The sequence below is a fragment of the Geothrix sp. SG200 genome, assembly GCF_022808935.1.
GTDB lineage: Bacteria > Acidobacteriota > Holophagae > Holophagales > Holophagaceae > Geothrix > Geothrix alkalitolerans.
In genome coordinates, this window is record NZ_JAKZFR010000007.1 from 167152 (window position 1) to 249682 (window position 82531).

The 82531-nt window shown below is 70.0% G+C and carries 68 protein-coding genes (1 of these 68 cut by a window edge); 32 read left to right on the top strand and 36 right to left on the bottom strand.

Annotated features, from left to right (window positions below):
• On the top strand, positions 1–1880 hold the 3' portion of the coding sequence (locus tag ML539_RS14055; protein WP_243324883.1) for a prolyl oligopeptidase family serine peptidase. Its footprint begins 484 nt before the window's first position; the window shows 1880 of its 2364 coding nt (coding positions 485–2364); its start codon lies off the left edge, out of view; its stop codon occupies positions 1878–1880.
• 126 nt (positions 1881–2006) lie between these two features.
• Here the strand turns inward: ML539_RS14055 and ML539_RS14060 are convergent, their stop codons facing one another.
• The gene (locus ML539_RS14060; RefSeq protein ID WP_243324884.1) at positions 2007–2651 is read right to left on the bottom strand and encodes a hypothetical protein; all 645 of its coding nucleotides are present in this window, start codon (positions 2649–2651) and stop codon (positions 2007–2009) included.
• A gap of 480 nt (positions 2652–3131) precedes the next feature.
• Here ML539_RS14060 and ML539_RS14065 point away from each other — a divergent pair, with 480 nt between their 5' ends.
• A complete protein-coding gene (locus ML539_RS14065; RefSeq protein ID WP_243324885.1) occupies positions 3132–4136 on the top strand; it encodes a LuxR C-terminal-related transcriptional regulator in 1005 nt (334 codons plus the stop codon).
• Positions 4137–4160: 24 nt separating this feature from the next.
• On the opposite strand, the gene ggt is transcribed toward ML539_RS14065, so the two are convergent.
• Entirely contained in the window at positions 4161–5837 is a 1677-nt protein-coding gene (gene ggt / locus ML539_RS14070) for a gamma-glutamyltransferase (RefSeq protein WP_243324886.1), read from the bottom strand.
• Between the two features lie 45 nt (positions 5838–5882).
• Here ggt and ML539_RS14075 point away from each other — a divergent pair, with 45 nt between their 5' ends.
• Complete coding sequence (locus tag ML539_RS14075; RefSeq protein ID WP_243324887.1) at positions 5883–6647, top strand: hemolysin III family protein; 765 nt, start codon at positions 5883–5885, stop codon at positions 6645–6647.
• A gap of 340 nt (positions 6648–6987) precedes the next feature.
• On the opposite strand, the gene ML539_RS14080 is transcribed toward ML539_RS14075, so the two are convergent.
• Genes ML539_RS14080 through tsaA form a run of 3 tightly spaced genes read right to left on the bottom strand, consistent with a single transcriptional unit; the run spans position 6988 to position 8901 of the window.
• On the bottom strand, positions 6988–7752 hold the full coding sequence (locus tag ML539_RS14080; RefSeq protein WP_243324888.1) for a class I SAM-dependent methyltransferase: 765 nt from the start codon (positions 7750–7752) through the stop codon (positions 6988–6990).
• 4 nt (positions 7753–7756) lie between these two features.
• A complete protein-coding gene (locus ML539_RS14085; protein WP_243324889.1) occupies positions 7757–8320 on the bottom strand; it encodes a hypothetical protein in 564 nt (187 codons plus the stop codon).
• A gap of 56 nt (positions 8321–8376) precedes the next feature.
• Entirely contained in the window at positions 8377–8901 is a 525-nt protein-coding gene (gene tsaA, locus ML539_RS14090; RefSeq protein WP_243324890.1) for a tRNA (N6-threonylcarbamoyladenosine(37)-N6)-methyltransferase TrmO, read from the bottom strand.
• A 39-nt stretch (positions 8902–8940) separates the two neighbouring features.
• Between tsaA and ML539_RS14095 the strand changes: the two genes are divergently transcribed.
• Entirely contained in the window at positions 8941–9708 is a 768-nt protein-coding gene (locus ML539_RS14095) for an alpha/beta hydrolase (protein ID WP_243324893.1), read from the top strand.
• A gap of 7 nt (positions 9709–9715) precedes the next feature.
• On the opposite strand, the gene ML539_RS14100 is transcribed toward ML539_RS14095, so the two are convergent.
• Entirely contained in the window at positions 9716–11851 is a 2136-nt protein-coding gene (locus ML539_RS14100) for a serine/threonine-protein kinase (RefSeq protein ID WP_243324895.1), read from the bottom strand.
• Positions 11852–11905: 54 nt separating this feature from the next.
• Here ML539_RS14100 and ML539_RS14105 point away from each other — a divergent pair, with 54 nt between their 5' ends.
• Positions 11906–12628, top strand: coding sequence for a hypothetical protein (locus ML539_RS14105; protein WP_243324897.1), 723 nt, complete (start codon positions 11906–11908; stop codon positions 12626–12628).
• Between the two features lie 340 nt (positions 12629–12968).
• On the opposite strand, the gene ML539_RS14110 is transcribed toward ML539_RS14105, so the two are convergent.
• The gene (locus ML539_RS14110; protein WP_243324900.1) at positions 12969–14027 is read right to left on the bottom strand and encodes a hypothetical protein; all 1059 of its coding nucleotides are present in this window, start codon (positions 14025–14027) and stop codon (positions 12969–12971) included.
• Positions 14028–14415: 388 nt separating this feature from the next.
• Here ML539_RS14110 and ML539_RS14115 point away from each other — a divergent pair, with 388 nt between their 5' ends.
• Both ML539_RS14115 and rsmH read left to right on the top strand, forming a co-directional pair.
• Positions 14416–15912, top strand: a complete 1497-nt coding sequence (locus ML539_RS14115) for a PLP-dependent aminotransferase family protein (RefSeq protein ID WP_243324902.1) — start codon at positions 14416–14418, stop codon at positions 15910–15912.
• Positions 15913–15928: 16 nt separating this feature from the next.
• Positions 15929–16954 carry a 16S rRNA (cytosine(1402)-N(4))-methyltransferase RsmH gene (gene rsmH, locus ML539_RS14120; RefSeq protein WP_243324904.1) on the top strand — a complete coding sequence of 342 codons (1026 nt, stop codon included), beginning with the start codon at positions 15929–15931 and terminating at the stop codon, positions 16952–16954.
• Positions 16955–17267: 313 nt separating this feature from the next.
• Here the strand turns inward: rsmH and ML539_RS14125 are convergent, their stop codons facing one another.
• The gene (locus ML539_RS14125) at positions 17268–18794 is read right to left on the bottom strand and encodes a M28 family peptidase (RefSeq protein ID WP_243324907.1); all 1527 of its coding nucleotides are present in this window, start codon (positions 18792–18794) and stop codon (positions 17268–17270) included.
• A gap of 141 nt (positions 18795–18935) precedes the next feature.
• Between ML539_RS14125 and ML539_RS14130 the strand changes: the two genes are divergently transcribed.
• The gene (locus tag ML539_RS14130; protein WP_243324909.1) at positions 18936–22208 is read left to right on the top strand and encodes a S41 family peptidase; all 3273 of its coding nucleotides are present in this window, start codon (positions 18936–18938) and stop codon (positions 22206–22208) included.
• Between the two features lie 44 nt (positions 22209–22252).
• Here ML539_RS14130 and ML539_RS14135 read toward each other — a convergent pair whose 3' ends face one another.
• Positions 22253–23020, bottom strand: coding sequence for a dienelactone hydrolase family protein (locus ML539_RS14135; RefSeq protein WP_243324911.1), 768 nt, complete (start codon positions 23018–23020; stop codon positions 22253–22255).
• Between the two features lie 130 nt (positions 23021–23150).
• Here ML539_RS14135 and ML539_RS14140 point away from each other — a divergent pair, with 130 nt between their 5' ends.
• Positions 23151–25091, top strand: coding sequence for a diguanylate cyclase (locus ML539_RS14140; RefSeq protein WP_243324913.1), 1941 nt, complete (start codon positions 23151–23153; stop codon positions 25089–25091).
• Here ML539_RS14140 and dut read toward each other — a convergent pair.
• Entirely contained in the window at positions 25070–25525 is a 456-nt protein-coding gene (gene dut, locus ML539_RS14145) for a dUTP diphosphatase (RefSeq protein ID WP_243324915.1), read from the bottom strand. The genes ML539_RS14140 and dut overlap by 22 nt on opposite strands.
• Before the next feature lie 143 nt (positions 25526–25668).
• Here dut and ML539_RS14150 point away from each other — a divergent pair, with 143 nt between their 5' ends.
• Both ML539_RS14150 and ML539_RS14155 read left to right on the top strand, forming a co-directional pair.
• Complete coding sequence (locus ML539_RS14150; protein ID WP_243324917.1) at positions 25669–26799, top strand: hypothetical protein; 1131 nt, start codon at positions 25669–25671, stop codon at positions 26797–26799.
• A gap of 148 nt (positions 26800–26947) precedes the next feature.
• Entirely contained in the window at positions 26948–27496 is a 549-nt protein-coding gene (locus ML539_RS14155; RefSeq protein ID WP_243324919.1) for a metal-dependent hydrolase, read from the top strand.
• Positions 27497–27505: 9 nt separating this feature from the next.
• On the opposite strand, the gene rlmN is transcribed toward ML539_RS14155, so the two are convergent.
• The 5 genes from rlmN to ML539_RS14180 are packed head-to-tail and all read right to left on the bottom strand — an operon-like array spanning position 27506 to position 30841.
• Positions 27506–28594 carry a 23S rRNA (adenine(2503)-C(2))-methyltransferase RlmN gene (gene rlmN / locus ML539_RS14160; protein ID WP_243324921.1) on the bottom strand — a complete coding sequence of 363 codons (1089 nt, stop codon included), beginning with the start codon at positions 28592–28594 and terminating at the stop codon, positions 27506–27508.
• On the bottom strand, positions 28591–29493 hold the full coding sequence (locus ML539_RS14165; RefSeq protein ID WP_243324923.1) for a DMT family transporter: 903 nt from the start codon (positions 29491–29493) through the stop codon (positions 28591–28593). The genes rlmN and ML539_RS14165 overlap by 4 nt, the downstream gene beginning before the upstream one ends.
• Before the next feature lie 6 nt (positions 29494–29499).
• Positions 29500–29937 carry a hypothetical protein gene (locus ML539_RS14170; protein ID WP_243324925.1) on the bottom strand — a complete coding sequence of 146 codons (438 nt, stop codon included), beginning with the start codon at positions 29935–29937 and terminating at the stop codon, positions 29500–29502.
• The gene (locus tag ML539_RS14175; RefSeq protein ID WP_243324927.1) at positions 29937–30395 is read right to left on the bottom strand and encodes a GNAT family N-acetyltransferase; all 459 of its coding nucleotides are present in this window, start codon (positions 30393–30395) and stop codon (positions 29937–29939) included. Before ML539_RS14175 ends, ML539_RS14170 begins: the two co-directional genes overlap by 1 nt.
• The gene (locus ML539_RS14180) at positions 30392–30841 is read right to left on the bottom strand and encodes a carboxymuconolactone decarboxylase family protein (protein WP_243324929.1); all 450 of its coding nucleotides are present in this window, start codon (positions 30839–30841) and stop codon (positions 30392–30394) included. The genes ML539_RS14175 and ML539_RS14180 overlap by 4 nt, the downstream gene beginning before the upstream one ends.
• 84 nt (positions 30842–30925) lie before the next feature.
• Between ML539_RS14180 and ML539_RS14185 the strand changes: the two genes are divergently transcribed.
• A complete protein-coding gene (locus ML539_RS14185; RefSeq protein WP_243324931.1) occupies positions 30926–32365 on the top strand; it encodes a PLP-dependent aminotransferase family protein in 1440 nt (479 codons plus the stop codon).
• Here the strand turns inward: ML539_RS14185 and ML539_RS14190 are convergent.
• Both ML539_RS14190 and ML539_RS14195 read right to left on the bottom strand, forming a co-directional pair.
• A complete protein-coding gene (locus ML539_RS14190) occupies positions 32362–33630 on the bottom strand; it encodes a pitrilysin family protein (RefSeq protein ID WP_243324932.1) in 1269 nt (422 codons plus the stop codon). The two genes, ML539_RS14185 and ML539_RS14190, sit on opposite strands and share 4 nt — an antisense overlap.
• A 38-nt stretch (positions 33631–33668) precedes the next feature.
• Complete coding sequence (locus ML539_RS14195) at positions 33669–33977, bottom strand: helix-turn-helix transcriptional regulator (protein WP_243324934.1); 309 nt, start codon at positions 33975–33977, stop codon at positions 33669–33671.
• A 133-nt stretch (positions 33978–34110) separates the two neighbouring features.
• Here ML539_RS14195 and ML539_RS14200 point away from each other — a divergent pair, with 133 nt between their 5' ends.
• Positions 34111–35097, top strand: a complete 987-nt coding sequence (locus ML539_RS14200; protein WP_243324936.1) for a quinone oxidoreductase — start codon at positions 34111–34113, stop codon at positions 35095–35097.
• A gap of 33 nt (positions 35098–35130) precedes the next feature.
• Here the strand turns inward: ML539_RS14200 and ML539_RS14205 are convergent, their stop codons facing one another.
• The 4 genes from ML539_RS14205 to ML539_RS14220 all read right to left on the bottom strand — a co-directional run bounded on the left by ML539_RS14205 (position 35131) and on the right by ML539_RS14220 (position 38740).
• Positions 35131–35919, bottom strand: coding sequence for a hypothetical protein (locus ML539_RS14205; protein ID WP_243324938.1), 789 nt, complete (start codon positions 35917–35919; stop codon positions 35131–35133).
• Positions 35920–36022: 103 nt separating this feature from the next.
• Positions 36023–36943, bottom strand: coding sequence for an ABC transporter ATP-binding protein (locus ML539_RS14210; RefSeq protein ID WP_243324939.1), 921 nt, complete (start codon positions 36941–36943; stop codon positions 36023–36025).
• Complete coding sequence (locus tag ML539_RS14215) at positions 36943–37803, bottom strand: hypothetical protein (protein WP_243324941.1); 861 nt, start codon at positions 37801–37803, stop codon at positions 36943–36945. Before ML539_RS14215 ends, ML539_RS14210 begins: the two co-directional genes overlap by 1 nt.
• Before the next feature lies 1 nt (position 37804).
• On the bottom strand, positions 37805–38740 hold the full coding sequence (locus tag ML539_RS14220) for an ABC transporter ATP-binding protein (RefSeq protein ID WP_243324942.1): 936 nt from the start codon (positions 38738–38740) through the stop codon (positions 37805–37807).
• Positions 38741–38908: 168 nt separating this feature from the next.
• On the opposite strand from ML539_RS14220, the gene ML539_RS14225 reads away from it, so the two are divergent.
• From ML539_RS14225 to ML539_RS14245, 5 genes are all read left to right on the top strand, one after another.
• On the top strand, positions 38909–40123 hold the full coding sequence (locus ML539_RS14225; RefSeq protein ID WP_243324945.1) for a hypothetical protein: 1215 nt from the start codon (positions 38909–38911) through the stop codon (positions 40121–40123).
• Between the two features lie 70 nt (positions 40124–40193).
• Positions 40194–43823: a DNA polymerase III subunit alpha gene (gene dnaE / locus ML539_RS14230; RefSeq protein WP_243324947.1), complete on the top strand. Its 3630-nt coding sequence runs from the start codon at positions 40194–40196 to the stop codon at positions 43821–43823.
• Positions 43824–43851: 28 nt separating this feature from the next.
• On the top strand, positions 43852–44571 hold the full coding sequence (locus ML539_RS15730; RefSeq protein ID WP_243324949.1) for a helix-turn-helix domain-containing protein: 720 nt from the start codon (positions 43852–43854) through the stop codon (positions 44569–44571).
• Positions 44572–44610: 39 nt separating this feature from the next.
• Entirely contained in the window at positions 44611–46110 is a 1500-nt protein-coding gene (locus ML539_RS14240; protein WP_243324951.1) for a sigma-54 dependent transcriptional regulator, read from the top strand.
• Between the two features lie 22 nt (positions 46111–46132).
• On the top strand, positions 46133–46654 hold the full coding sequence (locus tag ML539_RS14245; RefSeq protein ID WP_243324953.1) for a hypothetical protein: 522 nt from the start codon (positions 46133–46135) through the stop codon (positions 46652–46654).
• A gap of 7 nt (positions 46655–46661) precedes the next feature.
• Here the strand turns inward: ML539_RS14245 and ML539_RS14250 are convergent, their stop codons facing one another.
• From ML539_RS14250 to ML539_RS14295, 10 genes are all read right to left on the bottom strand, one after another.
• Positions 46662–48683 carry a transglutaminase domain-containing protein gene (locus ML539_RS14250; RefSeq protein WP_243324954.1) on the bottom strand — a complete coding sequence of 674 codons (2022 nt, stop codon included), beginning with the start codon at positions 48681–48683 and terminating at the stop codon, positions 46662–46664.
• Positions 48680–49852: a transglutaminase-like domain-containing protein gene (locus ML539_RS14255; protein WP_243324956.1), complete on the bottom strand. Its 1173-nt coding sequence runs from the start codon at positions 49850–49852 to the stop codon at positions 48680–48682. The genes ML539_RS14250 and ML539_RS14255 overlap by 4 nt, the downstream gene beginning before the upstream one ends.
• Before the next feature lie 57 nt (positions 49853–49909).
• On the bottom strand, positions 49910–50857 hold the full coding sequence (locus ML539_RS14260) for a YihY/virulence factor BrkB family protein (protein ID WP_243324957.1): 948 nt from the start codon (positions 50855–50857) through the stop codon (positions 49910–49912).
• 8 nt (positions 50858–50865) lie between these two features.
• Positions 50866–51066: a hypothetical protein gene (locus ML539_RS14265; protein WP_243287799.1), complete on the bottom strand. Its 201-nt coding sequence runs from the start codon at positions 51064–51066 to the stop codon at positions 50866–50868.
• A gap of 877 nt (positions 51067–51943) precedes the next feature.
• Entirely contained in the window at positions 51944–54457 is a 2514-nt protein-coding gene (gene lon / locus ML539_RS14270; RefSeq protein ID WP_243324958.1) for an endopeptidase La, read from the bottom strand.
• 14 nt (positions 54458–54471) lie between these two features.
• The gene (clpX, locus tag ML539_RS14275; RefSeq protein WP_026852223.1) at positions 54472–55716 is read right to left on the bottom strand and encodes an ATP-dependent Clp protease ATP-binding subunit ClpX; all 1245 of its coding nucleotides are present in this window, start codon (positions 55714–55716) and stop codon (positions 54472–54474) included.
• 18 nt (positions 55717–55734) lie between these two features.
• On the bottom strand, positions 55735–56205 hold the full coding sequence (locus ML539_RS14280; RefSeq protein WP_243294830.1) for a GreA/GreB family elongation factor: 471 nt from the start codon (positions 56203–56205) through the stop codon (positions 55735–55737).
• Between the two features lie 53 nt (positions 56206–56258).
• Positions 56259–57239, bottom strand: coding sequence for a lysophospholipid acyltransferase family protein (locus tag ML539_RS14285; protein WP_243324959.1), 981 nt, complete (start codon positions 57237–57239; stop codon positions 56259–56261).
• A 67-nt stretch (positions 57240–57306) separates the two neighbouring features.
• Entirely contained in the window at positions 57307–58425 is a 1119-nt protein-coding gene (locus ML539_RS14290; protein ID WP_243324960.1) for a glycosyltransferase family 9 protein, read from the bottom strand.
• Positions 58426–58445: 20 nt separating this feature from the next.
• Positions 58446–59756 carry an arginine deiminase family protein gene (locus tag ML539_RS14295; protein ID WP_243324961.1) on the bottom strand — a complete coding sequence of 437 codons (1311 nt, stop codon included), beginning with the start codon at positions 59754–59756 and terminating at the stop codon, positions 58446–58448.
• Positions 59757–59952: 196 nt separating this feature from the next.
• On the opposite strand from ML539_RS14295, the gene ML539_RS14300 reads away from it, so the two are divergent.
• From ML539_RS14300 to ML539_RS14310, 3 genes are all read left to right on the top strand, one after another.
• Positions 59953–60534, top strand: a complete 582-nt coding sequence (locus ML539_RS14300; RefSeq protein WP_026852219.1) for a peroxiredoxin — start codon at positions 59953–59955, stop codon at positions 60532–60534.
• Between the two features lie 435 nt (positions 60535–60969).
• Positions 60970–61578: a 1-acyl-sn-glycerol-3-phosphate acyltransferase gene (locus ML539_RS14305; protein WP_243324962.1), complete on the top strand. Its 609-nt coding sequence runs from the start codon at positions 60970–60972 to the stop codon at positions 61576–61578.
• A gap of 77 nt (positions 61579–61655) precedes the next feature.
• Positions 61656–62537 (top strand): DMT family transporter, encoded by an 882-nt coding sequence (locus ML539_RS14310; RefSeq protein WP_243324963.1) that lies wholly within the window; start codon positions 61656–61658, stop codon positions 62535–62537.
• A 5-nt stretch (positions 62538–62542) separates the two neighbouring features.
• Here the strand turns inward: ML539_RS14310 and ML539_RS14315 are convergent, their stop codons facing one another.
• Positions 62543–65413, bottom strand: a complete 2871-nt coding sequence (locus tag ML539_RS14315) for a DUF748 domain-containing protein (protein WP_243324964.1) — start codon at positions 65411–65413, stop codon at positions 62543–62545.
• 154 nt (positions 65414–65567) lie between these two features.
• Between ML539_RS14315 and ML539_RS14320 the strand changes: the two genes are divergently transcribed.
• Together ML539_RS14320 and ML539_RS14325 are read left to right on the top strand one after the other, a co-directional pair.
• The gene (locus tag ML539_RS14320; protein ID WP_243324965.1) at positions 65568–66887 is read left to right on the top strand and encodes a cyclic 2,3-diphosphoglycerate synthase; all 1320 of its coding nucleotides are present in this window, start codon (positions 65568–65570) and stop codon (positions 66885–66887) included.
• Between the two features lie 69 nt (positions 66888–66956).
• Complete coding sequence (locus tag ML539_RS14325) at positions 66957–68057, top strand: NADH:flavin oxidoreductase/NADH oxidase (RefSeq protein WP_243324966.1); 1101 nt, start codon at positions 66957–66959, stop codon at positions 68055–68057.
• A gap of 24 nt (positions 68058–68081) precedes the next feature.
• Here ML539_RS14325 and ML539_RS14330 read toward each other — a convergent pair whose 3' ends face one another.
• Positions 68082–68786, bottom strand: a complete 705-nt coding sequence (locus ML539_RS14330; protein WP_243324969.1) for a phosphoribosyltransferase family protein — start codon at positions 68784–68786, stop codon at positions 68082–68084.
• Positions 68787–68898: 112 nt separating this feature from the next.
• On the opposite strand from ML539_RS14330, the gene ML539_RS14335 reads away from it, so the two are divergent.
• From ML539_RS14335 to serC, 9 genes are all read left to right on the top strand, one after another.
• Complete coding sequence (locus ML539_RS14335) at positions 68899–70407, top strand: amino acid permease (RefSeq protein ID WP_243324971.1); 1509 nt, start codon at positions 68899–68901, stop codon at positions 70405–70407.
• A 9-nt stretch (positions 70408–70416) separates the two neighbouring features.
• A complete protein-coding gene (locus ML539_RS14340) occupies positions 70417–71880 on the top strand; it encodes a heparan-alpha-glucosaminide N-acetyltransferase domain-containing protein (protein WP_243324973.1) in 1464 nt (487 codons plus the stop codon).
• 79 nt (positions 71881–71959) lie between these two features.
• On the top strand, positions 71960–73204 hold the full coding sequence (locus ML539_RS14345) for a hemolysin family protein (protein WP_243324975.1): 1245 nt from the start codon (positions 71960–71962) through the stop codon (positions 73202–73204).
• A gap of 180 nt (positions 73205–73384) precedes the next feature.
• Positions 73385–74659 (top strand): hypothetical protein, encoded by a 1275-nt coding sequence (locus ML539_RS14350; RefSeq protein ID WP_243324977.1) that lies wholly within the window; start codon positions 73385–73387, stop codon positions 74657–74659.
• Positions 74660–74681: 22 nt separating this feature from the next.
• Positions 74682–75437: a response regulator gene (locus tag ML539_RS14355; protein WP_243324979.1), complete on the top strand. Its 756-nt coding sequence runs from the start codon at positions 74682–74684 to the stop codon at positions 75435–75437.
• A 132-nt stretch (positions 75438–75569) separates the two neighbouring features.
• The gene (locus ML539_RS14360) at positions 75570–76811 is read left to right on the top strand and encodes a DUF1015 family protein (protein WP_243317286.1); all 1242 of its coding nucleotides are present in this window, start codon (positions 75570–75572) and stop codon (positions 76809–76811) included.
• 12 nt (positions 76812–76823) lie between these two features.
• Positions 76824–77696 (top strand): NAD(P)-dependent oxidoreductase, encoded by an 873-nt coding sequence (locus tag ML539_RS14365; protein WP_243324981.1) that lies wholly within the window; start codon positions 76824–76826, stop codon positions 77694–77696.
• Positions 77697–77718: 22 nt separating this feature from the next.
• Positions 77719–78108 carry a GxxExxY protein gene (locus ML539_RS14370; RefSeq protein WP_243324983.1) on the top strand — a complete coding sequence of 130 codons (390 nt, stop codon included), beginning with the start codon at positions 77719–77721 and terminating at the stop codon, positions 78106–78108.
• 56 nt (positions 78109–78164) lie between these two features.
• Entirely contained in the window at positions 78165–79265 is a 1101-nt protein-coding gene (gene serC / locus ML539_RS14375; protein ID WP_243324986.1) for a 3-phosphoserine/phosphohydroxythreonine transaminase, read from the top strand.
• 56 nt (positions 79266–79321) lie between these two features.
• Here serC and ML539_RS14380 read toward each other — a convergent pair whose 3' ends face one another.
• The 3 genes from ML539_RS14380 to ML539_RS14390 form a co-directional block, all read right to left on the bottom strand.
• On the bottom strand, positions 79322–80218 hold the full coding sequence (locus ML539_RS14380) for an acyltransferase (protein ID WP_243324988.1): 897 nt from the start codon (positions 80216–80218) through the stop codon (positions 79322–79324).
• Positions 80219–80467: 249 nt separating this feature from the next.
• Complete coding sequence (locus ML539_RS14385; RefSeq protein ID WP_347710770.1) at positions 80468–80833, bottom strand: metallopeptidase family protein; 366 nt, start codon at positions 80831–80833, stop codon at positions 80468–80470.
• Between the two features lie 125 nt (positions 80834–80958).
• Positions 80959–81972 carry an integron integrase gene (locus ML539_RS14390; protein WP_243324993.1) on the bottom strand — a complete coding sequence of 338 codons (1014 nt, stop codon included), beginning with the start codon at positions 81970–81972 and terminating at the stop codon, positions 80959–80961.
• Positions 81973–82531: the final 559 nt, after the last annotated feature.

Consider the following 82531-nt stretch of genomic DNA (forward strand, 5'->3'; position numbering starts at 1 on the left):
ACTGGCTGCCGGACGGCAGCCTGATCGCCAAGGCCGTGCCCCCGGGTCAGGGAGCGGCCCCCAAAGCGCCCGAGGTGCCCATCGGCCCCCGCATCCAGGAGACCGAAGGCAAGGCCGCCCCCGCGCCCACCTACCAGGACCTGCTCAAGGACGCCTTCGACGAACGCCTGTTCGAGTTCCTGGGCCAGGCCCAGGTGGTGCGCGTGGAGCCCGCCACCGGGGCGCTGAAGCCCCTCGGCCGGCCGGGGCTCTACGCCGACCTCCAGCCCTCCCCCGACGGGAAGCTGCTCTTGGTGGCGCGCCTCCAGCGCCCCTTCTCCTTCCTGGTGCCGGCCTTCCAGTTCCCCGTCCGCCAGGAGGTCTGGGATCGCGCCGGCAAGCTCATCCACACGGCCGCGGACCTGCCCCTGGCCGAAGGCATCCCCATCGAGGGCGTACGCACGGGCCCGCGGCGACTGCACTGGCGGCCCACGGAGCCGGCGACCCTGGCCTGGGTGGAGGCCCTGGACGGCGGCGACCCCCGGCAGAAGGCCGAGTTCCGCGACCGCGTGCTGACCCAGGTCGCGCCCTTCAGGGACGCGCCAACGGAGCTGATCCGCCTCAGGGCCCGCATGGCGGGCCTCGACTGGAGCGAAGGCGGCAGCCTGGCCGTGGTGCGCGAGTACGAGCGCGACCGCCGCTGGATCCGCACTTGGCTGGTGGATCCCGCGAAGCCCGCGGAGGCCCGCCTGGCCTTCGACCTCAGCGCCAACGACCGCTACAAGGCCCCGGGCACCTTCCTGACCCGCCTGCTGCCCAACGGCCACATGGCCCTGCGCGAGGAGGCCGGAAAGCTCTTCCTCACGGGATCCGGCGCCACGCCCTCCGGCGACCGCCCCTTCCTGGCCCGCTTCGATCCCGCCACCCTCCAAACCGAGCGCCTCTTCCGCTGCGGCGACGGCGTCTACGAAGCCCCTGTGGCGCTGCTGCGGGACGGCGCCTTCATCACGCGGCGCGAAAGTCCCACCGAGGCGCCGAACTACATCCTGCACGCCTCGGCGCCGGACACCCGCAAGACGGCCCTCACCACCTTCACCGACCCCCTGCCCGAGCTGCGGAAGATCCAGAAGAAGCTCGTGACGTACACCCGGCCCGACGGCGTGGCCCTTAGCTTCACGCTGTACCTGCCGCCGGACTACCAGGAAGGTGAGCGGCGGCCCGCCGTGGTCTGGGCCTACCCGCTGGAGTTCACGGACGCCGGCACCGCCGGCCAGGTGAGCGGCTCCACGAACCGGTTCACCACCCTCGGCGGCATCTCCCACCTCTTCTTCCTGCTGTCGGGCTACGTGGTGCTCGACAACGCCACCATGCCGGTCGTGGGCGATCCCAAGACCGTGAACGACACCTACCTCGAGCAGGTCGTGGCCAGCGCCAAGGCGGCCATCGACAAGGCCGACGAGCTGGGCGTCATCGACCGGAAGCGCGTGGGCGTGGGCGGCCACAGCTACGGCGCCTTCATGACCGCCAACCTGCTGGCGCACTCGGATCTGTTCAAGGCCGGCATCGCCCGCAGCGGCGCCTACAACCGCACGCTGACGCCCTTCGGCTTCCAGAGCGAGCGGCGCACGCTGTGGGAGGCGCCGGAGATGTACCTGAAGGTGTCGCCCTTCATGTCCGCCAGCCACTTCAATGCGCCGATCCTGCTCATCCACGGCGAGGCCGACAACAACCAGGGCACCTTCCCCATCCAGAGCGAGCGCCTCTACGCCGCCCTCAAGGGCAACGGCCAGACCGCCCGCTACGTCACCCTGCCCCTGGAGAGCCACGGCTACATCGCCCGCGAGTCCGTCGAGCACACCCTCTGGGAGATGCTCCACTGGTTCGACCAGCACCTGAAGTAGGACCCATCCCGGAGCAGCATCCAGCCCAGAACCCCGGCCCTCAGCCAGGGTTCTGGGCTTTCCGGCTTTCTGGCTTTCCGGTAGAGGCCGGACGGTGGGTGCGTCCTTCTCCACCTATCCCGGGGTTCACCCCTTGGATGGTTCTGCGTTTTCCGCGGAGGCAGGGCTGCCCTTGGGTGCCTTAGACTTCTCAGCCCAGATCCCCGTGACGATGGGCATACCGTCCATCGGATGCTTGCCCGGATCCCAGCTGCGGGTGATCTTCAGCGTGAACGGATTCGCCTTGCTGGACATCCAGCCCGGGTCGTCGACGATGACGTGTACGTTCTGGGTCTCCCGGGTGGGATTGGTGAAGGTCACTTCCGGATTGCCGGTTGGAATGAGGTTCTGGAGCATCCCCTGGTCCAGACCACCCCACTTGTTGACCATGATCAGGCGGAACCACCCTTCATTGGGATGGCGAAGCCTGATGTGGATCTTTTCACCGGCTGGCACCCGGAACCCGTACGCGGTCCACCCGGCCGGAAATTTGCAGAGGCCGCTGAGCTCGTTGATGGCTCCTTCCACCGGGTGAATCGCAATGAATCCGCGCCGGGCCATGGCCTGGATTTCCGCCATGAGATCCCGTTTCCGCCACAATTCCTGCGTGGGTTGGACTTGGCAGCGCGGAAGGGCCCTCGGCTCGACGATGATTTTCGCGGCCGGATCCAGCTCCCCTTTCCCGGGCGCAACCTGGGATTGGGGTTTGACTGGATCATCCTGCTGCTTCACAAGCCTCCGCCCTTCTCCTGGAGCGGGTCGCTCGGAAGGCGACGGTGCCATTGCCCGCTCCATGGAACGTGCTGGAGTGGGATGCGGTCGATCCACGTGAGGCTGCCTCGCCGGAGCTGCTGGCTGGACCCGTGACGGGATTTGCTCCCTGAGAGCAGGAGGCACCGGCCGCTCTGGGCGGCTCAGGTCTTGGGCCGAGACCCACCCCAAGCCAAGGGCAGGGCCAAGGGCCGAAAGCCCCAATGCAAGGCCCCCCACCCGCGACAGGAGGAATGAAGGTAGGAGTTTTTGGGCCGTCACGGAGAGCCTCCACTGGGATGGGAAGGAAGGTGGTGCCCCCGAAAGGTGGAGCTGTTCGCACCCGATTCCATCCACCGAAAGTCCTGATTCCGGAAATCCGGACTTAAGTCGGTCCGTGGGCCATCACGCCCAAGCGGAAGCCACGCCCAGGTGAGCTATCCTGACCTTATGTTTCCGAGCATGATCTTGACCTTCTTGCTGGCCCTGGCCACCGGGTTCACCTCCATGGCCTTCCTGTCCCAGCGGTCCCACCGTCACTACTCCCCCGTGACGGAGGAACTCATCCCGTCCCTGCTGTTCTACAACCTGTGGATTCTCCTGCGGATGTTCTACCGGTTCATGGAGGCGAGCGTGCTCGGGGGGCTTACACCCGCCGCCGGCCGGCTGGCCATCCTCGGACTCAGCAGCCTCTCCATGATCCTGGCCATCCACCTGGGTTTGTCCTACCTGGCCTTCACGCTCGGCGTCACCCGGCCTAACCAGCCCCAGACCGCCCGGCGCCGGCCCTGGAAGGCCGCCGCGTGGCTGTCGGCGGGCATGGTCGCGCTCAATCTGATCCTGTATGCCCTGCACCAGGAGGCCCTGATCGGGCTGCTCATCCGCACGCTCGTTTCGCTGACCTTTCTGGGCATGGCGCTAGTCAGCCTGTGGTTTTTCTTCGGCACCCATCCGATCCAGCCGGGGACTTCCTGGCGGCACCTCCGCTTTCTCGGAGCGGCCTACTCCCTGGTCTTCGTGACGCTGACCCTGTTCATCGGATGGTACCGTTTCTCCGCCACGATCCATCCGCACCTCTACGTCACCATCACCGTCAGCCTCGGGATGATGTACAACCTGGTGACCGTGCTCTGGATCCACCTCTTCGACAGGACCCTCCAAGCCCAGGCACCGCCCGGTGCCCCCCTCCTGCCGGCCAGGTTCACGGGAGTTCCCCTCGTCGAGGCCTACGGGATCTCCAAGCGAGAGGAAGAGGTCATCCAGCTGGTGTGTCAGGGCCTCACCAACCAGGAGATCGCAGATGCGCTCTTCATTTCCCTGAAAACAGTGAAAGACCACAACTACCGGATCTTCCAGAAGACGGGAGTCCGTAATCGGGTGGAACTCGTTCAGCTGGTTCAGAAACTGACACTGGAAGAAGAACGGGGCGTAGCCTCCAGAACCCCTTCCCCGGCACCAGCCCTGTGACCGGAGAAGTGCGGCGCTTGGCTCCTATTCGGATGCCACGCCGCTGTCGGGCCAGCGCTTGGTGTCGGCGGCGCCTTCGGGCTGGCCATGCCGCACGAGGATCACCTGGGCGCAGCCCTGCTTCGGCACCTCCTTGAGCGTGTGGCCCATGGCCTTCAGTGCCTCGCGGGTGGCGGCGGGGAGGTCGGCCTCCACCTGGATGCGGTCCGGCAGCCACTGGTGGTGGAAGCGCGGGGCGTCCACGGCGGCGCGGGCGCCCATGCCGAAGTCCACCACGTTGAGCACGGTGTTCAGCACCGTGGCGGGGATGGTGCGGCCGCCGGGGCTGCCGCTCACCATGACCACGGAACCGTCCTTCACCAGGATCACGGGACACATGCTGGAGAGCGGTCGCCGGCCGGGCCGGGCCAGGTTCGGTGCGGTGCCGATGCGGCCCGTGGCGTCCGTCAGGCCGGGCACGGCGTTGAAGTCGCCCAGCTCGTTGTTCAGCAGGAAGCCCGCGCCGGGCACGATGCGCTTCAGGCCGTAGCTCTCCTCCAGGGTGTAGGTGAGGCTCACGGCGTTGCCCGCGCGGTCGAGGACGGACAGGTGGGTGGTGTGCGGGCGGTCCGGCTCCCAGGAGAACCGCGCCGGATCCGAGACCGACGCGCGATCTGGCCGGATGGTGGCCCGCAGCTCGGCGGCGTAGGCCTTCGAGAGCAGGCGCGCCATCGGGATGTCCCCAGCGGAGGCCGGATCGCCCAGGAACTGCGCCCGGTCGGCGAAGGCCCGCCGCAGGGCTTCCGCCCCCAGGTGGACTGCCGCGGGGGATCCGGAACCGGCGGCCTTCAAATCGAAGCCCTCAAGGATGTTCAAGGACTCGATCAGCACCTGGCCGCCGGAGCTGGGGGGCGGCGCGGCCAGCAGCTCGACGCCCCGGTAGGTGCCGCGCAGCGGCTCTCGCAGGATGGGCCGGTAGGCGCGCAGGTCCGCGGCCGTGATCGGGCCTCCGTTCGCCCTCATGTCGCGGACGATCAGGGCCGCGGTCCGGCCGCGGTAGAAGTCGGTCCAGTCCTTGGCCAGCCTTTGCAGGGTGCGGGCCAGGTCCCGCTGCACCAGGCGGTCACCCGCGCGAAGCGGCTTCCCCTCGCGGCTGAACTGGGCCAGGGTCGGCGCATGGCGGGCGAAGGCGGGCAGCTGCTCTGCGAGACTGGCGGCCTGGTTCTCCGACAGCGCGAAGCCCTCGCGGGCGAGCCGGACGGCGGGCGCCACCAGGCGGGCCCAGGGCAGCCGCCCTTCCCGCCTCCAGGCCTCGCGCAGTCCCGCCACCGTGCCCGGCACGCCGACGCTGGCCAGGCTGCCGTGATGCTTCGCCTCGTCGTAGGCGCCGTCCGCCTTGAGCCACATGCGGGGGTGGGCGGAGGCCGGCGCCGACTCGCGGAAATCGATGAACGAGGCCTGACCCCGGGTAGGCCTCGACAGCAGGAAGCCGCCCCCGCCCAGGTTGCCGGCGGCGGGATGGACGACGGCCAGGGCGAAGGCCGTGGCCACGGCCGCATCCACGGCGCTGCCCCCCTCGCGCAGCACCTGGGCGCCGGCCTCGGAGGCCAGGCGCTCCTGACTCACCACCACGCCGCCGGGGGGCTGGGCCCCCAATGGCAGGGCGAGGGACGGCCCGAGGGTCAGGGCGAGGACGAGGGCCAGAAACGGGCGAAAGGGCACGGGTGCTCCGAGCGGGGAATGCCTCGAGTCTGTCATCCTTGAGGCATGTCCCGAAGCGCCGTCATTCCCGGCTCGACGCCGCAGACCTCCAGCGAGGAGCTGGCCAACAGCCTCACCCACGGGCTGGGCGCGGCCCTGGCCATCGCGGGCCTCGTGCTCATGGTGGTGGAGGCGGCCCTCCACGGCACGGCGCGGGACGTGGTGGGCGCGGCCATCTTCGGCTCGACCCTCATCCTGCTCTACCTCATGAGCACCCTCTACCACGCCTTCCGCGGCCCCCGCGTGAAGCTGGTGTTCAAGGTCTTCGACCACTCGGCCATCTTCCTGCTCATCGCCGGCACCTACACGCCCTTCTGCCTCTCGGCCCTGGGCCGCGTCAGCCCGGGCTGGGGTTGGACCGTCTTCGGTCTGGTGTGGGCCCTCGCCGTGGCGGGCATCACCTTCAAGGGCGTCTTCTACGGCCGCATCGCCAAGGTGGCCCTGCGCCCCGCCCCCGTGGACCACCTGCACGCGCTGCCGGACACCTCCGTGGATCCTGCCTTCGTCAGGCGCATGGGCTGGATCTCCACGGGCATCTACCTGCTCATGGGCTGGATCATCGTCATCGCCGCGGCGCCCCTGGGCCGCTCGCTGTCCTCCCACGGCCTCTACTGGCTCTTCGGCGGCGGGGTCTTCTACAGCGTGGGCGCCGTCATCTACAGCCTGAAGAAGCTGCCCTTCCACCACGCGCTCTGGCACCTATTCGTGGTGGCGGGAAGCGCCTGCCACGTGTTCGCGGTGCTCTTCCACGTCATCCCCGCAGCGGGCTGATCCATGCCACGAGGCCAGCAGTAAGGCCATAAAAACTTCCTGATGACCAGGAAGAGTAGGCCTGAAAGATCGAACCGCGAATGACGCGAATCGCCCTGCGGGCGCGCGAATGGCGAATGACCATGCCCCCGCCTCCACGCGCGGGGCGGGCCTGACAGCCTTCAAGAGCTGGCAAGCCCGCCCCGCGTGTGGCCAGCCGCGCCTTGCGCGACTGGGGGCCGGAGGCCCAGGCGGTCGATCCTAAACGCGTTTCGCGCTAATTCGCGTCATTCGCGGTTGCATGTTTTTCTGGTTGAGCCAGGCCGATCACCAGGAAGGCTTTAACTTGATGTCGCCTTGATCAGCGCCGCTCCGCCACCAGCACCAGATCCGATGAGGCCGGGCTCCACGGTTCGCCGGTCATGGTGCCGAGGGCCTCGCGCACCTCGAAGCCCGCGCCGGCGAGCAGGGCCTCCACCTCCGCCCGGCGCCAGGCGCGCAGCTGGACTTCCTCGGCGGACACCACCTCCACGGGCGGCTGGGCGCCGGGGCGCCAGCGCAGGCGCACGGGCGTGAAGGTCAGGCGGCCGCCGGGCCGGGCGGTCATCAGGCGCAGGAAGACCGTCTCCGCCCCGTCCTCTCCGGGCAGGACCACTGCGGGCAGGGCGCGCTCGCCGCGATCCAGGATGCGGTCGTAGTTCAGGGTCTGGAGCAGGAAGCGCCCGCCCGGCAGCAGCCGCGACGCCAGTCCCTCGAAGCAGCGGCGCAGGTCCGCCTCCTCCGTGAGGTGGGGCAGGGTGTTGCCCACGCAGAGGGCCCCGCCCTGCCCCGCTTCCACCAGACCCGCCAGATCCGTGAGGCTGCCCTGGACGTAGCGGCCCTGCGGATCGGCCTCGCGGGCCGCCGCGAGCTGGGCGGGCGAAGCGTCCACGCCGGTGGGCTCGAAGCCCAGCGAGGCCAGCAGGCGGGCATGCTCGCCCGTGCCGCAGCCCAGGTCCAGCACCCGCGGCGAAGGCGCCCCAGCCAGCACGCGCTGGAGGAGGGGCGCCTCGCGCTTCAGGCGCTGGGGCCAATCGATGAGGCTCCGGTAGGCGATGCGACCGTAGCGGTCGGGCTTGGGCTCCACGGCGTCAGATCTTCGGCCAGAGCCAGCCGAAGACCCCGGCGCTCAGCAGGCCGTAGATGAGGCCGTCCAGGACGTCCTTGAGCACGCTGCCCCAGGGCTTGCCCATCCAGATGCCCATCTGCACGCTGCCGCCCACGTAGGTCAAGAAGGACACGGTGCCCACGATGCGGAACACCTTGAGGTAGTGGGCACCGGCGCCCAGCGTGTGGCCGGCCACGTAAGCCGCCATGAAGGCCACGGCCGCGGCGTAGAGGAACCACAGGGCCAGGCCCTTGCCCATGTTGGGCTCGCCATTGGGGCTCACCACCAGGAAGGCCACGGGCCCCTCCTCGTACTTCTTGCGCACCTCGGGCGTGTTCCGCTCCTTCATGTCGACGCAGTGGGGGAGGACATACTGGCCGGGGGTCGGGGAGCCCTTGCGGATGGCGGCACGGATCTCCTCCTCGTTGGAGAGGGCGCGGTAGTCCGAGTTGTGCCACTTCAGGACCATGTGGATGAGGCTGCTGGCCACGAAGACGATCACGGCCGACAGGATGATGGGCAGCCAGAGCTGGGTGAGCGGGACCATGGAGTGGCTCCTTGAGGGTTGGGTGCCAGTAGGGTGGAATGTGTGGCCCCGGCCCGTCAAGCGCGGCGCGGTTTCCTCGGCCCGGGCGCGGAGTGGCGGCCCGTGGCGGCGTCCACCGCGTCGATCCAGCCGGCGCGGGCCCCGGGGAAGGCGTCGGCGTAGGGCACGTAGGGCTTCAGATCCAGCACCGGCGTGCCGTCCAGCAGGTCCACGCCCCGCAGGCGCAGGGTGCGGCCCTCCACGGCCACCAGCTCCACGCAGGAGAGGCCGATGGGGTTGGGCCGGTGGGGCGAGCGGGTGGCCAGCACGCCGCGCTTGGCCCGGGGGCCCCGGGGCGGCTGCACCAGCGGCGCCCAGCCCTCGCTGAGGTGGAACGCGAAGATCAGCCACACGCGCTCGAAGCCCTCCAGGTCCCGCAGCACCGTCTCCGGCAGCGAGGGGTCCAGCTCCAGCGTGGCCTCGGCGGGCGCGCCCGTCGCCGTGCCCTCGACCACCGTGGGCTGGTGGGGCGCGTCGATGCGCGTGGCGTAGGGTGAGCGCAGGATTCCGATGGGGCGGAAGGTGAAGGCGGGGGCGTCCATGCTGGAAGGGTAGCGCCGCCGGCCGCTACCCTGGAGCCGATGCGACACCTCACCCTCGACGGTCGGCGGATCGAGTACCGCGACATCCCCGCCGCCCGGCCGGGCCGGCCGGACCTGGTGCTGCTGCACGAAGGCCTCGGCTGCGCGGCCCTGTGGCGGGACTTCCCCGGGAAGCTGGCCGAGGCCACGGGATGCCGGGTGGTGGCGGGCTCCCGGGCGGGCTACGGCAGCTCCGACCCCTACCTGGAGCCGCGCACGCCCCGCTACCTGCATCGCGAGGCGGAGGAGGCCCTGCCCGCCTTCCTCGCGGCCCTGGGCATCGAACGCCCGGTGCTCGTCGGCCACAGCGACGGCGGCAGCATCGCGCTGCTCTTCGCCAGCGCCTTCCCTGAGGCGCCTCTGGGCGTGGCCGTCCTGGCCCCCCACGAATTCGTCGAGGAGGAGACCCTGGCGGGCCTGCGGAGAGCCCGAAAGGCCTGGACCGCCACGCACTGGCCCCGGAAGCTGTCCCGCCACCACGCGGACGCGGCCCGGGTGTTCCACGAGTGGAACGACACCTGGCTGTCGGCGGCCTTCCGCGACTGGAACATCGAGGCCTGCCTGCGCGACATCCGCTGTCCAGTCCTGGCCATCCAGGGCGAGGACGACGCCTACGCCACCCTGCGGCAGATCGACGTCATCGCCGAGCAGGTGCCGGGGACGCGGCTGCTCAAGCTGCCCCGGTGCGGGCATGCCCCCCACCAGGATCAGGAGGCGCAGGTGCTCGCGGCGCTGGCGGACTTTGTCGGCGGGCTGCCCCGGCGCTGAGCGCGGGTCACAGCCGGGACGTGGCGCCCCCGTGGGCGGCCAGCGCCTTCAGGATCTCCACCACCTCGGCGGCGGACTGGGGCCGGTCCTCCGGGCGCTTCGCCATGAGCCGGGCCACCAGGAGACCCAGGTCGGGGGGGAGGTCCGGGACGGCCTCGCCCAGGGAGGGTGGCGGCGCGTCCAGGTGCAGGGCCAGCAGGTCCTCGATGCGGGGGGAGTCGAAGGGCGCGCTGCCGGCGCACAGTTCGAAGAGCATGACCCCCAGCGCGTACAGGTCGGTCCGGGCGTCCACGACCCCGCCGCGGATCTGCTCGGGGGACATGTACCGCGGCGATCCGATGAGATTCCCCGAATCCCCGGGGGCCTGGGTGGTGGCCGGCGCGGCGAGGCCGAAGTCCATGATCTTGGCGTCGCCCCGGGTGTCGAACAGCACGTTCGCCGGCTTGATGTCCCGGTGGACCACGCCCACGAGGTGGGCCGCCTCCAGCCCCTCGGCGACCTGGCGGGTGATCCGCAGGGCCAGCGGCAGGGGGAGCCGCCCCCGTCCTTCCAGCAGTTCCCGGAGGGTGGTGCCCCGCAGGTATTCCATCGTCACGAAGGGGATGCCCTCGCTCTCGCCGAAGTCGTGGATGCGGAGCACGTAGCGGTGGGTGATCCGCCGGGCCAGGCGGATCTCCTGCTTGAGCCGGTCGAGGAAGGCCGGGATCGAGGCCAGGGCCGGCCGGACCACCTTCAGGGCCACCTCCTCGTCGAGCTGCAGGTCGCGCACCTGGAGGACCACGCCCATCCCGCCCCGGCCCAGCAGCCGTTCCACCCGGTAGCGGCCGGCGAAGGTCTCCCCGATCCGGAGGGGGCCGGGCAGCGGCTCATCCGCCGGCATGGTCGCGGGCGGCGCCAGGCGCAGGGTCGCCTCGTCATCGCGGACCGGCGGGGAAGACGCGGACGGCCGCCGGGCCGCGGCCAGCAGGGCCAGGAGCTCATCCTTGGCCTTCAGCTCCGCCACCATCGACTTGAAGGTCCGGGTCAGCACGCCCACCTCGTCGGGGCTGGGCATCAGGGCCAGGGGGCCGGGATGCTCCCCGGCCGCCAGGGCCTCCGTGGCCGTGGCGAGCTCCTTCAGCGGGGCCGTCACCTTCCGGGCCGAGCGCAGGCTGAGGCCCAGGGTCACGAGGAGCCCCACGGCCCCGGCGGCGAGGATGGCCCGCTGGAGGTTGCGGAACGGCGCCAGGAGGGGATCCACGGGCATCAGCAGGACATCTGCCATCTCCAGGTTGAGCGCGTTCACGCCCCGGATGGGGGAGACCAGCCCCAGGTAGTTCAGCCCGCCCACGCGGAAGGGCAGCACGCCGGAGCCCTGGCCATCCAGGACCCGGGCCCGCACCGCCAGGAGGGACGGCTCCCGCGCCAGGAGGCGGTCGAGCTCGCCGGAGCCCGGGAGGGTGGCGCCCAGGGTCTGGAAGCGGCTGAGCAGGGCCAGGTGGGGCGCGGGATCGCCCCGCTGGGGTCCGGCCACGGCCATGCGACGCAGGTCCAGGGCGATCCGGTCGTCCACCCGCACGCCCACGAGCATGGCCCCGAGCGCGCGGCCCCCGGGGGATCGCAGCGATCGGGCCACCGCGTGGTAGACCCCGGGACGGTTCCCCCAGTCCACGCGCAGGAAGCCCCGGTAGGAGGGGCCGGGATGGCCGGCCGTTTCGGCCTCCTCGGGGGCCAGGGCCATCTGCAGGATCCCCGCCTCGGGGAAATCCGTGCGCCCCCCGGGGCCGGTGGTGGACAGCAGGGTGCCGTCCGGCTTCACCACCAGGGCGAGGTCGGCCCCGAGCCGCGGGAGGTTGTCCGCCAGGGTGTCCGCCAGGCTCGCGGAGGCGCCCGATTCCAGCGCCTGCTCCACGAGGGCGAGGTTGCCCGAATATTCGGTGAAGACCTCCAGGCCCGCGTCCAGAGAGCGTCCCTGCTGCTCGAAGGCACGCTCCACGACGTACCGCCCGGCGGAGAGGCTCGCGGCCGCCGTGGCCCGGGCGCCGCGCTCCGCCTCGCTGTAGGCCACCCAGAGGATGAGCGCGATGAGGGCGGCGATGGCCGCCGCCTGCCGGAGGAAGAAGGTCCACGCCAGCGTTCGGTACCAGCTCATGGGCTGCGGCATCGGCCTTCCTTGGTCGGTGGCTATACTGGCTCGAATCTACCCCGGATGCCCAGCATGATTCGAGTCCCCGTGAACGGCCAGCCGACCCTGGCCCTGGCTCCGGCCCTGGCCCTGGCTCCGGCCCTGGCGCTGGCCCTGGCGCTGGCCGTTCCCCTGCAGGCGGGCGGACTGGAGGGCCCCGTGCGGCTGCACGAGAAGGGCGGCCGCATCCGCGCCTCCCTGAAGGACTGCGTGGCCATCCTGGAGCCCGTCGAAGCGCCGGTGCCGCCGCCCGGGCCCTCGAGGCCCGTGGCCATCCGCACCCTGGGCAAGCAGTTCCAGCCGCGGGTCTCCCTGGCCACGCCCGGCACCGAGGTGACCTTCCCCAACCTCGACCACATCCTCCACAACGTGTTCAGCGTCACCCAGGGCAACCGCTTCGACACGGGCCAGTACCGGCCCGGGGACGCGCCGAAGGTGACAGTGGCCCGGCCAGGCCTCGTGAAGCTCTACTGCAACGTCCACCACCAGATGAACGCCTTCCTCTGGGTGGTGACGACGCCCTTCGCCCAGGTGCTGGACGGCCGCGCCGGGGTGGCCTTCGACCGGGTTCCCCCGGGCACCTACCGGCTGCGCCTCTGGCATCCGGAATCCGGCGAGAAGGCCTGGACCGTGCGGATCGGCGCCGAGGTCACCCATGGCAGCTGGGACCTGGACCTGTCCCTGCCCGCCCTGGAGCCCCACAAGAACAAGTTCGGGCAGGATTATCCGCCGCTGGCGGACGACCGGGCCTACTGATCATGCGGTTTTGCGTTCGAAGGAAAAGATCACCTGATGAACGGCGGACTTCAGCCGCAAAAGAAGAACGCGAATGGCGCGAAAACGCCCTCCGGGCGTGCGAAGGGCGCAAAGGGGCCCCGACCCATCCCGGACATCCTTTTGCAGGCGGCGGCCCTGACGGCCCTGGAAACCGCCCGGGCCGCCGCCTGCAAAACAGGTCGCGCTTGCGCGACCGGGGGCCGGAGGCCCGGATGTCCTGAGCTGAAGCGCTGGGAGCTGCCTTCGCGTCCTTGAGTTTTTGCTTCGCGGCCTTCGCGTCGGCTTTTAAGCTTCCTGTCGAACTGAACGCACCTTGGCATCAGAACCGCTTCTGCACCACCAGCATCGTCCGGGTGACGGACTCATCCGCACCGTCCGTCCGCTGCCGGAGCACCACCAGCGAGGCGATCCAGCGGCGGGGCAGCGGCAGGGACAGGTCGGCGCGGGGTCCCCGCACCCGCCGGTAGTACCACCACTCGTCGCCGTTCACGGGATAGAGGGTGCCCGTGGAGGACAGCCGCTGCCAGGTGAGGGTGAGCTGGGGCCAGTAGGCCCGCTCGCGGCTGCCCAGGGCGACCTGGGCCTCCTCCGACGTCTCGCCGGTCTCGCGGTTCCGGATGCCGGACCATCCGGCTTCCACGGGCAGGATCGCGTGCCAGGTGCCCGAGGCCCCGGCCGCCTCCACCACCAGCCGCTGGCGGGCCGCGGGATCATGGCCCGGCAGCCGGCGGAGCCGCTCGTCGCCGGGATCCCAGGCCAGGTCCCAGCGCCCGGCGTGGGCCGTCCAGGACCAGGGCCCGGTGTCGATCCGGAGGACCAGCTGTCCGGCGGCGAGGTCCACGCGTCCGCCCAGGACGTCCCGGACCCGACCTGCCGCCACGCGGAGACCCGCCTCCTCGAGCATGCCCCCGGCGCCGCGCAGCCCGACCCGTCCGCCGACGCCCAGGAAGCGGAGGTCCGGATCCCACAGCGCCTGCGGGGCCAGGAGGCCGCTGCCCTGGAGCCCCAGGCTCAGGGAGCCGAAGGCCCGCTCGGAGACCCACGACGCGATCCCCCGCGCCACGTCCGCCTGGGTTCCGTTAGAAGGCTGCTGATCCCAGCGGGCCGCGTTCAAGCGGTTGCCATCAGATCCCACGGCGGATCGCGTGCCGGCCTCGAGGCGCAGCGGGCCGGACTCCCAGGCCCAGCGGAGGCGTAGCTGCCCGTCCAGACGGCGGAAGGCCTCCCCCGGAGCCCCCGGGGCCGAGAGCCGGTCCCCCCGGAGCGTCAGTTCCCAGGCGGGCGCCCAGGGGTTGGCAGCCTCCGGGGCGAAGGGCGCGGCCTCCTGGCCGGCCAGGGCCACGGCCACCAGGGGGAGGGTCCAGCGGAGAAGCGTCATCGGCCTCCAGGGGGAGTTCCCGGCGATGGTAGCCCACCACCGTCACCTCAGGCATCTCTTCCCTGATGTCTTCACCTGTTGTCCTCCCTGTTGTCTGCCCCGCGGAACCGGAGGGTCTCTCATCTCCGGACCGGATCTGGAGGGAATCTCCCCACATCCCACGCTGGACCCATTCCACCCTGGGCCCCGGCTCAGGGACCCGCCCGCCAACGGAGGCACCCATGCTCATGCACCCGGCGCACAGGCAGCCGGCCGACCCCACGCGGCGTCCCCTCTCGACCGGCCTCCTCGGCGCGGTCCTGCTTGGCATGGCGCCCTGCGTCGGGTGCGGCAGCGCGGGCGGCGGCCCATGCGGCTACCGACCTTGACGGGGGTACCTCCGAACCGGATGCTGGTCGTGACAGGGAGCCGGATGGGCAGCTGGGACCTCGCCATCGCGCTGGACCGATCCAATGCCGAGCCTCTGTACCTCCAGCTGGTGAAGGCCATTGAGGAGGGCATCCGCCACGGGCGCTTCAAGCCCGGGGATGCCCTCCCGGGAACCCGGGCCATGGCCGATCTCCTCGGCGTGAACCGGAACACCACGCTGGCCGCCTACCGCGAGCTCGAGGCCGAGGGCTGGATCGAGGCCTCCCCCGATCGCGGCACCTTCATCGCCCGGAACCAGCCTGTGGTCCTCGACGCCCCCGCGGGCATCGCCGCCCAGGACTCGGCCTCCTGGAAGCGGACCACGCCCCGGGAGGGCCCCTTCTTCCAGCCCGGCATGCCCGCGCCCGAGTCCTTCCAGCTCCTGCCGGACACCACGGACCTGCGGCTCACGCCCACGGAGGCCATCCACCGGGCCTACGGCCGCGTGCTGCGGCTGCATCCGGAGCGCCTGCTCCAGCCGGGCTGGGATCCGCGCGGCCTGCTGGACCTGCGGAACTCGCTCTGCAAGATGCTGCGCGACCTGCGCGGCCTCTCGGTGGAGGCGGGGAACCTCCTGCTCACCCGCGGCCTGATGAGCACCCTCAACCTGGTGTCGCGGGTGCTCTTCGGGCCCGGGGACGCGGTGGCCGTGGAGAACCCCGGGCAGTTCCGCGTGGCCGAGGCCTTCCGGGCCGCCGGCGCCCGGCTCTTCGCCGTCCCCGTGGACGCCCACGGCCTGGACGTGGAGGCCCTCGAGCACCTCCTGCGCCGGGAGCCCATCCGCCTCCTCTACCTCACCACGGCGCCCCAGCAGCCCACCCAGGTGAGCCTGGATCCGGCCCGGCGCCAGCGGCTGCTCCAGCTCTCGGAGGCCCACGGCTTCCGCATCCTGGAAGGCGACCCGGCCCTGGGCTTCCACCGGGAGCGCAATCCGCGCCTGCCCCTGGCCAGCGAGGATCCCAAGGGCCGCGTGCTCTACTTCAGCAGCTTCGAGCAGATCCTCGCGCCGGGCATGCAGGTGGGCTTCCTGGCGGGCGAGGCCGGCCTCATCAAGACGCTGGCCCAGCAGCGCCAGCTGGTGGACTGGCCCGGCAATCTCGTGCAGGAGGCCACCATCGAGGAGACCCTGCGGGACGGCGAGATCGTGCGGCACCTGCGGCGCGTGCGGAAGCTCACGGACGAGCGGCGGGAGACCATGGTGGACCGCCTGCTGCTCCACCTCCACCCCGCCATCTCCGTGAAGAACCCGCGGGAGGGCCTCTCGCTGTGGGTCCGCGTGGCCGAGGGCGTGCCCCTCGAGGCCTGGACCGAGCGCTGCCTCGCCCACGGCGTGGTGGTCTACCCGGGGAGCCTGTACGACCTCCACCACCAGCCCGTGCCCTACCTGAGCCTGGGCTTCGCCGCCCACGACCTGGACGAGCAGAACGAGGCCTGCCGCCGCATGGCCCTGGCCCTGGCCGAGGTCAGAGGCAGCTGACGGCTACCATGGCTGCATGAACGACCAGGATCAGCGACCCCCGCGCCGCCCCCGCTACAAGGGCACCCACCCCCGGCGCTTCGAGGAGAAGTACAAGGAGCTGGCCCCGGAGCGCTATGCCGAGGAGCAGGCCAAGGTAGCGGCCCGGGGGCACACGCCCGCCGGCACCCACCGGTCGATCATGGTGGACGAGATTCTCGAGGCGCTGGCGCCCAAGCCGGGTGAGGTCGCCCTGGACGCCACCCTGGGCTACGGCGGCCATGCTCGGGAGCTCCTGACGCGGCTCCAGCCCGGCGGGCGCCTCGTGGGACTGGACGTGGATCCCCTCGAGCTGCCCCGCACCGAGGCGCGGCTGCGGGCCCTGGGCTTCGACGATACCGCGCTGATCGTGCGCCGCACCAACTTCGCCAGCCTCGCCAAGGTGGCGGCGGAGCTCGGTCCCTTCGACCTGGCGCTGGCGGACCTGGGCGTGTCCTCCATGCAGATCGACAACCCGGCCCGCGGGTTCACCTGGAAGGCGGAGGGGCCCCTGGACCTGCGCCTCAACCCCCAGAAGGGCCGTCCCGCCTCGGACCTGCTGTCCGCGCTCGATGCGGCCGCCCTGGCGGAGCTGCTGGCGGAGAACGCCGACGAGCCCCATGCAGACGCCCTCGCGCAGGCCATCGCAGGCCTCCGGATCGGCACCACGCGGGAGCTGGCGGGCCACGTGCGCGCCGCCCTGCCCGCGCTGGACGACGACGAGCTCAAGAAGGTCCTCCAGCGCACCTTCCAGGCCCTGCGCATCGCCGTGAACGACGAGTTCGGCGTCCTGGACCGCTTCCTGGCCCAGCTGCCCGGCGCCTTGAAACCCGGCGGCCGCGTGGCCATCCTCACCTTCCACTCCGGCGAGGACCGCCGCGTGAAGAAGGCCTTTCAGCAGGGCCTGCGGGAGGGCCTCTACGCGGAAGTCGCGCCCGAGCCCCGCCGCGCGTCACCGGAGGAGCGCCGTGCCAATCCGCGTTCCACCAGCGCCAAGCTCCGCTGGGCCGTGCGGGCGTCCTGAGGGCCCACACCCAGCCAATCCGGAAAAGAAGAACGCGAATGACGCGAAAATGCCCTGCGGGCGCGCGAATGGCGCGAATGGGACTCGTCCCGCCCCGGACATCCCTTCACGGGCGGCGGCCATGGCGGCCCATGGAAGCCGCCCGGAGCCGCCGCCCGTGAAGCAGGCCGCGCTTTGCGCGCCCTGGGGCCGCAGGCCCGGATGTCCTGCAACCGACACGCATGTGTTCGCCTTCGCATCCTTCAGCGCTTTTCTTCGCGCCCTTCGCGTTCGTCTTTTCGATCTGGGGAGTCACCGATCGCGAGGCGAGTGCTCACTCCGAGCCCGCCAGGCGGCCCAGCTCCAGCGCGAAGCGCACCTGCTGCATCAGGCCCGCCAGGTTCCAGGCGGGGTCGTAGCGGTCCGAGGGGCGGTGGTAGTGGTTCAGGAAATCCGAGGCCTTCGCCTGGGCCGCGGCCTTGTCGCCCAGGTAGTCCCAGCCGCCGTCCAGCGAGAAGCCCGGCGACAGGGCGGGCACGCCGGCCTTCATGAAGGGGTAGTGGTCGGAGCGGAAGCAGAGCCCCGCCGGATCGGCCTTCGGCGGGGTGATCACGAGGCCCGTGGCGGCGGCCGCCCGGGCGCAGAGGGCGCGGGTGGCCGGGTCGTCCGACCCCAGCAGGCCGATGTCGCGGGTGGGCCCCACCACGTTCAGGCTCTCGAGGTTGATGACGAGCCGGGTCTTCGCCAGGGGCCGCAGGGGCGAGGCCACGTAGGCGGAGGAACCCAGCAGGCCCTGCTCCTCCGCGCAGGGGAAGAGGAACAGCACGCTGCGCGCGAGCGGCCGGGCCGCCAGCGCCTGGGCCAGGGCCAGGACCGCCGCGCAGCCCGTGGCGTTGTCCACGGCCCCGGGGTAGATGGCCCCATCCGGCCGCTTGCCGAAGTGGTCCCAGTGGGCCGCGTAGATCACGCACTCGTCGCGGAGGGCAGGGTCCGTGCCCGGAAGGATCCCCGCCACGTTCCACTGCTCCAGGGTGCGCACGGCGGAGTGCAGCGCTCCCCTGGCGCGGAGGGGCAGCGGGACGGGGCGGAAGCCAGGCGCGTCGGCGCCCGCGGCCAGGGCAAGGAAATCCTGGCCCGCCGCCGCGAAGAGGCGGACCGCGAAGGCCTCGGTGATCCAGCCCTGCATCGCGCCGGCCTGCCCGGAGCACTCCCGCTGGAACCGCTCGCCGCCCCAGCTGTTCCGGACCACGGTCCAGCCGTAGCCGGCGGAGGTGTCCGTGTGCACCAGCAGCGCGCCCGCGGCGCCGCGGCGGCGGGCCTCCTCGAACTTGTAGGTCCAGCGCCCCTGCTCGTTCTCCGGCTGGCAGCAGAGGGGCATCGGCACGCCTCCCCGGCGGTCGCCAACGAGCATGACCAGGACCTTGCCGCGCACATCCAGCCCCTTGTAGTCGTCCCGGCCGGAGGCGCCGATGCCATGCCCCACGAAGACCAGGGGCGCGTCCACGGACAGGGTGGCCTCGGCGCCGGCGGCGCCCATCACCAGGTCCGTCCCGAGCAGGGGCGTCGTCACCCCTTTCGGCCCCTCGAAGGCGAGGCCGCTGGCGGCCTCCTCCAGTCGCACCCCCGAAAGGCGCACGCTCTGGCGGAAGCTGGACCCGTTCGCGGGCTGGAGGCCCATCGCCTGGAGCTGGGTCTCCAGGTAGCGCACGGCCAGCTCCCCGCCGCGCTGGCCGGTGCCCCGGCCCTCCAGCACGTCGTCCGCCAGGAAGGACAGGTGGGCGCGCAGGGCGCCCTCGTCCACCGGAGGTCGCTGGGCCAGCAGGCCCGAGCAGGCGAGGGCGAGGCAGAGGACGGTTCGCATGGTGGGCTCCGGGACCACCTTAGAGTGTCTAACGGATCCCCAACAGGTCGGTGTTGTCCAAGGCAACTGTCCATCCGCCCTCAACCTTCCGGCCCCCTCCTGCGTAAGCTGCCTGGACCCCTCAGGAACCCGGAGAGACGTATGCGCCTGTTGCCCCTCCTCGCCACCGCCCTCGTCGCGGCAGCTTCCGTCAGCGCCTCGGCGCAGATCGACGCCCGCCTGATGCGCTACCCCGACGTGTCGGCGACGCAGATCGTCTTCACCTACGCCAACGACCTGTGGATCGTCCCCAAGGCCGGCGGCACGGCCCAGCGGCTGTCCACCCCCAAGGGCGAGGAGTCCTTCGCCCGCTTCTCGCCGGACGGCCGGGAGGTGGCCTTCAGCGGCAACTACGACGGGAACCTGGATGTCTACACCCTGCCCGTCACCGGCGGCGTGCCCACCCGGATCACCCACCACCCCATGCCCGACCGCATGGTGGACTGGACGCCGGACGGGAAGTCCATCCTCTTCGCCTCGGGCATGGAATCGGGCAAGGATCGCTTCAACAAGCTCTTCACGGTGGCCAAGGGGGGCGGCCTGCCGAAGGCCCTGCCCCTGCCCTACGCCGAGTTCGGCGCCCTGTCCCCCGACGGCAAGGTGCTGGCCTACCAGCCCATCAGCACCGACTTCCGCACCTGGAAGCGCTACCGCGGCGGCATGGCCTCGGAGATCTGGTTCTACGACCTGGAGAAGAAGACCGCCAGCCGCCTGCCCAGCGAGGGGGGCTCCAACGACTCCCAGCCCATGTGGCACGGCGGGAAGCTCTACTTCCTCTCCGATCGCGATAGCGCGAAGCGCGCGAACGTCTGGTCCTATGACCTCGCCACGAAGGCCTTCAAGCAGATCACCTTCTTCAAGGATTACGACGCCCACTTCCCGGCCATCGGCCCCTCGGACATCGTGCTCGAGGCCGGCGGCCGGCTCCACCGCATCGAGCTGCCCTCCGAGAAGGTGGTCGAGGTGAAAGTGGACGTGGTGACGGACCAGGCCACCTTGAGGCCGCGGGAGGAGAACGCCAGCCGCCTCCTGAAGAACCCCACCCTCTCGCCCCAGGGCAAGCGCGTGCTCTTCGAGGCCCGGGGCGAGGTCTTCTCCGTGCCCGCCGAGAAGGGCTACGTGATGGACCTCACCCGCACGCCCGGCGCGGCGGAGCGCTACCCCGCCCTGTCCCCGGACGGCAAGCAGGTGGCCTATTTCAGCGACCGGTCGGGGGAGTACGAGCTGTACCTGCGGCCCTCGGACGGCTCCGGCCAGGAGCGCCAGGTCACGCACCTGGGCCCCGGTTTCCGCTACCGCATCTCCTGGTCGCCGGATGGGAAGCAGGTGGTCTTCGCCGACCAGGCCATGCGCATCAACCTCTGCGACCTGGGCACCGGCAAGGTCCAGGCGGTGGACAAGGGCCTCTTCCTGTTTGATGGCCCCCTGGAGGCCTTCCGCGCCAGCTGGTCCCCGGACAGTCGCTGGGTCGCCTTCCCCCTCGACGCCCCCAACCGCAACAGCGTGATCGCGATCTACGACACGAAGACCGGGCAGCGGCACCAGGTGACGGCGCCCTTCTACAACGCCGGCGACCCCGCCTTCGACCCCGAGGGCAAGTATCTCTTCCTCAGCACCGGCCAGCAGTTCGCGCCCACCTACAGCGACCTGGATGGCACCTGGGTCTATGCCGCCACCACCCGCCTGGCGGCCCTGCCCCTGCGCAAGGACGTGCCCTCGCCCCTGGCCCCCCGCAACGACGCGGACGCGACCAAGGATGAGAAGGCGAAAGACGAGAAGAAGGAAGCCGGCAACGGGGGCGCCAAGAAGGACGCCGACAAGCCCGAGGCCCCCAAGGCCGTTGAGATCGACTTCGACGGCCTGGAGTCCCGCATGGTGCTGCTGCCCCCCGTGGCCGGCTACTACACGGACCTGGCCGCCACCAAGGGCAAGCTGGTCTACCGCCGCGCAGCCCAGCTCAACCCCATGGCCGAGACCTTCACGGGCACGCTCTACACCTACGACCTGGAGGAGCGCGAGGAGAAGGCCGTGCTGGCGGACGTGGACGGCGCCCTCCTCAGCGAAGACGGCAAGAAGGTGCTGGTGAACCGGAAGCAGGAGTACGCCCTCCTGGACCTGAAGCCCGACCAGAAGTTCGAGAAGAAGCTGCCCACGGGCGAGCTGATGATGACCGTGGAGCCCCGGGCCGAGTGGCAGCAGATCTTCAACGACGCCTGGCGCCTCGAGCGCGACATGTTCTACGACCCCGGCATGCACGGCGTGGACTGGAAGGCCCAGAAGGCCCGCTACGGCAAGCTGCTGCAGGGCTGCGTCACCCGCGAGGACGTGAACTTCGTCATCGGCGAGCTCATCTCCGAGCTGAACGCCTCCCACGCCTACCGGGGCGGCGGTGATCAGGAGATGCCGGCCCGGCTCGGCGTCGGCCTCCTGGGCGCGGACTTCGCTCTGGAGCACGGCGCCTACCGCATCAAGACCATCCTGCGGGGCGCGGCCTGGGATGCCAGCGTCCGCGGCCCCCTGGCCCAGCCCGGCCTCCAGGTGAAGGAGGGCGACTACCTCCTGGCCGTGAACCGAATTCCCCTCGATCCCCGCGTGGACCCCTGGGCGGCCTTCCAGGGCCTGGCCGGCAAGACCGTGCTTCTCACCGTCAATGACAAGCCCACCCTGGAGGGCGCCCGCGACGTGGCGGTGGCGACCGTGGCCAACGACTACCCCCAGCGCTACTGGGCCTGGATCGAGGCCAACCGGAAATACGTGGAGAAGGCCTCCGGCGGACGCATCGGCTATGTCTACGTGCCCGACACGGGCATCGGCGGACAGACGGACCTGGTGCGCCAGTTCCGCGGCCAGTGGGACAAGGCGGGCCTGATCATCGACGAGCGCTTCAACAGCGGCGGCCAGATCCCCGACCGCTTCATCGAGATGCTGGGCCGCAAGACCCTGAACTACTGGGGCGTGCGCGACGGCAAGGACTGGCAGTGGCCCCAGATCGCCCACGACGGTCCCATGGCCATGCTCATCAACGGCTGGAGCGGCTCCGGCGGCGACCTCTTCCCCCACTACTTCCGCCAGGCCGGCCTCGGCCCCCTCATTGGCCGGCGCACCTGGGGCGGGCTCATCGGCATCAGCGGAGCCCCGGCCCTCATCGACGGCGGCACGGTGACCGTGCCCACCTTCGGCATCTACTCGAAGGACGGGAAGTGGATCGTCGAAGGCCACGGTGTGGACCCCGACATCGAGGTGCTGGACGATCCCGCCCTGCTGGCCCAGGGCAAGGATCCCCAGCTCGACCGGGCCATCCAGGAGGTGGAAGCGGCGATCAGGAGGCAGCCTGCTCCCGCCCCCAAGCCCGCGTATCCCAACCGCGCCAACTGATCTTTTCTAGTGCGCCCCGCATCGCGGGGCGCAACTCTGTACCGCTAGAAGATCTCCTTGAAGAAGTCCTTCATGTGCTGCCAGCTCCGGCGATGGGCGGCCTCGTTGTAGGCCGCGCCCTTGCTGTTGTCTCTGCCGGCCTCCTTCTGCGTGAAGGCGTGCACGGCGCCGGCATAGGCCACGAACACGTAGTCCGCCTTCGAGGCCCGCATCTCGTCCTGGAAGGCGGCCACGTCCTTGGCGGGCACGAAGGGATCGTCGGCGCCGTGGCACACCAGCACCTTGGCGGAGATGGGGCCGGGCTTGAAGTCTGCGGGCACGTCCAGGCCGCCGTGGAAGGAGACCACGCCCCTCACGGGCAGGCCTGCGCGAGCCGCCTCCAGGGCCCCCGTTCCGCCGAAGCAGAAGCCGATGACGGCCAGGCGCGAGGCATCCACGCCCTTCTGGGCCTTGAGCGCGTCGAGGGCCGCGGCGATGCGCCGGCGGTAGAGGGCCCGGTCGCCCTTGTACTGGCCCGCCAGCTTGCCGGCCTCGGCGGTGTTCGCGGGCCGCACGCCCTCGCCGTAGATGTCGGCGGCCAGGGCCACATAGCCCAGCTTGGCCAGGTCGTCCGAGACTCTGCGCTCATGGTCCGTGAGGCCCATCCACTGGTGGATGACCACCACACCAGGCATGTTCCCCTTCAGGGCGCCCTTGGCCACGGGTTTCGCCAGGTAGCCCGAAAGCTTGGTGGCGCCGTCGGCGTAGGTCAGCGGCTGGCCGGCCAGCAGCGGGAGGGTGGCGAGGGAGAGGGCGAGGGCGGCACGTCGCATGGAGCCTCCGGGGTGGAGGGTGATCCTATAGCTGTTCAAACTAGAATTCCAGGGCGGGGGACCCGGAACCGATAAGGGGAATGAGCCGCTGTGGTCCCGATTCCCGAGCCGGCTCGTCAGGAACCCGGTCATGTCCATCCACCTCCACCCGGATGTCGAAGCGGAAGCCCAGCGGCGGATGACCGCCCAGATGTTCAAGAACGCACCCTTCACCTGGGGCGTGCACCTGGCCAACGCCGCCCTGCTGGCCTGGGCGAACGTATCCCAGGCCGTTCCGCAGAGGCTGGCCCTGGCCTGGTGGGGGCTCGTCGCGGTGTTGGCCACGGGCCGCTACGCCCTGGCCCGTCGCTTCGCGGCCGCGAATCCGGATGCCGGGGCTGCCATGGTCTGGCGCCGGAGGTACGTGGTGGCCACCGCCTTCGTCTCCGCGGCCTGGGGCGCGGGCGCCGTCCTCTTCGTGTGGAACGGCACCGGGGAGGCGCGGATGTTCACGGGCCTGGTGCTGGCGGGCATGATCGCAGGCGCGGTTCCCATCCTGGCCGCCGTCCCGGCCGCCCTATGGGTCTTCGTGACACTGGCGGGCCTGCCCATGGCGGCCGCGATCCTGCTCAGGGCCCAGTCCCACCTCCCGTGGGCCTACGGGCTCATGTGCCTCATCTTCATGGGCTACCTCCTCGCGGGCGCGAAGTACCTGCACGGGATGCTCGGCATCGCGACCCGGCTGGGCCTGCGGCAGGCGCGCCTGGCCCAGAACCTCGAGCAGGCCCTCGCCCAGCGGAAGGAGCTGGAGGAGGCGATGCGCCGGGAGCGCGACTTCGCGGAAGGGCTGATCGACACGGCCCAGGCCATCGTCATCGTCCTCGACGCAGAGGGGCGGATCCTCCGCTTCAACCGATTCGCGGAGGAGCTCTCGGGCTACGCCCAGGCGGAGGTCCAGAATGCGGACTGGTTCGCCGTCTTCCCCGTGGAGGCGGAGCGGAGCGAGGCGCGGGCGCGCTTCCAGGAGGTGGTGGCCGGAGGGAGGAGCACCGCGAACACCAGCGAGATCCTGGCCCGGGACGGGCGGACGATCCTGGTGGAGTGGCACGACAAGCCGCTGAGGGACGCCGGCGGAGCCGTCATTGGCCTGCTGGCCCTCGGCCAGGATGTCACTGAACGCGAGAAGCTGGCGGAGTCCCAGCGGCTCCTGTCCGCAGCGGTGGAGCAGAGCGTCGCCTCCATCGTCATCACCGACACGCGCGCGGACATCCAGTTCGTCAATGCCGGCTTCACCCGGTCCACGGGCTACACGCCAGCGGAAGCGATCGGCCAGAACCCCCGCATCCTCAAGTCCGGCCACACGCCACAGAAGACCTTCGAGGACATGTGGGCCGCCCTCAACCAGGGCCTCCCGTGGGAAGGGGAGCTGGTCAACCGGAAGAAGAACGGCGAGGAGTACTGGGAGCTGGCCCGCATCTCCCCCATCGTGGATACCAGTGGGCGGACGACGCACTACCTCGCCGTCAAGGAGGACATCACCCAGCGCAAGGCCATGGAGGCGGAGCTGCAGCGTCTGGCCACCACGGATCCCCTCACGGGCGTGGCCAACCGCCGCCGCTTCCTCCAGGAGATGGACCTGGAGCTGGCCCGCCACAAGCGCTTCCACAAGCCCGTGGCCTTCCTCCTGCTGGACCTCGACCACTTCAAGCAGGTGAACGACACCCACGGCCACGCCGTCGGGGACCTCGCGCTCAAGCACCTCGCGGAGCTGGCCCGGGTGCGGCTGCGGCGGCTGGACCTCTTCGGCCGCCTGGGTGGGGAGGAGTTCGGCGTCCTGCTTCCGGGCACCGACCAGGCGGGCGCCATGGCCTTGGCCGAGTACTTCCGGAGCCAAGTGGCGCATACGCCGGTGCAGTCCGGCACGGGTCCCATCATCCTGACCGTGAGCATCGGCCTGACCGCCTTCGATCCAGGCGATGCCGCCCCGGACGCCATCCTGGCCAGGGCCGACGCCGCCCTCTACCGCGCCAAGGAGGGCGGACGGAACCGGGTGGTGTCGAATCCGGCGGCCTATCGCCCCGTGCTGCCGTAGCCCCCATCGCCGCGCCCGGTGTCGCCCAGGGCCTCGACGCTGGGCTCGGGGAGCCAGGTCCAGCTCTCCACCGGGGCCACCAGCAGCTGGGCGATGCGCTCGCCGCGGCGCAGCACAAAGGCGGCTTCTCCATGGTTGATGAGCAGCACCTGCACCTCGCCGCGGTAGTCGGCGTCGATGGTGCCGGGCGCGTTCAGCACCGTGAGGCCGTGGCGCAGGGCCAGCCCCGAGCGGGGCCGCACCTGGCCCTCGAAGCCCTGGGGGATGGCCAGCACCAGGCCCGTGGGCACCAGCCGCCGCTGGCCCGGCGCGATCGTCCAGGCCTCACCCTCGGGGATCGCCGCCCGCAGGTCCATGCCTGCGGCGTGCGCCGTGGCGGCGGCGGGCAGGTCGAGGCCGTGGCCATGGGGGAGCTGGTGGACCGGGATGCGCATGGAACCAGGGTCCCAGGGGGAAAGGCCGGGACGCAATCCCGGGTTCCGCCCCAGGTCGCGATCCCCTTCCTTGGTCCGGGCCCGCGGCTTGATAAACTTGATCTTTGGCCCGGATGTCCCGCGCCGTTCTTTTCGGGAGGGTCATGGCCCACGGTGGCCGCCGATGGATCGCGCCGACCCTCGCGGGGCTCGCGCTGGCCGCCTTCGTGGCCTGCCAGCGCGAGGACCCGCAGATCCGCGCCCTGACCGAGCAGGCGGCCCAGGCGGACGAGGCCTCCCAGCAGCTCCGGCAGGCCTGGAGCGCGCAATTCAAGAGGCTGGCCTTGGTCGGGGTCCGGGATCTCCGCCTGGACGCCAGCCCCATGCTGCTGACACCGGCGCAGAAGCGGGCCCTGGAGGCGCGGATCCGGATCGAGCAGGACAGCTCCCGGCGGGGCCTCCTCCTGGAGATTCTGGACAAGGAGGCTGAGCTCCGGACGCTGAGCGATCGGGTCATGGACTTGAAAGCGGCGCTGCCCCCGCCGGAGATCGCGCAGGCGAACGACAGCCACTACGGCCTGGCCATGCGCTTCCTCAGAGGCCGCGGTCTCTCGGAGGAGGCGGCCCGGAAGACGCTCAGCCACGTGCCCCTGTCGGCACGCATGGCCCCTGGCTTCGAGGTCTACCACTTCTACGTCCACGACAAGTACGGCACCTGGGTGTCCCAGGGCGGGGCCGCGCTCTCGCCCCGGGAGCTGGACCGCCGGGAGCCCGACCCCTTGCCCGGCCAGCGCGACGCGGCCGTGGCCGCCAGCCGGCGGCTCCAGAAGCAGCTCGGCGTCCTGGAGCACCAGAAGCGCGACATCGAGCGCGAGATCTCCGGCCTCCAGGCGGAGCAGCTCAGCATCCTTGAGGGCCAGGCCCGGCTCCAGTGGGAGAACGCCGATCAGCTGGCCCGGCTGAACTCGCTGCACTACCTGGTCGGCGTCCGGGCCGCGCTGGAGAAGGAGGGGATCATCAAGGTCCCCCTGTTTGGCCTGGACCACTCAGGGCCGAGCTGGCGGGACGCGGCCTTCACCCGCCACCTGGACCTCCGCACCGGCACCACCCTCGTCATCCGGGCCCGGGAGGTGGGCCTGTCGCGCATCGCCAAGGTGATCGTCGTTCCTGGCTCCTACACCGCGGGCGAGCACTACCGCCTGACCCTCAGCGCCGACGGGCAGGCGGCCACCGTGGAACTCCTCGCCCTGCCCCGCTTCAAGAACGACAAGGTGGTGTTCGCCGTCGAGGACTGACCGACCCACGGATGGGGCCGTGGATGAGCCGGCCCGGGACGGCTATGCTGGAGGTTCGCGCTTCCTGCCGCGGACAGGCACCCGATGCGGGTCCGGCCAGGCGCCTCCGAACGGGCCCCAGCCCGCTCCCCACCCCCCGGATCCATCCATGTCCTCCGTCTTCGGCCACGCCTTGGCTGGCCTCACCATCAGCGCGACCTTCCACCAGGGACGCCCCCCCCGGCGGGTCCTGGCCTTCGCGACGGCCTGCGCCCTGGCCCCGGACCTGGACTGGTTCACCGCCTTCATTGGCCTCGACGGGACCAGCCTGGCCCATCGCGGCATGAGCCACTCCCTCCTCGCCCTGCTGCTCCTGGCCGCCACCGCCATGCTCCTCGGATTCCGGCGCCACCTCCGGAGCCCCCGGCTCTGGGCCTGCATGCTATCGGCCGCCCTCTCCCACAGCCTGCTGGACGCCTGCACCTTCGGGGGGACCGGCGTGGCCTTCCTGCTGCCCTTCTCCGAGGCCCGGTTCGTCAGCGTCTGGCAGCCCATCTTCGTGTCGCCGATCCCCCTCTCCGGCAAGCTGCTCGACTGGCTGCTGTTCTCCCTGGGCACCGAAGTGGTGTGGATCGGGATCCCCGCCCTGCTGGTGCTCAGCGTGCCCCGGGCCCTCCAGTGGCTCCGGCTTCGCGGGCGGTCCGAGGAGACGCTCTGACCCGCCCGATCAGCGCCCCTTGACCAGCTGCCCGCAGGCGCCCTGCACGTCCCGGCCCCGGCTGCGGCGGACGGTGACAAAGCAGCCCCGCGCCTTGAGCCACTCGGCGAACTGCTGGACGCGGTCCTCGCCGGGCTCGCGGAAGGCACTGGCCGCATGCTCGTTCATGGGGATGAGGTTCAGGTTGTGGCCGCTCCGCAGGTCACCCAGCCAGTCCGCCAGGCGCTGCGCATCGGCCTCGGTGTCGTTCTCGCCGGCGATGAGCACGTACTCGAAACAGAACTTCTCGCCGCGCTTGGGGTTCCAGTCGTCCAGGGCCTGCCGCAGCCGCGCCAGGTTCCACACGCGGTTCACGGGCATGGTGCGGCTCCGCGCCTCGTCCGTGGTGGCGTTGAGGCTGAGGGCCAGCAGGGGGCGGGGCTCGAGCTTCGCCAGCTTCTCGATGCCGCTCACCAGGCCCGAGGTGCTCACGGTGATGCGGTTCTTACCCAGGCCCAGGCCCGCCGGGTGGCACATGAGGCGGATGGCCCGGTGCAGGTGGCCGAGGTTGTGCAGGGGTTCGCCCATGCCCATGAACACCAGCGTCAGCTCGTGGCCGCGATCCGGCCCGAGCTCCGCCATGAGCGTCAGCACCTGGCCCAGGATCTCGCCGGGCTGGAGGTTGCGCAGGATGCCCATGCTGCCCGTGGCGCAGAAGGTGCAGCCCATGGCGCAGCCCACCTGGCTGGAGATGCAGTAGGTCACGCGGGGGTTCCGCACCTTGCGCGGCATGTGGACCGACTCGATGCGCTTGCCGTCTGCCAGTTCCAGGGCCAGCTTGGTGGAGCCGTCGCCGGAGGCCTGGCGTTCCACGATCGAAGGCAGGCGCAGGTCCGCCACGCCCTCCAGCCAGCGGCGGATGGTCGAGCCCAGGTCCGGTGCGCCGTCCTTCCAGGTCCAGGGCCGGTGCAGCCGCTTGAACGTCTCCAGGGCGCTGCCCGGGCAGCCCAGGGCCGCCAGGTCCTCCGGGAACAGCGACCAAGCCGAAGGCAGCCCCTCCCGCTCGGGGGCGGGGCGGTCCCAGGGCTGGTCCCAGGGCATGGGGGCAAAACTTGTCATGCCTCCAGTCTATCGGCCACCCGGCGGGATCCGGCCCCTGGCAGCACCAGGGCGTTGCCCGCCAGGCAGAGGGCCGCGCCCAGGGCCATCCCCCAGCGCCACTGGAGCCCTTCGAAGGCCGTGGAGAGGGCCAGGGCCACCACGGGGATGACGATCATGGCATAGCCCGCCCGGCCGGCCCCGATGCGGCCCACCAGGGTGAGGTAGGCGCCGAAGGCGAGGACGGATCCGAACAAGGAGAGGAAGGCCAGCGAGCCCAGGTAGCGCGGCGAGAGATCGAAGGCGAAGGGCCGGCCCGCGGCCCAGCAGAAGAGGGCCACGAAGGTCGCGCCGTAGGCCATGCCCACCGCGTTGCCCTGCACGACCGGGATGCCGTGGCGCTGGTTGCGCTGGGACACCAGGTTGCTGAGGCTGGCGGCCACGGTGCCGGCCAGGGCGAACAGCAGCCCGGCGCGGTCCAGGCCGACCTGAAGCGGCCCCGCGGCGCCGGGCAGGCACACGATCCCCACGCCCGCCACGCCGAGGGCCATGCCCGCCAGGGCCCGGCGGGTCAGCGGGGTGCCGAAGAAGAGCCGCGCGCCGACCAGGTTGAGGACCGCCATCAGGGAGAAGATCACGGCCATGAGGCCCGAAGGGATCCGCTGCTCCGCCAGGTACACGCAGACGTAGTTGATCCCGAACATCAGGGCGCCCTGGAGGGCCAGCCAGCCGTGCTCCCGCCGCGTGAAGCGGAGCTTCAGCCTCCGCAGGAGGCACCAGGCGGCAAGCAGGACCGCCGCCAGCGCGAAGCGGTAGGCCACCGAGACTTCGGGCGCCACGCGGCCGTACTGATAGGTGATGGCGATCCAGGTGGAGCCCCAGATCAGGATGGACGCGAGGTAGAGGGACAGGTTGCTCACGGAACCTCAGGTGTCGGAGGCGGGGTGCAGCGCCACCAGCAGCGCGGCCGCCGAGGCGGAGAAGACAGAGTAGTCGAGGGGTTCCTTTGGGCCGAAGGAGATCGCCATGGCGAGGCCGAAGACGGCCAGGAGGGCGGCGCTGCCCAGTGCGACGATCCGCGCCGCCCGCCCCCGCAGCGGCAGGAGCAGCGCCAGGCCCAGGGTGAATTCCGCCGCCGTGGCGGCCCAGGCCAGGAAGGGGATGCTGCGGGCGGGCATGAAGCTGTTCACCTGCGCCGTGTACTTCATGAAGTTGGCGAAGGTGCCGTAGCCCCGGCCCGGGCCCCACCACCCGAACCGGGAGGCGATGCCCGAGAGGAAGGCCGCGCCCAGGGTCCACCGTGCGTAGTGGCGCGCGTAGCGGAGGGCCCAGCGGTCGAAGGCGCGGGAGGCGGAGTCGCTCATCAGGCCCTCGCCGCCAGGTCCTCGTGCTCGGCCTGGTAGGCCTCGTACGAGCCGGGCGCCCAGCCCGTGCGGCTCGTCTTCCAGCCGTTCTCGATCTTCTCCCAGCCCACGTGGGCGTAGTAGTCCCGGGCCAGGGGCGCGGCCTGGAGCACCCACTGGATGCCCTCGCCCAGGCCCACGGCCAGATCCAGCAGCTGGCGCCCCACGCCCGCCTTCTGGAAAGCCGGATGCACCGCCAGGTCGCAGACGTAGCCATCCCAGACGAAGTCCGTCCAGCCTCGCAGCAGGCCGACCAGGCGGTCCCCGTCGTAGGCGGAGATCACCACGTTGGCATCCTGGAACATGCGCCGGATGCGCTCGGGATCGTGGATGGGGCGACGCAGGGGCGCGGCGGCGTAGAGGGCGCGGATGGCGTCCACCGGCGGGCGGCGGTCCCGGTGGTAGGTGAGGGCGTTCACTTCGCCTCCGCGGGGACATCGGGCTGGAAGGCCACGCCCAGGCGGTTCCAGGCGTTGATGAGGGTGATCGCGTAGGTGAGGTCCGCTAGTTCCTGCTCCGTAAACTGCTCCAGGGTCGCGGCGTAGAGGGCGCCGCTCGCCTGGTGGCGATGGAGCTCCGTGAGGGCCTCGGTCCAGGCCAGGGCCGCCCGTTCCCGGGGGGTGAAGACGGCGGCCTCCCGCCAGCCGGCCAGCATGTGCAGGCGGCGCGGCGATTCGCCAGCCTGAAGGGCCTCCGTGGCGTGCATGTCCATGCAGAAGACGCAGCCGTTCAGCTGGGAGGCGCGGAGCTCCACCAGGTGGAGGAGGCCGTGCTCGAGTCCGCAGGAGCGGGTGTGGCGGTAGATCTGCAGGAGCCCCTGGTAGGCGGCGGGGGCGAATTCGGCGTGGGGTTTGGATGTGCGCATGGAGCCTCCTGGGCATCGGATCCACTCCAGGATCGGACTATGTGGCCCATTGAAAAGATCCATTTCTGTCATTACAACTAGACCATGCGCCCCTGGACCTTCCCCATCGCCCTGCAGCCCGGAACCTCCCGCGAGCCGGTCTTCCAGCAGATTGCCCAGGCCATCCGGGGCGACATCCGGCGCGGCCGCCTGCGGCCCGGGGACGCCCTGCCCGGCTCCCGGACCCTGGCCCGGACCCTGGCCGTCCACCGGAACACGGTGCTGGCCGCCTACCGGGAGCTGGAGGCCGAGGGCTGGACGGAGGCGGAGGCGCGCACGACCCGCGTGGCCCGGGACCTGCCCCAGGCACCCGCCGCCAGGCATCCCGGCGGAGGCGGGGCCGAAGGCCGCCCGGGCTACGACCTGGCGGCCCCTGCACCCAGGCGGAGCCTCCGGGAGCCAGGTCTGCTGAGCTTCGGAGGCGGTCTCCCGGACCTGCGGCTCGTGCCGACGGACCTCCTGGCCCGCGCCTACCGGCGGGCCCTGGCCAGCCGGGAGCTCCTGGGCTACGGCGACGCCAGGGGGGAGGCGCGGCTCCGCACGGCCCTGGCGCGGCTCCTCTCAGAGACGCGCGGGCTGGCCGTCTCCAAAGACCGCCTGATGGTCGCCGGCGGAAGCCAGGGCGCCCTGGACCTGGTGGCCCGCACCCTCATCCGGCCCGGCGACCGCGTGGCCGTGGAGGATCCCGGCTATCCCGCCGCCTGGGCCACCCTCCGCGGCTCGGGCGCCGAACTGGTGCCGGTCCCCGTGGACGAGGCGGGCCTGCAGGTCGACGCCCTGGCCGCACGGCTGGAAGAGGGCCCCCTCCGGGCGGTCTACCTGACGCCCCACCACCAGTTCCCGACCACGGTCACCATGGGCGCCTCGCGGCGCCTGAGGCTGCTCGACCTGGCCCGACGACACCGCCTCGCCATCCTGGAGGATGACTACGACGCCGAGTTCCACTTCGAGGGCCGCCCTGTGCTGCCCCTGGCTGGTGACGACCCTGGCGGTGTGGTGGTCTACCTGGGGACCCTCTCCAAGATTCTCGCCCCCGGCCTCCGCCTGGGCTTCGTGGCCGGCCCCCGGGCCCTGGTGGAGGCCCTGGCTGCCCGCCGGGAGACCGCGGACTGCCAGGGGGACCAGGTGGTGCAGCGGGCTGCGGCGGACCTGCTGGAGGACGGCCTGCTCCAGCGCCACGCACGAAAAATGCGGCGGATCTACGAGGGCCGCCGGACCGCCCTGGCCGGGGCCCTGCGCCGGCATCTGGACGGGACCGTGGCCTTCGACCTGCCGCCCGGCGGCATGAGCCTCTGGCTCCGTGTGGATCCCGCCGTTGACCTGGAGGCCTGGATCGACCGCGCCCGAAAGCTGGGGGTGGGCCTCACCCCTGGCCGGGCTTTCGACTTCCGGGGCCGCCCGACTGCCCACCTGCGCCTGGGCTTCTCCGCCATGGACGAGCGGGAGCTGGAGGAGGCCGTGAGACGGCTGGCGAAAGCGCTTTAGGCCACCAGGTCCTGGGGTCGGATGTCGCAGCCGCGCCGCGTGCCGAGGGTGCTGACGCCGACCCGGGCGGGGTCGAGCAAGGTCTGCGCCATGCGCTGCAGATCCTCCCGCGTGACGGCGTCGATCTCCGTGATCTGCTGGTCGAGGCTGCGCAGCTCGCCCTGGTGGATGGCCTGGTGGGCCAGGCTGAACATGCGGCTGCTGCTGCTCTCCTGGCTGAACACGAGGCTGGTGCGGGCCTGGAGCTTGGCGCGCTCCAGCTCGTCGGCCTCCACGCCGGTTTCGCGGATGCGCGCGCACTCGGCCATGGTGCGCTTCACCAGTTCGCGCAACTGGGCAGGGGCGCAGCTGGCGCTGATCTGCAGGGCGCCCGTGTCGGCATAGGGGCTGAGGTAGCTGCCCACCTGGTAGCAGAGGCCCCGGCGCTCGCGCAGCTCCAGGAACAGGCGTGAGGCCATGCCGCCGCCGAGCACCTGGCTCAGGAGGTTGGCGGCGGAGCGGTCCGGCGAGCGGTGGTCCGGCGCGGGAAAGCCCATCACCAGGTTGGCCTGCTGGAGGTCCTTCCGGGGCACGTTCAGCAGGAAGGGCCGCGTGCGGGCCGGCAGGTTCGGAGCATGGTCCGTGCCCTTCGGCAGGCGGTCCAGGATGGGCGCCAGCAGCGCCTGGAAGGCGCCGGGCTCGAGGGCCCCGGCCGCGGCCACCACGAGGTTGGGCGCCCGGTAGGTGTGGTCGAAGAAGGCCCGGGCTTCCCGGGGACCATAGCCCGACACCTGGTCGCGCGTGCCGAGGATCGGATGCGCCAGCGGCGTCCCCTCCCAGAACCCGCCGTAGAACAGCTCGCTCACCCAGTCGTCCGGCTGGTCCTCGCTCTGGGCGATCTCCTCGAGGATGACGCTGCGCTCGCGCGCCAGCTCCTCCGGGTCGAAGCGGGGCGACGTCACCAGCTCGCCCAGCAGGCCCACCAGGTCCGGCAGCTGCTCGGAGAGCACCTTCCCGTAGAAGCAGGCCACCTCCTTGCCCGTGAAGGCGTCCACGTGCCCGCCCAGGCGGTCCGTGGCCGCCGCCATCTCATCGGGCGTGGCGTAGGAGGCCGTGCCCTTGAACACCGTGTGCTCCAGGAAGTGGGCCAGGCCCTCCTCCGCGGGTCCCTCGTGCCGGGAGCCGCGCCGCACCCAGAACCCCACCGAGCAGCTCCGCACGTGCGGGATGGACTCCACGAGAATCTCGGTGCCCGCGGGCGTGACGGTGCGGAAGGGTTCGGCCATCCCTCCAGTCTATCGTCCCGGTGATCCGGAGCCTCGTCTCAACAGGGGCCGGAGGCCTTGAGGACCGCCTTCAGCAGGCCCGGGAAGCGGGCGTCCAGATCCTGCTTCCGCAGGCTGTTGTACCGATGGACACCCTCCACCCGCGTCTGGATGAGCCCAGCCTCCCGCAGGACCTTGAAGTGGTGGCTCAGCGTGGCCTTGGTGGCAGGCAGGCCGAAGGTCCCGCAGGCCCGCTCCCCGTCTGCGGCCAGCCTGCGCACGATCTCCAGGCGCGTGGGATCGCTCAGCGCGTAGAGCACCGCGGGGAGGTCGAGCTGGTCGCGCCCGGGGTGAGAAAGGCTCCGCATGGCTCCAGGATGCCCGGCTTCAGGCTCCAGCCGTCAAATATTTTGATAGTTTTCAAACTATTTTGATTGACCTCAGCCACCCGGTGGATATACCTATCTATTGTTTGACAACAATCGAACGATAGGAGGCCCCATGACCCATCGGATCCAGTTCTCCGCGCCCGGCAGCCCCGAGGTCCTCCAGTGGGTGGAGGCGGACCTCCCCGATCCGGGGCCTGGCGAGGTGCGCCTGCGCCACACGGCCATCGGCGTGAACTACATCGACGTCTACCACCGCAGCGGCGCCTACCCCGTGCCCCTGCCCGCGGTGCCGGGCTTCGAGGCCGCCGGGATCGTGGAGGCCCTGGGGCCCGGCGTGGTGGACCTGGCGGTGGGCCAGCGGGTCGCCTACGTGGACGGGCCCACGGGCGCCTACTCGGAGGCGAGGAACCATCCTGCCGACCGGCTGGTGCCGCTGCCCGCGCACCTGTCCGACGAGGAGGCGGCGGCCCTCCTCTTCAAGGGCCTGACGGCGCACATGCTGGTCCGGCGAGTGTGGCGCGTGGGGACGGAACCCTGGGTCCTGGTCCACGCCGCGGCGGGTGGCGTGGGGCTCATCCTCACCCGGTGGCTGGCCCGCGAAGGCGGCAGGGTCATCGGCGTGGTGGGCAGCGAGGAGAAGGCCGCGGCGGTCCGGGCCGAAGGCGCCGAGGCGGTCCTCGTGGTGCCCCGGGGCACCGCCTACGACCAGGTGCCTGCCGAGGTCCGCCGGATCACGGGCGGTCGCGGCGTGGGTACCGTGTTCGATTCGGTCGGACGCGACACCTTCGAGGCTTCCCTGGGGAGCCTGGCCCCCTTCGGGCTCCTGGCCTCCTTTGGTCGGAGCAGTGGTCCCCTGCCCTCGCTGGACCCCGCCGACCTGGCGAAGCGCGGCTCCCTCGCCCTCCAGCGGCCCAGCATCTTCCATCACATCGCCGATCCCGCGGCCCTCCGCACCGCCGCAGCCGAGGTGTTCGCCGCGCAGGCGCAGGGGATCATCCAGGCCCACATCCACGGCACGCTTCCCCTGCGCGAGGCCGCCCGAGCCCATGCCCTGCTCGAGTCCCGGGCGACCCGGGGGGCCCTGGTGCTCCTCCCATGAGCGTGGGTGCCGGATGGCGGAAAGCGGAGTGAGTCAGCCTTCCGCCTCGCTGCCCGCCAGCCCGATGGGCGTGCGGTGGAGCTTCCAGCCGGCGAGGGCCCAGCAGAGGGCGCCGAAGGCGAGGAGGGCCAAGATGGCCAGGGCGGGATGGGTCGTCACCTGTTCCTGGGCCAGCAGCTGCGGCGCCCCCACCTGGGCGGCGCGGCTGCCCGCCAGGCTCTCGATGTGGTGGGTGAAGGTCAGGCGCTGGAGGAAGGGCGGGAAGATCCGCACCAGCGGCTCCCAGAGGAAGAAATAGAGGGCGCCCCAGAGGGTGCCGCGCCTGAAGAGCAGGCCCACCAGGGTCATGAGGGCCAGCTCGCCCCACCAGGCGCCCACCAGGGCCAGGATGCGGCCCGGCAGCAGGGTGGGGTCGCCCCCGACCAGCTGGAGGCCGAGGACCCCAAGGACGAGCCAGGCGGCGCCCCAGGCGAACCAGGGCAGGCCCTTGCCCAGGGGCAGGGCCCAGGCGGGCGCGGGGCGGACCAGCAGCAGGGGCAGGGTGCGCTGCTCCAGGTCCTCGCGAATGCCCGCCGGGGCCGCCACCAGGGCCATGATGGGCAGCATCATCTTCACCAGCCCCTCGTGAAAGATGCGGAGGGCCTCGCTGGGATCGGCGTCCAGGCCTCGGAGCCGGCTGATGGTGAAGATGAGGAGGCTGAGGCCCACCGGCGCCATGACCAGGGCCACCAGCACCCAGCCCCGGCCCTGGAGGACGCGCGGCGCGTAGCCGCGGGCCGTGGCGCGGATCGTTGTCAGGGGAGAGGGCGCAGTCGTGGTCATGGATTCCCCCTGAGCGTCGGTGGGGCAAGTCCGGCGCGGGCTCCGCCCGCTCCGGACGCAGGGGCCCGGGGATGTTCGCGCAGCGAGGAATCTCCGGACAGCATTAGGCGTGATCCTTGGTGAGGTACTGGAAGACCGCATCCAGGTTGAGATCCAGCGGATCCAGCGCCCGCAGCGGGATGCCGCCCTCCGCGGCGGCCTTCTGGAGGCGGGGCAGGATGTCGCGGGGCGATCGCACCGAGATCACCACGGCGTCCTCCTCCATGCGCAGGGCCGCCAGCTCCGGCTGCTCCACGGCCCACCGGGCCAGCACCTGGGCCTCGCCCGTGAGGCGCAACTCCACGGGATGACGGTCCAGGAGCTGACGGATCTCCGTGACCGTGCCCTCCGCCAGCAGGCGGCCCCGGAACAGCAGCAGGATGCGGTCCGTGAGCTGGGCGATCTCGCCCAGGATGTGGCTCGACACCAGGATGCGCGTACCCGTCGCAGCGAGATCCCGCAACAGGGCCATGAGCGTGAGGCGGGCCTCGGGATCCAGGCCGTTGAACGGCTCGTCGAGGATGAGCAGCTCCGGCTCGTGCAGCAGCGCCTGGGCCAGGCGGATGCGCTGCCGCATGCCCTTGGACATGCGGGCGAAGGTGAGATGGGCGCGGTCGGCCATGCCCACCGTGGCGAGCGCGCGGGCCACGGCCGTCTTCAGGGATTCGCCGGACAGACCCGAGAGCTCGCCCATCATGCGCAGCCAGCGGTCCGCGCGGAGGCCCGTCGGCAGACGGTCGCCCTCGGGCACCAGGCCCAGGCGGGCGAGCACGGCGGGGTTGCGGAAGGGCGCCTCCCCGAAGACCTTCACCTCACCGCCGGAGGGCGGCAGCAGGCCCGAGAGCAGCTGCAGCAGGGAGGACTTACCGGCGCCGTTGGGGCCCAGCAGGCCCGTGATGCCGCCGCCGTCCGGCAGCTCGAAGGTGGTGGGGCTGAGGCCCAGGATGGGGCCGTAGCGGAGGGAGGCGCGGTCGAGCGTCATCATCAGATCACCGCCTCGGAGGGCATGGTCCGCTTCGCGGCCACGAAGGTCCACAGACCCAGGTGGAGGGCCGTGCCGAGCAGCGCGGGACCCCAGCCCATCAGGGGGTGGGCCACGCCCACGAAGAGTTGGGGCCAGGTCTCCGCCAGCAGGATCGGGTTGAGGGCCTGCACGGCCGAGAAGCCTGTCAGTCCCTGGATCATGGAGGCCAGGGTGGCCGAGCCCAGCACCAGGCCCAGCACCCAGCCGATGCCCGCCCGTGGCGTGGCGGCCATGCTGGAGGCGCCCGCGGCCAGGGTGCCCATGAGGACCGAGCTGATGGCCATGGCCGGCAGCAGCCGCAGGGGCGCCGTCACCCACACGGGGCCGCTGGCGCCGGCGAGGATCAGGGACATGAGCCAGGGCAGCAGGGCGAAGGGCAGGAGGATGGCGAAGGGCAGCGCCGAGGCGAAGCCCAGCTTGGCGATCAGGTAGTCCCGGGGCGCGACGGGATGGGCATACATCAGGGGCCGCACGCGGTAGAGCGTGTCGCGGGCCACCAGGCCGCCGCCCACCAGGGCCACCAGGAACCAGAGCAGGTAGCTGGCGGGGTTCAGAAGGTCCGCCTGGAAATCCGCTCCCTGGGTGAGGATGGTCCTGGCGAAGTCCTGCATGGGTCGGAAGGTCTGGTTGGTCTGGAGCAGATGATCCACGTAGATCCGGGCCACCTTCCACAGCAGCAGGAAGAGGAAGGTGAAGCCGAAGAAGCGGCCGATCTTCTGGCGCCAGAGCCGCGTCAGGTCGAAGCGCGCGAGCACCAGGGCCGGCGGCTGACCGTGGCTGAGATCCGGCGCGGGCGGCAACGTGGGGGCATAGATGGGCATGTCAGGCTCCCCCTCCGGCGGCCGGGGCCCCATGGAGGGCCCTCAGCAGCACTTCGTCCAGTCGGTCGTGGCGCGGTGTGAGCTGGATGAGCGTGGCGCCCTTCGCCTCGGCCCAGCGGAAGGCGGCCGTAGAATCGGCCTCCGCCAGCTCCAGGTCGTAGAGGCCGTTGCGGGCCTCCAGCACCGCGCCAAGATCCGCCAGAGCAGCCTCTTGGCCGCTGTCGAGCGGGTCGAGGAAGCGCAGCTCCACGCGCCGGGCCAGGGCTCTGCGCAGTCCAGCCATGGAGCCTGCGGCCTTGATCTGGCCCTGGTCGAGGATCACCAGCTGGTCCGCCACGCGCTCCACGTCGCCCAGCAGGTGGGAAGCCAGGATGACGCCCGTGCCCAGCTCCGCGTGGACGCGCAGCACCAGGTCCAGCATGCGGCGGCGGCCGTCGGGATCCAGGCCGTTGGTGGGCTCGTCCAGAAACACCAGCTCCGGGCTGTGCACCAGGGCCTGGGCCAGCTTCACCCGCTGGCGCATGCCTGTGGAATAGCCGCTGACGGGCCGGTAGCGGGCCTCATCCAGACCCACGAAGTAGAGCACCTCGTGGGCGCGGTCCCGGGCCGACTCCGGCGCAAGGCCGCTCAGCTCGCCCCAGAAGGCGACCTGTTCATAGGCCGAGGCGTCCTCGATGAGGGCGTCGTACTCGGGCATGTAGCCGATGCGCGCCCGGAGCTTGGCGGCTTCGGGAGCCCCGAGGGCCACGCCCAGCACCGTCCCGCCGCCAGCGGAGGGGCGCAGGAGGCCGAGAAGGGCCTTCAGCAGGGTGGACTTGCCGGCGCCATTGGGGCCCAGCAGGCCCACGATGCCCTGGTCCAGGGTGAGGGTCAGACCCTTCAGGGCGGGCGCCGCCGCGGCGGCGTAGCGCACTTCCAGGTTCTCGAAGGCGATCAACGGGGCCTCCAGGGGATGGTCACGGCTGCTCCAGGATGTGGCGGCTACGAGAGGCGGAGGGGAATGGATTAGGCCGGGGCGGATGTGGAAGGGGGGGCGGAATGGATTGTTCAATGAAAGCGACTTAGGCTGGACGGGATCATCCTCCCACCGCCCGAGGGCTTTCGCATGCAACTCCTGGACTGGCCATTCCTCGACGCCCTGCAGGCGGGAGCGCTGGCGACCCTCTTCGTGGGCTTCGGCCTGGATGCCCTGGCCCGGCGGGATCGGATGATGGGCTGGATGGCCCTCACCTGCCTGCTCGTGGGCGTCCGGCACGGGGTGCTGGCCCTCGGCTCCATGCCGGCCTGGAATCCGGACCTGGTGGACCGCATCCAGAGCCTGCTGGTGTCCGTCGGATTCATCACCCTCTGCGCGGCGCTGGTGAACCTGTTCCCGCGATACTTCCCGCGGCGATTCCCCGAATGGATCGCCCTGGGCATGATCCCCAACTACATCCGCAACCTCCTCCTGACCCACCCGAGCCAGGCGGAGGTGTGGGCCCACGGCCTCTACGACCTCACCTACCTCCTGGGCTGCGGGTTCATCGTCTACTGGTCCCTGCGGGCCCGGCAAGGCGGCGATCCCATGGGGCGGAGGCTGTTCTTCGCGTTCTTCGCCCTCACCGTCCCGGTGGTGGTGGAGATCACCGCCCAGAGCCTCTTCGGGATCAAGATCCGGCTGTCCGGCTTCAGCCTCGTGATCCTGGCCATGGCCATCGGCACCTCCTGGCAGTGGCTCGTGGTGCGGGACATGGAATCCCGCGTCCAGCGGGCCGAGACCGAGGTCGAGATCTGGCGGAGCCTCGTGCCGGGCAATGCCTTCCGGACCGACCGGCCCTCCCCGCTGATGGAAGGACTCTTCGGAAGCGGGTGGGCGGACCGTGTGCGCGAGAACCCCGAGGCGCCCCTGGTGGCCCTGGACGGTGCTTCCTACCACCTGCGGACCCGCCTCCTCCACCACCCCGAGCGGCTGGGCTGGTACGAGCGGGAGGGCGACGCCCAGCCGGGCACCCGGGGCTTCCTGGCCGGCTGGACGGTGGCCCTGGGCATGGACGATCCCGAAGCCAGCGCCCGGATCCAGGAGTGGCTTCACAGCTGGGGCGCCGATGTGCACCTGTGGGGTACCGTGCCCCCCCGGGAGGGTCCCTACCCCAGCGTCCTCATCTGGGCCCGTGAACCCAGCATCCTGGCGGTCTGGCGGGAGGACGACCTGCTGCGCCGGCGCCCCCGGTGGATCCAGCTGGGCGGCCCCATCACCGCGGGCCCCCATGTCCGGCTGGACCTGGGCCTGGATGCCGCCAGCCTGCGCGAGACCCTCCGCGAGCTGCTCTCCCGGCACTGATCCCGCGGGGATCGGGTGTTGACCTCCGGGCACTTGCCCGGTCGCGGCCGATCCGGCGGAGAATGGGGGCATGAGCTTCGCCCATCTCCACCTGCATACCGAGCACTCGCTTCTCGACGGCCTGACCCGCATCCCCGACCTCATCAAGAAGTGCCGGGCCAGCGGCATGCCCGCCGTGGCCGTCACCGACCACGGGAACATGTTCGGGATGATGAAGCTCTACGACGCCTGCGAGAAGACGAAGGATGCCGAGGGCACCTGGGCCGTGAAGCCCATCCTGGGCTGCGAAGTCTACGTGGCTCCCAAGACCCGCTTCGACCGGAAGCTCGAGGCCAAGAACCTCACGGGCGAGGAGGGCCTGGAGGACTGCGTGGACCCCAGCGGCAGCCGCGACGCGGGCTACCACCTGGTGCTGCTGGCCAAGAATCCGAAGGGGTTCGCCAACCTCTCGAAGCTGGTGTCGGCAGGCTTCACCGAGGGTTTCTACTACAAGCCGCGGATCGACAAGGACATCCTCCGCGAGCACAGCGAGGGCCTCATCGCGCTCTCCGCGTGCCTTGGCGGCGAGGTGCAGGCGCGCATTCTCCAGAATCGCCTGGACCAGGCCGAGCGCGTGGCCCGCGACTTCCGCGACCTCTTCGGCGAGGACTTCTACCTGGAGATCCAGGACCAGGGTTTCGACAAGGAGAAGGAGATCATCCCCTTCCAGCAGCAGCTCGCAGAGCGGCTGGGCATTCCGCTGGTGGCCACCAACGACGCCCACTACCTCAACCACGAGGATGCCGACCTGCACGACACCCTGCTCTGCATCGGCACGAAGACCACCAAGGCCAAAGAGAAGCGCATGCGGTTCTCCACGGACCAGTTCTTCGTGAAGACGCCCGAGGAGATGCGGGCCGTCTTCCCGGACCACCCTGAATATCTGGAGCGCACGCTCGAGATCGCCGCCAAGGTGGACCTGTTCCCCATCACGCGGAAGCCCGTCACGCCCCAGTTCCCCGTGCCCGACGGCTATGACCTGGAGGGCTATTTTGTCCATGTCGCCAAGGAGACCTTCGAGGCCCGCATGGCCGAGTGCCGCCCCCGCTGGCAGGCCGGCACGCTGAAGCATCCCGAGGCGAAGTACCGCGAGCGCCTGGCCTTTGAGCTGGACATGATCCTCAAGATGGGCTTCCCCGGCTACTTCCTGCTGGTCTGGGACTTCATCCGCAAGGCCCGCGAGATGGGTGTGCCCGTGGGCCCGGGCCGCGGCTCGGCCGCCGGCAGCATCGTGGCCTGGTCGATGATGATCACCGACATCGACCCCATGCAGTACGACCTGCTCTTCGAGCGGTTCCTCAACCCCGAGCGCGTCTCCATGCCCGACGTGGACATCGACTTCTGCCGCGACGGGCGCCAGCGGGTCATCGACTACGTCACGGAGAAGTACGGCCAGGACAAGGTCAGCAACATCGTCACCATCAACCAGCTCAAGACCAAGGCCGTCATCAAGGACGTGGCGCGGGTCTTCGAGAAGGACTTCGCCTTCGCCAACAACCTCACCAAGCTGGTGCCCCAGGAGCCCGGCAAGCCCATCACCGTGGGCGAGGCGCTCGAGAAGAGCGACAAGCTCCGCGAGCTGTACGAGAGCGATCCCGAGGTGAAGAACATCCTCGACATCTCGGCCCGTCTGGAGGGCCTGGCCCGCAACACCGGGGTGCACGCGGCGGGCGTCATCATCGCGCCCGACGAGCTGACCCAGTTCGCGCCGCTGTCCATGGACAAGGACAAGAAGGTGATGGTGCAGTACACCATGACCGAGGCCGAGCGCGCCGGCCTGCTGAAGATGGACTTCCTGGGCCTGGAGACGCTCACCCAGATCGCCAAGACCCAGGAGGTCATCGAGCGGCGGCACGGCAAGCCGCACGACATGAGGTCCATCCGCACCTTCGACGACAGGAAAACCTTCGAGCTCTTCGCCGCCGGCGACACGGATGGCGTCTTCCAGTTCGAGTCCGGCGGCATGAAGCAGCTGCTCCGCCAGCTGGGCCCCGACCGCTTCGACGACCTCATCGCGCTCAACGCCCTCTTCCGCCCGGGCCCGCTGGGCGCGGGCATGGGCACCACGTACGTGGAGCGGCGCCACGGCCGCGAGCCCGTGACCTACATGTTCCCGGACCTGGAGCCCATCCTCTCCCCCACCTACGGCGTGATCCTCTACCAGGAACAGGTCATGCAGATCGCCAGCCTCGTGGCCGGATACTCCCTGGGCGAGGCGGACATGCTGCGCCGCGCCATGGGCAAGAAGGACAAGGAGAAGATGGCGAAGGAGAAGACCAAGTTCATCGAGCGGGGCGCCGCCCGGGGCTACGACAAGGCCAGGGTCGCGGAGATGTTCGACCTCATCGAGTACTTCGCGGGCTACGGCTTCAACAAGAGCCACAGCGCGGCCTACGCCATGGTGGCCTACGAGACCGCCTACCTGAAGGCCAACTACCCTGTGGAGTTCATGGCGGGCCTGCTCTCCACCAAGTCCGGCCGCACGGACGACGTGGCCAAGTACGTGCAGAACTGCCGGGAACGGGGCATTGAGGTGCTGGGGCCGGACATCAACGAGTCGGCGCTCGATTTCACCGCGACCGGAGATCGGCAGATCCGTTTCGGATTTGCTGCGGTGAAGGGGCTTGGGGAAGCCGCGCTGCAGGCCATCCTCGAAGCGCGCGAAGCCGAAGGCGGCTTCAAGGACCTGTTCCACGCGCTGAAGAGCACGGACCTCTCGAAGGCCAACCGCAAGGTGTGGGAGTCCCTCATCAAGGCCGGTGCCTTCGACAGCCTGGAGCCCAACCGGGCGGCGCTGGTCCAGGGCCTGCCGGACGCCATCTCCGCGGCCTCCCGCGGCACCGGCGATACGGGCATGACCAGCCTCTTCGACGACGCGGAGATGGCCACCCTCAGCGAGGACTGGCGCGTGCCCGAGGGCATCGAGCCCTGGGACCGCCGAACGCGGCTGGCCGCGGAGCGCGAGGTGCTGGGCCTCTTCGTCAGCGGCCATCCCCTCGAGGAGTTCGCCGACGCCATCCAGGTGCATACCCACGGCACCCTGGCCAAGATCCTGGAGGACGTGGCCGCCGGGCGGCTGCGGGACCGCGGCGAGGTCACACTGGGCGCCATGGTCAGCACCGTGGCCTTCAAGACCAACCAGAAGGGCGAGCCCTGGGCCATCCTCCAGGTGGAGGACCTGGCCGGGAAGATGGAAGTGCTGCTCATGGCCAGCAAGTGGGATCCCCTCACCAAGAAGGCCACGCTGCGCCCCTTCGAGCGCTACCGGCACCTGGCGGTGCCCGAGGCCATGCTGCGCATCACGGGCGAGCTGCGGGTGGAGACCCTCCAGGCCAACGGCAACGGAAACGGGGATGCCGAAGAGGAGGAAGAGCAGACCGTGGTGAAGGTCTTCGCCACCGTGCTGGAGCCGCTGGAGACCTTCCAGGGCCAGGGCTTCACCGGGGCGCTGGTGCGGCTGCCCGTGGGCGAGTGCCCACCCCGCCTGGAATCGATCCTCAAGGACCACCGGGGCGACCTGCCCGTGACCTTCGAGTACCGCTCGAAGGAGGGCCTGGTGGCCCGCGTCCGGGCCGGCCGGGACCTGCGCCTCAAGCACGACCCCGACCTGGCGGAACGGCTCGCCAAGGACACGGGCTGCACCCTCACCTGGACCTACTGATGCCCGGAACCCCGGGCGCGGAGTCCCCGTGATCCCCCTCTTCCTGCTGCCCGGCTTCCGCCGCTGGGGCGCCCATCTGGAGGCCCTCCTGGCGCGGCCGGAGGGCTTATGGGTCCACGGCCCGGCGGGATCGGGGGTCTCAACGGTCGCAGCAGAATTTGCCCTTCGCCAAAATCGGTCCTGGTTCGAAGCCGCTTCGGTGGAGGAAGGCGCCGCCTGGGCCGCCATCCACCCCGGAAGCGTGGTGGCGGCCCGGGGCCCGATGCCCGCCGGCTTGACCTGCCTGGAGTTGCGCCTTCCCGCCCTGGACGAGGATCCCGACTGCCTTCCCGGGTTGCTGGCGGCCCTGGCGGAGGAGGAGGGCGTTCCTGCGCCCTGGCCTCCGGCCCTGGGGGCCCTGCCCTGCCCCGGCAACCTCCGGGAGCTCCGCAACCGGATGCTGCGTTGGAAGCTCCTGGGCCAGCTGCCGGAGCCCGAGCCGGCCGGCCCGCCCAGCTTCGAGGCCGAGGACATGGCCACGAACCTGCACGACCTGGAACGCTTCCTCCTGCACCGGGCCCTGCGCCGGGCCTACGGCAACCGCGTGGAGACCGCCCTCCGCCTGGGCGTGAGCCGCCGCCAGCTCTACCTCCTCATCCGCCGCCACGGCGATCCGGTCCGGGGCGAAGCGGCCTCCGGGGACCTGCCCCAGCGGATGAAGCGGCGCAGATCGGCACAAAACTCCAGTCTGGACACCGACGCCCGATAACGGGGGCGTGGCCAGCCGGCCACGCATGGATGACCAGCTATGGCGACTCCCCTTCGGGTACTGGTGGTGGACGACAATCCCACGATGCGGGACGGACTCGCCCTGGGCCTGAAGCGGGCCGGCTTCCCCGTGGAGCTGGCCCGGAACGGCGAGGAGGCCTTGCGCCGCATCCATCCCGGCACCTTCGATCTCGCGGTGGTGAGTCTCCACCTGTCCGGCATGGGCTGCCCGCAGTTCCTGGCCCGCCTCAAGGCCGTGGATCCCGCCCTGCCCGTCCTCCTCACCACCGGCCCCGGCGAGTCCGGGGAGGCCCTGGCCCTGGGCGCCTTCGACGTCCTCCCCCAACCCTTCACCCCTGAGGAACTCACCGCCGCCATGCAGAAGACCCTGACCTCCGAGGAACACCTCCAGACCACCGAACCCGCCGAAGCCCCCCTCCTCCTCACCCGGGATCGGGCCCTGGGCGAGGTCCTGGCCCTGGCCCGCCGCGCCGCGGACAGCCGCGCCACCATCCTCATCCAGGCCGAGCGCGGGGCCGGCAAGGAGATGCTGGCCCGCCTCATCCACGGGTCCAGCCCCCGCCACAGCGGCCCCTTCGTGACCTTCAACTGCGCCGCCCTCCCCGAAGACCTGCTGGAAGCGGAGCTGTTCGGCCTGGAGAAGGGCGGCCGCCCCGGCTCCGCCGCGAAGACCGGCGCCTTCGAGCAGGCGGATGGCGGCACCCTGGTGCTGGAGGCCGTCGAGGCCCTTCCTCTCGGCCTCCAGGATCGCCTGCTGCGGGTCCTCCAGGACCGGACGGTGGAGCGCGTGGGCGGCAGCCGCGCCATCCCCGTGGATGTCCGCCTCATCTCCCTCAGCAGCCGCGACCTCCTGGCGGAAGTGAAGGCGGGCCGCTTCGCCGAGGATCTCTACTACCGGCTGAACGTCATCCCCCTGAACCTGCCCCCCCTGCGGGAGCGGCTGGGCGACCTGGAACTGCTGGCCGCCCATTTCGCCGAGCGCTGCGCCCGGGAGAACGACCGGGCGGTGCCCAGCCTGGCGCCCAGCTTCCTCGCCGCCCTGGCCCGCCACCCCTGGACGGGCAACCTCCGCGAGCTGGAGAACGTCATCCAGCGCTGCGTGGTCCTGAACCAGGGCCACCGCCTCAGCCAGCAGGATCTCCGCTGGCTCCTGCCTCCCGAGGCCTTTGAAGGCCTGCCTGCCGATCCCCTCCAGGACGCCGCCGGGTCCTCCTGGGCCCCGCCCGCCCCGGACACCCCCCAAGGTGAGGAGAGGCCGCTTCCCCCGGGCGCCGTGGTGGCCGATCCTCGCAAGCCCCTGGTGGGCTTGGCCCTCGGCACGCCCGTCGTGCTGCCCCTGGGCCTGAGCCTGCCGGAGCTGGAGCGCTTCTGGCTGCTCTCGACGCTCAGCGCCCTCAAGGGCAACCGCACCCACTCCGCGGCCCAGCTGGACATCGCCCTCCGCACGGTGCGGAACAAGATCAACGAATACAAAGCCGACGGCTTCGTCATCCCGCCGAGCACGCGGGGAGGCGAGTAGGCCGCCCCTGGCTGGAGCCCCCATGCCCCTGCGCATCAGCCTGGCATTCCTCTGCCTCTCGATCGGCCTCCCAGCCTCCGCCCAGGACATCGCGCCCTTCAGGGCCCAGGAGGTGAAGCCCTACCGCGCCCAGGAGCCCGCCGCCGTCCAGCCCCGGCCCTCCCCGCGCCGGGAGTCCCCGGCTCCCGCCCAGGCCTCCTCCGTCTTCTTCGGCACCTTCGGCCTCGCCGTCCCCGGCGTGGCCTACGGCTGGGACAACCACGCCACCCAGACCCGCACCAACGTGGTGGCGGCCGGCACCCTCACGAAGAGCAGCCTCCGCGTGAACCCCGACGGCACCTACGAGTGGAACAGCGCCTGGGACGGCCGCCTCATCCGGGGGCGCTGGGTCTCCCACCGGGACGGCATCCTCCTCCAGAACGGTCAGGAGAAGAAGGACTGGGTCATGGGCCGCCTCCCGAATCCCAGCGGTTCTGCCGTGGTCTACCTCTACGACGGCAACTCCATGACCTACCACGGGACCCCGAAGCCCGGCGGGCGCTGACCGGCGCCTACCGCGCCCCGGCCGCCAGCGCCTCCCCGTACCGGCTGTCCCTGAGGATCCCCTCGAAGTCGCCGGAAGTGAGGATCTCCCGGATGGCGCGCGCCTTGTCCTTGGCCTGGGCGTAGTAGGCCTGGGCGATGCGGAAGCCCATGAAGTAGCCGAGGTCCGCCGGGCGCCCCTCGCGCTGGCTGCTGCCGTAGAGCCAATGGGACGCGTCCGTTCCCGCCATCTCTGCCCGGAACTCCCGCCAGAGCTCCGCCTCATGGGCGTAGCCGTAGGCGTAGGCGGCCTGGTTGAAGGTGCCCTCGGCGACGAGCGAGGCCAGGAAGTCCGCCGAACCCTCGTGGAAAGCCTTCCCCAGCAGCGTGCGCGCCTCATGGGTCTGCTGGAAGTGGATCAGCTCGTGGGCCACGATGCTGGGCAGGTCCTCGGGGGCGTGGAGGACCTCCCGGTGCCAGGGGCCCATCTCGTCCAGGGGCACGCCCGGTCCCCGGCCGAAGAGGTCGACACCCAGCAGCAGGCCGTTAGAAGACGAGGTGCCGCCCGAGTTCATGGCCCCCACCACGAAATAGACATCCGGGAACATCGCGTCGGCATAGAGCGCCTTGAGTGCCCGGAAAGACTTCCTCGCCACGGCCTCCACCCCGGCGGCCTTCCGCGTGTTCTCCTGGATGGCGGCGAAGTAGCGAGGGTGCCTCTGGATGGCGTCGAGCAGGTTCGCGGCGCTCCGGATGCGGTTCGGAATGAAGTCCTGCAGGCCGACACTGCCCTGGTCGAGGTACTCGCGTCGCAGGAGACCCACGGGGTCCGCCGAATCCGGGAGCTTCGCGTAGGCCTTCCAGAAGAGATCCACATCGGTGGTGATGAACCTCGCCCCATCAGGGTCCGAGTGAACGGCTCGGAAGTTCCGCGCGTTGGCCTCCGCCGCCGCCAGCACCCTGGACCAGCGGGGGTCCGCGTGAAGTGGGGCCAGGTCGGTGTCTTCCTGAAGGAGGGAGTCCTCGCGAAAGCCCCGCTCCAGGGCCTTCTGGAGCAGACCGAAGGCGGCCTCTCCCTGCCCGGCCAAGGCGTGGGCGCAAGCGCCCTGGTAGGGGTGCTGGGAACCCTTCAGTCCCGCGGCAAGAGCCTGCTCATAGAGACCTGCCGCGCGCAGGTAATCCTTGGCGAAGAGGGCCCGCTCCCCCTGCTGGGCCAGTTCCGCCGCCGAGGGGGCCAGCCATGTCTGGGCCTGGACCCGCAGTGCCGCATAGGCCTCGGCCAGAGCCGACAGGGTTCCGCCTTGTTCGTGCAGGTCCTCCATCCCGCGGAAGGCGCCGGAGGCATGAGGCTCGAGGGCGCGCACAGCCTTCTCCCAGGCGGGCCAGGCCGGCAGGATGCGGACCCGCCCGCCCTCCATGGCGCCGAAGGCCTTGAGAAGGTAGGCCTCGCTGCGGGCCTCCGGCGGCCTGCCTGGCTGGACGGCCTCCACGAAGACCGGGGCGATCATGTCCGCCACCGCCTCGGGCCGGGCGCCGAAGCCCAGCCGGGCCGCGGCCCAGGCCTCCCCGCCCACCACGCCCAGCGCGGAATCCGCCGGGAACCAGGCCCCGCTGGCGGGGTCCCGCACCTCCAGCCAGCGGTGGTCGTTGTGCCGGTAGCCGAAGACGCTGAACCCCTTCCCGCCCTCGGCCACCTTGGCCCGGGCCGAGGCTTGGCGCCGCTCCGAGGGAGCCTGGAGGTTGATCTCCCGCACCCAGCGGGCCTCAAAGCCGCCGGCCTTCAGCAGGTCCGCGAGCACCTTCGCATGGTCCGCGCAGTTGCCGCTGCCCCGGGCCAGGATCTCGTCCACGGTTCGAGTGCGGTAGTCCGTGGCCACCCAGGGCATGCGCTGGTGGAGGTGGTCCACCAGGGCCCGCACCCGGGCCTCCGCCGTCCCCGGCCGCGCCAGGACGGCCAGGGCCTCGGCCCGGGACAAGGCGGGAGTCGGCGCCGGCGCCTCCCGGGCGACCAGGAGCGCCGGCAGGAACAGCAGCAGGCCCAGGCCCCTCACGGCCGGGCCCAGAAGGCGGCGGGATCGTGGGTGATGAGGCCTCCGGCGGCATCTCGGGCAGGCCGGGCCGGGAAGCCGAGGCCGTCCAGCGTCACGTAGTGGCGCTCGGAGCGGGATTCGTAGCCGTAGGCGCTCTCCATCGGGCAGGTGATCCGCACCAGGTTCTTGGCCATGTAGGCCTTGTAGGTGGCCGGGCTCTCGGGGCGCCCGTTCCAGTTGGCCCCCTTCGAGAGTTCCAGAGGCCCGCCGGAGATGAGGCGCTCGCGCACCTCGGCGATGGCGAGGGGGCGGCCCTGGCCGTCCGTGAAGTACGCCTCCATGGTGGGGTCCATGTAGAGCCACTGGCCCAGGTCGTCGGACCACACGGTGGTGATCACATGGCAGTCCGGGTCCTTCTCGTCCAGGGGCTGGCAGGTGACCTGGCGGGACTTGAAGCCCATGGCGAGGTAGGCCTCGTTGAGGATGGTGGCCATCATGCGGCAGTTGATCCCCCGCTTCTCCGCGCGGCAGACCTCCAGCAGGTGCAGGGCGTTCATGGGCTCGGGGTTCTTCGAGCTGCCGTCGTGGCGGACCTGGGCGTGGACCCAGCGCATGAGGTTCACGATCCGCTCGAACTCGGGCCCTTTCCCCGCCACCTCGTCCAGGCGGCAGGTCTTGCGGAGGGCGGCCAGGTCCGCCGCGTTCGAGGCCTGGTAGGTGAAGGCGGGAACCGGAAGGCCCGCGGGCCCGTAGTCCTTGAACCGCCGGAGGATGCCCACATAGTCCCCCCGCTCGCGGACGATGCCCTCCAGCCAGAGGAAGCCCGGCTCCTTCCGCAGGGAATCCAGGTCCGAGTCCGCGCTGAGGGTGGCCCAGTCCTTGAGGCCTTCCCCAACCGCCGTGCCCAGGTAGGCCAGGGCCTCGCCGCGGCGGCCCAGGAGCGAGGCCGCGCAGGCCATGTTGTAGTGCACGCCGGCCCGGGTCTCGGCGGCGAGCTGCGCGAAGCCGGGGGACTGGGCCCGGGCGGCCAGGACCTTCAGGGCCTCCTCGAACTTCTTCCCCTTCCACAGGTCCTGGATGCGGGCGTTCTCCGCCTGAAGCTCCTGCGGCGGCGGCGCCTGGGCGGGCAGAACGGTCGAAATGAGCACAGCGAAAGCCAGGCCCAGCGGGGCCAGCCGGAATCGGCGCATGGGGTCCTCCCGGTCATGGGATCCGATGGACCGTCTACGGGGAGGTCGGGTGCCGGGTTAGAGGTCCTGGGGGTGGGTGGAGGGCCCCTCTGTCTTCCCACGCAGCCAGGGCGGTACGGCGATGGCGCCGGTCTCGTGGCGGTAGAAGGCCGCGGTGATCTCGGCACCCAGGAGCAGGATGGCGCAGCTGTAGTAGAGGAAGATGAGCCCCGCGACGATGCCCAGCAGCGAGCCGTACATGATGCCCCAGGTCATGGTGTGGCGGAGGTAGATGCCGAATCCCCACTTGGCCAACCACCAGAGGGCGGTGGAGATGCCCGCGCCCAGGAAGGCGTGCTTGAACTTCACGTGCAGCCGGGGCAGGTGCTGGAGCACCACCGTCACCACCACCAGGCCCAGGATGGGCGCCAGGTAGGGCAGGAGATCCGTCTGCCTCGCGGGCAGGAACTTCCGCAGGGCGCCGCCCACCAGGAGGGCGAGGAAGACCACCAGGGTGAGCAGGCCCACCACCAGGAACGTCACCTGGCGCAGCAGGTGGTTCTTGCGGGTCTGCCGGTGCTTCTTGATGCGCAGGCCGAAGACGTGAGCCAGGCTGGTGTCCAGCTGGCTGATGCCCCAGTAGCTGCCGAAGAGGAGCACGCCCCAGGAGAGTCCCATGCCGCCGATCCGCTGACTGTTGGCCACGGCGTCCACGACGAACTCGCGGGGCAGGTAGGGCACGATCTCCTGCAGCGTCTTCAGCGTGGCCGGCCCGTAGGCGCGGCTGCCCAGGACGGCGCCCAGCAGCTTGAAGAGCAGGGTGGACAGGGGCACCAGGCTGACGATCAGCCAGAAGCTAAGCCCCGCGGCGTAGCTCAGGCAGTCGTCCTTGTGGTACTTGCCCAGCACCTCCATGGTGAAGGCCCCGGCCCGGCCCAGGGGCGGCACCGCCCGGGCGATCTCATGCCAGATCCGCTCCAGGGTGGCGACCAGGTTCGCCCAATTACCCAGGACCTTCTCGACCACGGCGGCTCCTAGAAGCGGACGGGATGCCGGGGCAGCAGGTACATCAGCCAGGCCAGCGCCAGGCCGATGCCGATGAGACCCGCCGCATGCTTGAGGATCGAGGCCCGCGTCCGCTCCGGCCGCGTCGTCGGATGAAGGAGCCCCAGCACCAGGGAGATGCCGAGCCCCATGACGACAAAGTGGATGACGTGGCTGGAGAGAAAGCGCATGGGGAAAGGGTAGCAGGAACAGGCTCACGGCCTGGTTGAGGGCCGCTCATCGCCCTCAGATCGAAAATCCTTGAAGGCTCCCCCCTGCAAGCAGCCCCATCCCGGCAGGGATCAAGCCTTCGCAGCGCGCCGGGTCGCGGGCTTTGGACGGGCTTTTGTGGGTTTCCGCGCAGGCTTTGCCGCAGCCGTGCGCCGGGCCCTGGGGGCCATGGTTTCCACGTAGGCCGCAGCCAGCCTCCGGAGAGCTTCAGAGGGTGCGATGCCCTGAGTCTCCGCTGCTGCGGCGAAAGCCTGCTTGAGGGCCCGGGGGGCCCTGAAGCTCATGTTCTCGACCTCATCTCGGGTCTCACCTTTCCTGGGCCGCCCCATCTGAACCTTGATGGGCGCTCCCCACCATTCAGGGTGCGCCAGCAGTTCCTCCGCCTCGGCCACCCGGTCAGCCAATGGCTTCTTCCGCTCCCCTGCCGGCATGTCCTGGACCTGTTCCATCAGCTCGTCCCAATGGATCGCCTTCGCCTTCTTCGAAACCATCACACCCCTCCTTTCTTCTTGTCTAACTTCCGGTACCTGTGCCCGGTGACGGGCTCCAATAGGCCTTTCCGTCGGTCGAGAACCTCACACACCAGTTGGTACCCCTTGCCTTCGACGATGCCTTCGAACACCAGCCGCCATGGATGGCTTGGACTTCGAAACACCGTAAACTCGCCGCTTCGCATCAGGGCCTCGAAGGGTTCCGTGCCCAGTCCGTGTTTATGGCGAAGCTTGGCCACAACGAAGTCTGGCCACACCAAAGTTGGAATTGAACTCATCCCCGGTCCGCCTCCCGGGGTAAGTGTGGGGCACTTGCGTCCGCAACGCCACCTAAAGTGTCAGACACTTATTGCGCCGTCGCCGGATTCTCGCGGCCGGGACCGGCGGATTCGGCCCCCAGGGGCTGGGGCATGCGGGTGAGGGCCAGCTGGATGACCTCGTCCATGTGGCTGACGAGGTGGATGCTGAGCTGCTCGCGCACCTCGGCGGGGATCTCCTCCAGGTGCCGGGCGTTCTCGCTGGGAATGAGCACGGCCTTGCGGCCCTGGCGGTGGGCGGCCAGGAGCTTCTCCTTGAGGCCGCCGATGGGCAGCACACGGCCCCGCAGGGTCAGCTCGCCCGTCATGGCCAGGTCCGCTCGCGCGGGGATGCCCGTCAGCACCGAGATCAGGGCCGTGGCCAGGGTGATGCCGGCACTGGGGCCGTCCTTGGGGATGGCGCCCTCGGGCACGTGGACGTGGAGATCCACGCTGTCCAGGAAATCCCGCTTCAGGCCCAGGCGCTCGGCCCGGGCGCGGACGTAGCTCAGGGCCAGGTTGGCGCTCTCCTGCATGACCTCGCCCAGCTTGCCCGTGAGCTTGAGGACGCCCTTGCCGGGCAGCACGGCGGCTTCGATGGTGAGCAGGTCGCCGCCCGTGGGCGTCCAGGCCAGGCCGTTCACGAGCCCCGGTGGGGCCGTGTCCTCGGCGCGGGTCTCGAGGAACTTCTCGGGGCCCAGCAGCTTGGGCACGCGCTCGGCGGTGATGACGGGATCGAAGGCCTCTCCCTTTTCGGGCTGCAGCGTATGCCGGGCCAGCTTGCGGAGGATGTTGGCGATCTCGCGCTCGAGCTGGCGCACGCCCGCCTCGCGGGTGTAGTCCTGCACGAGCTTCTCCAGGGCGGCGGGCTCGAAATGCACGCCCAGGTCCTTCATGCCGTGGCCCTCCAGGGCCCGGGGCAGCAGGTGCTGCTCGGCGATGGCCAGCTTCTCCTTGGTGGTGTAGCCCGAGAGCTCCAGCACCTCCAGGCGGTCCTCCAGCGGCTCGGGAATCTGGTGGCGGATGTTGGCCGTGGCCAGGAAGAGCACCTGGCTGAGGTCGAAGCCCACGTCCAGGTAGTGGTCCTGGAAGTTGGCGTTCTGCTCGGGATCCAGCACCTCCAGCAGGGCGGAGCTGGGATCGCCGCGGAAGTCCGAGGCCATCTTGTCGATCTCGTCCAGCAGCATGAGCGGGTTGCGGACTTTCGCCTTCTTCATCAGCGAGATGATCCGGCCCGGCATGGAGCCGATGTAGGTGCGCCGGTGGCCGCGGATCTCGGCCTCGTCGCGCACGCCGCCGAGCGACAACCGCACGAAGGGCCGGTTCAGGGCCCGGGCGATGCTGCGGGCCAGGGAGGTCTTGCCCACACCGGGAGGGCCCACCAGACAGAGGATCGGTCCGCGGAGGGGGGGACGGTTCTCGCCCTCGGAGACCTTCGTGGACGCGGCGGACGGGCTTTGCCCGGCCTCCGCGTGGGGGAGCACGAGGGGGGACGCAGAGGACGCAGCGCGTCCGGGCGGTCCCCCTTCGTTCATGTCAGACACCTTCTGCAGCCGCGCCATGACGGCCAGGTGCTCCAGGATGCGGGCCTTGATCTTGTCGAGGCCGGAGTGGTCCTCGTCGAGCACGCGCTCGGCCTCCATGAGGTCCAGGCGCTCGTCGGCCATGGTGGTCCAGGGCAGGGCCAGCAGCCAGTCCAGGTAGGTGCGGCTCACGGTGGCCTCGGCGCTCTGGGGCGGCATGGCCTCCAGGCGCTCCAGTTCCTCCAGGGCCTTGGCCCTGGCCTCGGCGCTCATGCCGGCGGCCTCGATCTGGTCCTTCAGCCGGGCGAACTCGTCCTTCTCCTCCTTCTTGCCCAGCTCCTGCTGGATGACGCGCATCTTCTCGTTCAGGACGTACTGCTTGTGGTCCTGGTCCAGGCGCTGCCGGGTCTTCTCGTCCAGGGTGCGGTCCACCTCGGAGCGGGCGGCGTCCAGCTCCAGCAGGCGCATCATGGCCTCGAGGCGGGGCCCGATCTCGAGCTGATCGAGGATCTCCTGCTTCTGCTTCACCTCGGCCGGCAGGAGGCCGGCCACAGTGTCGATGGCCTTGCCCAGGGGCAGCTCGCGGATCTGGTCCATGCTGAGCAGCCGCGAGGCATCGGAATTGCGGCCCAGGAAGGCCTCCACCGCCTGGTGGAAGGGCTGGAGGGATTCGGTGGGGGGCTGGGTGGGCTCGGCCAGCAGGTAGGCCTCGGCCTGGATGATCTCGCCGCTGTCGTCATAGCGGCGCAGGCTCACCCGGGCGATGCCCTTCACGCCGACCTTGTAGTAGTCCTTGGGCAGGGCGAGGACGGATTCCACCAGGGCCAGGGTGCCGATGGGGTAGAGGTCGTCCTGGCCCGGTGCCTCCACCTTGGCGTCCTTCTGCGTGAGCATGAGCAGGTGGTCGCCGGCCTTGATGGCCAGCTCCAGCGTGCGCACCGAAGCCGAGCGGCCCACCACGAAGGGCACCCGGGCGCCGGGGAACAGGACCATGTCCCGGATGGGGATGGCCGGCAGGGTCAGGGTCTTCGGTACCGCCAAAGGTCTTCCCTTCTTCAACCCGCCGCGGAGATGGGCTGGGAAGGCAGGCCCAGCACCTCTTCCACCTTCTGCCGGGTGATGCGCAGGGACTCGCGCGAGGTGCGCTTGTCCGAAGGCAGCTCGTACATGGGCTCCAGCAGGATCTGCTCCACGAGGCTGCGGAGGCCCCGGGCGCCCAGCTTGCGGGTGAGGGCCTGCTCGGCGATGGCGTCGATGGCGCCCTCCTCGAAGCTCAGGTCCACGTCATCCATGTCGAAGAGCTTCACGAACTGCTTGGTGATGGCGTTCTTGGGCTGGGTGAGGATGGCCACCAGGGCCTCGCGGTCCAGGGGCGAGAGGCCCGCCACGACGGGCAGACGGCCCACCAGCTCGGGGATGAGGCCGAACTTGATGATGTCCTCGGGCTCCACCAGGCGCAGCAAGTTCTCCTTGTCCTCCTTCGACGAGGGCGTGGAGCCGAAGCCCACGGCCTTGGCCCGGATGCGCTGCTTGATGATGTCCTCGATGCCCACGAAGGCGCCGCCGCAGATGAACAGGATGTTGCTGGTGTCCAGCTGGATGAACTCCTGGTGGGGGTGCTTGCGTCCGCCCTGCGGGGGGACGTTGGCGACCGTGCCCTCCACCAGCTTCAGCAGGGCCTGCTGCACGCCCTCGCCGCTGACGTCGCGGGTGATGCTCGGGTTCTCGCTCTTGCGGCCCACCTTGTCGATCTCGTCGATGAAGACGATGCCGCGCTGGGCCCGCTCCACGTCGTAGTTGGCGGCCTGCAGCAGCTTGGTGAGGATGTTCTCCACGTCCTCGCCCACGTAGCCGGCTTCCGTCAGCGTGGTGGCATCGGCCATGGCCAGGGGGACATCCAGGAAGCGGGCCAGGGTCTGGGCCAGCAGGGTCTTGCCCGTGCCCGTGGGACCCAGCAGCAGGATGTTGCTCTTGGACAGCTCGACCTCGGGGCCGCCCAGGGCCTTCCGGGGGGTGACGATGCGCTTGTAGTGGTTGTAGACCGCCACGCTCAGGCGCTTCTTGGCGGACTCCTGCCCGATGACGTAGTCGTCCAGGAAGGCCTTGATCTCCTTGGGGCGGCTGAGCCGGGCATCGGGCTTGCCCAGGGGCTTGCCCTGGCGGCTCATCCGCAGCTGGAGCTGGCCCGCCTCCAGGCACTCGTTGCAGATGAACGCCTCCGGTCCCGCGAGGAGCTGCTCCACCTCGTGGGGCTCCTTGCCGCAGAAGGAGCATTTCTGCTCGCGCTTGTACTTGTTCATGGCGGGACCTCGCCGGACCTAGGCTACATCGTGAATGGTCTTCAGTTCCAGGATCTCGAAACGCCGGACGCCCGCCGGGATCTGGACCCGCACCTCGTTGCCCTCCTCCTGGCCCACCAGCGCCATGCCGATGGGGGAACTGATGCTGAGATGCTGGGGATGGCCGTCGAGTTCCTCAGGAAGCACCAGCTTGAAGGTGAACTCCTCCTCGGAATCCAGGTCCAGGATCGTGACTTTGGACCCGTAGGCGGCCCGGGTCTTGGGCAGACGGCTGATGTCCAGGCTGGCCACCTCGGAGATGCGCTTCTCCAGCGTCACCAGCTTGTTCTGGAACATGTCCCGCTTGGCGAGGGCCTGTTCGTATTCGGCGTTCTCGGACAGGTCGCCCTGGCCGGCGGCCCGGGCGATCTCCTGGGGGATGTCCACCAGGAGGGCCTGCTTGACGGTCTTGAGTTCCTGTTCGAGCTTCGCAAGCACGTGCTTGGGCATGGGGGGTGTCCTGGTAAAGGGGGTCAAAAAAATGGCGGGCCGAAGGGGCCCGGTCACGCAGGGGGTGGTTGGATCGATTCTACCCACTCCCGGGGCGGAAGCGGAGCCGGGAGGGGATGGCCCTCCCCCGGCCGGGTCTTGAAGCGGCGATGCATCCAGAACCACCAGCGGGGATCCTTGCGGATCTGGGCCTCGATGCGGGCGGTCATGAGCTGGGTGGCCACCCAGGCATCCCGGGCCGCGTCCCCGGTGACGGGCACGTGGAAGGCGGGCTCGAAGCGCACCGTGGTGGTGCCATCGGGGTTGGGCCAGCTGAAGACCGGGAGGACCGGCAGGTCGTAGCGGGCGGCCAGGCTGCCGGCGGTAGAGAAGGTGGAGGCCCACTGGCCCAGGAAGCGGACGAACACGCCGCTGGTGAGGGCGTCCTGGTCGAGGAGGAAGCCCACGCCCCGCCCCGCCTTCAGGGCTTTCAGGGTGTCGCGCATGGCGCCGTCCTTGAGGATCACCCGGTTGCCGAACCGGGTGCGGAAGCCCAAGGAGATGGGCTCCAGCAGAGGGTTGTCCAGCTCCCGCCCGATGGCGTCAATGGTACGGCCCAGGCGGCTCTGGGCCAGGGCGACGGCCTCCCAGTTGCCGTAGTGGCCCGTGAGCTGGATGAAGCCCTTGCCCGCGGCCTGGACGGCATCGAAATGCTCCAATCCCTCGACCTTGATCCAGCGATCGAGCTCTTCCGGGGTGGCGTGGCGCAAGCGGAGGAGGCTCACGAAGAGGCCCCCGAAGTGCCGGAAGCAGGCTAGGGAGAGGGCCCGGGTCTCGGCCTCGGACAGGTCGAGATCCGCGAACCGCAGGTTCTCCCGGACGATGCGGCGGTGCCGGGGGTCCACCAGGTAGAACAGCCTGCCCGCCCCCTCGCCCAGGGTCTGGACGGTGGTCATGGGCAGGCGGCCGAGGATCCCGTCCAGCAGCCGGAACAGCCCGTACTCCAGGCGATGCCTGAGCTTGGGTTGGGGGGTCTGCGGGGGGGTGGGGGTCAAGTCGGCCCTAAAAAAAGGGGCGCCTCGGGTGACGAGGCGCGGAAATCCAGTCTAGCAGGAACCTCGCTCAGGATTCCTTCATCAGCATTTCCAACACTTCCAATACTCTCGCCGGGGAGATCCGGTGGGCGCTGGAGCCGTGGGTGGGGAAGCCGTCGGGAGTCGCCGGATCACAGTCCACATCCGGCCCCCGCAGGGGCAGGGCGCGGGGCCCGATGGGGTTCACCCAGACTTCGGGGCTGGGCCCGAAGAGCGTGACCGTGGGTCGGCCGGTGGCGGCGGCCGTGTGGGCCAGGCCCGTGTCGATGGCCACGTTGCCCTGGGCCGCGGCCTGGATGGCGCAGGCTTCGGGAAGGGTGGTCTTCCCGGCCAGGTTCAGGGACCCGGGGACGGCGCCCGCCAGGGCCTCGCCCAGGGGCACCTCGTCGGGCCCGCCCAGCAGCACCGGACGGAACCCCTGCCCCTGGAGCAGGCGCATCAGCTCGGGCCAGGTGCGATCCTCGGGGAACCAGCGCTTGCCGAAGCCGCGGGTGCCGAAGGCCAGGGTGACGTAGGGCTCTCCGCCCCAGCCCTCGGCCCGCAGCTTGTCCGGCCCCTGGTGGCCGCCCAGCAGGGCCGGTGTCAGGGGCAGCCAGAGGGCCCGGCCGTCGCCCGTGAGGGCTTCGAGCAGGGGCTGGATGCGGGTGGCGATGTGGAGGGGCAGGTTCCGGTAGCGGATGCTGCGGTGGTACAGCAGGCGCAGGTGGTTGTCGGCGATGCCGGCCCGGAGCGGCACCCGGCTCAGCCAGGCGGCGAAGGGCAGGCGGGCGCTCTGGGAGAGGTTCAGGAAGGCCGCGGGCGGACGCTTCCGCCAGCCGCGGACCAGGGCCCAGGGATCGGGCTTGGCCGCCCCGCCGCCCTCGATGTGGGCCTCGGCGATGAAGGCGGGATCGGCCTCGGAGAGCAGGGCCGCGCCAATGTGGTGGCCCACGGCGATCCAGCGGAGCTGCACGCCCCGCTCCGCCGCCACGGCGTTCCAGTGGTGCTGGAGGGTGCGCAGGAAGGGCAGCGTCATCACCACATCGCCCAGCTGGCGGGGGAAGCGGATCCACACCTCGGGGGCCGCGCCTCCGGCCAGGGCCCGGTCGAAGCGGGCCAGGGCCGGGTGGCGGCCGGCGCTCATGCCCCCTCCCGAGTCAGGGCTCATGCGCCCTCCCGGGCTAGTGCTCATGCGCCCTCCCGGGCCAGGGGCATAGTCATGCAGCGCGGCCCGCCGCGGGCGCGGCTCAGCTCGCTGGCCTCGATCTGGACCAGGTATTTACCTCCGTCCAGCAGGTCCAGGGAGGGATCCGACAGGACCGCCTTCGCGTTCAGCACCTGGTAGCCGGCCCGGTCGAGCGCCTCGGCGGTGGCCAGGTTGCGGCCATAGCTGGTGATGACGCCCGGCGCCAGGCAGAAGGCGTTGGCGCCGTCGGTCCACTGCTCCCGCTGCTGGAGGATGAAGTCGTTCCCGCCGCAGAAGATGGGCCTCAGGTCGATGCCCACGCCCTTCAGGGCCTTCAGCAGGCTCGGGTGGGTGCTCATGCGCAGCTCGGGATGCCGCAGGTCGATGCTGGTGACGTTCAGCAGCTCCCGGCTGCCCTCCACGAAATAGGGCGGGTAGAGCAGGCACTCGCCCTCGCTGGTGCGGGTGAAGATGGTGTCCAGGTGCATGGCGCTGCGCTTCTTGGGCATGAGCACCATGAGCAGGTGGTCGAAGCTGCTGTCGTCCTCGGCGCGATGGTCGCGAAGGCTCTCGGCCAGGAGCTGGATGGCGTCCGCCTGGGTGCGCTCGGAGCAGCCCACGACCAGCACTTTGCGGCTGAGCACGAGGATGTCGCCACCCTCCAGGCTCACGGGCGCCTTGATCTCGCCACGGATGAGGGGCGTCACCTGGTCGAACCACTTGTCGTGCTCCGTGTGATGCCGGAGCCGCGGGTGGTGCCGGAAGACATAGCTGAGGATGAGGGGTTCGCGCTCCCGGGCCCAGGTGGCCATGGAGTTCACGCTGTAGCCGTCGCCGATGACCGAGGCCGGGTCGCGCATGAACAGCAGGTTCGGGATGGGCCGCACCCGGTAGTCGAACTCCTCCTCCCAGTGGGTGTGGGCCGGCATGTCGTCCCAGGGCAGGCCGCCGATGACGCTGCGGGCCACGTCCGCCGGGGTCATGTCCCGCAGGAGGTTGCAGGTGTCGTCCGGCAGCCCCACCAGGCGCCGCAGATCCTCGACGAACGCCAGCTTCACCCCCTCGTCCTGGAGGGCCGCGATGAAGAGGTCCTGGATGTCCAGCACCTCATCGGCCACCCGGGCCAACACCTGCCGGAACTGGGCATGCTCCTGACGGGCCAGGTCGCCGTAGAGGATGTCGTCGAAGAGGAGCTTCTCCATCATCCCCGGCACCATCAGGTCCACCTCGGGCCCGGGGTTGTGGACCACCACCTGCCGGAGGCGGGCGGTCTCGGAGAACACGGAAAGGTGGATGGGCTGAATGGGCTGCATGGGGGTCCTTGGGGGGGCCGGAACCCCGCAGGGTAGCATGGAAGCCCTGTGACTTCTGCATCTGCGTGCCTCAGTTGACCCATGGGTTCGATATACTTTACCGATTTAGTCAGATTTTTTCTTGAACCCTGGGGGGGCTGGCCCTAGCCTGATTATTCCCAACGAAACCCGGGGCAAGACCCCTTCTGGAGGCTTCATGGCCGCGTTCGTCACCCAGCCCGCACCCGATTTCAAGGCCGACGCCCTGGTCAACGGCGAGTTCAAGCAGATCTCGCTGTCCGACTACAAGGGCAAGAAGGTCGTCCTCTTCTTCTACCCCCTCGACTTCACCTTCGTCTGCCCCACCGAGATCCTGGCCTTCGCCGACGCCCTCAAGGAGTTCGAGGCCCGCAACACCCAGGTCATCGGCGTCAGCGTGGACTCCAAGTTCAGCCACCACGCCTGGGTCAACACCCCCCGCAAGGAAGGCGGCATCCAGGGCGTGACTTTCCCCCTGGTGTCCGACCTGAACAAGACCATCGCCCAGGACTACAACGTCCTCCTGCCCGCCGGCATCGCCCTGCGCGGCCTGTTCATCGTGAACAAGGAGGGCATCCTCAAGCACATCACCGTGAACCACAACGACCTGGGCCGCAGCGTGGAGGAGGTTCTCCGACTCCTGGACGCCATCGACTTCACCGAGGAGCACGGCGAAGTCTGCCCCGCCAACTGGCACAAGGGCGAGAAGGCCATGAAGCCGACCTTCGACGGCCTCAAGGCCTACGCTTCCGCCAAGTAGTCCGGCAGGGAACGCACGAAGCGGGCGCCGGAAGGCGCCCGCGGCGCGTACGCAGAGGCGGAATGGCCAAGGGCCATGACCATCCGACCGAAGCACAGCGAAGGGAGGATCGGACGGAATCGCCGCAGGCGATTGCCGCCCGGAGGGCGAGGGGCGGAGCCCCGAGTCACCATCCGACCGAAGCACAGCGAAGGGAGGATAGGGCCGCATCGGCGCAGCCGATGGCGGGGGCGCAGCCCCGAGGGCCAGAGGCCCGAGCCAGGCAGACCTTCGACGGCCTCAAGGCCTACGCTTCCGCCAAGTAGTCCGGCAGGGGACGCACGAAGCGGGCGCCGGAAGGCGCCCGCGGCGCGTACGCAGAGGCGGAATGGCCGGGCCCGGTTAATCTGTGGGGCCCATCCTTTCCATGCCGCGCTCCGCTTCGCGAGGATCCCTTTGCCCCAACCCAAGGATTACCCGTCCCTTCCCCCCGCCCTCCGCCAGCCCCGGGGCTGGCTGTGGCGGGCCCTCGGGCGGGCCTACCTGCGCCTGGGCGGCTGGCGCATCGAGGGGACGTTCCCGGAGGAGCCCAAGTTCGTCACCATCGTGGCCCCCCACACCTCGAACTGGGATTTCGTGGTGGGCGTCGCCGTGGTGTTCGCCCTGGAGCTGAAGGTGTCCTGGCTGGGCAAGCACTCCCTCTTCCAGACGCCTCTCCGGCGCTTCTTCCTCTGGCTGGGCGGCATCCCCGTGAACCGCCAGGTGAGCCATGGCGTGGTGGACGCCTGCGTGAAGGCCTTTGAGGGCGTCCCCGCCCGCCTGCTGGCCCTGGCCCCGGAGGGCACCCGCAAGGGCGTGAGCCAGTGGCGGTCGGGCTTCTACTGGATCGCGACGGCGTCCGGCGTGCCCATCTGGCCCGTGGGGTTCGACTTCGGCGACCATGTGATCCGGTTGATGCCCGTGTTCAGGCCCACCGGTGACCTGGAGACGGACCTCCCCCGCATCCAGGCGATGTTCAGCGGCGTGCGGGGCCTCCGGGAGCGGTCGGCCCCCAGCATTCAGTAGCCCTCCCTGCGCGACCATCCATGTCCGCACAGGAAACTCCCCTTGGCGGGCGCCCCAGGCTGCGCATACTTGCGGGCATGCCATGGCGCCGACCCTCCTCCTGGCCCCTGCCTGCCGCCCTGATCCTGGTCCTGGCGGGATTCTCCGCCAACTCCCTCCTCTGCCGGGCGGCCCTGGGGAGCGACTTGGCCGATGCCGCGAGCTTCTCCTTCCTCCGCCTGGGCGGAGGCGCCCTGGCCCTCCTGCTGCTCCTGCACCGGGGCAGGAGCACCCTCACCGGTGCGCTCCACCCGGGACGGGCCCTGGCGCTGGCGGCCTACGCGCTGACCTTCTCCTTCGCCTACCGGGCCCTGACCGCCGGAACGGGCGCTCTCCTGCTCTTCGGGGCGGTCCAGGCCACGCTGTTCGGACTGGCGCTCGCCAGCGGGGAGCAGCTGACGCCGAGGAAGGGGACCGGGGCGGCGCTGGCCTTCGCCGGACTGCTGGTGCTCACCCTCCCCTCCGCGCATCGGCCCCAGGCCTGGGCGGCCCTGCTGATGCTGGTCGCGGGCGCCGCCTGGGGTGCCTACACCTGGCTGGGACGGGGATCCTCCCGGGCCCTGGTGGACACGGCCGCCGCGTTCCTGGGAGCCACCGCCCTGGCGCTGGGCCCCCTCCTCCTGGCGGGGAACCGGCACCTCACTCCGACGGGGGCGCTGCTCGCCCTGGCCTCGGGCACCCTGGCCTCCGGCGCCACCTACGCCCTCTGGTACACCGTCGTGCCCCGGCTGGGAGCCATCCGGGCCGCGGTGGCCCAGCTCGCCGTGCCGCCCCTCACGGCCGCCGCCGGCGCCGCCTGGCTCGGCGAAGTGCCCGGAGCGCCGTGGTTCCTCGCGGCCGCCCTCACCCTGGGAGGCATCGGCCTCGCCCTCACGGGGGCCTCGCCCGAAGCCCGCCGGGAGGAAGCCGTACCCGAGTAGGCCGCCTACTTCAGGGTGAAGGCCACGACGGCGCCCTTGACCTGGCCGGTGCGGACCTGGAAGATCCGGGCCGGATCGGCCTTGCCCGTGTCCAGCAGCCAGGCGAGCACGCCCTTGGCGCGGGCGTCCGCCAGCTGGGCCAGATCGGCGGGATCCACCTTCTGGGCGCCCAGCAGGCGCTGCTCCATCTCCGCCGGGGGCGGAGGCGGGGCGGGCTTCTCGCCCTTGGCGGGCTGGGGCGCGGGGAAGGCGGCATCAAAGGCGGCCTTGAGCCAGCGCTCCCGCTCGGCGGGCGGCACGGGAGCCTCTTCCGCCTTGAGTCCCCGTGCGCGGGTGCGGCGCAGCAGGGCTTCCAGCGAAGCCTTGCGCAGGGCGCCGCCATCCTGGCCCTCGTCCGCTGCGCCTTCTGCGTCGAGGCGCAGTTCGGGCCGTTCCTGGAGGGCCTTCGCCAGCCCCTGGAGCTTGGCCGTGGCCGCGGCGTCCAGGGCGCTGGAACCGGGCGCGAAAGCCACACTGCTGAGGTCGCCGGCATCGCCGCCGAAGAGCTTGCCGATCAGCGTGAAGGGGGAGGCGGCGATCTTCCCCAGCAGGTTGAAGATGGCCTTCCACACCAGCTTTCCGTACTTCACATCCGGATCGTCGAGGTTGCCCTCGATGGGCATGTCGAAAGCGATGACGCCCTTGCGGTCGCGGAGGATCGCCAGGCCCAGCTTCACGGGCAGGCCCGTGGCTTCGGGGCTCGGCACCTTGTCGCCCAGGTAGAACTGGTCGAGCTTCACGGCGTTCTCGGACTTCAGGTTCCGGTGGTCGATGCGCAGGCGGGCGTCCACCTCCAGCTTGCCCTTCTGCACGGTGTAGCCCAGGTACTTGCCGGTGTAGGGCGTGAAGTCCGTGAGGTCGGCGCCCTGGATCTTCAGGGCCACATCCGTGTCCAGGTCGTGGCGCAGGGGCATGGCGTGGCCCGTGATGGTGATGGGCGCCAGACCGCCGGCCCGCCCCTTGAAGTCCACCTTGGACACCGCGTCGGGGCGGCCGGAGAGGCCCAGGTAGCTGCCTTCCAGATCGCTGAGCACTAGGGCCGCATTGGGCTGCACGGAGCGGTCGATGAAGCTGAGGCGACCGCCGGTGATGGCGAGTTTCTCGATGCCCAGGTCCGGCGCGGCGGCGGGCGTGGCGGGCACTACCGCGGCGGTGACCGCCGGGGGCTTGCCCTCCGGGGCCAGGCGCAGAGCCCGGGCCACATTCGTGCTGCCGTCAGGCTGCATCACGAGCCGGCCCTCGGGCTCGGTCCAGTCCACGGCCTGGACGGCCACGGACATGGGCGCGGTGCGGATATCCGCACCCGTCAGGCGCAAGGACTTCCAGCGCACGAAGGGCTCGTTCAGGGCCGCGTCCCGGGCCTCCAGGGCCTGCACCGAGGCGGCGCCCCGGTAGGTGACGCCATCGGTCTTGCGACCTTCGAAGGCGAAGCGCACACGACCGTCGGCCCCCAGCTTCCCCGAGGCGATGCGCAGGTCCAGGGTGGTGTCCAAGTAGGGATCCCAGGGCGCCAGCTCCAGCCCCTCGGCCTTCACCTTCAGGTCGCCCGAGGGCTTGAGCGGGGCCACCCGGCCGTCCACGCGGAGGGAACCCGTGCCGAGCCTCAGGTCCAGAGACATGGGGCTGTCGGCCTTGGGATCCAGGCTAAGGTCCTTCCAGCCCAGGGCCACGTCCGTGGCCTCCACCTTCACGGGTCGCGCGGGTCCCAGGTCCTCCCAGCCCACCCGGAAGCCCTTCAGGGCCAGGTCGCGGATCAGGAGCTGGAGCGGCTTCTCGTCCTTCTTCTTCTCCTTGGGCTTGGGCGGGGCCAGCAGGCGCACCACGTTGAGGCTGCCGTCCTTGGCGGCCTGGACGCGCAGCACGCCCTGCTCCGCGGCCACCGAGCCCAGGTCCACGGAGGGCGCCAGCAGGTCCGCCCGGCCGTCGCGAACCGCCACCGACGGCAGCTCGATGGCGGGGTCGGCCACGCCGCGCTCGGCGATCTTCAGCTCCTTCACGTCCAGCTCGATCCCGGACAGTTCCACCACATGGCGGCCCTTGGACCACTCGAAGCGGTACTGGGCCCGCAGGTTGCCCACGCCGCTGCGGATCTCGCTGGAGACCTGCTCCTGCTCGTAGGGCCGGTACTTGGGCAGCGACAGGTTCTCCAGCAGCACCGAGCCCTTGGAGGCGAAGGGCTGGAGGCTGAGGTCGCCCTTCCAGCTCAGGTGCTCTTTGGCCTCGGTCCAGGCCTCCAGGGCCACGCCACTGCGGTGGCCGACCTCGGTGCGCAGGTTGTCCAGGCGGAAGGCCACGGGCCCCAGCACGGTGTGAAAGGGGGCCGAAGCCGAGCGGTCCGTGAACTCAAGGCGCCCCTCCCGCATCTGGAAGCGCCGGACGTCCAGGATCCACTTGGAGGGCGGAGCCTCCGGCGCAGCCGGTGCTGGCGCCTCCTCCTCAAGCAGATCCTGGAAGTTGAGGCGTCCCTCGGGGTCCAGGACGGTTCGGACGGTGAGGCCGTCGACCTCGATGATCGCGAACCCCACCGTGTGACGCAGGAGCCGCCAGACGTAGGGGTTCACGTAGGCGCGCCGAAGGGTGATCCAGTCGCCGCCGCTCCGCTCGGCCACCCGCAGGCCTTCGACGGTGACCCCGAAGGTGAAGGGGTTGAAGCGCAGCCGGGCCACCGTGGTGGGCCGCTTAAGGGCCTGGGTGGCCGCCCGCTCGATGCGGGGCTTCGCCAGAGCAGGAATCAGGAAGAAGCCCACCAGGATCCACAGCGCGTAGACCCCGGCCAGGACCAGGATCAACCGGCGCCACCGGCGGAAGAAGGCCGAGAGGGAGGCTGGAATGGGCATGGAAGAAGCATAGACCTTCCCGTGCGGTGTGATTCAAGCCACTTCCCCATTCTCAAGACCTGCCCGGGACGGCTATCCTCCTTCCGTCGCGGTGCCGCCAGGACTGCCACCCCCGAGCGTGTCGGCGCATCGCTGGACCGAAAGGCATAGGACCATGCCGATCCGACGCGTGGTGATCCTGGGAGCCGCCGGGCGCGACTTCCACAACTTCAACACCGTGTACCGGGACAACCCCGCGTACCAGGTGGTGGCCTTCACCGCCACCCAGATCCCGGGCATCGAGGGCCGCCGTTACCCGGCCGTGCTCGCCGGGAAGCTCTATCCCGAGGGCATCCCCATCCTCGACGAATCGGAGCTGGTGGACCTCATCCACCGCGAGAAGGTGGATGTGGCCGTCTTCTCCTACTCGGACGTGCCCCACGCCACGGTCATGCACCTGGCGAGCCTCTGCATCGCCCACGGCTGCGACTTCGAGCTGCTGGGCGCAGACAAGACCATGATCAAGTCCACGAAGCCCGTCATCGGCATCACTGCCGTGCGCACGGGCGCAGGCAAGAGCCAGACCACCCGCTACATCAGCAACATTCTCAAGAAGCTCGGCAAGAAGGTCGTGGCCATCCGCCACCCCATGCCCTACGGCGACCTGGCCAAGCAGGCCTGCCAGCGCTTCGCGGACTACGGCGACCTGGACAAGCACGAATGCACCATCGAGGAGCGCGAAGAGTACGAGCCCCACATCGACAATGGCTTCATCGTCTACGCCGGCGTGGACTACGAGCAGATCATCCGCAGCGCGGAAAAGGAGGCCGACGTCATCCTCTGGGACGGCGGCAACAACGACCTGCCCTTCTACAAGAGCGACCTCCACCTCTGCATCGCCGACCCCCTGCGCAGCGGCCACGAGATGGCCTACCACCCGGGGGAGGCCAACTTCCGCATGGCCGACATCATCGTGATCAACAAGTGCGACAGCGCCAAGGAGGCCGACATCAAGGCCATCGAGGACAACGCCGTCCGGGTGAACCCGAAGGCCCGCGTCATCCGCGCCCACAGCCCCGTCACCTGCGACAAGCCGGAGCTGGTGAAGGGGCGGCGCGCCCTCGTCATCGAGGACGGGCCGACGCTGACCCACGGCTCCATGACCTACGGCGCCGGCGTGGTGGCGGCCAAGGCCGTGGGCGCCCACGAGATCGTGGATCCCACGCCCTACGCCGTGGCCTCCATCGCCGCCACCTACCGCAAGTACCCCAACGCCCAGGGCATCCTGCCCGCCATGGGCTACGGGGACCAGCAGGTGAAGGACCTGGAAGCCACCATCGAGGCCACGCCCTGCGACGTGGTGATGAGCGGCACCCCCATCGACCTCACCCGCATCCTCAAGGTCACCAAGCCCATGACCCGCGTCCGCTACGACCTGGCGGAGATCCGCGAGGGGGTGCTGGAGGGGGAGGTGCGCAAGGCACTCGGCATGTAGGCAACGCACGGTGGGAGGGGTCATCGAACCCCTCCCACCTCAGGTAGGCTCGATCGTCCGGGAGGTCCCATGACCCGCCTCTTCCAACCCCTCACGCTCCGCGGCCTCACGCTGCCCAACCGCATCGCGGTGTCGCCCATGTGCCAGTACCAGGCCACGGACGGGCTGGCCAATGACTGGCACCTGGTCCATCTGGGAGGCCTGGCCCAGGGGGGCGCGGGGCTGGTGATCACGGAAGCCACGGCGGTGGTGCCGGAGGGCCGCATCAGTCCCGATGATCTGGGCCTCTGGAACGATGCCCAGGCCAAGGCCCTTGCCCGCATCGCGCACTTCATCGCCTCCCAGGGCGCCGTGCCGGGCATCCAGCTGGCCCACGCGGGACGCAAGGCCTCGAACCCGGCGCCCTGGAAGGGCAGCGGGAGCCTGCCCGCCCCGGCGGGCGGCTGGACCCCCGTCGCCCCCAGCCCCCTGCCCTTCGATGCGGGCTGGACGGTGCCCGAGGCCCTGGATGAGCCCGGGATCCTGGCCCTCATCGAAGCCTTCATGGACGCGGCCCGCCGCGCCGTGGCCGCGGGCTTCCGGGTCATCGAGGTCCACGCCGCCCACGGCTACCTGCTGCACCAGTTCCTGTCGCCCCTGTCGAACCACCGCACCGACGCCTACGGCGGCTCCTTCGAGAACCGGACGCGCCTGGTCCGCGAGGTGGTGGGTGCCCTGCGCAACATCCTGCCCGAGGAGGTCCCCCTCTTGGCGCGGATCTCCGCCACCGATTGGGTGGAGGGCGGCTGGACCCTCGACCAGTCCGTGGCCCTGGCCAAGGACCTGAAGGACCTCGGCGTGGACCTGGTGGACTGCTCCTCCGGCGGCCTCGTGCCCCGCGCCGAGATCCCCCTGGGCCCCGGCTACCAGGTGCCCTTCGCCGCCCGGATCCGCGCCGAGGCCGGCCTCCCCACCGGCGCCGTGGGCCTCATCACCGGCGCCGAGCAGGCGGAGCAGATCCTGGCCCAGGAATCCGCCGACCTCGTCCTCCTGGGCCGCGAGCTCCTGCGCGACCCCCGCTGGCCCCTGCACGCCGCCCAGGCCATGGGCGCCGAGATCGCCTGGCCCGCCTCCTACCTTCGGGCCGCGGGAGGCTCGGTGCCGATGCGACAGCCGCTGGCCAGCCACTGACAGCTGATAGCTGATAGCTGAAACCTACATCGCCCGGAACAGCGCCAGCACCCGCACCTCGTCCGCCCCGCTCTCCCTCAGGACCTGGGCGCAGCGCAGGAGGGTGGTGCCGGTGGTCCACACGTCATCCACCAGCAGCACGATTCCGCCCGGCAACGCACCCCGCCGCAGGGCGACGGCCTTCCGTGGCAGACGGCGACGGGCGCTCTCCGTGCGCATGGCCTGGCGCCCGCGCCACCAGCCCTTGGCCAGCAGGGGCTCATAGGGGCGGCCGGCACGGTCCGCCACCACCCGCCCGGCCTCGGCGGCCAGATCGAATCCCCGCCACAAGCGGCGCGGCAGGGCGCTGGGGGCCGAGGTCACCCGGTCCACCTCCTGCACCCAATCCGGCAGCGCCGCCAGGGTCAGGTGCCGGAGGAGGGCCCTCCGCCACCCCGTCTCGCCCCGCTTGATGCCCGGCAGCACGAGCGCCCCGAAGGGCGGACGCCCGCCGTGGTAGTCCCACAGGGCCTCGCCCAGCTCCCAGGCCACCGGCTCCGGACAGGGGCCTTCGGCGTGCGGCAGGGCGCATCGCCCGCAGCGGCCCTCGGGGAGCGGCTGCAGGCCCTGCCAGCAGCGGGCGCAGAGGCCCGCCTCGGCCTCCGCGTCCACGGACCCCAGGCAACCCCGGCACAGGAGCAGGGAACCCCGCGCCCGCGCGAGGCCGTCCAGGAAGGTCGTCGGAAGCATGGGGGGCATCTTACCGAGATCCATTCGGTGCTAGCATCGCCGGAAGCCCCCTGGCCCATCATCCTGGAATTCCCTTCCGGGCCCCCGTCCCGGATCGCATGGAGCTTTGTTCATGTCGACCGAATCCCGCCCCACCTCCCAGGTCTTCGCCCGGAAGCCCCTGGCCCTGCTCCTCGAAGAAGCCAGAGGCGAAAACCGCCTGCGCCGCATCCTCGGCCCCGTGCAGCTCACGTCCCTGGGCGTCGGCGCCATCATCGGCGCCGGCATCTTCGTGGCCACGGGCGCCGCGGCCCACAACATCGCGGGCCCGTCGCTGATGCTCTCCTACGTGGTGGCGGGCATCACCTGCATCTTCGCGGCCCTGTGCTACGCCGAGTTCGCCGCCATGGTGCCCGTGGCGGGTTCCGCCTACACCTACGCCTACGCCACCCTCGGCGAGCTGTTCGCCTGGATCATCGGCTGGGACCTCATCCTCGAGTACGGCGTCTCCAGCGCCGCCGTGGCCACGGGCTGGTCCGCCTACTTCCAGAGCGCCATCAGCAAGATCGGCATCCACATCCCCAAGCTGCTGAGCGAGAGCCCCTGGAAGTACGACCCGGCCACGGGGCATTTCGCCTCCACAGGCGCCGCCATGAACCTGCCGGCCCTGATCATCGTGGCCATCGTGACGGCGGTGCTGGTGAAGGGCATCCATGAGAGCGCCAACTTCAACGCCGCCATGGTGGCCATCAAGGTTGCCGCCGTGCTCTTCGTCATCGGCGTGGGCGCCTTCTTCATCGATCCGGCCAACTGGCATCCGTTCGCCCCCTTCGGCTGGACCGGCCTGAACGTCTTCGGCCACCACGTGGCGGGCCAGACCGATCCGGCGGGGGCGCCCATCGGAACCCTGGCCGGCGCGGCCATCATCTTCTTCGCCTACATCGGGTTCGACTCCGTCTCTACCCACACCGAGGAGGCCAAGAACCCCCAGCGGGACGTGCCCATCGGCATCGTGGTGTCCCTGATCCTCTGCACGGTGCTCTACATCGCTGTGGTGGCCGTGCTCACGGGCATGGTGAAGTACGACCAGCTCGACATCAACGCGCCGGTCTCCATCGCCTTCAGCCAGAAGGGCCTGGGCTGGGCGGAAGGCATCATCGCCGCCGCGGGCGTGGCGGGCATCACCTCCGTGCTGCTGGTGATGATGCTGAGCGGTCCCCGTGTCTTCCTCGCCATGGCCCGGGACGGCCTGCTGCCCAAGGCCACTTTCGGCGACGTGCACCCCAAGTTCCGCACCCCCTGGAAGTCCACCATCCTCATCGGCATCTTCGTGGGCACCCTGGCGGGCTTCCTGCCCATCGACGCCCTGCTGCACCTGGCGAACATCGGCACGCTGCTGGCCTTTGTCATCGTCTGCGCCGCCGTGCTGATCATGCGCAAGAAGCATCCCGAGGCCGAGCGGCCCTTCCGCTGCCCCTGGGTGCCCTTCGTGCCCGTCATGGGCGTGCTCACCTGCCTCCTGCTGATGTTCTCCCTGCCCACGGCCAACTGGTGGCGGCTCATCACCTGGCTGGCCCTCGGCTTCGTCATCTACTTCCTCTACGGGAAGAAGCACAGCGTCATGAGGCAGCAGGCCAGCTAGGAATCGTCTATGTCCATCTGGGATGACCTGACCCCGTCGAAGCGCTGCGACTGGATCGACCAGCTGCGGGGCTGGGCCGTGATCGTGATGATCGAGGTCCATGCGGTCAACGTCTGGCTGCACGCCGGTCTCCGGCCGGACTGGCTGAACTACCTGAACGGCCTGGTGGCGCCCAGCTTCACCCTGGCCGCCGGCTACAGCCTGGTGATCTCCACCTTCCGCACGGACGGCACGCTGCGCCCCTTCTGGCCGGACACGGCCCGGCGCCTGGGCTTCATCCTCCTCTGCGCCTACGCCCTGCACGCCCCGGGCATCACGGCCGCGGACTGGACGGTGCTCAACACCGCCCAGAAGGCCCGGGAGCTCTTCAAGATCGACGTGCTCCAGTGCATCGTGTTCTCGCTGCTCGTCCTCCAGGGCCTCGCACGGCTGGTGCGGAACCCGCGGGTCTTCACGGTCCTGGCCCTGGCCCTCGCCATCTTCGTGCCCCTGGTCTCGCCCTCCCTCTGGGCCACCGGCGTGGCGGACGGCCTGTGGCTGCCCATCCGCGGACTCTTCAACGGCAACCCCGACCGCGGCGTGCAGGCCCTGTTCCCCCTGTTCCCCTGGTTCGCCTTCCCGGCCTTCGGCGCCTTCCTGGGAGGGCTCTACCGGCACTTCCGCGTGATGCAAGCGGAAGGGAAGGCCCGCTGGAGCGAGGCGCGCTTCCTCGCCGGCCTGGCCGTCCTCGGCGCCATGCTGCTGGCCTGGGGCGCCTCGGCCCAGCACGCCTGGCTCTGGGGCGGCACCTGGCTCCAGCACAACGGTGTCTGGATGCTGCACAGCAAGTCGGGGGCCTTCACGTACGCGGAGCTGGGGGCCATCTCCAACGCCACCCTGCCCAGCGTGGCGGCCCGCCTGGGCTGGATCCTCCTGGGCGGCGCCCTCATGGGTGCCGTGGACCTGCTGCGTCCGCGCTGGAGGGGCCCCAATCCCATCGACGCCGCCAGCCGGGAATCGCTGCTGCTCTACATGCTGCACCTCAACCTGATCTTCAGCGTCCTCCTGGCCCCCGCGGTGGTGGCCCTCACAGGCTGGGGCTGGGGCGGCCTGGGCTGGGCGGGCACCCTGTCGATGACGGCCCTCATCATCGCCCTCAACCTCGCCGTGGGCGTCTGGTGGCAGAAGGTGCGGAAGACGCCGGACCTCATGCGCCGCCTCCAGCACCGCGCCGTGGCCGTGCTGGGAGTCTGGTTCGTGCTGGGCGGCTGGTGGACCTTCCGCCACTTCCTCCAGAGCCCCGAGCTGGCCAAGGAACCCTACGGCTTCCTGAACGCCGCCCGGGCCCGCAAGGGCCTGCCGCCCACGCCGGATGGCCTCTGCCGCGACCCGGAGGAATACTTCCGCGAGGCCGGGCGCCGGAAGCTCCATCTCAGCGACGAAGCCAAGGCCGACCTGGCCCGGCAGATCCTGGCCCGCGGCGGGAGCCGATAGCGGCCGACGGCGGAAGCCGCTGGTCCTCGGCGACTGAAGCCGCTAGCGGCCACGGAAACCCGTTAGAATCAATCCAATCATGGCTGAATCCGGCGGCAGCGCCCCCACATCCTGGCTCCTTCTGGCCGCCCTGGCGGTGCTCCTCTACCGGGGAACCACCATGGCGCTGCAATCGGCCTTCCACGCCCTGCCCTCGCTCCAGCGCCGCCGGCTCCTGGAGGAGGACACCATCCGCGACCCGCACCTGGCGGCGCTCCTGGAGCGGCCCCGGACCCTGGGCCTGGGCCTGGAGTTCTGGAACAAGGCCCTCTTCCTGGTCCTGCTGGGCCTCCTCTGGCCCTTCCGGTCCATCCTTCCCGGCGGCGGCTGGACCCTGGGCCTCCTGGTGCTGGCGGGGCTCTGGGGCATGGACCTGGCCCTGCCCGCCCTCCTCACCTCCGCCGATCCGGGCCGCTGGCTGATCCGCCTCTTCCCCTTCTACGCGCCCATCCAGCCCCTCCTGGCCCCCCTGGTGGACCCCGTGGCCCGGTTCATCGAGCGGCGCTCCCAGGAGCGCGCGAAGGACGCCGATCCCGAGGACGCCACGGAGGAGGCCGTCACCGCGCTCCTCGAGGAAGGCGAGGCCGAAGGCATCCTGGAAGCCGGCGACCGGGAGCTCATCCGCAACGTCGTCACCTTCGGCGACACCCTCGTGCGGGAGGTGATGACGCCGCGCACCCGCATCGCCGCCGTTCCCCTGGAGGCCAGCATCCAGGAGGCCTGGCAGACCTTCACGCGGACCCGCCACTCGCGGCTGCCCGTCTACGAAGGCAGCATCGACCACATCCGCGGCGTGCTCCTGCTCAAGGACCTCATCCAGCTTCCGGATGGCGACCAGCCCCCCCTCGCCACGCTCATCAAGCCCCCCCGTTTCGTGCCCGAGAGCAAGCCCGTGATGGACCTGCTGCGGGAGATGCAGCGCACCCGCACCCAGCTGGCCATCGTGGTGGACGAGTTCGGCGGCCTCTCGGGGCTGGCCACCATGGAGGACCTGCTGGAGGAGGTCTTCGGCGAGATCCAGGATGAGCACGAGGCCCCCTCGGGCCTCGTGGTGCAGGCCCCCGGTGTCTACGTCGTCTCGGGCCAGGCCCATGTGGATGACGTGGCCCAACGGCTGGGCCTCGCCTGGGAGCGGGACGGCTTCGACACCCTGGCCGGCCTCGTCCTCGCCCGCCTGGGCCGCGTGCCCCGCCCCCAGGAAGCCGTGGACGTCGAAGGCGCCCGCCTCACGGTGCTCCGGATGGAGGGGACGCGGATCGTGCAGGTGCGGGTGGAACGGACCTAGCCGACCGTCGGATCGCGGAACGCCCTGCGGGCAGGGCGGTGAAGCGAGGATCCGGCGAGGAGGCTGCGCCATGTGGCCCGCTCTCGGAGCTTCGCTCCGCGAGTGGAAGAAAAACGCGTAATTGCGTAGCAGTTCCGTACTCCAAGCCCCAGCCGCTAGGCTGGAGATTGGAGCAACTGCATGATCCGTCGCACCCTCGTCCTCCTGGCCATCCTCGGCCTGCCCGTCACCCTGCTGCTCGTCCGCCGCATGCAGCGGAAGGCCCTGGTGCCCCAGCCCCGGGGGATGGTGCTGGGGCTCTACGCCGGCATGCCGGACTACGACTACCACGAGGAGCTGGACCGCATCGCGGCCACGGGCGCCACCTGCGTGAGCCTCCAGGCCATCTACCGCATGGACACGGGCCACAGCAACGAGATCAGGCGCCATCCCACCTCCAGCCCCACGGAAGAGAGCCTGCGCCGCACCTTCCACGAGGCGAAGGTCCGGGGCCTGCGCATGATGTTCTTCCCCACCATCAACCTGCGCGACGAGGCGGACAACGCCGACTGGTGGCGCGGCAACATCGAGCCATCCGACTGGGACCTGTGGTGGCGGAACTACACGGACTTCAACGTGCGCCTGGCGGCCCTGGCCCAGGAGGGCGGCGTGGAGTGGTACAGCCTCGGCACCGAGATGGCCTCCACCCACCGCTTTCCGGACCGCTGGCGGGCCCTGGCCGCCGAGGTGCGCAAGGTCTTCAAGGGGAAGCTGGTCTACAGCGTGAACTTCGACAGCCATGACAGCTTCACCTTCGGCGACTGCCTGGATGTCATCGGCATCAACACCTACGACCCCATCGCCAAGTACGACGAGTACCCCACCCACGACCAGATCCGCGACGCCTGGTGGTGGATCGTCTACAAGGCCCGCACGCTCTCGGCCCGCTTCGCGGATGCCAAGGGCCCCAAGCCCGTGATGATCACCGAGGTGGGCTACCCGAGCGTGGCCCATGCCCACGTGGGCCCCTGGGACTTCCGCACGGACAAGCCCGTGGACCTGGCCCTCCAGAATGAGCTGCTCAAGGGGGCCTTCGGCGTGCTTCGGCACTGGAGCGACGGCGACGCGGTGTTCTACTACCTCTACGGGGAGAACCTCAACCGGAAGCCCATCGGCGGCCCCCTGGACCGCACCTATGCCGTGTGGGGCAAGCCCGTCGAGGCCACCCTGCGGACGTACTTCCACGAGCCCATCTGGGAGGGCCACATCCCGCCCAAGGCCGAGAACCTCCATGAAGCCATGGTGCAGTCCCTCGTGAGCTGGCACCGCAAGGTGCGGGACTACGAGGACGCTGAGCTGCCCCCCTGGGTGATGGACTGGGAGGCCCGGCACCCCGTGGACGCCGCCGAGGCCCTGGCCATCCTCGCCAAGGAGCCCACGCCGGCGCGTAAAATTCCCAAGGGAGAGGCCCGGTGACGGTATCCTGAATGTAGGTGCCATGAACCCAGCCGCCCATTCCCGCCTCCGTCCCGACCTCGACGCCCCTGGGCGCACCCTGCTTGTCGTGGAGGACGACCGGGCCACGCTCAGCCTCTACCGGGCTGGCCTGAAGGGCCTCCAGGGCTTCCGGATCCTCGCGGCCTCGAACGGCCAGGAGGCCCTGGAAGTGCTCCGCCAGGAGGCGGTCCACGTGCTGGTCACCGACCTTGACATGCCCGTCATGGACGGCTTCAACCTCATCACCAAGGTGGGCCGGCTCTACCCCCAGATCCCCGTCATCGTCATGACGGGGCTGGACGAGGGCCAGCACCTGAACACCCCCCTGGACCTGGGGGCCGTCCGCATCCTCTCCAAGCCGCTCCGCCTGGGGCACCTCATGGAGGTGATCCGCACGGCGGTCCAGGCCGAGCCCGTGGGCGTGATCCGGGGCCTCACCCTCGGCAGCATCCTCCAGCTCTTGGCCTGGGAGCAGAAGTCCTGCACCCTCACGGTCAGGTCCCAGGCCGGCATGGGGCTCCTCTACCTCAAGCGCGGCGAGGTGATCCACGCCGCCTACCGCGACCAGAGCGGCTTCCCTGCGGTCTACGAAATCCTCACCTGGGACCGCCCGGACATCGAGTTCGTGGAGACCTGCCGGGTGGAGCGGACCATCGACACCCCCCTCACCGAGCTGCTCCTGAACGTGGCCCTGATCAGCGATTCCCTGGGGCCCGAGGGCGATCCGGACCCGTCTGCGGGCCGCCCCGGAATTTGACAGTTCGCGCCTCCCGGGGTGCAGGTATGGGACTTTCGTCAAAACCGGCCGGCCGGGGGAGCCAAAGGGCACCCACCGGGGAATAATGGCGCGTGTGCGGCCCCGAGGGGCCCCCTTCCCAGGCAGGTGTCCATGTCCCAGCTGAAGCCCTTCCGCGCCTACCGCCCCCGGCCCGAGCTCGCCGCCCAGGTCGCCGCCGTGCCCTACGACGTGGTGAACACCCAGGAGGCCGCCGAGCTGGCGAAGGGGAACCCGCATTCCTTCCTCCACGTGGGCCGGCCCGAGATCGACCTGCCCGCGGGCACGGACGTCCACGCCGACGAGGTCTACGCCAAGGGCGTGGCCAACCTCATGGCCATGATCGAGAAGGGCACCCTCATGCACGAGGGCCTGCCCAGCCTCTACGTCTACCAGCAGCGCATGGGCGACCACGTGCAGGCGGGCCTGGTGGGCCTCTGCTCCGTGCAGGAGTACGAGAACGGCACCATCAAGCGGCACGAGTTCACCCGCAAGGACAAGGAGGACGACCGCACCCGGCACGTCACCGAGCAGAACGCCAACGCCGAGCCCGTCTTCCTCACCTACAAGGCCGTCCCCTACATCGATCACATCGTCAATGACATCCGGAAGCTGCCGCCGGTCTACGACGTGGTCACGCCGGACGGCATCGGCCACACCGTGTGGGTCGTCACCGGCGAGCCCGTGATCTGCGAGCTGGTGAACCTCTTCAACGGCGTGCCCGCCCTCTACATCGCCGACGGCCACCACCGCACCGCCGCCGCGATCCGCTACGGCCAGGCCCGCCGCGCCGCCGCAGGATCCGCCGCCACCGGCGACGAGCCCTTCGAGAGCTTCATGGCCGTGGTCTTCCCCCACGACCAGCTCAAGATCATGGACTACAACCGCGTGGTGAAGGACCTCAACGGCCTCAGCCAGGAGGCCTTCCTGGCCAAGGTGCGCGAGACCTTCGACGTCGCCCCCGCCGCCCACCGCAGCCCCAAGGCCCCCACCACCTTCGGCATGTATCTGGGCGGCGCCTGGTACGAGCTGAAGGCCAAGCCCGGCACCTACCCCGCCAGCGATCCCGTCCGCGGCCTGGACGTGAGCATCCTCCAGGAGAACCTGCTGGGGCCCATCCTCGCCATCGACGATCCCCGCACCAACACCCGCATCGACTTCGTGGGCGGCATCCGCGGCATGGACGAGCTGGAGCGCCGCGTGAAGGAGGGCTACGCCGTGGCCTTCTCCCTGTATCCCACCTCCCTCGACCAGCTCATGAGCGTGGCCGACGCCGGCGAAGTGATGCCCCCCAAGTCCACCTGGTTCGAACCCAAGCTGCGCTCCGGGCTGCTGGTCCGGATGTACGAAGGCTGAACGGAGATCCGCATGCACACCCTCATCGCCGACGCCTTTGACGCCAAGCTGCCGGAGCGCCTCGCCGCCTTCGGCACCGTCAGCTCCGACATGGCCACCCTCGGGCAGGCCCATGTCCTCCTCGTCCGCTCCAAGACCAAGGTGGACGCCGACCTCCTGGCCAAGGCCCCCGCGCTCAAGCTCGTCATCCGCGGCGGCGTGGGCATGGACAACGTGGACAAGAAGCTCTGCGCCGAGAAGGGCGTCAAGGCCATGAACACGCCCCGGGCCAGCAGCGTGGCCGTGGCGGAGATGGCCATGGCTTTCATGGTGGCCATCCCGGCCCGCCTCATCGAGGCCCACACCTCCATGAAGGAAGGCAAGTTCCTCAAGAGCGAGCTGAAGCGCACGGAGCTCTTCAAGAAGACCCTGGGCCTCGTCGGCGCCGGCAACATCGCCACGGAGGTGGCCAAGCGCGCCCAGGCCTTCGGCATGGAGGTGATCGCCTACGATCCCTACCTCAAGGAGCACCCCATCGCGAAGCTGGTGAGCCTCGACGAGCTGGCCGCCAAGTCAGATGTCATCAGCCTGCACCTGCCCCTCACGGATGAGACCCGGGGCATGGTCAACACCGCCTTCCTGGCCAAGGTGAAGGATGGCGTCGTCCTCATCAACACCGGCCGCGGCAAGTGCGTGGTGGATGCCGACCTGGCCGCCGCCCTGCACAGCGGCAAGGTGCGCGCCTACGGCACGGACGTGTGGCCCAGCGACCCGCCCCCGGCGGACTGCCCCCTGCTCCACGCCCCCAACGTCTTCATGGCCCCCCACCTCGGCGCCAGCTCCAAGGAGAACCTCGGCCGCATCGGCGACGAGGTCGTGGCCATCCTCCAGGATTTCAAAGCGTAAAGGCGAACCGCGAAGGGCGCGAATGGACGCGAATGGCGAACTCATCCTGAAGGACGAGGCCTATGCCATCGTGGGCGCCGCCATGGAGGTTCATTCGGTGCTGGGCCCCGGTTTCCTGGAAGGAGTCTATGGGGACGCCCTGGCGATCGAGTTCACCCAGCGTGGGATCCCCTTTCAGCGTGAAGCCCCCATCGATCTGCGTTACAAGGGCATCCTCCTTCCCCACACCTACCGGGCTGATTTCCTGGCATTCGGACAGATCATCATCAAGCTGAAAGCCATCAAATGCCTTGGGGATCTTGAGCAGGCGCAGACCATCCACTACTTGAAGGCGACAGGTCACCCGCTCGCCATCCTGGCCAACTTCGGAGCGCCAAAGCTGGACTGGAAACGCATGGTCCTCGCTGGCTGATTTTCCCTTCGCGCTCATTCGCGCCATTCGCGGTTCAATTCTTTTGGAGGTTTCCCATGACCCATCGCGTGATCAACTTCTACGCCGGCCCCGCGGGGCTTCCCCTGCCCGCGCTGGAGCGCGCCCAGGAGGAGCTGCTGGACTTCGCCGGCACCGGCATGTCCGTCATGGAGGTCAGCCACCGGTCGAAGGAATACGACGCGGTGCACGAGGAGGCCATCGCCCTCACCAAGGAGCTGATGGGCCTGCCCAGCAACTACAAGGTGCTGCTGCTCCAGGGCGGCGCGCACCTGTCTTTCGGCATGATCCCCCTGAACCTGCTGCGCGGCGGCCGCAAGGCCGACTACATCAACACCGGCAACTGGGCGGAGAAGGCCACCAAGGAGGCCAAGCTCGTGGGCGGCGACAACGTCCGCGTGGCCGCCAGCACCAAGGAGCTGAAGTACAGCCGCCTGCCCTTCGCCGACGAGATCAAGGTGGGCCCCGACAGCGCCTTCGTGCACTTCACGTCGAACAACACCGTGGAAGGCACCCAGTGGCATGACTTCCCGAAGGTCGGCGACGTGCCCTACATCTGCGACATGAGCAGCGACATCATGTGGCGCCCGTTCGACGTGAGCCCCTTCGGCCTCATCTACGGCGGCGCCCAGAAGAACCTCGGCCCCTCGGGCGTGACGCTGACCATCATCCGCGAGGACTTCCTCGAGATGTGCGAGGCCCAGGACCTGCCCAGCTACCTGCGCTACAAGATCCACGCCGAGAAGAACTCGCTCTACAACACCCCACCCACCTTCGGCATCTACATCCTGCGCAACGTGCTGGCCTACAACAAGAGCATCGGCGGCCTGAAGGCCATCGAGGCCAGCAACAAGCAGAAGGCCGAGCTGCTCTACGGCTGCATCGACAAGCACAGCGGCTTCTACAAGGGCTTCGTCACCGAGAAGGCCCACCGCAGCGTCATGAACGTGGACTTCTTCCTGCCCACTCCCGAGCTGGACGACCAGTTCGTGAAGGAGGCCAAGAAGGCCGGCATGGTGGGCCTGAAGGGCTACCGCGACATCGGCGGCATCCGCGTCAGCACCTACAACGCCGTCACCGTCGAGAACGTGAAGACCCTCGTGGACTTCATGGAGCAGTTCGTGAAGGTGAACGGATAGCTCCGGGGCGAAGCCCCTCTGCGAAACAAGAGGCGCCCTCCGGCGCCTCTTGTTCGTCAGGAACGGGCCTCCGAGCGGGGCTGCATCCCCACCACGATCTCCTCGATCCTCCGGTCCTTCTCGGCCCAGATCTCGTGCAGCCAGGCCTGCATGCGGGCGCGGAAGGCGGGATCGCCCTCGTAGTCGCCGCCCAGCAGGTCCTTGGGGATTTCCAGTTCCCGCACCCGCACCACCACCTGCTTCACCTTGCCCGAGAGGAAGTCCCAGAAGCTGGGCACGCCCTCGGGGTAGACGATGGTGACGTCCAGCAGGGCGTCGAAGCGCTCGCCCATGGCGCTCAGCGCCGTGGCCAGGCCGCCCGTCTTGGGCTTCAGTAGATGCCGGTAGGGCGAGCCCTGGGCCGCGTGCTTGGCCCGGTTGAACCGGGTGCCCTCCAGGAAGTTCATCACCGAGGTGGGGATCTGCCGGAACTTCTCGCAGGCCTTCCGCGCCGTGGCCAGGTCCTTCGAGCGGCTCCCGCTGCGGCGGCGCATGAAGGGGAAGTCCAGGGCCCACCAGGCCAGGCCCATCACCGGCACGTAGAGCAGCTGGCGCTTGAGGAAGAACTTCAGGAAGGGCACCTTCCGGTGGAACACCTTCTGCAGCACCAGGATGTCCACCCAGCTCTGGTGGTTGCTGCTCACCAGGTACCAGCCCTTGCGCCGCAGCCCCTCGTGGCCCTTCACATCCCAGCGGATGCGGTGCACCAGGGCCATCCACCACCCGTTCACGGCGATCCAGCCCTCGGCCAGGCCGTTCAGCAGCCGGTCCGTGCCCCGGCGGACCGCCCCGAAGGGCAGGGCGAGCTTCACCAGGGCCACGGGGATCATGCCCGAGAAAATGGCCAGGACATTGGCCACCAGCATGGAACCGGCCACGCTGCCCTTGAAGGTGGACCACAGACGCTTGAGCATTCCGAACTCCGACCTTCCAGTTTACCGGACCTTCCCGCACGTCCAGGGCGCCCGGCAGAACGTCGGCCCGAGATCGGAACCCGGACTTGTTTCACCTCTGGTTTCAGTGATTTAAGTCGTTGAGCGCGTGATGACCAGGAACGCAGAGATCGCAGATACGCCCTTTGGGTGCTCCGTGTTCTCTGCGGATCCAGCTTTTCCAGCCTGTGGCTTGGCGATAGACGGAAATGCTTCAACGATCGGCGGGCCTCAGCCCCAGCCCAGCTCCTCCAGCCGGTCCTCGCCGATGCCGAAGTGGTGGGCGATCTCGTGGATGACGGTGGTGGCGATCTCCAGCCGCAGGTCGTCCTCGTCCAGGCAGTCTTCCAGCAGCGGCCCCCGGTAGATCGTGATGCGGGGCGGCAGGTCGCCGGATTGCGCCGGCCCCTCCGTCAGGGCCCGGCCCGAGTAGAGGCCGTAGAGCGTCTCGTCCTCGGGCACGCCCAGGTCATCCAGCAGCGCGTCCGGCGCCCAGTCCTCAAGAACCACCGCCACGCCCTCCAGGTAGGGCCGGAACTCCTCCGGGACGAGCGCCAGCGCTTCATCCACCAGCTTGCGGAACGCCTGGTCAGACATGTGCATGAGGACGAGGCTACTCCTTCCGGAAAAGATGAAGTCAGCCACGGATGAACACAGATCAACACGGATGGGGGCCTGAGCTTAGTCGTGCTTATCTGTGTTCATCTGTGGCAAAGCACACATTACAGCCCGTCCAGCGGGCTCGCCACGCCGCGGCCGCCGCGGTTGAGCACATGGGTGTAGATCATCGTCGTCGCGACATCCTTGTGCCCCAGCAGCTCCTGCACCGTGCGGATGTCATGGCCCGCCGCCAGCAGGTGGGTCGCGAAGCTGTGGCGCAGCACGTGTGGCGTGACGGGCTTCACCAGCTCCGCGGTCCGACCCGCCAGGCGCACCGCCTTCTGCACACTCTCGGGGTGGAGGTGGTGGCGCCGGACGACGCCGGAGCGTGGATCCGCCGAGTGCTGGGCCGAAGGGAAGACCCACTGCCAGCCCCAGGCGCGCGCCGCGCTGGGCGCCTTGAGGCCCAGCGCGTCCGGCAGGGCCACCTCTCCCGCCCCGTCTTCCAGGTCCCTGGTGTGCAGGGCACGCACCCGCTCCAGGTGGGCCCGGAGGGGCTCGATCAATCGATCCGGAAGCATGGTGACGCGGTCCCGCCCCCCCTTCCCGTCCCGGACCACGATCTCCCGCCGTTCGAAGTCCAGGTCCTTCACCCGCAGGCGCAGCCCCTCCATCAGCCTCATGCCCGTGCCGTAGAGCACCTGGGCCACCAGGCCCATCCCGCCCGACATCTGGTCGAGCAGCGCGCGCACCTCTCCAGGGGTGAGCACCACCGGGAGGCGCGCCTGGCGCTTGGCCTGGACGACCTCCGACAGCCACGGGAGGTCCACCTTGAGCAGGTCCTGGTAGAGGAAGAGCAGGGCGGACTTCGCCTGGTTCTGCGTGGAGGGCGAGACATGCCGCTCCACGGCCAGGTGGCTCAGGAAGGCCTGGACCTCCGCCGCCCCCATCTCCCGCGGATGGCGCTTCCCGTGAAAGAGGATGAAGCGCCGCACCCAGTCCACATAGGCATCTTCCGTCCGCAGGCTGTAGTGCCGAACCCGCAGGCGCTCCCGCAGCTGGTCCAGGAGCCGAGGAGGCTGCCCCCCCGCCCCTTCGTTCCGTCCCCCACCCGTCTGCCTAACACCTCCCAACATCACCACCACCCCCATCGCCCTCGTTCGCCTATTGCGCTAATCTTGCCCAGCCCCCATTCCCCGAATGCTCCAATGTCTCCTGAATTTATCGCCTTTTTTTCGCTTCGCAACCCCATCCCGCAAGTACGCCTAACCCCCCAAGACCCAACCCCCACCCGCCCAGCCCACCCAGGACTAGACGAACCCCCAACCACCGACTCCCCACCGTCCAAATCTAGTTAGGCCGCCCAACCAGCGGAGTACGCTCTAAATTTTAGGCCTGCATCGAATCAATAGGCTTCAGTTGCTCCAAAACCCGTTTCATCCGTGGTTTTCCGGTCTGCCCATTCAAATTGCGCCGATCAATAGCTCCACGGTAAAATCAGCAATTACATCCTTCTCAAACCGGATTAGGCGGATTACGAACCTCTTCGTCCTCGCCGTCCAAGTCTAGTTAGGCCGACGTGGGCGGGCTCGGCCAAATCTGCTTCTGGTATGACTTCACCAAGGTCCCGTCGCGCTAAAGTGGGTTATTCAATCACCGTCACTTCCCGCTGGTCCTGGCTTTCCGTTCGTCCGC

Excerpts from the sequence above, each read along its gene's own strand:
- ML539_RS14075 (WP_243324887.1), top strand. The coding sequence starts at position 5,883 with ATGTCCCGAAGCGCCGTCATTCCCGGCTCGACGCCGCAGACCTCCAGC.
- ML539_RS14300 (WP_026852219.1), top strand. The coding sequence starts at position 59,953 with ATGGCCGCGTTCGTCACCCAGCCCGCACCCGATTTCAAGGCCGACGCC.
- ML539_RS14155 (WP_243324919.1), top strand. The coding sequence starts at position 26,948 with ATGTCCTCCGTCTTCGGCCACGCCTTGGCTGGCCTCACCATCAGCGCG.
- dut (WP_243324915.1), bottom strand. The coding sequence starts at position 25,525 with ATGCGCATCCCGGTCCACCAGCTCCCCCATGGCCACGGCCTCGACCTG.
- tsaA (WP_243324890.1), bottom strand. The coding sequence starts at position 8,901 with ATGGACGCCCCCGCCTTCACCTTCCGCCCCATCGGAATCCTGCGCTCA.
- ML539_RS14245 (WP_243324953.1), top strand. The coding sequence starts at position 46,133 with ATGCCCCTGCGCATCAGCCTGGCATTCCTCTGCCTCTCGATCGGCCTC.
- ML539_RS14280 (WP_243294830.1), bottom strand. The coding sequence starts at position 56,205 with ATGCCCAAGCACGTGCTTGCGAAGCTCGAACAGGAACTCAAGACCGTC.
- ML539_RS14110 (WP_243324900.1), bottom strand. The coding sequence starts at position 14,027 with ATGACGCTTCTCCGCTGGACCCTCCCCCTGGTGGCCGTGGCCCTGGCC.
- ML539_RS14195 (WP_243324934.1), bottom strand. The coding sequence starts at position 33,977 with ATGCGGAGCCTTTCTCACCCCGGGCGCGACCAGCTCGACCTCCCCGCG.
- ML539_RS14385 (WP_347710770.1), bottom strand. The coding sequence starts at position 80,833 with ATGTCTGACCAGGCGTTCCGCAAGCTGGTGGATGAAGCGCTGGCGCTC.
- ML539_RS14325 (WP_243324966.1), top strand. The coding sequence starts at position 66,957 with ATGACCCGCCTCTTCCAACCCCTCACGCTCCGCGGCCTCACGCTGCCC.
- ML539_RS14170 (WP_243324925.1), bottom strand. The coding sequence starts at position 29,937 with ATGAGCGACTCCGCCTCCCGCGCCTTCGACCGCTGGGCCCTCCGCTAC.
- ML539_RS14225 (WP_243324945.1), top strand. The coding sequence starts at position 38,909 with ATGCAACTCCTGGACTGGCCATTCCTCGACGCCCTGCAGGCGGGAGCG.
- ML539_RS14380 (WP_243324988.1), bottom strand. The coding sequence starts at position 80,218 with ATGCTCAAGCGTCTGTGGTCCACCTTCAAGGGCAGCGTGGCCGGTTCC.
- ML539_RS14360 (WP_243317286.1), top strand. The coding sequence starts at position 75,570 with ATGTCCCAGCTGAAGCCCTTCCGCGCCTACCGCCCCCGGCCCGAGCTC.
- ML539_RS14100 (WP_243324895.1), bottom strand. The coding sequence starts at position 11,851 with ATGCCGCAGCCCATGAGCTGGTACCGAACGCTGGCGTGGACCTTCTTC.
- clpX (WP_026852223.1), bottom strand. The coding sequence starts at position 55,716 with ATGAACAAGTACAAGCGCGAGCAGAAATGCTCCTTCTGCGGCAAGGAG.
- ML539_RS14350 (WP_243324977.1), top strand. The coding sequence starts at position 73,385 with ATGATCCGTCGCACCCTCGTCCTCCTGGCCATCCTCGGCCTGCCCGTC.
- ML539_RS14315 (WP_243324964.1), bottom strand. The coding sequence starts at position 65,413 with ATGCCCATTCCAGCCTCCCTCTCGGCCTTCTTCCGCCGGTGGCGCCGG.
- ML539_RS14210 (WP_243324939.1), bottom strand. The coding sequence starts at position 36,943 with ATGATGACGCTCGACCGCGCCTCCCTCCGCTACGGCCCCATCCTGGGC.
- ML539_RS14335 (WP_243324971.1), top strand. The coding sequence starts at position 68,899 with ATGTCGACCGAATCCCGCCCCACCTCCCAGGTCTTCGCCCGGAAGCCC.
- ML539_RS14355 (WP_243324979.1), top strand. The coding sequence starts at position 74,682 with ATGAACCCAGCCGCCCATTCCCGCCTCCGTCCCGACCTCGACGCCCCT.
- ML539_RS14115 (WP_243324902.1), top strand. The coding sequence starts at position 14,416 with ATGCTGGTCGTGACAGGGAGCCGGATGGGCAGCTGGGACCTCGCCATC.
- ML539_RS14310 (WP_243324963.1), top strand. The coding sequence starts at position 61,656 with ATGCCATGGCGCCGACCCTCCTCCTGGCCCCTGCCTGCCGCCCTGATC.
- ML539_RS14135 (WP_243324911.1), bottom strand. The coding sequence starts at position 23,020 with ATGCGACGTGCCGCCCTCGCCCTCTCCCTCGCCACCCTCCCGCTGCTG.
- ML539_RS14330 (WP_243324969.1), bottom strand. The coding sequence starts at position 68,786 with ATGCTTCCGACGACCTTCCTGGACGGCCTCGCGCGGGCGCGGGGTTCC.
- ML539_RS14105 (WP_243324897.1), top strand. The coding sequence starts at position 11,906 with ATGATTCGAGTCCCCGTGAACGGCCAGCCGACCCTGGCCCTGGCTCCG.
- ML539_RS14205 (WP_243324938.1), bottom strand. The coding sequence starts at position 35,919 with ATGACCACGACTGCGCCCTCTCCCCTGACAACGATCCGCGCCACGGCC.
- ML539_RS14255 (WP_243324956.1), bottom strand. The coding sequence starts at position 49,852 with ATGCGCCGATTCCGGCTGGCCCCGCTGGGCCTGGCTTTCGCTGTGCTC.
- dnaE (WP_243324947.1), top strand. The coding sequence starts at position 40,194 with ATGAGCTTCGCCCATCTCCACCTGCATACCGAGCACTCGCTTCTCGAC.
- ML539_RS14130 (WP_243324909.1), top strand. The coding sequence starts at position 18,936 with ATGCGCCTGTTGCCCCTCCTCGCCACCGCCCTCGTCGCGGCAGCTTCC.
- ML539_RS14370 (WP_243324983.1), top strand. The coding sequence starts at position 77,719 with ATGGACGCGAATGGCGAACTCATCCTGAAGGACGAGGCCTATGCCATC.
- ML539_RS14180 (WP_243324929.1), bottom strand. The coding sequence starts at position 30,841 with ATGCGCACATCCAAACCCCACGCCGAATTCGCCCCCGCCGCCTACCAG.
- ML539_RS14340 (WP_243324973.1), top strand. The coding sequence starts at position 70,417 with ATGTCCATCTGGGATGACCTGACCCCGTCGAAGCGCTGCGACTGGATC.
- ML539_RS14345 (WP_243324975.1), top strand. The coding sequence starts at position 71,960 with ATGGCTGAATCCGGCGGCAGCGCCCCCACATCCTGGCTCCTTCTGGCC.
- rlmN (WP_243324921.1), bottom strand. The coding sequence starts at position 28,594 with ATGACAAGTTTTGCCCCCATGCCCTGGGACCAGCCCTGGGACCGCCCC.
- ML539_RS14215 (WP_243324941.1), bottom strand. The coding sequence starts at position 37,803 with ATGCCCATCTATGCCCCCACGTTGCCGCCCGCGCCGGATCTCAGCCAC.
- serC (WP_243324986.1), top strand. The coding sequence starts at position 78,165 with ATGACCCATCGCGTGATCAACTTCTACGCCGGCCCCGCGGGGCTTCCC.
- ML539_RS14125 (WP_243324907.1), bottom strand. The coding sequence starts at position 18,794 with ATGCGAACCGTCCTCTGCCTCGCCCTCGCCTGCTCGGGCCTGCTGGCC.
- ML539_RS14140 (WP_243324913.1), top strand. The coding sequence starts at position 23,151 with ATGTCCATCCACCTCCACCCGGATGTCGAAGCGGAAGCCCAGCGGCGG.
- ML539_RS14295 (WP_243324961.1), bottom strand. The coding sequence starts at position 59,756 with ATGCAGCCCATTCAGCCCATCCACCTTTCCGTGTTCTCCGAGACCGCC.
- ML539_RS14200 (WP_243324936.1), top strand. The coding sequence starts at position 34,111 with ATGACCCATCGGATCCAGTTCTCCGCGCCCGGCAGCCCCGAGGTCCTC.
- ML539_RS14095 (WP_243324893.1), top strand. The coding sequence starts at position 8,941 with ATGCGACACCTCACCCTCGACGGTCGGCGGATCGAGTACCGCGACATC.
- ML539_RS14065 (WP_243324885.1), top strand. The coding sequence starts at position 3,132 with ATGATCTTGACCTTCTTGCTGGCCCTGGCCACCGGGTTCACCTCCATG.
- ML539_RS14390 (WP_243324993.1), bottom strand. The coding sequence starts at position 81,972 with ATGTTGGGAGGTGTTAGGCAGACGGGTGGGGGACGGAACGAAGGGGCG.
- ML539_RS14240 (WP_243324951.1), top strand. The coding sequence starts at position 44,611 with ATGGCGACTCCCCTTCGGGTACTGGTGGTGGACGACAATCCCACGATG.
- ML539_RS14290 (WP_243324960.1), bottom strand. The coding sequence starts at position 58,425 with ATGAGCCCTGACTCGGGAGGGGGCATGAGCGCCGGCCGCCACCCGGCC.
- ML539_RS14085 (WP_243324889.1), bottom strand. The coding sequence starts at position 8,320 with ATGGTCCCGCTCACCCAGCTCTGGCTGCCCATCATCCTGTCGGCCGTG.
- ML539_RS14320 (WP_243324965.1), top strand. The coding sequence starts at position 65,568 with ATGCCGATCCGACGCGTGGTGATCCTGGGAGCCGCCGGGCGCGACTTC.
- ML539_RS14365 (WP_243324981.1), top strand. The coding sequence starts at position 76,824 with ATGCACACCCTCATCGCCGACGCCTTTGACGCCAAGCTGCCGGAGCGC.
- ML539_RS14150 (WP_243324917.1), top strand. The coding sequence starts at position 25,669 with ATGGCCCACGGTGGCCGCCGATGGATCGCGCCGACCCTCGCGGGGCTC.
- ML539_RS14265 (WP_243287799.1), bottom strand. The coding sequence starts at position 51,066 with ATGCGCTTTCTCTCCAGCCACGTCATCCACTTTGTCGTCATGGGGCTC.
- rsmH (WP_243324904.1), top strand. The coding sequence starts at position 15,929 with ATGAACGACCAGGATCAGCGACCCCCGCGCCGCCCCCGCTACAAGGGC.
- ML539_RS14185 (WP_243324931.1), top strand. The coding sequence starts at position 30,926 with ATGCGCCCCTGGACCTTCCCCATCGCCCTGCAGCCCGGAACCTCCCGC.
- ML539_RS14190 (WP_243324932.1), bottom strand. The coding sequence starts at position 33,630 with ATGGCCGAACCCTTCCGCACCGTCACGCCCGCGGGCACCGAGATTCTC.